Origin of the sequence: Siminovitchia acidinfaciens (assembly GCF_003605385.1) — a bacterium.
In the GTDB taxonomy this organism is placed as follows: Bacteria; Bacillota; Bacilli; order Bacillales; family Bacillaceae_C; genus Siminovitchia; species Siminovitchia acidinfaciens.
Genome location: NZ_QYTV02000011.1, coordinates 1 through 113,405 on the forward strand (window position 1 = coordinate 1; position 113,405 = coordinate 113,405).

The following is a 113,405-nucleotide window of genomic DNA, read 5'->3' on the forward strand; positions in this document are numbered from 1 at the left end:
GGCTTCCCCTTGTGAGAGCAGGACGTCGCCGGGCAAATGAAAAACATGGAGTCAATTGGCTTCATGTTTTTTTGTGTTTTGATGCAATACGATATTCGCGCAATTTTCGACGCAGAATATGTAATTAACCTTTCATCCCTTATACATACAATTTAGGGCTTGTCCGGTTTATCGATGATGTTGTCATACTATACCTAAGCCGAAAATCTTGTTTTCAGCAGCATGCTCTCCTAAAATAAAGTGAAACAACAAACGGTGGGGGAAGTTGTATGACAATTTATGAGTTTACGGTCCACACACCGGAGGGCCGAGAAGTCTCGTTAAAAGAATATGGAGGAAGGCCGCTGCTTATCGTTAATACAGCATCCAAATGCGGTTTTACACCACAGCTTAAAGAATTGCAGAAACTATACGATTTATACAAAGATAAAGGCTTTGTTATTCTCGGATTTCCCAGCAGTCAATTCATGAATCAGGAATTCGACAATATGCAACATACCCTTGATTTTTGTCGAGTGAATTACGGGGTGACTTTTCCAGTTTTCACTAAGACAACGGTTAAAGGTGAGGAAGCACATCCATTATTCAAGTTCTTAACTGAGTCTAAAAAAGGTTTATTGACCAACGAAATTAAATGGAATTTTACTAAATTCCTTATCAATCGACAAGGTCATGTTGTGAAAAGATATGCACCGCAAACAAATCCAACTAAGATTGAAAAAGACCTGAAAAAATTATTTTGATTCGAATATCCTGTAGCATTACAAGTCTTTGGACCCAATTTTGTTTCTCGAGTGTTGATTCGCTGAATGGATGGGTAAGATAAAAATAAAAACGTCCCGATTGCCAATGGAGTACTTAATTTTGTATAATATAAGTCAAATATAGTCAAAGTCAAGCGAGGTAAGGAGGTGCTTGATGATGCGGAATATATCCGATGTTATTGAAAATTACCTAAAAAAAGTTCTTGAGTTAAGTGAAAGTGAAATCGTTGAAATTAAAAGGAACGAAGTGGCGGATAAGTTTCAATGCGTCCCCTCTCAAATAAATTATGTAATAAATACCCGCTTCACCATGGAAAGGGGATACATGGTGGAAAGTAAACGGGGTGGTGGGGGCTATATTCGCATTTCAAAGGTAAAGCTGCATAATCAGGCTCATCTGATTGACCAATTGAAGGTTTTAATCGGACAAAAAATATCTCAAAGCAGAGCAGAAGATGTCATTGTGAGACTGTTGGAGGAAGGGATCATTGCCGAACGTGAAGCGAAGATCATGCTGAATGTCATTGATCGTTCTGTACTATATATAGATTTGCCGGATAGAGATGAATTAAGGGCCAGGATGCTTATAGCCATGCTGCGAACGTTAAAATATGATTAGGGAATTGGAGGAGGGCTTTGATGATTTGTCAGGAATGTAAAGAGAGGCCGGCCTCCCTGCATTTTACGAAGGTAGTGAATGGGGAGAAAACGGTTGTACAGTTATGCGAGAGATGTGCACAGGAAAAGGGTGAAATGTTTCTTCTTGAAGGGGGATCCGGTTTTTCAATCAATGATTTGCTGGCCGGTTTGCTGAACCCCTCTTTTCAAAATACGACTCCCCATTCGGCGCTTTCAAGCCAAATTGTCCAATGTGATGAATGCGGGATGACCTATCAACAATTTGCCAATGTCGGTCGCTTCGGATGTGCCAATTGTTACGACGCTTTCAAGGATCAGTTGATTCCTATTTTGAAAAGGCTGCACAGCGGCAATATTGTTCATGGGGGCAAGGTGCCGGACCGGATAGGCGGTTCATTGCATTTGAAAAAGAAGATTCAGGAATTGAAAGGCGAACTTGTATCTCTAATTGAGCAGGAAGAGTTTGAAAAAGCCGCAGAAGTTAGAGACCAAATCCGCTCCCTTGAAAAAAAATTGATTGAAGGGGAGGAGAAAGCGGAATGAGTCTCGAAAAGTTTCTTAATCAGGCTGTCAGTTCATGGATGAGTTCGAAAGGTCCCGATTCCGATATCATTCTCAGCTCCCGAATAAGATTAGCTAGAAATTTACGAAAGTTTAAGTTCCCTACTCTGTTTACTAACGATGAAGCAAGGGAAATAATTAGCAATATGAGAACTATTTTGGATCAAGAAGCTAACCGGGATTTTGGCCAGCTGGAGTTTTTGGAAATTGACGATTTAAAAGCTCTGGAAAAAAGGGTGCTGGTGGAAAAGCACTTGATCAGCCCTCGGTTAGCTGAACATGCTACACATGGAGCTGTTTTACTTTCGGAACAGGAAGATATAAGCATCATGATCAATGAAGAGGATCATATAAGGATCCAATGCCTGTTTCCGGGACTACAAATCAGTGAAGCGCTGGAACGGGCGAATGTCATTGATAATATCCTGGAAGAAAAGATTGATTATGCATTTGATGAACAGTTGGGATATTTAACAAGTTGTCCGACGAATGTCGGCACTGGGCTCCGTGCTTCCGTCATGGTTCACTTGCCCGCCCTTATCCTAACACATCAAATGAACCGCATTATTCCCGCAATTAACCAGCTGGGCCTTGTGGTTCGTGGCATTTACGGCGAAGGCAGCGAAGCCCTGGGGAATATTTTTCAAATATCCAATCAGATTACTCTCGGGAAATCGGAAGAGGATATCGTCGGCGATTTGGTCGGTGTCGTCCAGCAGATTGTCGCACAGGAAAGAGCAGCCCGGGAAGCATTAATAAAAACATCAAGTATACAATTAGAAAATAAAGTTTTCCGTTCCTATGGCATATTGGCCAACAGCAGGATCATCGAAACGAAAGAGGCCTCTGAATGTTTATCTGATGTAAGATTGGGCATAGATACAGGATACATTACCCATCTTTCCAGAAATATTTTAAATGAATTGATGATCTTAACACAGCCGGGATTTTTACAGCAATATGCAGGAGGGCCGCTTCGTCCTGTGGAACGGGATATCAAAAGAGCGGCATTAATCCGAGAAAGATTGAATCTAGAAGAGAGACGGACAGGAGGAGATTAGTATGATGTTTGGTCGTTTTACAGAGAGAGCTCAAAAGGTATTAGCCCTTTCACAAGAAGAGGCAGTCCGCCTGGGGCATGGCAATATCGGAACAGAGCACATTTTACTGGGCCTGGTTAGAGAAGGAGAAGGAATAGCGGCCAAAGCTTTATACGGACTCGGCCTGGGTCCTGAAAAAATTCAAAAAGAAGTAGAGAACTTGATTGGTCGAGGAAAAGACACATCACAAACGATCCATTATACGCCGCGTGCGAAAAAAGTGATTGAGTTGTCAATGGATGAAGCAAGAAAGCTGGGCCATTCATACGTTGGCACTGAACATATCCTGCTTGGGTTGATCCGTGAAGGAGAAGGTGTAGCTGCTAGAGTACTGAATAATCTGGGTGTCAGCCTGAACAAGGCCCGCCAGCAAGTACTCCAGCTCCTCGGAAGCAATGAAGCTAGCAGTCATGGCGGTGGGGCATCAGCCAGTGCTAATACTCCTACACTTGACAGCCTGGCAAGGGATTTGACAGCAATTGCGAGAGAGGGAAGCCTTGACCCGGTCATCGGCCGGAATAAGGAAATCCAACGGGTCATAGAAGTATTGAGCAGACGCACAAAGAATAATCCGGTTCTTATCGGTGAGCCGGGTGTCGGTAAGACTGCTATTGCAGAAGGACTTGCACAGCAAATCATCAATAATGAGGTTCCTGAAACGTTGCGCGACAAGCGGGTGATGACACTTGATATGGGGACTGTTGTGGCAGGCACCAAATACCGCGGTGAATTCGAAGACCGATTGAAAAAGGTCATGGATGAAATCAGGCAAGCGGGAAATATCATCCTCTTTATCGACGAACTTCATACATTGATCGGTGCAGGGGGAGCAGAAGGTGCTATTGACGCATCGAATATTTTAAAACCGTCGCTTGCCCGCGGAGAACTTCAATGTATCGGGGCTACGACATTGGATGAGTACCGCAAATATATTGAAAAAGACGCAGCACTTGAACGTCGCTTCCAGCCAATTCAGGTGGATGAGCCGACAGTGGAAGAATCTATCCAAATATTGGAGGGGCTTCGCGACCGCTATGAAGCGCATCACAGGGTATCTATTATAGACGAGGCGATTGAAGCCGCAGTAAAATTGGCAGACCGCTATATTTCCGACCGTTTCTTGCCTGACAAGGCAATTGATTTGATTGACGAGGCAGGATCAAAAGTAAGGCTTCGTTCGTATACTACACCACCGAATTTAAAAGAATTGGAACTAAAGCTTGAGTCCATCCGTAAAGAGAAGGATGCGGCAGTACAGAGCCAAGAATTTGAAAAAGCCGCCTCCTTAAGGGATTCAGAGCAAAAACTGCGCGAAGAGTTGGAAGAAACGAAGAAGACGTGGAAAGAAAAGCAGGGGCAGGAAAACACGGAAGTGACAGTAGAAGATATCGCCCAAGTCGTATCCAGCTGGACGGGTGTCCCAGTATCCAAACTTGCTTCGACAGAGACAGAAAGACTGTTGAAACTGGAAGAAATCCTGCACTCGCGGGTGATAGGCCAAGAGGAAGCCGTTAAATCAATTGCGAAGGCTGTTCGAAGAGCTAGAGCGGGGCTGAAAGATCCAAAACGCCCGATTGGTTCATTCATCTTCTTAGGCCCGACCGGCGTCGGGAAGACAGAACTTGCAAGGGCTCTTGCGGAATCCATGTTTGGGGACGAAGATGCGATCATCCGCCTTGATATGTCGGAGTATATGGAGAAACATTCAACGTCTCGCCTGGTCGGTTCGCCTCCGGGGTATGTCGGATTTGAAGAAGGCGGCCAGCTGACTGAAAAAGTCCGTCGCAAACCATATTCAGTCATTCTACTGGATGAAATTGAAAAAGCGCACCCTGATGTATTCAATATTTTGCTGCAGGTATTGGAGGATGGACGTTTGACCGATTCAAAGGGAAGAACGGTTGACTTCCGAAATACAGTTCTTATTTTGACTTCAAACGTTGGTGCCCAGGCGCTGCAGCGGAACAAATATGTAGGCTTTGCCATTCAAGATGGCGAACAGGACTATAAAGACATGAAGGGCCAAGTTATGGAAGAATTAAAGAAAGCATTCCGCCCAGAGTTTTTAAACAGGATTGATGAAATTATTGTCTTCCATGCACTTGAGAAGCCTCACTTGAAAGAAATAGCCTCACTGATGGCAAATCAGTTGATTTCACGCTTGAAGGAGCAGGATATGGAACTGGAGTTGACAGAGGCAGCAAAAGAGAAAATCACTGAGGAAGGATTCGATCCGGAATATGGAGCCCGTCCTCTCAGAAGAGCCATTCAGAAATTTATAGAGGACCGCCTCTCAGAAGAATTGCTGAAAGGAACAATCAAAATGGGCCAGCATGTAGTGGTAGATGTGGAAGACGGGGACTTTACAGTGAAAGTGAAAGAAAAAGAAGGATCTGCTATTTCCTAATATTTTGGGGTACATGGGGAACGGAGCCGTGTACCCCATCTTTGTTTGATTGTTTAGCTCCGAAGGACAGGAGCTCCAGAGGACATTGCGGCTAGAGCCTGCCGATTTACGGCGGCCAGCGCGCAAAGAGATATATGTTCCTGCGCCTATTTTATTCAAAGAAGTTTAGAACATCATAGCAAAGCTGCAAGAAGCTTACTCGAGGGATTGAAGCCACCCTTTAGCTGATGAACTGCCTCCTCGATGCTTGTAAAGGCTGACGAGGAGCTTGCGCTTGTCTATTGATAGGGGAGGATGCTAGTAGGATGGCGAAGAAAAAGACAAAATTTATGTGTCAAAGCTGCGGTTATGAGTCCCCGAAATGGATGGGACGCTGTCCCGGTTGCGGTGAATGGAATCAGATGGTCGAAGAGGTTGAGATCACGGGTAAAGGACGAAAAGGATCCTTGAGCCCTTCCTCTGATGAAGCCGGAGCTAAAGCAACGCCAATCACGACCATTGAAACAGAAAATGAGCCGAGAGTGGAAACAAAACTGAAAGAGTTCAACCGCGTCCTAGGCGGAGGCGTTGTACCCGGTTCTCTTGTTTTAATCGGAGGGGACCCGGGGATAGGAAAGTCGACATTGCTTTTACAAGTATCTTCCCAATTGGCCGGCACGGATAGAAAAGTACTTTATATTTCAGGGGAAGAATCTGTTAAACAGACGAAGCTAAGGGCGGACAGGCTTAATGTATCTTCACCCAGCCTCTATATTTATGCTGAAACGAATCTTGAATTTATTCACCAGACAATTTCAGATTTATCTCCGGATTTTGTAGTGGTCGACTCGATTCAAACCGTCTATCATCCTGAGGTAACCTCCGCACCGGGGAGTGTTTCACAAGTTCGTGAATGTACCGCTGAACTGATGAAGATTGCCAAAACGAAGGGAATTGCCATTTTTATCGTGGGACATGTTACAAAAGAAGGTGCCATAGCGGGTCCACGGCTTTTGGAGCATATGGTGGACACTGTTTTATACTTTGAAGGGGAACGGCATCATACGTATAGGATTTTGCGGGCGGTAAAAAACCGCTTCGGTTCCACAAATGAAATTGGCATTTTTGAAATGAAAGAATTCGGCCTGGATGAAGTTGAAAATCCATCAGAAATTTTTCTGGAAGAGCGGTCTAAGGGTACATCAGGCTCCACTGTCGTGGCGTCCATGGAAGGGACAAGGCCGGTGCTTGTAGAAATACAGGCGCTCATTTCACCAACGAGCTACGGTAATCCGCGCCGGATGGCAACTGGCATCGATCATAACCGTGTCTCACTTCTGATGGCTGTATTGGAAAAACGTGTCGGGCTCCTTTTACAAAATCAGGATGCCTATTTAAAAGTCGCCGGCGGGGTGAAGCTGGATGAACCGGCGATCGATTTGGCAATAGCTGTAAGTATTGCATCAAGCTTCCGCGACCAGCCGACAAGGCCTGCCGATTGTATCATCGGTGAAGTTGGATTGACCGGGGAAGTGCGCCGTGTTTCACGGATTGAGCAACGGGTGCAGGAAGCTGCAAAGTTGGGCTTTACGCGAGTGCTGATTCCGGACAGGAATATCGGTGGCTGGAAAGTGCCGGAAGGGATTCAATTGATCGGGGTGGCAACAGTTGAAGAAGCATTGCAGCAGGCTTTCAATTGATACGGTTTGAACGAAATTGTTACACAAGTGAAATGGACATTGCTGAAGGCATTTTGCTAAAGTAGTAGTGAGTGGTATATGGAGAAATTATACTAATATAGCGTTTTTTGTTTTTTATGACTTTAGTAGCGAATCTTTAATTAATCGATGTCAACATGTTTTTAAAGCCGGTAAATTGCTTATAATTAGAATAAGGAGGTGAGGGTATGTTAAAACGAATAGTTCAGGCGTGTTTTTTGCTGATCGGGGGAACATTAGGTGTTTTCTTTGTCCCTGAACTTTTAGTATTGGCTTCTCTTGATCAAATCGTTTTAATTAATAATCCGTTAGTAAATGCTCTTATAGGTGCTATTATATTTTATGTCATTACTTTTTGGGCGGTGGACCATGTTGTCAATTTTGTTAAGTGGTTTGAAGACCGCATTGTAAAGGCCCCTGTTTCAGATATTTTATTTGGAAGCCTCGGGCTGATATTCGGGCTCATTGTAGCCTTTTTGGCGGGCTTGGCCATCAACCAAACGGAACTTCCCATCGTGAATGAAGTCGTTCCGATACTATTGACATTGCTGCTTGGGTACCTTGGTTTTCAAGTCGGTTTTAAAAAGAAAGAAGAGTTAACGAGTTTCTTTTCTTTCAACCGAACAAACAAAAAGAAAGAAGAGGCGGAAGAAGCCAATGAGGAGTACAAATATTCTTCGAGAAGGCTGAAAATCCTCGATACGAGCGTCATTATTGACGGAAGAATCGCCGATATATGCCAGACAGGGTTCTTGGATGGCGTTCTTGTCATACCTCATTTTGTGCTTGCAGAACTGCAGCATATCGCAGATTCTTCCGATGCCTTGAAGCGGAACCGTGGACGGCGCGGACTTGACACATTAAACCGCATTCAAAAAGAAGTCAATATTGAAGTTGAAATGTACGAAGGGGATTTCGAAGACGTCCAGGAAGTGGACAGCAAGCTTGTCAAGCTGGCCAAACTGATGAATGGAACAGTTGTCACGAACGATTTTAACTTGAATAAAGTGTGTGAAATCCAGGATATCCCGGTCTTAAATATCAATGACCTTGCTAATGCCGTTAAGCCGGTTGTCCTTCCTGGTGAAGAGTTGAATGTCCAGGTCATTAAAGATGGAAAAGAATACAACCAGGGCGTTGCCTACTTAGATGACGGAACAATGATTGTTGTTGAAGAGGGACGAGAATACATTGGCAAGAGGATCGATGTCATTGTTACAAGCGTACTGCAGACATCTGCTGGCCGGATGATATTTGCCAAGCCTAAATTACTCGAAAAAGCTTTATAGGGACAGGAGAATTTCAGTTGGACTATCAGGTGATCATTCCTGCTGCAGGAGCGGGAAAAAGAATGGGAGCAGGGCGTAATAAGTTATTCATTGAAGTTGATAGTCGGCCCGTCATCCTGCAAACACTGGATGTATTTGCAGCCGATGATAATTGTGAGAAGATTATATTGACGATCCAGCCAAACGATGAAAGTCAGTTTAGGGATATAGTGGCTAGTCACCCGGGCAAAGAAAAGATTGAATTTGTTTATGGCGGTGACGAGCGCCAGTATAGTGTTTATAACGGATTGAAAGCAGCGGGCGGGCGGATCATCCTTGTTCATGACGGCGCCCGCCCTTTTATCCGCCGGCACACAATCAGCCGGCTTGTTCAGGCTGCGCATGACCATGGCGCTGCTATAGCGGCTGTCCCGGTGAAGGATACTATTAAAAGGGCGGATCGTGACAAAGTGGTTGAAACGGTCGATCGATCGGGCTTGTGGCAAATTCAAACTCCACAAGCTTTTCGTTTGCCAATTTTAATGAATGCCCATGAGCAGGCGAAAGAGCAGCAGTATTTAGGGACAGATGAAGCTTCCTTAGTAGAAAGGATGGGCCTGCCCGTTATGATCATAGAAAGTGATTACGATAATATAAAATTGACGACTCCCGAAGATTTATACTTTGCAGAGGCCATTTTGGCAAAAAGAAGAAACTTGGGATGAGTGAAGGGGAGCAAGATACATATGTTCAGAGTTGGACAAGGGTTTGACGTACATGAGTTTGCAGAAGGGCGGCCGCTTATTTTGGGCGGTATCCATGTTCCTCATGATAGAGGACTTATAGGGCATTCTGATGCGGATGTCCTGCTTCATACGGTTGCGGACGCTTGCCTGGGGGCGATTGGTGAAGGCGATATTGGACGGCATTTTCCTGACACGGACATGGCTAATAAAGATTTGGATTCTGCACGTCTACTTACATATGTGTGGCAGCTTGTAAAAGAAAGAGGCTATAAGTTGGTAAACGCTGATTGCACAATCATGGCCCAAAAGCCAAAAATGGCTCCGTATATCGAACAAATAAGAGCACGGATTGCTGAGCTGCTTGAAGCTGACAAGGATCAAATAAATGTTAAGGCAACGACAACTGAGCGTCTTGGCTTTGTCGGCCGGGAAGAAGGAATAGCAGCACAGGCGGTCGTTTTAATCGCAAAATCGGATGAATAAAGTTCGGTTACTTTTAAGAATGCTGGTCTTGTTGTAAAATAAGACGAGAGCTAGCTATTTTTTAAAAAAATAGCTATGTAAATTTGAGGAGGCATTTACACATGTCAAATGACATACGGGTACGCTATGCGCCAAGCCCTACAGGGCATCTTCATATCGGAAATGCACGTACCGCATTATTCAACTATCTATTTGCCCGCAATAAAGGCGGAAAATTTATTATCAGAATTGAAGATACGGATCAAAAGCGGAATATAGAGGGCGGGGAAGAAAGCCAGCTGACCTATTTGAAATGGCTCGGCATCGATTGGGATGAGAGCATCGACAAAGACGGCGGCTACGGTCCTTACCGCCAATCCGAACGAAATGACATCTACCAAAAATATTATAATCAGCTTTTGGAAAGCGGTCAGGCTTATAAATGCTACTGTACACCGGAAGAGTTGGAAGCCGAAAGGGAAGCACAGATAGCCCGCAAGGAAATGCCACGCTACTCCGGAAAGTGCCGCCATTTAACGGCGGAAGATCAGCAAAAGCTCGAAGCGGAAGGCCGGGAGCCGAGTGTCAGATTCAAAGTTCCTGCTGGAAGGATCTTTGCGTTTAATGACATGGTCAAAAATGAAGTTTCGTTTGAGTCTGATGGGATTGGCGACTTTGTTATTGTTAAAAAAGACGGTGTACCGACTTATAACTTTGCTGTGGCCGTTGACGACCATTTAATGGAAATCAGTCATGTCTTACGCGGAGATGACCACATCTCCAATACGCCGAAGCAGCTGATGGTCTATGATGCTTTTGGTTGGGAGCCTCCGGTATTCGGCCACATGACGCTCATAGTCAATGAAAGCCGCAGAAAGCTCAGTAAACGGGATGAGTCAATCATTCAGTTTATCGAGCAGTATGCGGATCTAGGGTATATTCCTGAAGCTTTATTTAACTTCATTACTCTGCTCGGATGGTCGCCGGAAGGGGAAGAAGAAATCTTTTCTAAACAAGAATTAATCGACATTTTTGACGCCAACCGCTTGTCGAAGTCTCCAGCTTTGTTCGACAAACAGAAGTTGGCATGGACGAATAATCAGTACATGAAAAAGCAGGATTTGGTTACGGTTGTCGAACTAGCCCTTCCACATTTGAAAAAAGCAGGCTTGGTCTCCGAAGAGCTGACATCTGAGGAAGAAAAATGGACGCGGAGCCTTATCGCTCTGTACCAGGATCAGATGAGCTACGGAGCGGAAATTGTCGAGTTGTCCAAACAGTTCTTTCAGGATAATATTGACTTCACCGATGAGGAAAAAGCTGTTTTAGAGGAAGAACAGGTGCCGGAAGTGCTTCAGGCATTTTATAATCAAGTGTCTGATTTGGAGCCATTTGAAGCGGCTGAAATTAAAAAAGCCATGAAAACTGTCCAAAAAGAAACCGGACATAAAGGCAAAAAACTTTTCATGCCAATCAGAGTTGCTGTAACAGGCGAAATGAGAGGTCCAGAGCTACCAAATGCGATTGAATTGTTAGGGAAAGAAAAAGTAAAACTGCGTCTAGAGCGTCTAATTCGTTAACAAAAAGAACAAAATGTAATATATTATATTCATAGTAAAAGCAATGATGGGGAAAAGTAGAGAATCGATGCTGATCAGAGAGAACCGCCGCCGGCTGAGAGCGGTTTGAGCCACTCGATTTTTGAACATGCACCCCGGAGCCTTGTGTTGAACGGCTGCCGCCAACTAAACGCAAGCGGGCACCTTCCGTTACAAAGGCCAAGTTGGGGTGTGAGAAGTTGTTTATGCACCCAACCAGAGTGGAACCGCGCCGTAAGCGTCTCTGTTACAGAGGCGCTTTTTGTGTTTTTGTAAGAAAAGCGGAGGCGCTCGTTTAGCGACGTACAAACTGGAGCACTCCGCAATGAGATAAAGGAAACACGGCGACGAAGGAGCCGATGTTGACTTATCGTAGAGCTCTGAACCCACTTGCTTGAAAAAGCATCCACGCGCAGAAAAAACAGAGAACATCGTTTAGCTGTCTACAGATAGCAGGTTTGTTGATACGTTGTAGCTGGACATTCATTCGGTTTGATTTTTAAAAATTGAGAGGAGTGATTACATTGTTCAAACGAATGAAGGAAGATATTGACACGGTGTTTGACCAGGACCCGGCTGCCCGCACAAGTATTGAAGTCATCCTAACCTATTCCGGCTTGCATGCCATTTGGGCCCACAGAGTGGCACATGCATTATTTAAAAGAAAGATGTTCTTTTTAGCGAGATTGATTTCGCAGATCAACCGCTTCTTTACAGGAATTGAAATTCACCCGGGGGCGAAAATCGGCCGGCGTTTCTTTATTGACCACGGAATGGGGGTCGTGATTGGGGAAACCTGCGAAATTGGAGACGGTGTTACTGTCTATCAAGGAGTGACACTTGGAGGAACCGGGAAGGAAAAAGGAAAGCGGCATCCGACCATCAAGGACAATGCTTTGATTGCCACCGGTGCGAAGGTCCTCGGCAACATCACCATTGGGGAAAACTCAAAAGTCGGCGGAGGCTCGGTCGTTTTAAAAGACGTCCCTCCCAATTCGACAGTTGTTGGAATCCCCGGCCGGGTTGTCATAAGAGATGGAGTGAAGGTTAGGAAGGATCTTAACCACAGCGATCTGCCGGATCCGATTTCGGATAAACTGGCCACTATGGAGCAAGAAATTGCACGCTTGAATATTGAACTTTCAGCTATGAAAAAAGAGAGGAGTCATTCAGGATGACAATCAAGATTTATAATACATTGACACGGAAAAAAGAGACGTTCGTGCCGCTCGAGGACGGAAAGGTAAAGATGTATGTCTGCGGACCGACTGTCTATAACTATATCCATATAGGCAATGCCCGCCCAGCGATAGTATTTGACACAGTCCGCCGCTATTTGGAATACAGGGATTACAATGTCCACTATGTCTCCAATTTCACTGATGTGGACGATAAAATCATCAATGCAGCCAAAGAGCTCCAGACGGATGCACTCTCGGTTGCCAACCGGTTTGTGGATGCCTTTTTCGAAGATGTTCTTGCACTGGGGTGCAAAAAAGCAGATGATCATCCACGTGTGACAGAAAACATTGATGTCATCATTGAATTTGTTGAGGCACTCATTGAAAAAGGGTATGCCTATGAATCGGGTGGAGACGTTTATTACCGTACTAGGAAGTTTGACGGGTATGGAAAGCTGTCACACCAATCAATTAATGATTTAAAAGTGGGTGCTCGCATCCAGCCTGGCGAATTAAAGGAAGATTCGCTTGATTTTGCTCTTTGGAAAGCGGCCAAAGAAGGGGAGATCTCCTGGGATAGTCCTTGGGGTAAAGGCCGCCCTGGCTGGCATATCGAATGTTCCGCAATGGCAAGGGAGTATCTCGGTGATACGATCGATATCCATGCAGGCGGGCAGGATTTGACCTTCCCGCATCATGAAAATGAAATCGCCCAATCCGAAGCTATGACCGGTAAAACTTTTGCTCGATACTGGATGCATAACGGCTATATTAATATCGATAATGAGAAAATGTCTAAATCACTAGGGAACTTTGTTTTGGTGAATGATATCATCAAGCAAGTCGACCCGCAGGTCCTCAGATTCTTCATGCTTTCTGTCCATTATCGGAATCCGATCAACTATTCGGAACATCTTGTGTCGGATGCAGGTGCTGGCCTTGAAAGACTGAAGACATCCTACCAGAACTTGAAACACCGTCTGGAAACAAGTGCCGACTTGGCGGATGACGGAAAAGAGTGGACGGATAAAATCAACGAGCTGCACCAGGAGTTTTTAGACAAAATGGATGATGATTTCAATACAGCGGACGGCATTTCCGTGTTGTTTGAATTGGCAAGACAGGCAAATTATTATTTGATGGAAAAAAATACATCTGTTGCTGTTATTCAGGCATTTATGAAGGAATTTGAAGAATTGTTCCCTGTTTTGGGACTTGCGCTTGAAGCGGAAGAGCTGCTGGATGATGAAATCGAACAGCTTATCGAGCAACGCAACCAAGCGAGGCGGGACCGTAACTTCCAGTTGGCAGATGAAATTCGTGACAAGTTGAAGGATATGAATATCATCCTGGAAGATACTGCACAAGGAACCAGATGGAAGCGGGGATGAGCCACATGAAACTTCCGCCGAAAGTGGAATACAGACAATTGAACAGTTTGGCGCTCGCGTACATGGGGGATGCCGTTTATGATGTGTATATCCGTGGCCGTTTGTTAGAAAGTGGAAAAACGAGACCGAACAAACTTCATGTGGAAGCCACCCGCTACGTCTCCGCGAAAGCTCAGGCGGCTGCTTTAAAAGAAATGATAGATGGCGGCTTTTTATCGGAACAAGAGCTGGAGGTCGCCAGGCGGGGAAGAAATGCCAAATCAGGGACGGTCCCCAAAAACACTGATGTTCAAACATACAGGCACAGTACAGCGTTGGAAGCATTGATTGGCTGGCTGTATTTGGCGAATGAGCATAAACGTATGGAAGAATTGATAGAGCAGGCAATAGCCGTCATAGAAAAAGAAAGAGGAGTGATATCATGAGCCAGCAATGGATTGCAGGAAAAAACCCTGTATTGGAAGCGCTCAGGTCCGAAAGAGACATCCATAAAATCTTGATTGCCGAAGGATCTCAAAAGGGGCAAATGCAAGCTGTCATTAAGCTGGCAAAAGAAAAAAGGGTCCAGGTGCAATATGTCCCGAAGCAAAAAATTGACCAGATGACGAAAGAGAACCATCAAGGAGTCATTGCTGAAGTTGCTGCTTATCGATACGCTGATATGGAAGACCTTTTTGAGCATGCGGCTTCTAAGGGTGAAGATCCTTTCTTTCTTATCCTTGATGAGCTGGAGGATCCCCATAATCTCGGCTCTATTTTAAGGACGGCGGATGCAGCCGGAGTCCATGGAATCATCATTCCGAAAAGGCGGGCTGTCGGACTGACATCAACGGTAGCGAAACTGTCGACCGGCGCTATCGAACATATACCTGTTGCCCGTGTTACAAATCTTGCAAGAACGATTGACCAGTTAAAAGAACGGGGTATATGGATATTCGGAACGGATGCTGAACAAAGCTCCGACTATCGCAATATGGACGCTTCCCTTCCCCTTGCCGTTGTCATCGGCAGTGAAGGAAGAGGAATGAGCCGCCTGATTAAAGAAAAGTGCGACTTCCGCATCCATTTACCGATGGCTGGGCATGTGACCTCATTAAATGCTTCCGTAGCGGCCGCTCTCTTGATGTACGAGGTGTACCGCAAGCGCCAGCCACTCGAGAGGTGAGCGGATGGATATCCTTATTGTCGACGGCTACAACATGATCGGTGCCTGGCCTGAGCTTGTTCAACTGAAGCAAAAGGATCTGGCGGCGGCCAGGGACCGGCTTATTGAAATATTAGCGGAGTACCAGGGGTTTACGGGATTCAAAGTGATCATTGTTTTTGATGCCTATGGTGTAAAAGGGATTGAAAAGAGGTACCGGCAGCACAGGGTTGAGGTGATTTACACAAAGTTGGAGGAAACCGCCGATGAGCGTATTGAAAAGTTGGCTAATGAACTGAATAGCCGTACAACTCAAATTTATGTGGCGACCTCCGATTTTACTGAACAATGGGCAATTTTTGGCCAAGGAGCTTTAAGAATATCAGCTCGGGAATTGTTGGAAGAAGTGGCAGATACAGACCGGAGAATTGAAAAGCGAGTCGAAAAAACGCAGGAAAAGGCCCCTTTGCGAAAGATAGATTTAAGCCAAGATTTGACAGAAATCTTCGAAAAGTGGAGACGGGGAAAAAAATGAGCAGTTGACGTTAGAAAATTCTGTCATGTATAATAATTCTATCGACGGTTTTATCAGGAGCGGGGGATCAGAGTGATTTCATACATTAAACTAGATAAAGACACAGCTTTTGACTTGCTGGAAGATGAAGCGCTGATTGAACTGGTACACAAAGGTAATAGTGAAGCACTTGATTATCTAATCAAAAAATACCGTAATTTCGTAAGGGCAAAAGCCCGGTCCTATTTTCTGATCGGAGCAGACAACGAAGATATTGTGCAAGAAGGCATGATTGGACTTTATAAAGCAATCCGCGATTTTAGGGAAGAGAAACTCGCCTCATTCAAAGCTTTTGCGGAACTTTGCATTACGAGACAAATCATAACCGCTATCAAAACAGCTACCCGTCAAAAACATATTCCACTTAACTCATATGTTTCCTTGGACAAGCCTATTTATGACGAAGAATCAGACAGGACTCTCATGGATGTCATCTCCGGTGCAAAAATCATGGACCCGGAGGAACTTCTTATTCACAGAGAACGGTTTAATAGTATAGAAGATAAAATGACAGAGCTTTTGAGTGATTTGGAAAGGAAGGTGCTGGCACTCTATTTGGATGGACGCACTTATCAGGAAATTTCCGAGGAGCTTGACCGGCATGTAAAATCAATCGACAATGCTCTTCAAAGGGTAAAAAGGAAGCTGGAGCGCTATCTGGAATTGCGTGAAATCAACTTCTGAAGGCCTGCGCCATATTGACAGTCCATGGCTTTTCATGGTATTTTTTATAGGATATGTCGATATATAAGGTGCGGTTGTGATGAAGAACAAAATTATTTGGGCTTGCAGTGATTGCGGTTCCAGAAATTATACGACTGATAATAGAGAAAAAACATCCCTGCGATTGGAAATAAAGAAGTATTGTAAAACATGCAATGCACATACAGTTCATAAGCAAACAAAGTAATTCCAGACTGAAAGTCCGTTTCATTTATGGATGTTGGAGGTTCGATTATGTCAAGCATAACTCAATTTTTCCGTAACGTCGGCTCGGAAATGAGAAAGGTGAGCTGGCCTAAGCGGAAAGAACTTGTAGGATACACACTAACGGTTGTCACAACAGTCGTGATTCTCGCTCTATTTTTTGCGCTTATCGATCAAGGGATTTCTAGATCCCTCAGGTTTATACTAGATCTATAAAACAACTAACTTTTAAAGATAAACTTGTATATATCCTTGCTGGTCATGGTATAATATAACAACAATAAAAAAATAGTGCCGCATTTACAAAAGCCCGATTAACGGGTTTTTTGATTTGGTTTAAAGAAAAGCGAAAGCGCCCGTTTAGCGACGTACAAACTGGAGCGCTCCGCAATGAGATAAAGGAAACACGGCGACGAAGGAGCCGATGTTGACTTATCGTAGTGAAGGAGTGTGAAGTTTGCTAGTCGCTGGGCGCTGCGGCTAGACATGAAAGAAAAGCGGAAGGCGGCTGGTTAGGGGCGACAAGCGCTGGCCGTCACCTAGCGCCCGCATCCTGCGGCGCCGGCGGCACTAGGATTCCTGTACGTCGTAGCTGGAAAGTAATTTTGTCTAATAATATACACTTCCATTTATTTTTAAAAAAACAGATTGGATAGGGAGGGAAGGACGCTAAGTCCTGCTCAATGGAAAAGAATTGGTACGTTGTCCACACATATTCCGGATATGAGAACAAGGTGAAGGCGAATCTCGAAAGAAGAGTAGAGTCCATGGGAATGCAAGATAAGATTTTTCGAGTGATTGTCCCGGAAGACGAAGAAACAGCGATGAAAAACGGAAAGAAAAAAACTGTGAAGAAAAAGGTTTTTCCCGGATATGTATTAGTGGAAATCATCATGACAGATGATTCTTGGTACGTTGTAAGGAATACACCGGGAGTAACTGGGTTTGTAGGCTCGGCAGGCTCCGGTTCTAAACCGACTCCGCTTCTACCGGAAGAGATCAATTATATTTTAAGAAGAATGGGTATGGAAAAGACTCCTGTCGACGTTCAATTTGAAACGGGCGAGTCAGTGACGGTGAAAGAAGGTCCGTTTACGGATTACACGGGTAAGATTGAATCTATTGATGTGGACAAAGGGAAAGCCAGGGTGCTCGTCAATATGTTCGGACGAGAGACACCGGTAGAATTGGACTTTACGCAAATTGAAAAAATCAATTAAAACAACTTGAATTTTGACAAGAAAAATGATAATATCTTTTAGGTTAGCTCTCGTAAGAGACGTTATGCTAGATGAGTGGGAGGGGAAACCCCTATTACCACATCACGGACTTTAAGGAGGTGTGTCTCGTGGCTAAAAAAGTAATCAAAGTAGTAAAACTTCAAATTCCTGCGGGCAAAGCGAATCCGGCACCACCAGTTGGACCGGCATTGGGTCAAGCAGGTGTAAATATCATGGGATTCTGTAAGGAGTTCAATGCTCGTACATCAGATCAAGCAGGCTTGATCATCCCAGTTGAAATTACTGTATTTGAAGACAGATCCTTTACATTCATTACAAAAACTCCGCCTGCAGCTGTTCTTTTGAAGAAAGCGGCTGGCATTGAATCAGGTTCCGGAGAGCCGAACAAAAAATCGGTTGCTACCGTGAAACGTGATAAAGTGCGTGAAATCGCTGAAACAAAAATGCCCGATTTGAATGCGGCAAGTGTCGAAGCGGCCATGCAAATGGTTGAAGGTACTGCACGCAGCATGGGTATCAAGATTGAAGACTGATTGTATAAGAGGTTGCAGAGCTGCATTTTATACCCTGCAACCTCTATTCGTGGGAGGTTTTTCCGCTAAAACCACAATATAGGAGGATTAATAATGGCTAAGAAAGGCAAGAAATATATCGAAGCTTTAAAGCTTGTCGACCGTTCACAAGCATACGCGATCGACGAAGCGATCGAGCTCGTCAAAAAAACAGACTTTGCTAAATTCGATGCTACTGTCGAAGTGGCATTCCGTCTTGGGGTAGATCCTAAAAAAGCGGACCAACAAATCCGTGGCGCAGTTGTTCTTCCGAATGGAACAGGTAAAACTCAGCGCGTTCTTGTTTTCGCGAAAGGTGAGAAAGCGAAAGAAGCTGAAGCTGCAGGCGCAGATTATGTAGGAGATGCTGAATTCATCAACAAAATCAACCAAGGTTGGTTTGATTTCGATGTAGTTGTTGCTACACCGGACATGATGGGCGAAGTTGGTAAACTCGGACGTACGCTTGGACCAAAAGGTCTTATGCCGAACCCGAAAACAGGCACAGTTACATTTGATGTTGAAAAAGCTGTGAATGAAATCAAAGCTGGTAAAGTGGAATACCGTTTGGATAAAGCGGGCATCATCCATGTGCCAATCGGAAAGGTTTCTTTTGAAGATGCAAAACTTCAAGAGAACTTTGCGACGATCTTTGATACAGTATTAAAAGCTAAGCCATCAGCTGCTAAAGGAACATACATGAAGAGTGTCACCATCACTTCAACGATGGGACCTGGAATTAAGATTGATCCTTCTACAGTAGCTGTTAAAGCATAACTTGACAATATTTTATCAGCCTGATAAAATGTAAAAGTTGAAATAATAACATTTGTACCGTAGACAGCAGGTGCTCTTTCGAGCTTAATTTCCCGCCGAGGTCATTGCGATATATTTATTTTCAATCTGATTGTGCAGATTGGACGCAAAACCTCCATGTCTATATTGGCTGGAGGTTTTTTATATTTGGCCGGTATAAATGTTCATCTGAGAATTGGGAGGTGTAAGGATGAGCAAAGTAATTGAACAAAAGAAACAAGTTGTTGAAGAAATCGCAGACAAATTTAAATCCAGCGTTTCTACAGTAATCGTAGACTACCGTGGTTTGAACGTGGCTGAGGTGACAGAACTTCGTAAGCAGCTTCGTGAAGCAGGCGTTGAATACAAAGTTTATAAAAACTCCATGGCACGCCGTGCAGCTGAGGCAGCTGAACTGGCTGGTCTTAACGAAAACCTCGTTGGTCCTAACGCGATTGCATTCAGTACGGAGGATGTAGTAGCTCCAGCTAAGATTTTAAATGATTTCGCGAAAAAACACGAAGCATTGGAAATCAAAGCCGGTGTCATCGAAGGAAACATTGCTACAGCTGAGGAGATCAAGGCGCTTGCGAGCCTGCCTTCCCGCGAAGGATTGCTTTCTATGTTGCTTAGCGTTCTTCAAGCTCCAATGCGCAATCTTGCGCTTGCAACTAAAGCTGTTGCTGACCAAAAAGAAGAAGCATAAATTGGCCATTCTTATATAAAACTTTATTAAAAAAATTTGGAGGAATTAATCATGACGAAAGAACAAATCATTGAAGCTGTCAAAGAAATGACAGTTCTTGAGCTTAACGATCTTGTAAAAGCAATTGAAGAAGAATTTGGCGTAACTGCTGCTGCTCCTGTAGCTGTAGCTGGCGGCGCTGCTGCTGCTGATGCTGGTGCAGAGCAAACTGAATTTGATGTAATTCTTGCTAGCGCTGGTGCACAAAAAATCAAAGTTATCAAAGCTGTACGTGAAGCTACAGGCCTTGGCTTGAAAGAAGCGAAAGAGCTTGTTGATAACGCTCCTAAGCCAATCAAAGAAGGCGCATCTAAAGAAGAAGCTGAAGAGCTTAAAGCGAAACTTGAAGAAGTTGGAGCAGAAGTCGAAGTTAAGTAATAATGTGCTAAAAAGAAAGCTCGCTTTAAAAAAGCGGGCTTTTTCGCACGTTTACTAGAAAAGCGAAGGCGCCCGTTTAGCGAAGTCTGCTAGTCGCTGGGCGCCGCAGCTAGCCAATAAGAAAAGCGAAGTCGCTTGTTATCGACGATTTTTATATACCGGAGGTGTTTTCTGAAATGACAGAGCACTATTATTCCCGCAAGCCTGAAGTCGAAAGTGACCCGATATACTGGGATACGAAACTGAGGAGTCATCCGTTTCGCTTCAAGACAGACCGTGGTGTATTTTCAAAACAAGAAGTGGACTTTGGCTCCAGGCTGCTGATTGACTCATTTGCCTTGCCGGGTGCACCCGGGCCTTTGCTTGATCTCGGATGCGGTTATGGCCCCATTGGATTAAGTTTGGCCAAGGATTTTCCGGACAGAGTGATACACATGGCTGATATCAATGAGCGTGCCGTTGGATTGGCAAAAGAAAACGCCGCGGCCAATCAAGTTGAAAATGTAAAGATCTATGAAAGTGACGCTTTTCAAAGTGTCGGAGAAAAAGACTTTGCTGCTATATTGATCAATCCGCCTATCAGGGCCGGGAAGCAAGTCATCTTTGATATGTTCGAAAAGGCATGTCATCATCTCGTAGAAAACGGTGAGCTGTGGATCGTCATTCAGAAAAAACAGGGCGCTCCTTCGGCTAAAACAAAATTGGAAGAAGTATTTGGTGAAGTTGAAACAGTAACTAAGAAAAAAGGCTATTATATTATTCAAGCGAAAAAGTTTGCTTCTTCGTAACCATTATGCTAACATTGTAAGATGCTAATACCATGCTTTCCATAAAGTGGTCAATAGATGTATATATATTGGCACATATGGAAAAAGTTATTAAATATACGTTCGTCTCGGGAAATTGTGGTTTTCAAAGTAAAACCATTTTTCTTTTTGTCTGATGATTCGTATCCTGCTTGCTTTTTTAAAAGCTGATAGGATGAATAAAATGCATGATTTTTGAGGGGTGAATCAGTTGACAGGTCAACTTGTTCAGTATGGACGGCACCGCCAGCGCAGAAGCTTTGCTCGCATTAGTGAAGTATTGGAACTGCCAAACCTTATCGAAATTCAATCTTCCTCTTATCAATGGTTTCTTGATGAGGGCTTAAAGGAAATGTTTCAGGACATCTCCCCAATTGAAGATTTCGCCGGGAATCTATCATTAGAGTTTATCGATTACAGTCTCGGTGAGCCAAAATACTCTGTGGAAGAATCAAAAGAGCGTGATGCAACATATTCCGCTCCGCTTCGTGTGAAATTGCGTCTTCTAAATAAAGAGACTGGCGAAGTGAAAGACCAAGATGTATTTATGGGTGATTTCCCGCTGATGACAGAAATGGGAACATTCATCATCAATGGGGCAGAACGTGTCATTGTTTCACAGCTTGTACGTTCTCCGAGTGTGTACTATAGTGCCAAGCTCGATAAGAATGGCAAGAAAGGCTTCACTGCCACTGTCATTCCAAACCGCGGCGCATGGCTGGAATATGAAACAGACGCGAAAGATGTTGTGTACGTCCGAATCGATCGGACGAGAAAACTGCCGGTAACGGTTCTTTTGCGTGCACTAGGTTTTGGTTCTGATCAAGAAATCATCGAATTAATAGGAGATAACGAGTATCTCCGCAACACACTGGAAAAAGACAATACGGAGAGCGTTGAAAAAGCTTTGCTTGAAATCTATGAACGTCTCCGTCCAGGTGAGCCTCCAACAGTTGAAAATGCAAAAAGCTTGCTGATATCTCGCTTTTTCGATCCAAAAAGATATGATTTGGCCAACGTTGGGCGCTATAAAATAAATAAGAAACTTCATATTAAAAACCGTCTGTTCGGGCAAAGGCTTGCGGAAACTCTTGCCGACCCGGATACAGGGGAAATCATTGCGGAGAAAGGCACGCTGCTTGATCGCCGCACATTGGACAAATTGATTCCTTACCTTGAAAAAGGTACGGGTTTTAAAACATATAACAATCATGGCGGTGTGCTGGAAGATGATATCACTGTCCAGACCATTAAAATATATGCTCCGCATGACGACGAAGAAAAAGAGATCAATGTCATCGGAAACTCTTTCATAGAAGAAGAGATTAAAAATATTACGCCTGCCGATATCATTGCTTCCATCAGCTATTTCTTTGACCTGCTGTATGGAGTCGGTGATACGGATGATATCGACCATCTGGGCAACCGTCGTCTCCGCTCTGTTGGAGAGCTCCTGCAAAACCAGTTCAGAATCGGTTTATCCCGTATGGAACGTGTTGTTCGTGAGCGGATGTCCATCCAAGACATCAATACGATCACACCGCAGCAGCTCATCAATATCCGTCCGGTCATTGCGTCAATTAAAGAATTCTTCGGAAGCTCCCAGTTGTCACAGTTCATGGACCAGACGAACCCGCTTGCGGAATTGACTCACAAACGTCGACTTTCTGCTCTTGGACCAGGCGGTTTGACGCGTGAGCGTGCAGGAATGGAAGTCCGTGACGTTCACTATTCCCACTACGGACGTATGTGTCCGATTGAAACGCCGGAAGGACCAAACATCGGGTTAATCAACTCCTTATCGACATTTGCAAAGGTGAACCGGTTCGGTTTCATTGAGACGCCGTACCGCCGTGTCGATCCGGAAACAGGGGTTGTCACTTCCCGAATCGACTATTTGACTGCTGACGAAGAGGATAACTACGTTGTTGCACAGGCAAATGCTCCATTGACAGAAGAGGGAACTTTTGAAAACGAAGAGGTAATCGCCCGTTTCCGTGGTGAAAACACCGTGATCAGAAGAGACCGGATCGATTACATGGACGTTTCACCAAAACAGGTCGTATCCGCAGCGACAGCATGTATTCCTTTCTTGGAAAACGATGACTCCAACCGTGCCCTGATGGGAGCGAACATGCAGAGGCAGGCCGTTCCGCTTATGCAGCCACAAGCTCCGCTTGTCGGAACCGGGATGGAGTACGTATCCGCAAAAGATTCAGGTGCAGCTGTCATCTGTAAGCATGACGGCGTCGTTGAACACATTGAGGCACGAGAGATCTGGATACGCAGAATCCAAGACATTGACGGTCAAGAAGTAAAAGGCGACCTTGATAAATATCGCCTGCAAAAATTCATCCGTTCCAACCAGGGAACTTGCTATAACCAGCGTCCGATTGTAAGTGTCGGCAACCGTGTCGTCAAAGGAGAAATCCTTGCTGACGGTCCTTCAATGGATCTTGGAGAACTGGCGCTTGGCCGTAACGTTCTCGTAGGGTTCATGACATGGGAAGGCTATAACTATGAAGATGCGATCATCATGAGTGAGCGTCTCGTGAAAGATGATGACTACACGTCCATTCATATTGAAGAATATGAGTCGGAAGCCCGTGATACGAAGCTTGGCCCTGAAGAAATGACTAGAGATATTCCAAACGTCGGGGAAGATGCACTTAAAAACCTTGATGAGCGTGGAATTATCCGCATAGGAGCGGAAGTCAAAGACGGCGACCTGCTAGTCGGAAAAGTAACGCCTAAAGGCGTAACGGAATTGACCGCAGAAGAGCGTCTACTCCATGCCATCTTTGGTGAAAAAGCGCGTGAAGTCCGCGATACGTCCTTGAGGGTTCCTCATGGAGGCGGCGGAATCGTACTGGATGTAAAAGTATTCAACCGTGAAGATGGGGATGAGCTTTCGCCAGGTGTTAACCAGCTTGTCCGTGTCTATATCGTTCAAAAAAGGAAAATCTCCGAAGGGGATAAAATGGCGGGACGCCATGGTAACAAAGGGGTAATTTCCCGTATTCTTCCTGAAGAGGATATGCCTTTCATGCCTGACGGTACACCTATTGATGTAATGCTTAACCCGCTTGGTGTTCCATCAAGGATGAACATTGGTCAGGTGCTTGAGCTTCATCTAGGTATGGCGGCGAGAAACCTGGGACTTCATATGGCATCTCCAGTTTTTGACGGTGCGACGGAAGAAGACGTATGGGATACAATCGAAGAAGCCGGCATGGCTATCGATGCAAAAACGGTCCTCTATGACGGCCGAACAGGGGAAGCTTTCGATAATCGTGTATCCGTGGGTGTCATGTATATGCTTAAACTTGCGCACATGGTCGATGACAAGCTTCATGCGCGTTCAACAGGACCTTATTCGCTTGTTACACAGCAACCGCTCGGCGGTAAAGCCCAATTTGGCGGACAGCGTTTTGGAGAGATGGAAGTATGGGCACTTGAAGCATATGGTGCAGCTTATACTCTTCAAGAAATCCTTACTGTAAAATCTGACGATGTGGTTGGACGTGTGAAAACATATGAAGCCATCGTTAAAGGTGAAAACGTCCCTGAGCCGGGTGTTCCTGAATCATTCAAGGTCTTGATTAAAGAACTTCAAAGCCTTGGGATGGATGTCAAAATCCTATCCGGGGATGAACAGGAAATTGAAATGCGTGAATTAGAGGACGAAGATGACATTCACCAGGCAGATACTTTGAACATTGCTCCGGAAACAAAAGTGGAAGAAACAGCGGTGACGAAGGAGTAAATGATCTCAGACAAGGCAATTAGGGTAAAACCTGTATATGAAAAGGGAGGTAGGCCCCTTGCTGGATGTAAATAATTTCGAGTATATGAAAATCGGTCTCGCTTCGCCTGATAAGATCCGTTCATGGTCTTTTGGTGAAGTGAAAAAGCCGGAGACAATTAACTATAGAACTTTAAAGCCAGAAAAAGACGGTCTTTTCTGCGAGCGGATTTTCGGTCCGACTAAAGACTGGGAATGCCACTGCGGAAAGTACAAACGGGTACGTTATAAAGGTGTCGTTTGTGACCGATGTGGAGTTGAAGTGACACGGGCGAAAGTCCGGCGTGAGCGTATGGGGCACATTGAGCTTGCTGCCCCTGTCTCTCACATTTGGTACTTCAAAGGAATTCCAAGCAGAATGGGACTTCTTTTGGATATGTCACCCCGGGCACTTGAAGAAATTATTTATTTTGCCTCTTACGTAGTGACAGATCCGGGAGACACTACGCTCGAGAAGAAGCAGCTTTTATCTGAAAGGGAATATCGTGCTTACCGTGAAAAGTACGGAACAACTTTCAATGCTGGAATGGGTGCAGAGGCCATTAAAAAGCTGCTTCAGGATATTGATTTAGATAAAGAAGTAGACATACTGAAAGAAGAACTAAAGACGGCACAAGGCCAGCGCCGTACACGTGCTATCAGACGACTTGAAGTCCTAGAAGCATTCCGTCATTCCGGCAACTACCCTGACTGGATGGTTTTGGATGTACTTCCGGTCATTCCGCCGGAACTGCGCCCAATGGTTCAGTTGGAAGGCGGCCGGTTCGCGACATCCGATTTGAATGATCTATACCGCCGTGTAATTAACCGGAACAACCGTCTGAAAAGGTTATTGGATCTCGGTGCTCCAGGCATCATCGTCCAAAATGAAAAGCGGATGCTCCAGGAAGCTGTCGATGCACTCATCGATAACGGACGCCGCGGCCGTCCGGTCACAGGACCAGGGAACCGCCCGCTCAAATCTCTTTCCCATATGCTGAAAGGGAAACAGGGACGTTTCCGCCAAAACCTTCTTGGTAAGCGTGTTGACTACTCAGGCCGTTCGGTTATCGTAGTCGGACCTAGCCTGAAAATGTATCAATGCGGTCTTCCGAAGGAAATGGCATTGGAACTGTTCAAGCCTTTCGTCATGAAAGAATTGGTGGAAAAAGGCCTTGCACATAATATTAAAAGCGCGAAGCGCAAAATTGAGCGCGTTCATCCGGAAGTCTGGGATGTACTTGAAGAAGTGATCCGTGAGCATCCGGTATTATTGAACCGTGCACCGACATTGCACAGGCTTGGAATCCAAGCATTTGAGCCGACTTTGGTCGAAGGAAGGGCGATTCGCCTTCATCCGCTCGTCTGTACGGCTTATAATGCGGACTTTGACGGAGACCAAATGGCCGTTCACGTGCCATTATCGGCTGAAGCACAAGCTGAAGCAAGAATGCTGATGCTTGCTGCCCAGAACATCTTGAACCCAAGGGACGGAAAACCAGTTGTTACACCTTCACAGGATATGGTTCTTGGTAACTATTATCTGACGCTTGAGCGTGAAGGGGCGACTGGTGAAGGCATGGTCTTCGGCAATGCAGACGAGGCGCTTTTGGCATATAACAACGGTTATATCCACCTGCATTCCCGGATTGCGATCCATGTAGAATCTCTCCAAAATGAGAGATTTACTGATGAGCAGCGGAAGAAATTATTGGTAACAACAATGGGTAAAATCATTTTTAATGAAATTATGCCGCCATCGTTCCCATATATTAATGAGCCGACCAACGAAAACCTAGAGCAGAACATCCCGGATAAGTATTTCGTTGACACAACAGAAAATGTTGCGGAATTCATTAAAAAACAGCCGCTGGTCAAACCATTCAAAAAGAAAATCCTTGGGAATATTATCGCCGAGATTTTTAAAAGGTTCCAAATTACTGAGACCTCCAAAATGCTCGACAGCATGAAGGATCTCGGATTTAAATACTCTACAAAAGCGGGAATCACTGTTGGTGTATCCGATATCGTAGTTCTTGCTGAGAAGGAAACACTTCTTGAAGAAGCTCAAACGAAGGTCGACAATGTCCTGAAACAGTTCAAGCGGGGTCTCATCACAGATGAAGAACGCTATGACCGCGTAATTTCCATCTGGAGTGCCGTAAAAGACGTAATTCAGGATAAGCTGATGGAGTCTCTTGAAAATCTTAATCCGATTTACATGATGAGTGATTCAGGTGCGAGGGGTAACCCATCCAACTTCACTCAGTTGGCGGGTATGCGCGGATTGATGGCCAACCCGGCTGGACGGATTATCGAACTTCCAATCAAATCGAGCTTCCGGGAAGGATTGACGGTACTCGAGTACTTTATCTCTACCCATGGAGCGCGTAAAGGATTGGCGGATACAGCTCTTAAAACAGCTGACTCAGGTTATTTGACAAGAAGGCTTGTTGACGTCGCTCAAGACGTCATTGTACGTGAAGATGACTGCGGTACGGATCGAGGACTCCTTGTTTCAGCTCTTAAAGATGGAACAGAAGAAATCGAATCCTTGGAAGAAAGGCTGATTGGCCGCTTCAGCCGCAAGAAGATTCTCCATCCGGATACAGATGATGTAATCATTAATGAGAACACGCTTATTACGGAAGACACGGCTAAAGAAATTGTCAATGCCGGACTTGAAAATGTTTGGATCCGCTCGGCATTTACATGTAACACCCGTCATGGCGTCTGTAAGAAGTGCTATGGCCGGAACTTGGCGACAGGCTCGGTAGTCGACGTCGGGGAAGCGGTGGGAATCATCGCCGCCCAGTCAATTGGAGAGCCAGGAACCCAGCTGACGATGAGAACGTTCCATACAGGAGGAGTTGCCGGAGACGACATCACGCAAGGTCTTCCGCGTATCCAGGAATTGTTCGAAGCCCGGAATCCAAAAGGGCAGGCAGTCATTACCGAAATCAGCGGAGTGGTTACTGCCATCAACGAAGGCAGAGACCGCCAGCATGAAATTGTTGTCCAAGGGGATATCGAAAGTAAAACATACAATGCGCCGTACACAGCCCGCCTGCGTGTAGCAGTGAATGATCGGGTCGAGCGTGGACAGGAATTGACCGAAGGGTCCATCGATCCGAAGGAATTGCTGCGTGCTAAAGATGTGGCCGCCGTACAAGAGTATCTTTTACTTGAAGTACAAAAAGTTTACCGGATGCAGGGTGTTGAAATCGGCGACAAGCACATTGAAGTGATGGTCCGACAAATGCTTCGCAAAGTAAGGGTGACAGATGCAGGGGACACGGATGTACTGCCGGGAACATTGCTCGATATTCACCAGTTTACAGATGCGAATGAAAAGGTGCTGATTGAAGGGAATACGCCGGCAACCGGACGCCCGGTATTGCTAGGTATCACAAAAGCATCGCTTGAAACAGACTCCTTCCTATCAGCGGCATCTTTCCAGGAAACAACACGCGTGTTGACCGATGCAGCCATCAAAGGCAAGCGGGATGAACTGCTTGGCTTGAAGGAAAACGTCATTATCGGAAAACTGGTTCCGGCTGGAACTGGAATGCATCGCTATAGAAGAGCGAGCGCCGTATTGAAAAAAGAAGAAGATGACACAGTCAACGTAGAATAATTGCAGAGGCCGCCGGCAAAACTGCCGGCGGATCTTTCTTTAAAAACTTTGCTTTAATTGTTGACATTGAAATTATCAGATGATAATATATTCAAGGTGATCCTATCATGAAACCTGTTACTTTGGAGGATGTTTAAAATTGTCTTATGAAAAAGTATTGCAGGATGCAAATGTGATTATAGGAACAAAGCAAACAGTAAGAGCTCTGAAATCAGGCCATGTGAAAGAAGTTTTCGTTGCGCAGGATGCCGATCCGAAAATAACGGACATTATCATTGACACAGCGAAAGAGCTGGATGTGCCCGTAACAAAGGTCGACTCCATGAAAAAACTTGGTAAAGCATGCGGAATTGATGTAGGGGCGGCAGCTGTTGCCATCATTCACTAAAGGTGTTTTTGCAAGGGGTATATGCTTGCCTGCAAAAACTTGTTTTTTTGCTTTAAAAAAGAACCACCTGGATGTGTGGGTCTATACGAAACCGGAAAGGAGGAAGCATACATGCCTACAATTAACCAATTGGTACGTAAACCAAGAAAGTCAAAAGTAACAACTTCTGACTCTCCAGCACTTAACAAAGGGTACAACAGCTTTAAGAAAACGAGCACAAACGTTTCTTCTCCACAAAAGCGGGGCGTTTGTACGCGTGTTGGTACAATGACACCTAAAAAACCAAACTCTGCACTTCGTAAATATGCTCGTGTTCGTTTGACAAACGGAATTGAGGTAACTGCCTATATTCCAGGAATCGGACATAACCTGCAAGAGCACAGCGTTGTTTTAATCCGCGGCGGACGTGTTAAAGACTTACCGGGTGTGCGTTATCACATCGTTCGTGGTGCGCTTGACACTGCTGGTGTTGAAAACCGTGCACAAAGCCGTTCCAAATACGGTACAAAACGTCCAAAAGAGAAAAAATAATCTGAGAGATATTCACTGTTTGTGAAAGGAGGAACCTCAATGCCACGTAAAGGACCAGTTGCTAAAAGAGATGTGCTGCCAGATCCATTGTACAACTCCAAACTCGTTACTCGTCTGATCAACAAATTGATGGTTGACGGTAAGAGAGGAAAAGCACAATCTATCCTATATTCAGCATTTAACCTAGTTCAAGAAAGAAGCGGAAAAGACCCAATGGAAGTTTTCGACCAAGCGTTGAAAAACATCATGCCGGTCTTGGAAGTAAAAGCTCGCCGTGTGGGTGGAGCGAACTACCAAGTGCCAATTGAAGTGCGTCCAGAACGCCGTTCAACATTAGGTCTTCGCTGGTTGGTGAACTACGCTCGTCTTCGTGGGGAAAAAACCATGGAAGAGCGTCTTGCCAACGAAATTCTTGATGCTGCAAACAACAGCGGAGCTTCAGTTAAGAAGCGTGAAGATACACATAAAATGGCTGAGGCAAACAAAGCATTTGCCCACTACCGCTGGTAAGATATATTACTATTTATAAACTAGGAAGGAGAAAGACGAGATGCCTAGAGAGTTCTCCTTAGAAAAGACTCGTAATATCGGGATCATGGCACACATTGATGCCGGTAAAACAACAACAACCGAGCGCATCCTTTTCTACACAGGGCGAATCCATAAAGTGGGTGAAACTCACGAAGGTGCTTCCCAAATGGACTGGATGGAACAGGAGCAGGAACGCGGAATCACAATCACTTCTGCTGCTACAACAGCACAGTGGAAAGGATACCGTGTCAATATCATCGATACTCCTGGTCACGTAGACTTCACAGTTGAAGTTGAACGTTCCTTGAGGGTTCTTGATGGAGCTGTTACTGTGCTTGATGCGCAATCAGGCGTTGAGCCACAAACTGAAACAGTATGGCGCCAAGCAACAACTTACGGAGTTCCACGTATTGTATTCGTTAATAAAATGGATAAGATCGGTGCGGACTTCTTGTATGCCGTTAAAACACTTCATGATCGCTTGGATGCCAATGCGCATCCAGTCCAGCTTCCAATCGGCGCGGAAGACACATTCAGAGGTGTCATTGACCTCGTTGAAATGAAAGCCTGGATCTATGAAGGCGACGTGTTGGATGCTACTGAATCAGAGATTCCGGAAGATCTTCAAGATCAAGCGGAAGAGCTGCGTGCAAGCTTAATTGAAGCTGTTGCAGACTTTGATGAAGAGCTTATGATGAAATATCTTGAAGGCGAAGAAATCTCCAATGAAGAGCTTAAAGCAGCAATCCGTGCAGCTACATTAAGAGTTGAGTTCTACCCAGTATTGTGTGGAACTGCTTTTAAAAACAAAGGTGTACAGCCTGTGCTCGATGCAGTTGTTGACTATTTGCCGGCACCGACAGATATTGAAGCAATTAAAGGAATCGTTCCTGGAACAGATGAAGAAATTGAGCGTCATGCTGACGATAAAGAGCCATTCTCTGCTCTTGCGTTTAAAGTAATGACTGACCCGTACGTTGGTCGCTTGACTTTCTTCCGCGTATATTCAGGTACTCTTGAATCCGGTTCTTACGTTCAAAACTCTACTAAAGGTAAGCGTGAAAGAATCGGTCGTATCCTTCAAATGCATGCGAACCACCGTGAGGAAATCAGCACTGCATACAGTGGGGATATTGCTGCGGCGGTTGGATTGAAAGATACAGGTACAGGTGACACACTCTGTGACGAAAAGAATCTTGTTATTCTTGAATCCATGGAATTCCCTGAGCCGGTTATTTCAGTCGCTATCGAACCAAAATCAAAAGCGGACCAAGATAAAATGGGTACGGCACTTGCGAAATTGCAAGAGGAAGACCCAACGTTCCGTGCAGAAACAAACCCTGAAACTGGGCAAGTTGTTATCTCGGGGATGGGTGAACTTCACCTTGATATTCTTGTTGACCGCCTCAAACGTGAGTTTAAAGTTGAAGCAAACGTTGGTGCGCCACAGGTTTCTTATCGTGAAACATTCCGTGCTGCTGCTCAGGTAGAAGGTAAGTTTGTTCGTCAATCAGGTGGACGCGGACAATTCGGACACGTTTGGATTGAATTCTCTCCAAATGAAGAAGGAAAAGGCTTTGAATTCGAAAATGCGATTGTCGGTGGGGTTGTTCCTCGTGAATACATCCCGGCTGTACAAGCAGGTTTGGAAGATTCAATGGCTAACGGCGTCATCGCAGGATACCCACTAATTGACGTAAAAGCGAAATTGTATGACGGTTCATACCATGATGTTGACTCAAGTGAGATGGCATTTAAAATTGCTGCATCCCTTGCATTAAGAAATGCAGCAAAGAAATGTAATCCTGTACTGCTCGAGCCACTCATGAAAGTTGAAGTCGTTGTTCCTGAAGAGTATCTTGGTGATACGATGGGTGACATCACTTCACGCCGTGGACGCGTAGAAGGAATGGAAGCAAGAGGAAACGCACAAGTGGTTAAAGCTTTTGTCCCTCTTTCTGAAATGTTCGGTTACGCGACATCTCTTCGCTCCAATACACAAGGACGCGGTACGTACACAATGCACTTCGATCATTACGAAGAGGTACCAAAATCCATTGCTGAAGAGATTATCAAAAAAAATACCGGTGAATAATTGATTTTATTCCGGCTATCAAGTATAACTACTAATAGATGATATCTGGGCGGCTTTAAAGTGAGGAAGAATATCCTCCTTTGAAGCGCTCACTTATACTTAATATTTTTTTAAATTAAAGGAGGATTTCCTAATGGGTAAGGAAAAATTTGATCGTTCCAAAGAACATGCGAATATTGGTACACTAGGTCACGTTGACCATGGTAAAACTACATTGACTGCTGCTATTGCAACAGTTCTAGCAAAAAAAATGGGTGGAGAAGCTAAGTCTTATGACCAAGTTGATAACGCGCCAGAAGAAAAAGAGCGTGGAATCACAATCTCTACTTCTCACATCGAGTATGAAACTGAAAAGCGTCACTATGCGCACGTTGACTGCCCAGGACACGCTGACTACGTTAAAAACATGATCACAGGTGCTGCGCAAATGGACGGAGCAATCCTAGTTGTATCTGCTGCTGACGGCCCGATGCCACAAACTCGTGAGCATATCCTTCTTTCCCGTCAAGTAGGTGTACCTCACTTCGTAGTATTCATGAACAAATGTGATATGGTTGACGACGAGGAGCTTCTTGAGTTGGTAGAAATGGAGATCCGTGATCTTCTTTCTGAATATGATTTCCCTGGCGATGACGTTCCAGTTATCAAAGGTTCTGCTCTTAAAGCTCTTGAAGGAGAAGCTGAGTGGGAAGAAAAAATCATCGAATTGATGGACGCTGTTGACGAGTACATCCCAACTCCAGAGCGTGACACTGAAAAGCCATTCATGATGCCTGTTGAGGACGTATTCTCAATCACAGGACGTGGAACAGTTGCTACAGGACGTGTTGAGCGTGGACAAGTTAAAGTTGGTGAAGAAGTAGAAATCATCGGTCTTCAAGAAGAAAGCAAAAAAGTAGTTGTTACTGGAGTAGAAATGTTCCGTAAGCTTCTTGATTATGCAGAAGCTGGAGACAACATCGGTGCACTCCTTCGTGGTGTTGCGCGTGAAGATATCCAACGTGGTCAAGTTTTGGCTAAACCGGGTACTATTACTCCACACACTAAATTTACATCTGAAGTTTATGTTCTTTCAAAAGAAGAAGGTGGACGTCACACTCCATTCTTCACTAACTACCGCCCACAGTTCTACTTCCGTACAACTGACGTAACTGGTATCTGCAACCTTCCTGAAGGTGTAGAAATGGTTATGCCTGGTGACAACGTAGAAATGACAGTAGAACTTATCTCCCCAATCGCGATTGAAGAAGGAACTAAATTCTCAATCCGTGAAGGTGGACGTACAGTAGGCGCTGGCGTTGTAGCTTCTATCCAAAAATAATAAAGCTTTAAAACAGTGCACTTTTAAAGCAGGACGCGCAGAGATTTCTCTGCGCGTTTTCTTTATTAAAAGAGCCCGGTTATTGACCGGGCTTGGAGAGCTAGAAAAAAAGGCCTGACTATGGCACCCGAGCAGGGGATCATAGCCTCTTGCTTCGCAAGGAGTAACTCCAAATCGTGCCTGTGTGTTTTTGGTTTCGCCGCTTCTTCGGTAACGAATCCCTCTCATTCGTGCCCGTGTTTTCGGTTTCACCGCTTCTTCGGTAACGAATCTCTCTCATTCATGCCCGTGTTTTCGGTTTCGCCGCTTCTTCGGTAACGAATCTCCCTCATTCATGCCCGTGTTTTCGGTTTCGCCGCTTCTTCGGTAACGAATCCCTCTCATTCGTGCCCGTGTTTTCGGTTTCACCGCTTCTTCGGTAACGAATCCTCTCATTCTTGCCCGTAATTTCGGTTTCACCGCTTCTTCGGTAACGAATCTCTCTCATTCTTGCCCGTGATCCCGGTTTCACCGCTTCTTCAGTAACGAGCGCCAAGTTTATTTAACTATTGCTTGGAAAAGGCCATAAAACTATTAATGTGCGCAAACAGCTTAATCAACTGGAAATTTAGGAGCCGCCCGGAAAATGCTTACCACACGAGATAGGGGAAAGGCTGCCATCTAACGCCATTAAGGTTTGAGTTATGTCGAAACGGATAGGCAAAGAGAGGATGACCCAATCAATCCTAAAGATACGAATATCAAAGCTTGAAGCCATTAAAAATAGACTCCCGGCAACCACGCTGCTGGGAGTCTTCACTTACTTGCTTAATTCATCATGAATCAGGTTAATATTGTAATTCAAATACTTCACATACGTATCCACTTCATCACCGGGTTTTCCAATTTCGTCGGAGTAAATAGGTTTCTTTGAAAAAGGAATGCCGGTTTCTTTTGAAACAGTCTCCATTGGACGAGGATCAACATTGGACTCGATAAATAATACCGGCACATTATGTTCCTTAATGAAGCTGACCAGTGACTTAATTTGTTTAGGAGATCCGTTTTCTTCCGTATCGACTGCCCAGATATATCCTTCTTTTAATCCGTAGTGGTCTGTCATGTATTGGAACGCCCGCTCGCTTGTTACAAGGATGCGTTTTTCTTCAGGAATGTCATTAATTTTATCCGCATATTCCTTATCAATTTCTTTCAGTCTGTTGATATATTTATTTGCCCGTTCCTTGTAACTTTCCTTACGCTCTGGATCTTTCTCCATAAATGCGTCCCGCATGTCTTCAGCCATTTTGATGCCAACTGCCGGGTCAATAAATGCATGGGGATTGATTTCTTCTTCTTTGCCATCTTCGGTGCTTATATACATTGGCTCAACCCGTTCAGTCAAACTATAAATATTCTCTTCTTTCTGTCCGACTGAATCTACCATTTTAAAGAACCAGCCTTTTTTTCCACCTTCGAGATTCAAGCCGTTGTAAAAAAGGATATCCGCATCCGTAGCTTTTTTGATATCTTCAGGCAGAGGTTCATATTCATGCGGGTCGGTTCCCGTAGGGACCAAGTTGTGAATTTCCACATCGTCTCCGCCGATTTCTCTTGCGAGGTCTTCAATAATTGTAAAAGAGGTGACGACTTTCAGTGTATTATCTTTTCCAGAAGCGTTTCCTTCGTGATCTTCACTTTTACCACAGGCAGCGAGTAACAAAACTGCAAGCCCGGTTGTAAAAATCCTCTTCACTAATCTCAATTCATTTCACCTGCCTTTTTTAAAATTAGGCGCCATGCACCCTTGCTTTTTTTTCATTTGATTTTAACATCTTCCACAAAATGCCCTGCTTAGGCGAGAAAATAAAAGCGACTGCAAAAATAGCTGTAGTTGCCAAGGCAATGACAGGCCCTGAAGGCAAGTTATAGACAAAGCTGAAGTAAAGTCCAATAATTGAAGAGAGTGCACCAAAGACAGATGCCAAAACAATCATCGTAGACAACCGGTTTGTTAAAAGATAAGCGGTTGAAGCCGGTGTGATCAGCATGGAGACTACAAGGATGACGCCTACCGTTTGTAATGAGGCGACAGTGACGAGAGTCAGCAGGACCATGATGCCGTAATGGATCAGGCGCGTTTTCAGTCCATATGCCGCAGCCATGGTCTCATCGAAGCTGGAGATGAGCAGTTCCTTATAAAATAAAACAACGGCCACTATTACAATACTTCCGATAACTAATGTAAGCCACATATCGGAAGAACGGACGGAAATGACATTCCCAAAGAGGATCTGCGTCAAATCTGTCGCGCTTTTAGCTTTTGTAATTAAGATGATACCCAAGGCGAACATTGCTGAAAAAACGAGCCCGATGGAGGAGTCATTTTTCACACGGCTGTTTTGACTGATCATGCCAATCCCGAGAGAAGTTAGTACACCGGTTACGACAGCTCCATAAAAATAGTTGATGCCCAGCATGTAAGAAATCGCAACACCGGGAAGAACGGCATGAGAGATGGCGTCTCCCATAAGTGCCATCCCACGTAAAATGATGAAGCTGCCAATCACGCCGCAGATGATTCCAACCATAACTGAAGTGATTAGCGCCTTCTGTAAGAAACCATACGTCATCAAATCATTAATGAACTCCATTACACTCCTACCCCCAGACTCCCAAGCATCTTGAGGGGTGCTTTATATGCGACCTGCATCAATTCAGGGCGGAAAACACGTTCAACAGGTCCGGCACCAATAAGCTCCTTATTGATGAGGATGAGGTCATCAAAGTAGCTTTCCACCTTTGTCAAGTCATGGTGGACAACGAACACTGTTTTCCCATCGTCTCTCAGGCCTTTTAATATTTTAATGATGACTTCCTCGCTGGCAACGTCAATTCCGACAAAGGGTTCATCAAGAAAAAACAGCTCCGCATTCTGGGCAAGGGATCTTGCAAGAAATACACGCTGCTGCTGGCCTCCGGACAACTCGCCTATCTGACTATCCGCAAACTCTTCCATTCCCACTTTTGCTAGGCACTCCATTGCCCATTCCTTGTCTTTCTTTGTTGGACGGTGGAAAAGGCCGAGCTTGGGATAGGTGCCTAAAAGGACGGTATCTTTAACGATAATTGGAAAATCCCAATCAATGTTCGATCGCTGCGGAACATAGGCAATCCGCTTCCGCATGTCCTGAATTGGCTTTCCATCCACTTCGATTCCTCCGTTGTCCTTAGGAATCAGTCCCAGCATCGCTTTCATCATCGTTGATTTTCCGGCGCCGTTTGGCCCGATAATGCCGATCAGTTTACCTGTATCAATGGTGAAATTGATATCATGAAGCACTTCGTTTCCATGATAGGAAACATAAAGATCGCTGACCGTTAAACTCTTTTTGCTCATGCATATTCACCTTCTTTTCCATAACGGTTTTTTTAGTTTTAAATAAGCCGACTTCCAAAAATTGCCCCCATGACAAAGAGTTGCCCTAAGGAAACTTATTAACCATAATATACAAACCAAACTGTTTTGTAAACACTTTTTAGATAAAAAAATATGGAAAGAAAAACTATGAAATATATGTTCTATTAAAGACCAAACCCATAAATAAAGAAGGAAAAACTTCTGGTTGAAAAATTGCTGGAGCACCTGTATAATGAAACAGTCAAATTTAAAGGCATTATTTCGTGATTGTTATTGCAATGGTTATCCATTGTATGTATAATGTATAATGTTGGTCATTTGACAGCAATGATGTGGAAGGTTGCCGACACACCCGGCCGCTTTGCCATGGCGAGTGTGGGGGAAATTTCCACGGAGTATGTCTATTTTAAAAAATAGGCGAAAAGGAGGGAAAGTAATGGCAAAACAAAAAATCCGGATTAGATTAAAGGCGTATGATCACAGAATTTTGGATCAGTCTGCAGAAAAGATTGTAGAAACGGCGAAACGTTCAGGTGCAAATGTATCAGGACCAATTCCGCTTCCGACAGAGAAATCTGTTTACACTATCTTGCGTGCGGTCCATAAATACAAAGACTCCCGCGAGCAATTCGAAATGCGGACACATAAACGTCTAATCGACATCATCAGCCCAACTCCACAAACTGTGGATTCATTGATGAGACTTGACTTGCCGTCCGGCGTAGACATTGAAATCAAACTCTAATTTAAATATTAATGAAAGAAAGCAGGAGGTGTAACTCATGGCAAAAGGAATCTTAGGAAGAAAAATCGGTATGACGCAGATTTTTGCTGAAGACGGACAATTGCTCCCGGTAACAGTGATTGAGGCTGCTCCAAACGTGGTTCTTCAAAAGAAAACCGTTGAAACGGACGGATACGAAGCTGTTCAAATCGGTTTTGAAGACAAGCGCGAGAAGCTTGCCAACAAACCTGAAAAAGGGCATGTTGCAAAAGCAGAAACTGCACCTAAGCGCTTCGTACGTGAGTTGAAAAACGTTAATCTAGATGAATATGAAGTTGGTCAAGAGATCAAGGTTGATATTTTCGCAGAAGGCGATGTAGTGGATGTAACAGGAATTTCCAAAGGGAAAGGTTTCCAAGGTGTTATTAAACGTCACGGCCAATCCCGCGGACCAATGTCCCACGGTTCCCACTTCCACCGCAGCCCTGGTTCAATGGGACCAGTTGACCCTGCCCGCGTATTCAAACAAAAGAAATTACCGGGACAAATGGGTGGACAGAAGATTACCGTTCAAAATCTTCAAATCGTTAAGGTTGATGCGGAACGCAATCTTATCCTAGTTAAAGGAAATGTTCCTGGACCGAGAAAAGCAATGCTTGAAATCAAAACAGGAATTAAAGTGAAATAAATATTTTCGCAAAGAAAGGAGGAAATGAAATGCCAAAAGTAGCCGTATATAATCAAGAAGGTTCAAAAGCCGGAGAAGTGGAGCTTAACGAATCCATCTTCGGAATCGAACCAAACAACCATGTATTATTTGAAGCGATTGTAATGCAGCAAGCTTCATTGAGACAAGGTACATCTAAAGTAAAAACACGTTCAGAAGTGCGCGGCGGCGGACGCAAGCCATGGCGCCAAAAAGGCACAGGCCGAGCTCGTCAAGGATCTATCCGCTCACCACAATGGCGCGGCGGTGGTACGGTATTCGGACCGGTTCCACGCAGCTACAGCTACAAAATGCCTAAAAAAGTACGCCGTTTGGCTATCAAATCTGCTTTGTCTTCCAAAGCATTGGAGCAAAGCATCCTCGTTCTAGAAGCATTATCTTTTGATGCTCCTAAGACAAAAGAATTTGCCAAGGTTTTGAAAAACCTTCCGGTCGGCAAAAAGGCGTTATTCATCACTGATGTTCCAGAAGAAAATGTTGCACTTTCTGCAAGAAACATTCCTGGAGTCACAGTAATCGATGCTAACAACCTCAACGTACTTGATGTTGTAGGTCATGAAACATTGATCTTGACGAAAGCCGCAGTTGAAAAAGTGGAGGAGGTGCTCGGGTAATGGATGCACGTGACGTTATTAAGCGCCCCGTAATCACAGAGCGTTCCATGGATTTGACAGCTGACAAGAAATATACTTTCGAGGTTGACGTCAGAGCCAACAAAACGCAGGTGAAAGACGCAGTCGAAAGCATTTTTGATGTAAAAGTTGAAAAAGTCAACGTTATGAATTACAAAGGTAAATTCAAACGCATGGGCCGTTTTGGTGGCTATACAAACAAACGCCGCAAAGCAGTGGTCACTTTGACTGAAGACAGCAAAGAAATCGAGTTCTTCGAAGTTTAATCAATAAATCAATAATCTTTTAATAAAAGCAGAGGAGGGAAAAAAATGGCGATCAAAAAATACAAACCTACCTCCAACGGTCGACGCGGTATGACAAGCTTGGACTTCTCCGAAATCACAACTGATAAGCCGGAAAAAACATTGCTTGCGCCTATTCACAGAACAGGCGGCCGTAACAGCCAAGGTAGGACTACAGTTCGTCATCGCGGTGGCGGTCACAAACGTCAATATCGTATTATCGATTTCAAACGCAACAAAGATGGTATACCCGGACGCGTTGCTACTATCGAATACGATCCAAACCGTTCCGCAAACATTGCTTTGATCCACTATGTAGATGGTGAAAAGCGTTATATTCTTGCTCCAAAAAACCTTAAAGTAGGTATGGAAATCATGTCCGGCCCTGAGGCTGACATCAAAGTGGGTAACGCATTGCCGCTTTCTTCCATTCCAGTGGGTACAGTTGTACACAATATCGAGTTGAAACCTGGCAAAGGCGGTCAGCTCATTCGTTCTGCAGGAACTTCAGCGCAAGTTCTTGGTAAAGAAGGTACAAAATATGTTCTTGTTCGCTTGAACTCCGGCGAAGTACGTATGATCCTTGCTACGTGCCGCGCAACAGTTGGTGAAGTGGGCAACGAGCAGCATGAGCTTGTAACAATCGGTAAAGCCGGCCGTTCACGCTGGTTGGGCAGACGTCCTCACGTTCGTGGTTCCGTTAAGAACCCTAACGACCATCCACATGGTGGGGGAGAAGGAAGAACTCCTATCGGACGCAAATCTCCTGTTACTCCTTGGGGTAAGCCGACAATCGGTTACAAGACAAGGAAGAAAACAAACAAGTCGGATAAATTTATCGTGCGTCGCCGCAAAAAATAACGAGGTTGTCCTACGGTTCTTTTACCGGACCGTAGCGCAATCACGAAGGGAGGTACCAGCATGGGTCGCAGCCTGAAAAAAGGACCTTTTGTAGATGAGCATTTAATGAAAAAAGTTGAGAACTTGAATGAGACAGACAAAAAGCAGGTAATTAAAACTTGGTCTCGCCGTTCAACAATCTTCCCGGCGTTTGTCGGACACACAATCGCAGTCTATGATGGACGCAAACATGTTCCGGTTTACATCAGTGAAGACATGGTTGGCCATAAGCTCGGCGAATTCGCGCCATCTCGTACTTATAGAGGTCATGCCGCAGATGACAAAAAAACAAGACGCTAATGAGAGGAGGGCATCCTAATGCAAGCTAAAGCTGTTGCTAGAACAGTTCGTATTGCTCCTCGTAAAGCACGCCTGGTCGTCGATCTTATTCGAGGAAAGCAAGTAGGCGAAGCAGTTGCCATTTTAAAGCACACTCCAAAAGCAGCTTCTCCGATTGTAGAAAAGCTTTTGAAGTCTGCAGTAGCAAATGCAGAGCATAACTATGACATGGACGTTAACAACCTTTTAGTATCAAAAGTATATGTTGATGAAGGTCCGACAATGAAACGTTTCAGACCGCGCGCTCAAGGTAGAGCCAGCCAAATCAACAAACGCACAAGCCACATTACAATCGTGGTATCAGAAAAGAAGGAGGGGTAGTTCGTGGGTCAAAAAGTTAATCCTATTGGTATGCGTATCGGTATCATCCGTGACTGGGAGTCAAAATGGTACGCAGACAAAGAATACGCAACTTTACTTCACGAAGACATCAAAGTTCGTGAATATATCGAAAACCGTCTTAAAGACGCATCGGTTTCCAAAATTGAAATCGAGCGTGCCGCAAACCGCATTAACATCACTGTCCACACGGCGAAGCCTGGAATGGTTATCGGTAAGGGTGGAAGTGAAGTAGAAGCACTAAGAAAAGCATTGAACAAGTTGACAGGCAAACGCGTCCACATCAACATCGTAGAGATCAAAAAAGCTGACTTGGATGCAAAGCTTGTTGCTGAAAATATCGCTCGTCAATTAGAAAGCCGGATCTCTTTCCGCCGTGCGCAAAAGCAAGCAATCCAACGTACATTGCGTGCAGGTGCACTTGGAATTAAAACAATGGTTTCCGGACGTCTCGGCGGTGCAGATATCGCTCGTTCAGAACATTACAGCGAAGGAACAGTTCCACTTCATACACTTCGCGCTGATATCGACTATGCACATGCTGAAGCTGACACAACTTACGGTAAGCTTGGTGTCAAAGTTTGGATTTATCGTGGAGAGATCCTTCCAGAAAAGAAAAAGTCTGAGGAAGGAGGAAAGTAATCATGTTAATGCCTAAAAGAGTAAAGTACCGTCGTCCACACCGTGGAAACATGCGTGGTAAGGCGAAAGGCGGAACTGAAGTAGCATTTGGTGAATACGGTCTTCAAGCGATCGAAGCTTCTTGGATCACGAACCGTCAGATCGAAGCTGCGAGGATTGCCATGACGCGTTACATGAAGCGTGGCGGTAAAGTATGGATTAAAATTTTCCCTCATAAAGCTTATACAGCTAAACCATTAGAAGTACGGATGGGTTCCGGTAAAGGGGCGCCTGAAGGATGGGTTGCAGTTGTAAAGCCTGGCAAAATCATGTTTGAGATTGCTGGTGTATCAGAAGAGGTGGCTCGTGAAGCACTTCGTCTTGCATCTCACAAACTTCCAGTAAAATGTAAGTTTGTTAAACGAGAAGAAATTGGTGGTGAACGAAATGAAGGCTAAAGAAATCCGTGATTTAACCACTGCCGAAGTTGAACAGAACATCAAGTCTTTAAAGGAAGAGTTATTTAACCTTCGCTTCCAGCTAGCTACAGGGCAATTGGAAAATACTGCCCGCATTCGAGAGGTCCGCAAAGGGATCGCCCGCATGAAAACGATCATTCGTGAAAGAGAGATCGGCATAACCAATAGATAGGTGAAAGGAGGTTGCGGATATGGCTGAACGCAATCAGCGTAAAGTATACACAGGTCGTGTTGTCTCCGATAAGATGGATAAAACCGTTACAGTAATGGTTGAAACATACAAAAAGCACGGTTTGTACGGCAAACGCGTGAAATATTCTAAAAAATTCAAAGCTCATGATGAGCAAAACGAAGCTAAAATTGGCGACGTAGTCCGCATTATGGAAACTCGTCCGCTATCTGCTACAAAACGTTTCCGTCTTGTAGAGGTAGTTGAAAAAGCGGTCATCATTTAATTTTGTTTCGGATAGATGATTCCGAAAGGAGGTACAACAAATGATCCAACAAGAATCCCGTTTAAAAGTAGCTGACAACTCCGGTGCACGTGAAGTGTTGACGATCAAAGTGCTCGGCGGTTCTGGACGCAAGACAGCAAACATCGGTGATGTTATCGTGTGTACGGTGAAAAATGCAACACCTGGTGGCGTTGTCAAAAAAGGCGATGTTGTAAAAGCCGTTATCGTCCGCTCTAAAACAGGTGCACGCCGTCCGGATGGTTCCTACATCAAGTTTGATGAAAATGCATGCGTCATTATCCGTGACGACCAAGCGCCAAGAGGAACTCGTATCTTCGGACCAGTGGCCCGTGAGCTCCGCGATAAAAACTTCATGAAAATTATCTCTCTGGCTCCAGAGGTTCTTTAATATATAAGATTCGGTCACTCAAGGAGGTGCGATTCAAATGCACGTTAAAAAAGGCGACAAAGTGATGGTCCTTTCCGGCAAGGATAAAGGGAAAACAGGCACGGTGCTTGCTGCATTCCCTAAGAAAGAACGCGTACTTGTCGAAGGGGTTAACATCGTGAAGAAACACGCTAAACCTTCTCAGGACAATCCGCAAGGAGGAATCTTTGACAAGGAAGCGGCTATCCATGTTTCCAACGTAATGGTCATTGACCCTAAAACAAATGAACCAACTAGAATTGGTTATAAAAAAGTAACAGTCAAAGGCAAAGACGGCGTTGAAAAAGTTAAAAGTGTCCGGGTAGCAAAGAAATCCGGTGAAATTTTGGACAACGACTTAAAAGACAAGATCATTAGCCAGTAAGGAGAAGGGAGGTACACAATATGAACCGCCTAAAGGAAAAATATCAAAAAGAAATCAGCCCTGCTCTTATGAGCAAGTTCAATTATAAATCTGTGATGCAAGTACCAAAAATTGAAAAGATCGTAATTAACATGGGTGTCGGCGATGCTGTACAGAACGCAAAAGCGCTTGATAATGCAGTGGAAGAACTCTCTTTGATCACTGGTCAAAAACCAGTTGTGACAAAAGCGAAAAATTCCATCGCTGGATTCCGTCTTCGTGAAGGTATGCCAATCGGTGCCAAAGTTACACTACGCGGTGAGCGCATGTATGAGTTCTTTGACAAATTGGTTTCCGTATCATTGCCACGTGTGCGTGACTTCCGTGGAATTTCCAAGAAGGCATTCGACGGACGCGGTAACTATACACTTGGAATCAAAGAACAGCTCATTTTCCCAGAAATTGATTACGATAAAGTAAACAAAGTTCGCGGAATGGACATCGTCATCGTTACAACGGCTAACACAGATGAAGAAGCACGTGAACTATTAACTGGATTTGGAATGCCATTTCAAAAGTAATCGTAAAAGGGAGGCGAAATAGTGGCTAAGAAATCAATGGTAGTCAAGCAGAAGCGTACGCCTAAGTATAAAGTTCAAGAATATACACGCTGCGAGCGTTGCGGCCGTCCGCATTCTGTTCTTCGCAAATTTAAACTATGCCGAATCTGTTTCCGGGAATTAGCCTATAAAGGTCAAATTCCAGGCGTTAAAAAAGCCAGCTGGTAAGCCCGATATTGGGAAGGAGGTAAAAAATAATGGTTATGACTGATCCAATTGCAGACTTGCTTACAAGAATTCGAAACGCGAACATGGTCCGCCACGAGAAATTGGAAATTCCAGCTTCTAAAATCAAAAAGGACATTGCTGAAATTCTTAAACAAGAAGGTTTCATCCGCGATGTAGAATTCATCGAAGATAACAAGCAAGGTATCATCCGCATTTTTCTTAAATATGGAGCAAACAACGAACGCGTTATTACCGGCTTGAAGCGTATCAGCAAGCCTGGTCTCCGTGTTTATGCAAAGGCAAACGAAGTTCCAAAAGTGTTGAACGGTCTTGGAATCGCGCTTGTCTCAACTTCTCAGGGAGTACTCTCCGACAAAGATGCAAGAGCAAAACAAGTCGGCGGCGAAGTACTCGCATACGTTTGGTAATATCTTCAGAAAGAACGGAGGTGCAACACAATGTCCCGTATAGGTAATAAACCAATTGAAATCCCTTCTGGCGTTACTGTGACAAAAGATGGAAACACAGTGACTGTAAAAGGACCAAAAGGTGAACTAAGCAATACATTCAATTCAGATATCAACATCAGCATCGAAGACAATGTCATTAACGTGACACGTCCATCTGATGCAAAAGAACACCGTTCCATGCACGGAACAACACGTTCCCTCGTCGCAAACATGGTAGAAGGTGTCTCCAAAGGCTTTGAAAAATCACTTGAGCTTGTAGGTGTCGGTTACCGTGCGCAAAAACAAGGCAACAAACTTGTTTTAAACGTTGGTTACTCTCACCCTGTTGAGTTCGAACCTGAAGCTGGAGTCGAAATCGATGTACCAACCAATACAAAAGTAATTGTAAAAGGTTATAACAAAGAAAGAGTCGGAGCCTTGGCTTCAAATATTCGCGCTGTACGTCCTCCTGAGCCATACAAAGGCAAAGGAATTCGTTACGAAGGCGAATATGTACGCCGTAAAGAAGGTAAGACAGGTAAATAAAGCCGCTAGGCATTGAAAGGAGTGACTCGCATGATTAATAAGCTTGATAAGAACAAAGTACGTAAGAAAAGACATGCGCGCGTCCGTATGAAAATCAGCGGTACAGCAGCACGTCCGCGTCTAAGCGTATATCGTTCCAATAAAAATATTTACGCTCAATTGATCGACGATGAAACTGGAGTAACTTTAGCAAGTGCCTCCACAGTCGATAAAGAGCTTGAAATCGAGTCTGCCGGCAATGCAGAGGCTGCCCAGAAAGTGGGAGAGCTTATCGCAAAGCGCGCAGCGGATAAAAACATTAAATCAGTGGTATTTGACCGCGGCGGTTACTTATACCACGGACGTGTAAAAGCATTGGCTGATGCAGCACGTGAAAATGGATTAGAATTTTAATATAAAAAGGAGGGACGGACTACATGCGTCAAATTGATGCCAACAAACTTGAACTAGAAGAACGCGTAGTTACAGTAAACCGTGTGGCAAAAGTTGTGAAAGGTGGACGACGCTTCCGCTTTACTGCATTGGTTGTAGTAGGTGACAAAAACGGCCATGTCGGATTTGGTACTGGAAAAGCTCAAGAAGTTCCAGAAGCGATCCGCAAAGCAATCGAAGATGCTAAAAAGAACATGGTTGATGTACCATTAGTCGACTCAACAATTCCACACCAAATCATCGGCCGTTTCGGCGGTGGGCAAGTATTGCTTAAACCAGCCAGCGCAGGTACCGGAGTTATTGCTGGAGGACCTGTCCGTGCGGTACTTGAGCTTGCAGGAATTGCAGACATCACATCCAAATCCCTTGGATCCAGCACACCAATCAACATGGTTCGTGCTACAGTCGAAGGAATCAAAAACTTAAAACGTGCTGAAGATGTAGCGAAGCTTCGCAATAAATCAGTAGAAGAATTGTTAGGTTAAGGAGGGGAAGATCATGGCACAAAAATTAGCAGTCACCCTCAAACGCAGCTTGATTGGACGTACACAAGTTCAGCGTGACACAGTGAAAGCACTCGGTCTGCGCAAGCTTCATCAAACAGTCGAGCATGATGACAATCCAGCTATCCGGGGAATGATCAACAGAGTTTCCCATCTTCTAGAAGTAAAAGAGCAATAATTAATCAAAGAACGAAGGAGGTGCCAAAATGAAACTTCATGAATTAAAACCTTCTGAAGGAGCACGTAAAGAGCGCAACCGTGTTGGACGCGGTATCGGTTCAGGCAACGGAAAAACATCCGGCAGAGGACATAAAGGGCAAAATTCCCGTTCAGGCGGTGGTGTACGCCTTGGTTTTGAAGGTGGTCAAACTCCTTTATTCCAACGTTTGCCTAAGCGTGGTTTCACAAACATTAATCGCAAAGAATATGCGGTTGTTAATTTGGACGCATTAAACCGCTTTGAAGACGGAACTGAAGTGACTCCTGAGCTATTGATTGAAACTGGAGTTGTTCGGAACGAAAAATCCGGTATCAAGATTCTTGCGAAAGGTAACATCGAGAAAAAGTTGACTGTAAAAGCGAACAAATTCTCGTCTGCTGCAAAAGAAGCTATTGAAGCTGCCGGCGGTTCAACTGAGGTGGTTTAATGTTTCAAACGATCTCCAACCTTATGCGTGTGCGGGATATAAGGCGAAAAATCATCTTCACTTTGTTGATGCTTGTCGTCTTTCGGGTCGGGGCTTTTATTCCGGTTCCGAACGTTGACGCGAACGTACTGAAAATGCAAGATCAAGCCAGTCTGTTTGGCTTTATGAATATTTTTGGCGGTGGCGCCCTGCAAAACTTCTCAATTTTTGCCATGGGTATCATGCCATACATTACGGCATCCATTATTGTTCAACTATTGCAGATGGATGTCGTGCCAAAATTCACCGAATGGTCTAAGCAAGGTGAAGTCGGAAGGCGTAAACTGGCACAGTTTACCCGCTACTTCACAATTGTTCTTGCTTTCATCCAAGCGTTGGGCATGTCTTTCGGGTTTAATCGGATGACTCAGCTACAGCTGATCCAAGATCCCGGAATCAGCACGTATATCACCATTGCCATCGTCTTGACTGCTGGAACAGCATTTTTGATGTGGCTGGGCGAGCAAATCACATCACATGGCGTCGGGAACGGCATTTCCATCCTCATCTTTGGTGGAATTGTCGCTGGGATTCCAAATGCCGTAAACATGATTTATGCTCAGCAGTTTGAAGGTGCAGGAGACCAATTATTTATTCGTATTGTCGTCATGCTGCTCATCCTGCTTGCTGTTATTGCCATTATTGTCGGCGTCGTATTTGTCCAGCAGGCATTGCGTAAAATTCCAATCCAATATGCAAAACGTATGGATGGACGCAGCCCTGTCGGAGGACAAAATACACATTTACCTTTGAAGGTGAATGCTGCTGGTGTTATTCCAGTCATTTTCGCAAGCGCGTTTATTGTTACTCCACAAACGATTACGACATTCTTTGGTTCCAGTGAAGTGGCAAGCACGATTCAATCGTTTTTTGACCATACGAAACCAGTCGGAATGATCATATTTGTTGCATTGATAATTGCCTTTACTTATTTTTATGCATTTGTTCAAGTCAACCCTGAACAGGTTGCAGAAAATCTGAAAAAGCAAGGCGGCTATATACCGGGAATTCGACCGGGCAAAAACACACAGGAGTACATGACCCGTGTTCTGTACAGACTGACTTTTGTCGGGGCTATTTTTCTGGCATTCATTTCAATCCTGCCGGTATTCTTTATCAAATTCGCAGGGTTGCCTGAAGCCGCTCAAATTGGTGGAACAGGATTGTTAATTGTTGTCGGTGTTGCGCTGGAGACGATGAAACAACTGGAAGCTCAACTGGTAAAGCGCCACTATAAAGGCTTCATTAAATAACAGACGGGTGGATCTCACCCGGATGAATGCAAGGGGCGGTATGAATGAATTTAGTATTAATGGGACTTCCTGGAGCGGGTAAAGGTACTCAAGCCGAAAAGATTGTGGCTAAATACGATGTCCCGCACATTTCTACAGGAGATATGTTCCGAGCGGCGATGAGCGAAGGTACAGAGCTTGGCTTGCAAGCCAAATCTTTCATGGATAAAGGTGAACTTGTTCCGGATGAAGTGACAATTGGAATTGTTCGCGAGCGCTTGAGCAAAGCGGATTGCGAAAAAGGATTCCTTCTTGACGGCTTCCCGAGAACAGTGCCGCAAGCTGAAGCTCTTGAAAATATCCTCTCAGAGCTGGGAAGAAATATTGATTATGTGATCAATATCCAAGTGGACCAGAACATTTTAATGGAAAGACTGACAGGGCGTCGTATTTGTAAGAGCTGCGGTGCCACGTATCATCTGGTCTTCAATCCGCCTGCTGAAACAGGCGTATGTGATCGCTGTGGTGGAGAGCTTTATCAACGTCCTGATGATAATGAGGAAACAGTTCAGAACAGGCTTGAAGTGAATGTGAAGCAGACACAGCCACTCCTTGATTTTTATGAGGAAAAAGGATATTTGAAAAATATCAATGGCCAGCAGCACATTGACCAAGTTTTCTCTGATATTGATTCACTTCTAAGGGATTTGAAATAATGATTATTTGTAAAACACCTCGAGAAATAGAAATCATGAGAGAAGCGGGACGAATTGTTGCGCTGACTCATCAAGAGCTGGCAAAGCATATTCAGCCGGGGATCACTACAAAAGAAATCGATACTATCGCCGAAAAATTCATTAGGCAGCAAGGTGCCGAACCTTCCTTCTTAGGCTATAACGGCTTTAAAGGCAGCGTCTGTATCTCTGTCAATGAAGAACTTGTTCATGGTATACCGGGTAAACGAGTTTTAAAAGAAGGCGATATTGTCACATTGGACATTGGTGCCGACTATAACGGCTATCACGGCGATTCAGCGTGGACCTATCCAGTGGGCAAAATCGATGAAGAAGTACAGAGAATGCTTGATGTTACAGAGGAATCCCTCTATCAAGGCTTGGAAGAAGCAAAGCCGGGCGCTCGTCTTTCGAACATTTCCCATGCTATCCAAACGTATGTGGAGGACAATGGATTTTCCATAGTCCGCGAGTATGTAGGGCATGGTATTGGTCAAGGCTTACATGAGGATCCGCAAATCCCAAACTATGGACTTCCAGATAAAGGACCTCGTTTACGACCCGGCATGGTGCTTGCCATCGAACCGATGGTGAACGCAGGCAGCCGCTATGTGAGAACATTGGCGGACAACTGGACGGTCGTGACGGTTGACGGTAAAATGTGTGCTCACTTTGAACACACAGTAGCCATTACAGAAACAGGTTTTGAGATATTAACAAAGTTGTGAGCGCAGGTGATCGGGTTTTGAAAGAGTCTGATTCGAGCCCCCAGGTAGGTCAGATAGTGTCTATCAGCAAGGGGCGGGATGCCGGGCAGTTCGCGATTGTTATTCAACTCCTTGATGACCGGTTTGTTTTGATTGCGGATGGCGAAAAAAAGAAATTTGACCGCCCCAAAAAGAAAAACATCCAACACCTTGAATGTTTCAACTATATTTCGCAAGAGGTGCGCAGCAGTATGCTGGAAACCGGCAAGGTCACTAATGGGAAGCTGCGTTGGGCTCTTGGAAAATTCATGGAAGATGTTTTGGAAGCTCTAGAGAAGGGAGACGAGTTTGATGGCTAAGGAAGATGTAATTGAAGTAGAAGGCAAGGTAGTTGATACTTTGCCAAACGCCATGTTTAAGGTAGAATTAGAAAATGGTCATACGGTGCTTGCGCATGTCTCAGGGAAAATCCGCATGCATTTTATTCGAATTTTGCCTGGTGATAGAGTAACCGTGGAACTTTCTCCGTACGATTTAACCAGAGGAAGAATCACTTACCGTTTTAAATAAGTGTGCACTTCAGGCTCTTAAGGAGGTTTTTAAAAAATGAAAGTACGGCCATCAGTAAAGCCGATCTGCGAGAAGTGCAAAATCATCCGTAGAAAAGGCAAAGTCATGGTGATCTGTGAAAACCCTAAGCATAAACAAAAACAAGGATAAATAAGGAGGTGCTCTGATTAATGGCACGTATTGCTGGTGTAGATATTCCACGTGAAAAACGTGTAGTAATTGCTTTGACATATATTTTCGGAATCGGTCAAACAACAGCTTCCAAAGTTCTTGCAGAAGCAGGTGTTTCTGAAGATACTCGCGTACGCGATTTGACTGATGACGAGCTTGATAAAATCCGCGGAATCATTGACGCTTTAAAAGTCGAAGGTGACCTTCGCCGTGAAGTTTCATTGAACATCAAACGCCTGATGGAAATTGGATCTTATCGTGGTCTTCGCCACCGCCGCGGTTTGCCTGTACGTGGACAAAACTCTAAGAACAACGCTCGTACACGTAAAGGCCCTCGTAAAACTGTAGCAGGTAAGAAAAAATAATAGGTAAAGGAGGTTTTTAATCAATGGCACGCAGAACTACTAACACTCGTAAACGTCGTGTGAAAAAGAATATTGAAAGTGGTATTGCGCATATCCGCTCCACTTTTAACAATACAATTGTAACGATCACTGATACACAAGGTAATGCAGTATCCTGGTCTTCTGCCGGAGCACTTGGCTTCAAGGGTTCACGTAAATCCACTCCATTTGCTGCACAAATGGCTGCTGAAACAGCTGCAAAAGTTGCAATGGAAAACGGCATGAGAACTCTCGAAGTAACAGTTAAAGGCCCTGGTGCAGGACGGGAAGCTGCCATTCGTTCTCTACAAGCTGCAGGATTGGATGTTACAGCTATCAGAGACGTAACTCCTGTTCCTCATAACGGATGTCGTCCGCCAAAACGTCGTCGTGTATAATGAATTTGTATAAGTTCTGTATTACTTGTCTATAATGGGGTAATATATGAATTTATCAAGAAAATTCGATTTTTCCTCAACAGTTGTTTCACAGAAGAAATGTGACATGGGGAATTTCGGGCACTATTTACTTAAATATTGACCGGAGATTCGACGTTTTGAAGGAGGGTATATGTGAATGATCGAGATTGAAAAGCCAAAAATAGAAACGATTGAGATCAGCGAAGACGCCAGATTCGGAAAGTTTGTTGTTGAACCCCTTGAGCGTGGATACGGTACAACTTTGGGTAACTCCTTACGTCGTATTCTACTATCCTCACTCCCAGGTGCTGCGATCACTTCTATTCAAATAGAAGGTGTCCAACATGAATTTTCAACCGTTGAAGGGGTCGTCGAAGATGTTACCTCTATCATCCTTAATCTTAAAAAACTAGCCTTGAAAATATATTCGGAAGAAGAAAAGACATTGGAGATCGATGTGCAGGGCGAAGGGGAAGTTAAAGCTTCCGATATTATGCATGACAGTGATGTTGAAATTTTAAATCCTGATCTGCATATCGCTACACTTGCAGCCAATGCGAATTTCCGTGTACGCATGTCCGCTCAGCGCGGGAGAGGCTATACGCCTGCTGATTTGAACAAACGTGACGATCTTCCTATCGGTGTCATCCCTATCGACTCTATTTATACGCCTGTATCACGTGTAAACTATCAGGTGGAAAATACTCGTGTGGGCCAAATGACAAACTTTGATAAGCTATCGCTCGATGTTTGGACAAATGGCAGCATCAGCCCGGAAGAAGCGATTTCTCTCGGTGCGAAAATTTTAACAGAGCACTTAAATATCTTTGTCGGTTTGACGGACGAAGCTCAGCATGCTGAGATCATGGTTGAAAAGGAAGAAGATCAAAAGGAAAAAGTTCTGGAGATGACTATCGAAGAACTGGATCTTTCTGTTCGTTCCTACAACTGCTTGAAGCGTGCAGGAATCAACACGGTTCAGGAGCTGGCCAACAAGACAGAAGAAGATATGATGAAAGTGCGTAACTTGGGAAGAAAATCGTTGGAGGAAGTAAAAGGCAAGCTCGATGAACTTGGCCTCGAACTCCGTAAAGACGACTAAACGAAAAATAAATACACGTCACCATGAAGGAGGGAAACCTGAATGTCTTATCGTAAATTAGGACGTACGAGCTCTCAACGCAAAGCTATGCTTCGAGACTTGGCAACAGATTTAATCATCAGTGAACGCATCGAAACAACTGAAGCGCGCGCGAAAGAACTCCGCTCCGTTGTTGAGAAAATGATCACGCTCGGAAAACGCGGCGACTTGCATGCACGTCGTCAGGCAGCGTCTTTCATCCGTAATGAGATTGCTAATGCAGAAGAAAACCAAGATGCATTGCAAAAGCTGTTTGCTGACATTGCGCCACGTTATGCTGAACGTCAAGGTGGTTACACTCGAATCATGAAATTGGGACCTCGCCGTGGAGACGGAGCCCCAATGGTCATCATTGAATTAGTATAATTCGCGATGAAAAAGGGCAGGGCAGCAGGTCTAGCCCTTTTTCTTTAACAGTAAAGAAAGCGTAATTATTTAGCCTGCTGAGCAAGATAATTTTGCTTTTGTAAACAGCCTCTAGTGTCGACGGCGCCTAGCCCTCGAGGTCACAAGCCGTTTCCCTGTGGTGGCTGAAAAGCTGCCTCCTCCGGAACCGTCTTGTTTGCCCGCGCTAAGCAAGGCGCCACCGCTTTTCTATAAAGCTATAAAGAGCGTTACGATAGGCACAAAACAAATAGAAGTGATCCTGTCTAGCTCCATGCACCTTCTCCCCCAGCTTGACCTGCATGGGAAAGGCACCGGACGTCCGATGCCTGGAGCAAGGTGCAGGCTTTTTTCTATTTATAGGCTTATTTTATTTGCATGGCAAATGCAACAGGCAAGAGGAGGAATAGGGGATGGACAGTCCGGTTATTTCCATTCAGGACGTTTCTTTCCGTTATCAAGGACAAGAATCATACGCCTTGAAAGACGTTACTTTTTCAGTAACTGATGGAGAATGGCTCGCAGTAGTCGGCCATAACGGCTCGGGCAAATCGACACTTGCAAAAATTTTGAATGGCCTGCAGTTTCCTGAAGAAGGAACAGTCAAGGTTCAGAATCTTCTTTTAAGTGAAGAGGCGGTTTGGGACATCCGCCGGATGGTAGGGATGGTATTTCAAAGTCCGGACAACCAGTTTGTCGGTACGACAGTACAAGATGATGTGGCTTTTGGGCTGGAGAATAACGGGGTGCCGCATGATGAAATGGTCGGCCGCGTCAAGGAAGCGCTTGAGCGTGTTCATATGGCTGAATTTCTTAACCAAGAGCCACACCATCTTTCCGGCGGCCAAAAGCAAAGGGTGGCGATTGCTGGTGTGATTGCATTGCGCCCTAAAGTCATCATTCTGGATGAAGCAACATCCATGCTTGATCCGTTGGGACGTGAAGAAGTTCTTGAAACCGTCAGAGAGCTTAAAGAGGAGCAGGGCCTGACAGTCATATCCATCACACATGACTTGGAAGAGGCTGCAAAGGCGGATCGAATTGTTGTAATGAATAAAGGCCAGGTGTATACGGAAGGAAAACCCGAGGAGATTTTTGAATTGGAAGAGGAACTGGTCAGCCTGGGCCTGGATATCCCTTTTCCTGTGAAAATGAGCCATTTATTGCGCCATGCGGGTCTGGACTTGCCAAGAATGTACCTGACAGATGAAGAGTTGGTGAATGATCTGTGGAAATTACATTTCAAGAAGTAGAATATCGGTATTCGGCTGGCACACCCTTTGAACGACTGGCGATTCAAGACGTCAATTTGAATATCAAGCAAGGTGTGTTCATGGCTCTGATTGGACATACAGGCTCTGGAAAGTCCACCATCCTCCAGCATTTGAACGCTTTACTCCTTCCGACTAAAGGCCGGATTACGATTGGCGACAGAACAATCGAAGCCGGGAAAAAAGAGAAGAACCTCAAGGGAATACGTCAGAAGGTCGGTATCGTCTTTCAATTTCCGGAGCATCAGCTTTTTGATGAAACTGTTGAAAAAGATATATGCTTCGGCCCGATGAACTATGGCGTTCCTGAAGAGGAAGCGAAGAAAAGGGCGAGAAGGCTTATAAAAGAAGTGGGACTCCCGGAAGACGTTCTCCAGAAATCCCCGTTTGATTTGTCAGGCGGCCAGATGAGGAGAGTTGCCATTGCCGGAGTGCTTGCCATGGAGCCGGATGTATTGGTCCTCGATGAACCGACGGCAGGATTGGACCCACGGGGCCGGACAGAAATTATGGACATGTTTCACCGTTTGCATAAAAAAGAAAATCTATCTACCATTCTAGTAACCCACAGCATGGAAGATGCAGCCAAATATGCGGATGAGATTGTCATCATGCACAAAGGAAGAGTTCAGAGAATCGGTGATCCGATCAGCATTTTCTCGAATCCTGCAGAACTGCTTGAGTTGGGCCTTGACGTCCCTCAAGTCGTAAAGTTCCAATATAGGATGGAACAGCAGTTGAATATGAAGTTTGGGAAGACATTCCTGTCTCTTGAGGAACTTTCCGATGCTTTGGCTAGATTGAAAGAGCAAGGCGGTGGCGTCTCATGATGGAAAAAATGATTTTCGGGCGCTACATCCCGGGTGATTCCGTGCTTCACCGGCTGGATCCACGTTCCAAGCTGTTATTCGTATTCGGGTTTATACTCATCGTCTTTTTGGCTAATAATGTGATTACGTACAGTTTGCTTGTCGGCTTTGTCCTGATGCTGATCCTCATCTCCAAAATGAATATAAGCTTTTTGATGAATGGATTGAAGCCAGTCATTATTCTAATCGTCTTTACATTCTTTTTGCAGCTCTTTTTTAATAAAGAAGGTGCAGTCATATTCAGTATTGGCAAGGTTCATATTCATGAAGAAGGGCTTAGGATGGCGATATTCATTTCCACCAGATTCTTTCTGCTTGTATTCGTTACCACTTTGATGACACTGACAACGACGCCGATCACACTGACTGACGGCCTTGAAAGTCTCATGAAGCCGCTGAACCGGTTCAATTTTCCAGTTCATGAGCTTGCGCTCATGATGTCCATCTCTCTGCGTTTTATCCCAACGCTCATGGACGAAACGGATAAAATCATGAAGGCACAGATGGCCAGAGGCGTTGAGTTCTCAAGCGGGCCTATCAAGGACCGGATCAAAGCCATCGTCCCGTTGCTCATCCCGCTGTTTGTCAGCTCTTTTAAAAGGGCGGAGGAACTGGCGACCGCAATGGAAGCGAGAGGCTATCGTGGAGGGGAAGGCCGTACGAAATACCGGCTGCTCGAATGGGAAGGCCGCGATACAGGCGCTGCTGTCGTCTTTTTGGTTTTGATGGCGCTGCTAATTTGGTTGAGGTCATGATGAGGAGTCCTGACCCCAAACCTTCAAGGTAGTTGTAGACTTTGGTATCCGGGTATATTTTGGGAGGTTCGAAAGTGCTTTTCCGGATCTGGGAATACTCTTCGAAATCGGAAGATACTCTCCGGAATATGAAAATACTCTCCGAAATTCGGAAATACTCCTGGATGGCGGAGTCCCTGTCAGACTTTAAGAAATGTTGAGGTTATCATGTAAGGAGAACAGACATGCAACGTTATAAAGCAATCGTCGCGTATGACGGCTCCAGTTTTTCCGGATACCAGATCCAGCCGAAAGGCAGGACGGTCCAGGGAGAAATTGAGCAGGTGCTCCGCAAACTGCATAAGGGGCAGCCAGTGGGCGTAACGGCCTCCGGTCGGACGGACAGCGGCGTTCATGCCCGAGGACAGGTCATCCATTTCGACTCGACGCTGAACCTTTCGGGGCAACAGTGGATCAAGGCTCTCAACAGCCTCCTACCGGACGATATTTCCTTTTCGAAGGTCGAGGTGGCCGCTCCAGGCTTTCATGCTCGCTTTGACGCGGTCGGGAAGGAATATAGATATTTTATCTATACTAATCCTGTTAGGGACCCTTTCAGGCGCCACTATGCGGCGCACGTCCGGGGGGCGGTGGACGTAGAAGCGATGAAAAGAGCGGCAGTCTGTCTGGTCGGTACCCATGATTTCACGAGCTTCTGCTCGGCGAAAACAGAAACGGAAAACAGGGTAAGAACACTTTCCAGGCTGAATATCGAAGAACAAGGCGGAGAGCTCGTGTTGACATTTGCCGGCAATGGTTTTTTATACAATATGGTCAGAATTATTACTGGCACTCTACTGGATGTCGGCAGGGGAAAAATGGACATCTCCTCAATTCCGGGTGTCCTTGCTGCGAAAGACCGTACCGTTGCAGGAAAAACAGCCCCTGCGGAAGGATTGTATCTGTGGGAAGTTTTTTATGAGTGATGACGGGCCGGATAGTCCTTGGGAAATTGGACAGTAATCTCATGAATCAATCAGTTTTTTAACGTCGGGAACAGATGTTAGTTCAGCAGATTAAATTTCTTTGACAACCATGCCAGGTGTTCAAAAATCACTTGACTTTACTTGTCAAAGACGATAGAATATCCTATGGTATTATTTTTATATCTCCACGATAAGCCCCGGAATCTTATTGTGATGAAAATAAAAATACGACGAAATGTGATACATTTTTTTAAAATTTGGGAGGGTAACAAATGCGTACTACGTATATGGCTAAAGCCGGTGACATCAATCGTAAATGGTACGTCGTTGACGCTGAAGGCAAAACACTAGGCCGCCTTGCAACTGAAGTTGCAACACTTTTGCGCGGTAAACATAAACCGACATATACGCCGAATGTCGATACAGGCGATCATGTAATCATCGTGAATGCAGCGAAAATCGAATTGACAGGCAACAAGCTTCAAGACAAAATGTACTACCGCCACTCTGGATTTGTCGGCGGAATCAAAGCGACAAATGCAGCTGAAATGAGAGCAAAAAGACCTGAAAAAATGATCGAGCTTGCGGTCAAAGGCATGCTTCCAAAGGGACCTTTGGGACGCCAAATGTACAGAAAGCTTAATGTCTATGCAGGCGCTGAGCATCCACATCAAGCACAACAACCGGAAGTATACGAACTTCGCGGGTAATTAAAAGGGAGGGCATAAACAATGGCACAAGTTCAATATTATGGTACAGGCCGTCGTAAAAGCTCTGTAGCCCGTGTACGTTTAGTACCTGGCGAAGGCCGTATCGTTGTTAATAATCGTGAAGTAGAAGACTACATCCCATTCGCAGCTTTGCGCGAAGTTATCAAACAACCGCTTACTGCAACTGAAACTCTAGGCAACTATGACGTATTGGTTAACGTTAAAGGCGGCGGATATACAGGTCAAGCAGGTGCAATCCGTCACGGTATCGCACGTGCATTGCTAGAAGCAGATCCTGAATACCGCGCACCACTTAAGCGTGCAGGTCTCTTAACTCGTGACCCACGTATGAAAGAGCGTAAGAAATACGGTCTTAAAGGCGCACGTCGCGCACCACAATTCTCAAAACGTTAATTTATCAATACTTCAAGGCTCTCAGACCATTTGGTTTGGGAGTCTTTTTTATGCACGAAAATAGATTTTGACCACAGAAAATTTATTGACCACACTTGACCACATTTCATAGCTCAATATACCTTTGGAATTTTTCCGCTGTTTTCTCTTTCAAATAGTCCGTAACGTGTGTATAGATGTTCATTGTCATTTGTATATCAGAATGCCCTAACCGCTCCTGAACTTCTTTTATACTAGCCCCCGCTTCAAACAACAGGGAAGCATTTGTATGACGTAAACCATGTATTGTAATTTTATTAGATCGTATTTCTTAATCAAAGTAGCCAGCTTATCATTTGGATAAGCTAACCGCATCGGAGAACCATCATCCCTATCGAAAACAACCTTATGATCGCTAATAAAAGCTTTGCCGGCTAAAGGAACAATTTCACCTATTCTACAACCTGTTGAAAACATAAATTCAAACTGGCTTTAGGTGTTCTCTGGATTTTGCTAAGTATTTCAGCTGATCAGTCGTCAAACGATTCAATATTCATGCCGTACAGCCCGTAGTGCTGCCGCCTACCCCGCATTCTTAGAAATAGAGGTCAAGGTTAGACGATAGGGGAGTACGAACACAAGTAAGGAACCTAGACAGGACTTTTTCGAATCTTATCAGGTCTGCGCCAAGAGGATTTGAAGGGGACTCTGGAGTATTATTTTTAGCCAAAAATAAAAAGAGATACAGCAGCAACTCATTCCTATTCAAAAAACCTGGCCCTTTAGTATTATAGTAACTAAACTGTAAACAGATTGTTACACAAACAGCATTGTTAGGGGAGGCTTACATGCTTACAATTAATACTTGTTAGTTTTAAATGGGGGAAGTTAGTATGAAGGAATTTATAGTTTTTTATACCTTAGAGGATGATATAAAACGTGAAAGAATAATGAAAGATGCTGATATTAGTAAGGAACAAGTTATGCAAGAAATAGTAGAAAAGATTGATCAGTGCAAATACTTTCTTGTGAAAGGTGACCATGGGGATTATTGGATCAATCCTTCTTCAATACGTTATATAAGAGTTCATGAAAAAGACGACTCGAAAATTAATCACATTAAACTATAATATCGACACGGGCGTTTTATCTTATATGAACTTTAATTATCTTTACATTGGAGAGAATATGAATGTCAGAAGAAGTGTATCAATCTCGTGAGGAACGAAAAAAAGCGGTAAAAACAAGGGAAGGGCAACAAAAAAGCAGAAAATTCCCCCTCAAAGGGCCCTTGTTAAAAAAAGTCGTCATTGTCTGCTTGGTTCTTGGGCTTGTTTCGGCAGGGTTAGGGACAATCACGTTTGCTTCAATGGTGAAGAGTACTCCCGAACTGGATGCCTCCAAACTGGTCGATCCGCTTTCGACAAAGTTTTATGATAAAGACGGAAACTTCATTTATGAATACGGGAAGGAAAAGCGGACGAAAATTTCGTATGACCAAATCCCAAAAGTATTGGAAGACGCGTTTATTGCCACGGAGGATTCGCGCTTTTATGACCATCATGGGATTGACATCAAAAGGACGGCCAAAGCTATTTTCGTGAACGTAACCGGAGATTTCGGATCACAGGGCGGCAGTACGATTACGCAGCAGGTAATCAAAAACTCTTTTTTAACTCCGCAAAAAACATTGAAGCGGAAAGTTCAGGAATGGGACTTGGCGTATCAACTGGAACAAAAGTATTCCAAGCAAGAGATTCTCATGATGTATTTGAACAAAATCAACCTCGGAAACCGATCGTATGGTGTGGCGGCAGCAGCAAAGAACTACTACGGACTTGAAGCAAACGAGCTAAAGAAACTGACCCTGGCGCAGGCTGCCATGTTAGCCGGACTGCCGCAGAGCCCAAATAATTTCGACCCTTCCAAACCGGAAAACAAAGAAGCGGCCACAAACCGCCGTAATTTAGTCTTAAGCTTGATGCATCGGCACGGTTTTATTACAGAAAAACAGATGGAGAAAGCATCAAAAGTTCCCATAACTGAAGGTCTGGTGCCCAAAAGTGAGCGGCAGGGTATGCCATATGAAGCATTTTTGGATGCCGCTGTAAAAGAGATAAAGCGAAAGCTGAAGGATGTTGACGTCAGCACAGATGGTTTGTCCATATATACGACCCTGGACCCTAAAGCGCAGGCTTATGCCGACAAAATGATGAACACGGGCGAAATTATTGCCTATCCGAATGAGAACTTCCAAGGAGCGTTCGTCTTTTTAGATACAAAAACAGGTGAAGTAAGGGCGATTGGGAGCGGGCGAAATGACTATCAAGCCGACTTTTTAGGCTACAACTTGGCAGTTGATATTAATCGTCAGCCAGGCTCAACCTTTAAGCCGATTTTTGATTATGGTCCAGCGATTGAAAATTTAAAATGGTCCACGGGACATATGATCAATGACCAGAAGACGACCTATTCAACCGGCCAGCAGATTTCCAACTGGGATCATCAATATCACGGAATGATAACCATCCGGAACGCTCTGCAAAACTCATATAATATCCCAGCTCTTCTTACATTAAGAGAGGTTGGTCTGGATAAAGCTAAGAGCTTTGCCGAACAGCTCGGCATTACTTTTAAAAATGACCAAGTATATGAATCCTATTCAATCGGAAGCAATACCGTCAGTCCTTTAGCTATGGCAGGGGCTTACAGTGCCTTTGGAAACGGCGGAGTATACAATAAACCGCATTTTGTCCAAAAAGTTGTATTGGCAGATGGAACAACGGTAAATTTTGCCGAGCAACCGAAACGGGTCATGCAGGATTATACCGCATACATGGTGACGGATATGTTACGCTCAGTCGTAACTGACGGGACAGGAAAAGCAGCCAACGTCCCTGGATTGGATGTTGCTGGAAAAACGGGAACAACCAACTTTGACGCTCAGACCCTTGCGAAATATGGATATCCAAACAGCGCGACAAATGACAGCTGGTTCGCTGGATACACACCACAATACACGATGGCTGTCTGGACCGGATACGCACAAAACGGCCCTGGTAACTATCTGGCCGGAGATTCGTCGAAAATTGCCCAATTGATGTTTAAAGCGATGATGCAGTCATTTGGAACGGATTCATCGAATTTCCAGCAGCCAAGCAGCGTGTATGAGGTAAATAATGAACTTTATATAAAAGGTGTCGCTTCTGCAGAAGTTCCACCAAAAAAAGAGGAAAAGAAACTGAAAAAAGAGGAAAAGAAACCGAAAAAACAGGAAAAGAAACTGAAAAAAGAGGAAGAGAAGCATCGAAAAAAGGAAGAGAAGCATCGAAAAAAGGAAGAGAAGCATCGAAAAAAGGAAGAGGAAAAGAAACAAAATCATGGTTAAGATAGATATTATAGATAGTTATTCGAAAAATCTTGTTAATTCCAAAAAAATTTAACAGATTAAATTCACATGGCCGTTATTTATCCAGTCTTTTTTATGTGGAAGCAAAACCTTCCAATTGTTCATGTTACTTGAGATTGTGAAGAAATGTACTTAAAGTAACGGGTGCTTTTGTTGAATAAGCATGGGTTATTTTTGACCACCAAACATATATAAGAGTATCTTATTGAATGTTTATTAAACAGAAAAAAGCCCGATAAATCAGGCTTACAATTAATTATTTTATTCCCAGTTTTTTTATATTAAATATATAAATGAAAGAACGTAAGAAATACGGTCTTAAAGGCGCACGTCGTGCACCATAGTTCTCAAAATGTTAATATCGTTGTCATATCGACGTTTTCAGGCTATCCCACTTTTGTTGGGATAGCCAGTTTTTTTATTGTGAATATAAATTGAACATCATTACTATAGGGAGCAAATTTCGGATACAAAAATACATCTTGAATGATATATGGTGTATAATCGGGACAGACACAAGGTAGTTAAAACAGCAAAAAATGAACTTTACAATTGGGTACCATTAATTATATAGAGTCATTGAATCTTTCAAATGTTAAGAGATAAAAAATCAGTTTAGTTGGATAAATATTGATGATCGCATATTAGTAATTCAGAATCGAAAACGCTTTACCGTTGGGTTTTGAATGTTTTTTAGAGTATCTTTTAAAACCCTGAGTTACGATAATGTTAGCCAGATTTAAATAGGGAGGTACGGAAGAAGGATGAGTGCGTTTCCTAAAGATGCAATGCGTATGCTAAAAGAGACGAGTCGTACATTTTATATACCGATTACTTTTTTGCAAAAGGAGTTAAAGTACTCAGTTGCAGCGGCTTATTTAGTATTTCGGGCGATTGATGAAATTGAAGATCATGAAGAATTGGACAATGATTTAAAATACACGATGTTAATGCAAGTAAGCGAACTATTTAAACAACCGTTTGATAACGAAGAATATGTAAGAATTCTGGGACAGACAAAAATTCGAGTGCCTGAAGTCACACTTCGTTTAGAAGAATGGCTTCAAGCCTGTCCGAAAGATGCCCTGCCAATTGTCACGGATGCTGCATGTGAAATGGCGCATGGTATGGCAAAGTGGGCAAAAGAAAATTGGGACATTCGCACACGTGAAGATTTGGATGACTATACGTATTACGTTGCAGGCCTTGTTGGCGTCATGCTTTCGGACCTTTGGGAACACTATGGAGAAGAAAAAACAGACCGGGAACTTGCCATCGGTTATGGGCGCGGGCTTCAGGCCGTAAATATTTTGCGTAATCAAAAGGAAGATTTGGTTGAACGCGGGGTAAGCTTTTTACCAGAGGGCTGGAATCGTGCCGATCTGTTCGTATATGCGGATGAAAACCTGGCCAAAGCAGATGAGTATATGAAGTCTCTCAATAAGAAAACCATTTTGTTATTCTGTCGCCTGCCGCTTGCCCTAGCTCATAAAACGTTAAAAGCGATGAAAGAGGGACGCGAAAAAATGACACGTGCGGAAGTAGAACAAACAGTGGCAGAGGTTCAAATCGACTAATTCCATGTTGTGCAGCAGTAGAGGCACCTTTATATTTTTACAATTTGTCGTCTCCAACGTGTCTGGTGGCGATTGTAGAAGAAACATGATGGTAAAGGCAGGTGTTGGCGTTGGCCAACTCAATCGAGCAAAGAAAATCTGAACATATTCAAATTTCGTTGAACGAAAAGGTTACAGGGGAATCGATTTCAACAGGATTGGAGTCGATTGCGTTCATCCACAATGCGCTCCCCGAAATCGATTTTGACGAAATCTCCATTGAAACCAAATTCCTCGGCTTTGAATGCAAAACACCGTTTCTCATCAGTTCCATGACGGGCGGGACAGCTCTTGCCGAGACGATAAACAGGAACCTGGCAACAGCTGCCGAAGAAAGAGGCTGGGCGCTTGCGCTCGGATCGACCCGGGCGCTGCTCGACAGCGACGGACACTCCTCCTCTTTCCTGATGAGGAAATACGCACCGAATGTCCCCATCATTGCGAACTTGGGCGCTGTTCAATTTAATTACGGATATGGTGTTGATGAATGCAGGAAAATCATCGAGATGACCGAGGCGGATATGCTCGTCCTTCATTTGAACAGCATCCAAGAAGTGATTCAGGAAAATGGAGATACGAATTTTAAAGGACTATTAAAGAAGATTGAACAACTGTGCAGCACGCTTGAGGTCCCGGTCGGGGTCAAGGAGGTCGGATGGGGCATCGATGGTCAGACAGCTAAAAAGTTAATTGAGGCTGGTATTGCGTTCATCGACGTCGCCGGAGCGGGAGGCACCTCCTGGAGCCAGGTGGAAAAATTCCGTGCCAAAGATCCGATCCGTCGCCTTGCAGCTGAAGCATTCAGCGAATGGGGGATTCCAACCGCGGAATCAATTAGGCTTGTCCGCGGAGAGAATGGGAATTGTCCTTTGATTGCCAGCGGTGGGATGCAGACGGGACTGGACGGGGCCAAGTCCATTGCGTTAGGTGCTGACCTGGTTGGATTCGGGCGATCTATCCTGAAAGAAGCGACCCAGAGCCCGGAAGATGTCCTAGAAGTGATGAAGATCCGGGAAATGGAACTTCGGATGGCGATGTTCGGAATTGGGGCGCTGACGATCCAGGAGTTGAAGGATACTCCACGCCTAATAGAACGATAATGGCAAGAAATATACAAAACAAAGTCACGCCTGATATAGGGGCGTGACTTTTTGGATTTAGTACTGCGAAAGCGATCAAACAGTCGGACTTTATTTATTCATATTTTTAATTTTGTGGTTCAAACTAATGACACAGCTATGAAGGAGGGCGAAAAATATGGGACGTGGAAAAGGTTTTAATCATAAGGAAAAAGGTCATCCTGGAAACTTCCCTGAAGGCAGTAAACAGGTTCAGCGGAAGGATCACAGTCGACAAACGGAGCAGATAGAGGATATTGTTACACACGAAGCTTTTAAAAATAGAGTAAAAGAGGATGAAATGCCTTGAAAAAGGTTATGGAAACCCGGTATTCAAAAGAAGAAGTTTAGACTGGAATTATCAAGCTAAATTAGAAAGCAGGCGACCCTATGGGGTCGCCTGTAAATATTTGGGGATAGCTGCCTATTTTGAAGGGCAGGTATAGGTTTCAAACGGCACGGTCATCGATCCCTCCCCCTTAGGCCATCAGGGGGTGTACAGGATTGAATATATGCTCCAAGTCAGATATTCAATAAATTTTTTAATTGCTCCAAATCTATTTTTCGGGCGATACCATTGATATGCACCGAGCCGTCCGGATGGACATGAACTTCAACTTTATTTTGTATCGTTCGCAATTCATCTTTTAAATGAGCATACTTGGAAGTGAGAAAGCGGTATTTCTGATTCAGCGAACCAACCCACGGCCGCGACAGATCGTGCAAGGCATCGATATACGGGCCGTCAATGAGCAGGTCAGTCACACCTAGCAACTCATTCCAATCGGACCGGTTCGCTTTTTGAATGGCTTCATAGGTAAAGCCGCTGAATGTCATAATCGATAGTCCCTCGCCGCGAAGCATTTTCCCGAGAAGTGCAAGAGGGTTAGCCTGTAAGAAGGGCTCGCCCCCTAAAAAAGTGACTCCTTCAATGGACGGGTAACGTTTGACGTCATGCATCATGCGTTGAAAGAGATCCTCAACTTTCACTTGGCTACCGCCTTCCATTGACCATGTTTCTTCGTTGAAGCAGTTCTCACAGCGAAGTGGGCATCCCTGAACCCAGATGCAGATACGATGACCGGGACCCTCCACTTTTGTAAAACTTTCATATTGATGGAGTTGTATCATATTAAAAGTCAATCACACGCCCACCCATTTGAAAGGCAGACTTTTGGCTTCCCGCTACTTTCATATACGGTCTGATACGTTCAAATTCATGCGGACTGAGAGCTAACACTTCCTCCACTTGTTCGATCGATTCAAAAGCGCCGCCAAGGGCCTCTCGTCTCAGCAATAAGGCATTCGCACTTTCTAAAGTAATATAGGGTAAACTTAATAAGTCACCTAACGCCGCTGTGTTTACATCTATTTCTTTATATTGTTCATCCGTTGCCGGCTGTTCTTGGAAGGCAGGAGAGGCAGGCGGCGGGGCAGGTGCCACATAAGAGCTGAAAGGCGCGCTGTCTTTAATCAGCGCCCAATTGTCCATCCCTTGCTTCCATACATAATCTTTCGTACCGCTGATTTGGCCACTTTGTATCATTCCTTTGATTGTTTGCTCGTCGTAAGGGCCGTATTGTTCCCCGTCCACAGCAACCATCCAGGTTTCCAGTCCTGGAAGAGGCGGTGCTGCTGGATGGTGAGAGTTTGCCTGTTGCTGTCCTCTCTGATCATAATAATTATGTATACATTGCTGTATATAAGACAGTGTCTGTAGAAAAATGGGCGGTGTCAATGACGAACCGGACATCTCGATCTGTAAATTGTCAATCCATAACTCTTTGCTGGAGAAGCGGTTCGTATGGCTGAATTCGGCATATTGGAAATCATGCCAGTTGATGAACCCTTCCCGCACATCACCGGTCCAAGAGTTTTTCACATGAATACCCATATTTGTCAAGACGGCCCCCTGTTTTGCAGAACCGAACACAGTTGTATCCACAAGTGCAAAAATTTGTTCATCAGATGAGATTGGATATTCCTTAAATACATTTTGCAATTTTCGCTGGGGAATATTTTCTCCCACAAAAAAGTTTTCACTTTCTCTTTGCTGACAGGCATCGAAGATGACTTGTTCCAGTGACATCTGTTATCCCTCCACTCGTAAAGTCAGTAAAATTGATTCATCCGGCAAGACCATTTCTTCTTCTACTAAGAAGCCTTTTTCTTCAGCGCGCTCTTTCACTTTTGTAACCGTCTCTTGCTGGATATGTTTCCGATAGTTCTCATCCAACACACTGAGCTGATGAAAGATAGTCCTCATCGACTCTTGGCCCGTCACTTCGACATCTATGACGCCATTGGGCCGGTGCTGGATAAAGCGCAGCTCAGCTGAGTGCAGGCTGCTCACCAATGTCCCGTCCGCCTGCCTTTGGCAGGGGATGGCGTTTTCCTTCAATACCTGTTCCAGCAGATAAGTGTCAGAGAAATTCGTCGGAAATAAGGCTCTTCTTTCAGGTACATGCATGGATTCGGTTTGAAGGATGTCTGCTGCCTGCTTATCGCTAAAGACATTGCGCCCCGCAGCTTCGTTCAGTTTTCGGATAAACACATCAATATGCTGAGAAGCATCATATTTTGTAAATACGGCTACCCACTTCCCATCGCGGAGTTCCCAAAAAAAGAAATTCTTTTCATTGAAATGTGTTTTTATCGAAGAACCATAAGGAATTGCATCATAGCCAGCAAGTTGAACAATTGAGGTCAATTCTCTCCTGGATTTGAAATTTGATATTTGTGGACGCTGGCTTGATGCGACCCACGATTCGAATTTCTCTTTTCCCATAACGACACGCAGAGCGAGGGCAACGGGGATCATTGTCAAAGAAACTGACAAATTGAGCACCTCCTCTTATTTTTGATGTAATGTATTGGTTTGCTGAACAGATTGCTCAAGTTGAATTTGTTGCTCGGTCTCGTAATATTCGCTGGTATAACTGGATCTTACAGTTTCCGCTTCAAGCAGATTCTCAAGAATAGAGATATAATCGACGCATTGCTTCCCTTTTATTCCGTTAGTTACGGCCTCAATGGATCCATCTTTTAAAATTCGAATTTGAATTTTTTCAGACAATATTGTTTGTCCCCCTTAAAAATCAATTGTTCGCCCGCCTCGAGTGAAACGGATATCGTTTGCTTTTTCCGGCTCCCCTTTGGGCTGTGCCGTATATGGCTCGATATCTTCCTTCGGAGTGGCTGTCACTGCCCGTACATTGGCCCATTCACGAATGGAGCGAATCTGTTCTGCCTGTGTAATGGATAAAGGCACCGTATTTTGAATGGCGCGTTCAAAATCCTCATAGAGGACAGGCCGGTCATTCGCATACGCTTCGAATAACGCGTCAATGACCAACTGCTCGATTTCCGCTCCGACGAAACCGTCACACAGGTCAGCCAGACGCTGGAGTACCTCATCTGTGATGTTAAAAGCACCGGTGACCCGGGGGGAGGTGAGACGCTTTTTCAAGTGGACATGCAAAATCTCTTTCCGCTCTCGCAATGTCGGTAAATCAACAAAGAAGATTTCATCGAATCGGCCTTTACGCATCAGTTCAGGTGGCAGTCCAGAGATGTTGTTGGCTGTAGCAATGACAAAAACAGGTGCTGTTTTCTCTTGCATCCACGTAAGAAACTGTCCAAATATACGGGAAGATGTTCCGCTGTCTCCGGAACCATTTAAGCCGCTGAATCCTTTTTCAATTTCATCAATCCACAAAATGGAAGGGGCAATGGCTTCGGCCGTATATATGGCTTTCCGCATATTTTCCTCACTGCTTCCAACGATGCCGCTGAATATCTTGCCCATATCCAGTCGGAGGAGAGGTAAATGCCACATCGAACTGATCGCTTTACTGATTAAGCTTTTTCCTCCTCCCGGCACACCGGTGATGAGTACGCCTTTTGGGGCGGGCAATCCGTATTCACGTGCAGAATCAAGCCAGGACTTGTTTCTTTTGGCCAACCAGCGCTTTAAGTTTTCAAGTCCGCCGATATCTTCCATTTTCAAATCACTTGTGACAAACTCAAGGATCCCCGTTTTTTTAATAATTTGCTCTTTTTCTTCCAGAATCACCTGCACATCATCTGCATCAAGGATTCCGTCTTCAACCATAGCCCGCGCAAAGGCGTTTTCTGCTTCGGAGAGAGTCAGTCCGAGCGCTGCCTTAGAGAGACGCTCTTTGTCTTCAGGTTGCAGGTTAATCGAAATTCGGCCGCTCTGCTCATTAATCGCGATCATCTCGTCCAAGACGGCCATGATTTCTTTGTTAGTAGGCAGTTTAAAATCAACAATCGTCACATCTTTTTGCAAGTCATCCGGAAGGTTCAGGAAAGGTGAAGTAAAGAAAATATTTTTCGGATGAAAACTGTGCTTCATTGTCAGGATCATATCCCGTAATTTGCGAATCACTTCAACATCAGGAAGCTTTCCTTTTCCGCCAAAATATATATGAAAATCCTGCATCACAGCAATGCAGGGTCCATCGTACTTCATTAAATAGTCTAACGCCTGTAATGCTTGTTGTTGATGGTTTGAGGAATTGCTTACTATTTCGCCTTGGCTGTCGACTAAGCCTGTTGTCAGTCGCCATGTGAACAGACTCCGTGGAGTTTTAATAAGTTCTTCATTTGTCGCTACATTTCTGATTACTGATAAAATCCGGTCTTCCTCCCAAGTTTGTATGTAAAGGTAGGGGAACCTGGCTTTTAATAAGTTAGATAAAGTTATTTCTATTGTTTTTGTCGCTCCCACAAATAGATCTCCTTCATATAATAATAGTATATGATAAAGTACAGACATTGAGTAAATTCGATATTTTTTTTATCAAACATAAGTGATATGGATAATTGCTTTGCCGTAGTTTCCTGTGTGCTTCTCAACTGTCAATGTCCATTCATTATATTATAAACCAGCAATAAGTCATGGTATAGACCCCCTGTTATTTTGCAAATGCATGTCGGTAGCCGGTACAATTTTTAAAAAACACTATATAGGAAGTCTATCAGAAATCGACAGCAGCCAACAGAGGGATACCCTTTAGAAGTATCGAAAGACCAATTGGTGGTTTAAAATAGCAAAAATAAAAGCAGTCGAAGGGGAATCACCGATGAGCGAAAAGCGCATGTTTGTAAACGCCAAAATTTATACAGTAGATATGGAAAATAAAGAAGCAGATGCTATGGTTGTCTATAACGGAAAGATTTCATGGATTGGAAAAGAGAAGGATATGCCTCCTGTTGAGGGTGAGCGGGTCAATCTGAATGGCCGCCGGGTGCTCCCGGGGTTCATCGATGCTCATTTTCATCCCTTGCTGCTTGCTGAAACATCTAAGCAGATTGCCTGTACGCTGCCAGGAGTTCAATCAATTTATGATTTTATAAAAGCGGTTAGACAATTTCGCGAAGAGCATGCGGCTGATGCATGGATAGAGGGCTGGGGATATGATGAGGGTAAATTGCAAGAGGGCAGGGCACCGAACCGATACGATTTGGACAAGGCCGCGGAAGATGTCCCAATTGTTTTGACCCGTACATGCACACATATCATCTCGGTGAACAGCAAAGCTTTGGAGATTGCGGGAATCACGAAAGGTACACCGGATCCTCCCGGCGGGAAAATTGACCGTGATGATCAAGGAGAGCCGACTGGTATTTTACGTGAAAGTGCAACTGCTTTGGTAAAAGATATCATGCCCGTGAAAAGCCTGGAAAAAAAGGCTGCACTGTTGGCGGAATATAGCCAGATACTCCTATCCAATGGCGTCACTGGCATAACAGAAATGATGGCGGATCATCAGCCAATTGATTTTTACGATATATTCCAAGCAGCGGTAAAAAAAGGAATGAAGCAAAGAGCCGCTCTTTATTACAATTGGAAGGAATTCCAGCAGCTTGATTTAAGTGATCCTGGAATTTTTGATAAGGAACAGCCAGTTTATATTGCCGGGATAAAATTGTTTGCAGACGGCAGTATTTCCGGCCAGACTGCTTGGGTGAACCCCCCGTTTTTAGGGGGCGGGGAAAATTACGGAATTTCCACAACCACCCAAGAAGAACTGCTGGCAGCGGGAGAAGCGGCGAAAAAGCACGGCATCCAGCTGGCAGTCCATGCAATGGGTGAGCGGGCCATCGACCAGGTAGTCGATACTTTTTATAAACAGGCGGATTGGCTGGACGACGCGCCATCTGTCCGGATTGAACACGTCTCCTTGCCGACGGATCAGGCGCTTCAGCGTGCAGCGGAATCCGGAATCGCCTTTGTAACCCAGCCAATCTTTTTATATGCGGAAATAGAAAGTTACATAAAAAATCTTGGGGAAGAGCGGACAAGAACCTCCTATCCGGTCAAAACCATGCTGGGAAAAGGGATACAATTGGCCTTTTCATCCGATGCGCCCGCAACGGCATGGGGTGATCCTGTGAATCCTTTTTTCGGCCTGGAATCGGCGGTAAACAGGAAGGCGTATGACGGGATGGATATCGGGCAGGAAGAACGAATCTCCATTGAGACGGCAGTCGAGCTTTATACGAAAGCGGCACAGGAAGTTACACGAATTCCTAGTGTTGGCCAGCTTATACCCGGAAACCATGCAGATTTTATCGTTCTTGAAAAAGATATTTTTGGCGCGGATAAAGCTGAAATCAGCCAGATAAAGGTTAAAGAGACATACATGGGCGGAGTAATGGTTTATCGGAGAAAGGGTGATTGAGGCCGGCCCCAAATTGAGTGCATGAGGTTTCCGTGACAAACAGATTCGTTCCCTTCCGAACGTCTAAGTCGCTCCTACCGTAACGAATGTGTTGGGTTCGTGCCCGTTCAGGCGGTTTTTCCAGGTCAACGGTAACGAATGTCTCGTATTCGTTACCGTCTGGGCAACTTTTCCGCTTCCACGGTAACGAAAGTGCAGTATTCGTACCCGTTCAGGGAGTTTTTCCGGGTCAACGGTAACGAATGAACTTGAACTGGAGAGTCTCTGCACACAAAAGCAGGTGAAATAACGAATTCGTTTTTTCACCTGCTTCATTTTCTCATTGGAAGCTACCTTTATCTGTATTTGAATCATCATCTTCATGCTATCTTTTAAATCGGTTGCCCGTATTTGAATATACGACCGCAAACAAAATGATACCGATAAAAAGTATTAGACCGATAACGAACAATGCCTGATTATCCAACAGCTCGCTCAACGCCCACATCAATATGCTCAAACATATACCATACATGATATTACTCATGAATTTGCACAATGCTGCTTCATCATATTGAGCTTTTTCACGATCAGACATTGTATTATAGCCGGCAATTAAAAACGCACCTTTTCCTTTTGAAAGCATAACGGCGAAAATGAAAAAAAGAATAAACATAATTAAATTGATAATAACTCCAGCCATACCAGTACCCTCGTTCCTAAAGTTCCACTTCTAATATAATACGTTCATGGAGTACCATAGGTTTCAATACGAATTAATGATGATTTTGGCGATCTACTAAACGATGGGCTATGAGGGGGAAAAGAATATATTTTGCGATATTGCATTCTCCTGGCTATATAAACATTATCGAGCAGTGGGACGTCACATTTTTCCCCCGAACTGCCACACGCTGTGACTTAGGTTCCCGTACCTGTAACTACGGTGTACTAAAGCTGCTTTTTGATGATCATCTGCTGCTCCCATAGCATAAAAAATCGGAATAAAGTGTTCATTTCCATAAGGGGGCACGGCCAGACTAGACGAAGGAGCCGATGACTGGTAATTGAAAAGAGATTCTAAATCCCAATTGTTCAATTGCCGCTCAAGCCATAGGTCAAAATCAAGGGCCCAATCGTCAATTTGTCCAATACCGTTACCCATCTTTAAAGCTCCCAAATTATGGACGGTGCCACCGCTGCCAATAATTAAGATATCTTTTTCCCTTAATTTTGATATGGATTTTCCTATTTTATATTGCTCTACCGGTGAAAGCTTAGGATTTACTGACATTGAAATGACAGGAATATCAGCCTCAGGGTAAAGCAGCCGAAGAACAACCCAGGCTCCGTGGTCGAGTCCTCGCTCTTTATCCACTTCATATGGTACGCCATGCTCAACGAACAATTTTTCTATTTCTTTTGAGACTTCCTTACTGCCCCTTGCCGGGTATTGGATGGTATACAGTGCTTCAGGAAACCCGCCAAAATCGTAGATTGTACTATAATTATCGACTGCGCTTACCTTTTGTACAGGCGACTCCCAGTGAGCGGAGAATAGTACAATTGCTTTTGGACGCGGCAACTGCTTTCCTAAGTGATTTAAAAACTGTGTGTATTCGTTGTCTTCAATTGCTAAAAGCGGTGCGCCATGAGCGATAAAGAATGATGGTAGCATAAAGATTACTCTCCTTTAAATTGGTTTATAAAAAAAGCTTTTTTACTCAGATGATACTTCTCGGGCGTTATCGAGTATCCATCGCACAAAGTCTTCTTTGTTTTTTGATGATACAATATGACCTTCCTTATAGGTTCTGAAGGTTACCGATGCCCCCAGCTTCTTAAAAAACTCATTGTTCTCAACGCCCCATTCATAGGGGAGCACCTGGTCCAATTCACCATGCGAAATGAATAGCGATAATTGATCAACCGATTTTAGATTATATTCTTCCTTAACAAAGTGAGGAATATATCCACTCAGCGCAATAATCCCTCTTATCCGGTTCCCAAGTGTCAACCCCAGAGTCATGGCCAGAATAGCTCCTTGGCTGAAACCAAGTAGGTATAAGCGGTTTGGATCGAGTGGATATTGATGGCCGGCATAATCTATAAAGCCGGTGAGTTTGCTCACTCCTTCATCAAATACGTCTCTATGCGGCTTCCCATACTCTTGAATGGTAAAATAAGCAAAGCCTTTTCCGTGAGAAAGAGGACCGCGAATGCTGAAGATATAAAAGTTTTCCAACCCGTCAACCAGCGACAGCATATTCTTCTCATTACTTCCTATTCCATGCATTACAAAAAGGGCTGGATAAGTCCGACCAGGTTTGATATGTTCCGGTTCCCAGATTTCATAAATTAGGGGAGTTTCCATTCTCTTCATCCTTTCCCAATATATATTTTCGAACATTAAGCGCTATATGTTGTTTTCTTATATGAATATTTGTTTCCCAAAGAATAACAAGTTAATTGTAGATTGTCAACGCATTTTTTGTTAGTATGTAAAATAGTTTCCTATTGGAAAACATATGAGGTGAATTTATATGGACATCGGTTCAACAATTCGAGCGATAAGGAATAGAAAAAAACTCACAATTGCTCAAATGAGTGAAGGTACAGGCCTCTCAAAAGGATTTATCAGCAATATGGAAAACAATAATACGTCTCCATCCATTAATACACTGCAAACAGTTGCCAGCTTTCTTGGAGTTCCTTTGCCTTATCTACTTTTAGAAAAAGACCAACGCATGCATGTAGTTAGAAAGCATGAACGTCAATTAACCACTCATAAAAAATCTAATCTTAAAGTAGAGGTTTTAACAACGAAAGGTGGTCTTACACTGCAACATGTTGAGTTTCCTCCAGGAACATCAACAGGGGATGAACCCCATACCCATCTGGGTGAAGAATGTCATGTGGTGTTAAAGGGGAAGGTTCTTGCAGAACAAGGAGAAGAGTCTTTCATTTTGGAAGAAGGCGACTCTTTCAGCTGGAATGCAAGCGTACCGCACTTTGTTAAAAATATAGGAGACGAGCCGGCCGTGGTATTAGTTGCCGTTTATACAGATGTGAGCCTAAATGATTTATAAGTAAAGAAAAGCTGTGACCAGGATATTGCCCTGATCACAGCTTTTTATATTGCCCCCACTTTTAACAGATTTCCCCAATCTCCTTAAAACCCTTTTCGCGTACACGCTGAAAAGGGGCCACTGGGATGATCGGGTGGTTTTCATCAAAAAAGTAAGACACGTTTTTTTGTTAAGAATGTTCCACACTTTTAAATTCGTTTAGGTGTAGGGGAGTCTAGTAATATTTGGCAGTTCATTTGCTGAGGACGTTTTTTGGTTATAAAAATAATCTTAACTAAATTTGAGGTCACGTGGCATTCTTCCCTAATTACCTTAAACACATAAGGACACCCAGACGCGATCAAGGAAAAAAGCAAAAGCTTCATAGGACAAGTATCAAGATGAATAAGCTTTTAATGACGTTGTCTACATTACGTGAGAGAGGTGTCGCACATGGGGTATACAGATAAGTATGAAAGAGACGCCTACGGGATCATTGCTTTTTGGCTCAGGAATGATTACGATCATGGTCGTTTTTTTGATAGGGAAATAAGCCATTATGAAATGGAATTGGCTCGTGCAAACCAGCATAATATTCAGCGGTTGGGGGAGATATGGAAAAAGGCGGAGGCGAAACAAGGAGATATTGGTACTTTGCTTCAGGAAGCCCATCACGCTACACGTGAATTTCACAGTCTGCTTGCCTATACAATGGATAAGTCTTTACACTGTGAGGTTATTATTTCAACACCAGTATCACTGCTTGACCATATGGTTCGGGAATCAGAAGAGTCCCAAAAGGTGTATAAATTAATACAAAGCGGCGCTAAAGTTTCAGTGGCTGACGCAACCATACATGAGACTGTCTTTTGGCTGAGGCAAATGGCAGATCATCTAGGTTATATACGTCATTATTTAGATGTATCGAATTATGAATTGAATTTTAGGGTAACCATGATGATGCAGAAATTTGAGCGGCTTTTAATGCAGGCAACTGCATTAAAAACAATGATACGAAAACCGCGTAATGAAATGCTGCCAGTTTTAACAACCTTTAAGGAAATGATCATTAAGGAAGCTAAGGACCTTGAAGCATTTAAGTTAGAATTGGATGACCTGATTAAACGCTGTGCAGCAGTAACAACATCACCGCCGGATTTGTTGGAGCATATTGCCAGGGAAGCTCATCATCTGTGGAGAAACCTGGAAGAGGGAATTATATCATAGTATATGGCTTTAATATTGAAGATCATATGCCATATGGAGACAGATTCAGCTCATGCAAATTCTTTCTCTTTTTAGGGGAAGCCGCATGGGCTTTTGCTTTGCCATGGATTGTAAACATTCTTGTCCTATATTTCGACTTCCTTCCTTATCCAGAAATTTTACAAGCTGCCTTTTTGGATGTAGGCATTTATAGATAATCGGCTTTTCACTCAAGCATTTGGACACTTAGATTTTTTATCGAGGGTCTTTTTTACGCGTACATAAAAAAACGGACCTCCACAGGTCCGCCTTCTATAAACTCTCCAATTTTCGGGGAACTTTCGCCGCTTGTTTTTTGCGATCCATCAGGTTAAGCAAGATGAAAACAAAGCCTACCAACGCACCGGAAATCAGGTAGATCGAATTGTAGCCGATAGCTGCGGCAATCATCCCAAAGATGTAGGACCCTAAAGCGATCCCACCATCGAAGAATGTGTAAAAAGTTGCGGTTGCATATCCGCTTCTTTCAATTTGCGTGGATTGGATGGCGAGTGTCAGCAAACTTGGTACCAGGGAGCCGTATCCGAGTCCGACGAAGCCGCCGGCAATCAAGAATGTTCCAGCCGAATCTGTATATGCCAGCATAATAAGTCCAATGATAAATAAAACCAATCCTGGATACAGGATGTATTGAGGGCCTTTCACATCAAACAACCTGCCCGTGAACGGTCTCGCAAGCAGCATGACAGCGGCAAACACAAGGAAAAATGTACCTGTCATATCAAGCAAACCTTTTCCCTGGGCATAGATTGATAAATACGATAGGATGCTTGCGTAGGACAAACCGATCAGACACCCAAGAAAGGCTACAGGCAAAGCGTTTTTTTCAAATAGATCGTTGAGAGACAACTTTCGTTTAGATTTTACACTTGCTTGGATATTATCGGGAATCATCAAGGAAAATAATGCACCTGTCACCATTAGGAGACTCAGAATGATAAATAGCGTATCAAAGGAGTAAGCTTGGATGAGGGTTAATGAAACGAGCGGGCCAAGGACGACTCCCAAGTTCGTCGACATAGTAAAATAGCCAAGGCCAGTCCCGCGCCTTGCAGCAGGAACAAGATCCGCCGCGAGTGCCCCACCCGCCGTTGTTACAATGCTGAATCCAATTCCATGCAAAAAGCGGAGGACGAGCAGCAAGCCAAACGGTTCAATGAAATAATAAAGGACCGTACAAAACAAATAAAGGGCCAAGCTGATCCAAAGCATTCTTCTTTTACCTGCCAAGTCCAAAATCTTACCGGTAAACGGCCGAACGATGATAGCGGAAAGCAGGAAGATCGACATGAGCAGTCCGGCTTCTTGGTCTGTTTTATTCAAGATGCCCGTGGCATAAAGCGGCAGGGTAGCGGTTAAACCATAAAATACAATAAAAACTGATAAATTCGTGCAAAACAAACTGATAAATGATTTTGTCCAAATAGGTTGCGGTCTCTGCAAACTATCATCTTCCTTCTATACTCAATTTTGTTAATAGCTCCATCAAGAGAGATTGCTCATCGGCGTTCAAATGGTCCATTGCTTTTTTTTCAAATTGTTCAATGGAATCTTTTATGTTAGGCAACCGTGCCTCCGCTTCCGCAGACAGCCGGACCATTTTCTCCCGGCGGTCTTTTCCCGCGTATGTTTTTAACCAGCCAAGCTCTTCGAGCCGTTTGACTGTCCGGGTAATCGTCGGAGCCTCTACATTTAAATACTTCCATATATCCGTAAGCGTCATTTCTCCATGTTGATAAACGCAATATAAGACCGTCCACTGGGAAGCGAACAAGTCATGCTCTTTCAACGCATGATTCAGCTCTTTGCTGAGCAGCCGCGTCTTTTGAAATATTTCATGAATCACAGGATTCATCAACATTACCTCCGTTATTTACCTAGGTAATCAACTTTGCTATTATACTTCGGAATGCGAAATTTGTAAAGGGGGTGGGAAAAGCTGATATTTAGACTGTTTTTTTCGAGAGGATAAAAGTGTATGAACAATTGATGCCGTATCCCTGCGATAAAGCTTTATCCGGAAATATTGATGACCATAATACAAGCAGACGGAAAACGATGCTTTTTCCGTCTGCAATGTTACATTTTCCAAGCTTGAAGTTTTTTGACCAATGTCGTGTGATGAATCCCAAGTTCCTTGGCTGCCTGCCGGAGGGAGTTATTTTTTTGCAAGGCCTCCATAATTATTTTCTTTTCGTAGTTTTGGACCATACTCTTTAGTGTCACTTCATTAGTACCTTGTTCAACCTGTGTAATGCGGAAAGGAAGGTGATAGGGTTCAAGGATTTTTTCAGAGACAGAAACAATTAAGTTCTCGACCATATTTCTTAATTCCCGTACATTTCCAGGCCAATGGTAAGACATCAAGTACCGAACTGTCTCTTCTGCTGCTTCTTTTTGGATATGGTACTTTTTTGAGAAATAAGAAAAAAAATACTGGAGAAGCTCCCGGACATCCTCCGGACGCTCTGCAAGAGGCGGTACATCAATAGAGACAACGTTGAGACGGTAGTATAGATCCTCTCTGAACTGGCCTTGTTTCACCAGCTCCTCCAGATTCTTGTTTGTAACGGAAATAATCCGGATATCCAAGTCCTTTGTCTTGTTACCGCCGATCCGGCGGACTTGTTTTTCCTGGATGACCCGCAGTAATTTTACCTGCAGGGCAAGCGGCATTTCGCCAATTTCATCCAGCATGATTGTTCCTTCATCTGCTAATTCTAGTAACCCTGCTTTACCTTCCAGTCTAGCGCCGGTAAAAGATCCTTTTTCATAACCGAACAACTCAGATTCCAACAGATTTTCGGGAATGGCTCCACAATTGATTTTGATTAAGGGTTTTTCTTTCCTGTCACTGAAATGGTGAATTAAATTGGTCAGCATTTCTTTACCTACACCAGAAGGGCCTGACAGCAAAATGCTTGTGGGAAATGGAGCAACCTGCTGTATCTTTTCATACACCTGTTTCATTTGCGGGCTTCGGAAAACGATGGTCTGGTTTTTCTCAAATTCTGTATGTACGGCAAAGCGGTGAGAGTTTAATTCAGCTGTTTCCATCGCCTTTGTCAATTCGCGTTTCATTTTGCTGATTTCTGTAATGTCACTTACACTGATAACTATTAAAGATAAATCTCCGTGTTCATCAAATACAGGGCTCCCAGTCACAACTACTTCTTTTTTCTCACCGAGTTTTTCCTCGTTGCCGATCTTTTGGACGATGGACAGCTGCTTTTTTTCTTTAAAGACCAGCTTGGATATGGAGCGGTCAAAATAGCCTTTTTCGGTAAGGTCAAACACATTCTTTCCGACAAGATCAGACTTTTTGTATCCCGTCATTTCCTCATATGCACGATTCACTAGAACGGTTACGCCGTTACTGTCAACCACATATATCCCGTCCGTGGAAAATTCAATCACCGTTTCCAGTTTGAGAGCCAAGTCTTTATAGTGCTCTAGTTCCGATGTGTCATCATGGCAGTCCATCAACGAATTATGAACGGTCATCTCGCTCTCCAATCCTTTCTTATTAAAAATATTTTTCCCAATTTAAATGGTGAATTATTTCACCTGCTGCTGAATTATTTCACCACCCTATTATATAGCAATAAGAAAAAGTTCGTAGGCATTTTTGAGTATTTTCGAGGGGATTCAACAAAAAAACCGGTGAATTATTTCACCGATAAGTAGATTTGATTTTCGGCAAATCGTAATAAATACAGGGTTTTAGATGTTGGCACGCTATTTGCTATATATTAAGATAGCGGTTTACAAAAAAACGACATGCTTCCTGTTAGGCAGGTAAGGAGGGAATAGCCGGTACCAGGGTTTATATATAAGGTATTAAAAATAATTTTTACGGAGGAAACCATGAAAAAATTTAAGTTATTAGTCTTTTTCCTAGTTTCAGTATTGTTAATGACTGCTTGTTCTTCAAATGGAAGCGGTTCAAAGGAAAAAGATACCTATGTTTTAAGGGTATCGCATCCTTATCAAAAAGCGACACTCCATCATCAATATATGGTGTGGTTTGATGAAGAGATTCAAAAGAGAAGTGACGGGCGTCTTTCGTTGGAGATTTACTCTGATTCACAGTTGATGCCGCCTGCACAGGAAATACCAGGTATTCTCCAGGGGCAGATAGACATGACACACTCTCTGTCTTCAATTGCAGGAAGTTTTGACCCCATTTGGTATTTCTTTGATCTGCCGTTTTTATTCGACTATGACCCGAAAGACCCCATGGTGTATATGGATAATCGGAAAGCGTTTGTTGAAAGTGAAAAAGGTGGCCGGTTAATAGCCCGAATGGCGGAAGAAAAAGGTTTAAAGGTTCTTTCACTGGGATCAACGGATTTATACGCTACTTTATGGACAGCAGATGAAAGCAAGATGATTACAGATACAGCAAGTGCTCATGGATTGAAACTGCGTACACCTGGGGGAAGGGTAGCTCCGGAGACCTTGAAAGCGATTAAAGCCAGTGGTATATCCATCCCGGGTACGGAGCTTCCGACTGCTCTGCAGCAAGGGGTTGTAGATGGATTAATCACTGTTCCGCTGTATTTGTATGACAATAAGCTTCCTGTTAAAACACAAACGCTTTATCCGTTCGTCAATTACGTCATGCCTGTCATGATGTCACAAAAGAAATTTGACTCTTTGCCGGAAGATCTGCAGGAAATTCTTGTTGAGACAGGGAAAGACCTGGAGCAATATGCTTACGATAAAGTTAGCGAAGAAATCGCCGATGTCAATGAAAGGCTTGAAAGCGAGCAGGGCATCAAGACTTATTATCCGACTCCTGAAGAAATAGAAGAGTGGAAAAAAGTGACGGAACCTGCTTGGGACAGCTTCTTGAAAAGTGAGCCTAGGGCTAAAGAATTGATAGAAGAAGCAATGAGGTTGAGAGATGATAACTGATGTGATGGGTAAGGAGATGAAAAAATGAACCGAATCGAGAAACTTGAAAACTCGACGAGATTTTTGGATAAAGCGTTGGAAGTCATTGCCGTCTTTTGCTTGATTCTCAGTGTGGTATTGGCTTTTGTTGGAGTCGTTTTACGGTATCAGTTCGGCATTTCTTATCAAATACTGGAAGAAATTTGCCGTTATGCGATTGTCTATGGGGTGTTTGCCTATATCGGACCTCTGATTAAAAAGAATGAGCATATTAAAATGTCTCTTTTGGAGGATCGTTTAGCCGGAAAAAGCAAACATCTTGTGGATTTTGTGATTGGAATCATACAGTTTATTGCATTTGTCATTCTATTTTATGCCGGCGTGATTTGGATGTCTTCCATTTACAGCATGGAGCTGATGACACTTTCTGGAGAAATGTTGATGGTGATTCCGGCATTTTCGATTGTGGCAGGCATGTTTTTTGGGTGTGTTTATGCGTTATTGCAATTGATCATAGATTTTAATCTTTTTCGTTCAGAGACAAATTAGAGGGGAGGTAAAGATATGTTACTGATTGGGCTTATTATCTTTTTCATTTTATTAATCGTAGGTGCGCCTATTTGGCTTTCATTGGGCATGAGCGGCGGGATCCTGATGTTTGTATTTTTGGACTTGCCGTTGGAAGCGATTATTTCGCAGTTCTTGATTGCAACGGATAAATGGATTTTACTGGCGATCCCTTACTTTTTATTGGCCGGTAATTTGATGACCCACATGGGGACAGCTAATCAAATGATCGGCTTTGTCAATCATTTGATCGGCCATTTGCCCGGCGGGATGCCGGCAGCAGCCGTTATAACAGCAACTATTTTCGGAGCGTTATCAGGGTCAGCCACTGCTACGGTTGTTGCTGTGGGATCCATGATGATTCCACAAATGATCCAGCTTGGTTACTCTAAGGAAAACAGTATGGGAGTTGTTGCATCTGCCGGAACACTTGGGCAAATGATTCCCCCGAGTATTTATATGATCATTTATGCTTCTATGGTGCAGATAGATGTAGCACAGCTCTTCCTAGCCGGCATTGTTCCGGGACTGGTCATAGCGGCTCTTTTAATTGTGACTGCAATTATAGTCAGTCTGAAGGAAAAGACGGAGAGGAAAAAGCGAAGCAGTGCACAGGAGATTTCCAAGTCATTTTTTGTTGCTCTTCCTTCATTGTTGATGCCAGTTGTTGTATTGGGGGGAATTTATTCAGGGATATTTACACCGACTGAAGCTGCGGCCGTATCAGTTGTGTATGTTTTGATTATCAGCTTCCTATTTAACCGAAAAGAATTTACAAAGAAAAATATCCAAAAAAGTTTAGTCAGCTCCATGGTGACAACCACTGTCATCTATTTGCTGCTTGGCGGAGCGAACATGTTTTCAACTGCTTTGACTTATGCTCATGTTCCTCAGCAAATTACAGAATATGTATCTCAGTTGACACTTCCCGGATGGCTGATCATGCTGTTAATCCTTGTGTTATTCCTTATATTTGGAATGTTCTTGGATGCGGTACCGATTTTATATATCACGATTCCGATTCTATATCCGGCTGTGATGGCACTTGGATATGACCCAATTCACTTTGGCGTGCTGACGATTGCCTGTATGATGATTTCCCAGATTACACCACCGGTTGGATTAAGTTTATTTGTTGTCAGCGGGCATTTTAAAGAGAAGCTGAGCGTTGTTATCAGGGGATCCATGCCTTATCTAGGTGCATTACTTATAGCTACACTCATCCTTTTATACGTGCCTTGGTTAAGTACATTTTTAATAAAATAATAGAAAAGAGGAGTTCATCTTATGAGATTACAAGACAAAGTAGCGATTATTACGGCAGGAGCATCTGGAATGGGGAGAGCGGGAGCAAAATTATTCGCCAAAGAAGGGGCGATTGTCAACATCCTTGATATTAACGAAGAGAGTGGACAGGCAGTCGTTGAAGAAATTGAAGCAAGAGGCGGAAAAGCCCATTTTTACCGCACAGACATGACTAGTGTGGAGGATATCAAAGGGACGGTCGATAAAATCACTGATCAATATAAACAAATCGATATTCTATGGAATCATGCGGGAACACCAGGACCGGGCGGTGTGGATCAGGTAGAAGAAAAGGGTTTTGACTTTGCCATGGACCTAAATGTAAAAAGCGGGTTCTTCCTGACAAAATATGTTCTTCCGTTCATGAAGGAAAATGGTGGGTCCATCATCTTCACTTCATCCATTTCAGGCCTGGTGGGCTCTTATTTCAGCCCTGTTTATTCAACAGCAAAAGGCGGAGTCAGCAACATGGTCCGTGCCCTGGCCATGAGCCTGGGAGAACATCGCATTCGCGTTAACAGCGTTTGTCCTGGATTTACAGAAACACCAATGCTGAAAGAATTTTTAGCTCGCGATCAAGAAGACGACATGGATGCCAATGCCAAAAAAGTTTTGAGCCGCGTTCCGCTTGGACGTTTTGCTTATGCTGAAGATGTCGCCAATGCGGCATTATTCCTGGCGTCCAATGAATCAGTTTATATTACGGGGGTTAATCTACCAGTTGATGGTGGGTATACGGCGTAAAAAATGGAAAAACAGACAGTGGGGAGGATTGCTCGCTCGCTGTCTGTTTTATTTTTGGTAGATTATTAGGAGTATCGTGTATTGTGACCGAGGAGTGTTCATTGAAACTTGGAGGGTATTTCAGCCGAGCGATGCCTCCCCGTCGAAATGTAAAATCTGCGATGTCGGTAAGGCAATCGTGAGATGCCTCCCCTTCGAAGTGTAAAACCCGAGATGTCGGTAAGGCAATCGTGCGATGCCTCCCCGTCGAAATGGAAAACCCGAGATGTCGGTAAGGCAATCGTGCGATGCCTCCCCGTCGAAATGGAAAACCCGAGATGTCGGTAAGGCAATCGTGCGATGCCTCCCCGTCGAAGTGTAAAACCCGAGATGTCGGTAAGGCAATCGTGAGATGCCTCCCCGTCGAAGTGGAAAACCTGAGATGTCGGTAGGCAAATGTGAGATACCTCCCTCATCAGGCAACTAATCCGCAAGTGCGTAAAAATTACTGTGTAGTGCTGCCCGGAACACCTGCTATTCCTTATATTTATTAGAATCCGTGCAAATCCTCGTAGGAGTCACCCAAGCAGGACTTGTGCTGCATAAAGAAATATCTTACTCAAAGGGGCGGTATAGTCGAAATACATCATTTTATTAAACGACCCTTATAGAAGATAATTACCTATTTGAATCTACATAATATATATTCTTTCCCTGTCCTTTCATAGTAAAATATCTCACAAGAACCCGCCTTATCAGTTTTAATGGAGTGACTCTACACCATTCGTGAATAATGCTGGTAGTTATATTTTCCTGTGGAAAGAGAAGTTGAAATTCCTTAATGCTTCTTTTAACAGACGAGTCAACGTCTTCTTCATAGTTACAATCATCACATACTACCAATCTTCTTATATAAGAAGTGGATAGAGATTTGCATTGCTTACAGACAATTCCCTTTTTCAACTGATCATAGTCATAGTGGGATGGGCGGTGGGAGGCTTCGTTAACATGGTTCGCAACTATAATATCTGCAATCTTCTTGAGGCTCTTGCCGGGAGTCGGAAAATTTCCATTAAATTGGCTCAAAAAGCGGTTTAATTGGGATGGAAGTACAATGGTTAGTTGGGGCGGAGCTTGATATAAAGTAAACTCTGGATTGATAAAGATGACTTTCCCTTTGATTGGAAGCTTAAAACCAGATTTCTGAAGAAATTGCCGGAGTAAAGATACGCAGCGGTTTAATTGGAGCAGGGGGTTTTTTATTTCTTTTCCGGATAATGTGTACCAGATGTCTGACTCTATGTAGAATTCACCCTCATAATTTTTTACTTCAAAAAGGTATATTGTCTTGTGAGTAATCAATAGGGCATCGATTTGAAAAATCGTACTATCGTGTACCAGCAGCAAGTCGTGAAGAATAATAAAATTGTTTGATAAACTTTCTAGCAATGCTGCAAACTTTTGTTCGCCTTCATGTCCTTTTTCCATATAGAAGTAACTCTGCTTTGCATCGGGGGGTAATTTATACCGCGGAATTAAGCAACGCATAATTTGTAACGGCAATGTTTCTTTGTACGGTTTAATAACCATCTTCCACTACCTTTCTTTTGAAAATGATATTACATTTTCGGTACGTTAGAGTGTCTCATAGCCAACAGGTTAGTATATTTACTCTTTTCTGTCAATTAGTAAGTGAACTTGTTAAATCGGTTTGTGAAGCTTGAAGGGCGATTATAAGTCCATGCCTTCTGACTAGGCTGTTAATCCGTAATTAGGGTAATGCATCCGCAATCCCCTCCCTACCCAAAACAGACGGGACGGGAAAAAGGAAACCGTTGCAAGGAAGCATTGACTTGCTCTTGCAATAATCCATTTCTTCATACAAAAAACAGACAGCGAGAGCCCAACCGTCGTCGCTGTCTGTTTTATAGAAAAAGGGAGCTTAGAGAACCCTTCTTGCACCTGCATATTTGGATTTCCAGTAGTATGGATCGTTGATTGATGTAATGGCTACACCTTTTCCAGCAGAGTGGATGAATTTATTGTTTCCTACGTAAATTCCTACGTGGGATATTTTTGTTTTTGAAGTAGTTTTAAAGAATACAAGATCTCCGGCTCTTAAATTCTTTTTGCTGATAGATTTACCTCTTTTATATTGTTCAGCGGCCGTTCTTGGGAGTTTGACATTCTTTTTCTTAAAGGTATAGGAAGTGAATCCTGAACAATCGAATCCTCTTGGAGTAGTTCCGCCATATTTATAGCGAACGCCCAGGTATTTTTTACCCTCTTTTACAATGGCGCTCCCTGTCGGTTTGCTTGCTGCACTGGCGGTATCTATAGGTTGAGTGATCACTACTGCGAACATGATAACGGCGAATAAAGAAACCAAAGCTTTTTTTAACATCGTCATTCTAGCACTTTCCCCCTGGAACTCCAACATTTTCTAATTTATGTAGGTATAGCATAACATGACAAATTGTGACTTTGTTTTTCAGTTGTGTAACAAATATATTACGGCGAGTTTCGAAATGTGAGAAATTAAGACTATAAATGAAAAAAACAGCGGTCCTTTTGTCATATGAAAATACATGAAGAGATACTTTTCAGTTTGATAATATACAGCATCCCCTCGCATTCCGGACGAATAGCAAGCATGGAGGTACTAAAGAGTCACGAAACCCTTCAAAAGACAAGTAATCATGTAATTCAGGAAATATAGACACTTTTCTAAAAAGATAATGTTTGTTATAGTAAGTTTAAATGAAAGCACTTACAAAAGTTAAAAGGGGGAGAATTGTACGTGGGAATAAAAAAACGAAGTCTTTGGGGAATTTTGTTGCTTACTTTAATGTTTATGCTTGCCGCTTGCGGCGGTGGAGGATCTGAGAGCACAGGTGGAGGCTCGGACAGCAGCGATAAGGAAAGTGAAAGCAGCGGGGATAGCGGATTGAAAGATACATATACGGTTGCGAGTGATACTTCTTTCGTACCATTTGAATTTAAGGAAGATGGAGAGTATGTCGGCTTCGATATCGATTTGATCAATGCGATCGCTGATGAAGTCGGCTTTGAAATCAAACTGGAAACGACAAACTTTGATGGCATCATCCCTGGCTTGCAGACGGGATCTTTTGATATTGCTATTGCCGGAATAACCATAACTGATGAGCGTAAGAAGACAGTTGATTTCAGTGACCCGTATTATGATGCGGGACTTAGAATAGGTGTTTCTGTGGATAACAGCGATATCAACGGAATTGAAGACCTTAAAGGGAAAACGATTGCGACAAGACTTGGTTCTACAAGCGCCGACTATATTAAAAAGAATATAGAAGGTGCGGAAGCGAGCCAGTTTGAGCAGTTGGACCAGGCGTACTTAGCTGTTGAAAATGGGAGCGCGGACGCCATCCTCTATGATTCTCCAAACGTAGCTTACTATATTCAGACTAAAGGAGAGGACAGCCTGAAGATGGTTGGTGAGCTCTATCAGGCTGAACAATACGGCATCGCCTTCGCCAAGGGACAGGACGAGCTTGTCAGCAAAGTCAATGAAGCATTGGCTACATTGAAGGAAAATAATAAATATGACGAAATCTACGAAAAGTGGTTTGGTGAAAAACCTGAATAAAAAAAGCTTGGAAAGGGTGTAACCGACTTTTGTTACATCCTTTTCTTACATAGAATAATAGTTTTTTAAAATCTAATTGATCTGGCTCGGGCGCTGTTGGTGTTACACATGTGAAAAGGGGAACCGTCATACGGACTTCATGCAATTTTACTTGTTTGTCGAACAGACTGCGCACCTAACGCATTTCTACTAAAGAGGTGAAGCAATGATTGGGAGATTTGATTGGGCGGGAGTCGTTGAATTCCTGCCGGATTTGACAAAAGGACTTTATTACACGCTGCTCATTTCGGTTGTCGGACTATTAATCGGCTTTGCTTTGGGGGCTCTCTTTGGGATTGGAAGGGTTGCCAAGAATAAAGCTTTTTATTACATATCAACTATATACGTTGAGGTGATCCGGGGGACTCCTGTATTGGTTCAAGCGATTTGGATATTCTTTGCCCTTCCTTTGATTATCGGGAAAAACCTGGGCTCCATTACAGCGGGGATCATTGTTATCGCGATTAATTCGGGGGCGTATATTGCGGAGATTGTACGGGGAGCAGTTCAATCAATTGATAAAGGCCAGATGGAGGCCGGGCGGTCCCTGGGGTTGAATCACCAGCAGACGATGCTCCATATCATTTGGCCACAGGCGTTCAAACGAATGATACCGCCACTGGGAAACCAATTCATTATCAGTATCAAGGACACGTCCTTGTTATCCGTCATTCTCGTGCCGGAACTGATTTTCCAGGGACGATTGATTGCGGCTAACCATTTTAATGCGGTGGAAATTTATACGACAGTAGCTCTGTTTTATTTAGTCATCACCTTCAGCTTATCGATGGTTTTACGCTTTTTTGAAAGAAGGTTGGAAACAGAATGATACAAGTCAATAATTTGCATAAAAAATTCGGGGACCTTGAGGTGCTAAGAGGAATTACATGTGAGATTAAGCCGCAAGAAGTGGTTTGCGTCATCGGGCCGAGTGGATCCGGAAAAAGCACCTTTCTCCGCTGTTTGAACATGCTGGAGGAAATGACGGACGGAGATATTGTTATCAATAGCCATCATTTGAATGACCCGAAAACAAATATAAATGTTGTGCGTACAGAAGTGGGAATGGTTTTTCAACAGTTTAATCTGTTTCCTCATAAAACAGTTTTGGAAAACATTACTCTTGCACCGCAAAAGATACGAAAAATAAATAATGCGGAAGCGAAAGCACTTGCCACGGAACTGTTGGAAAAAGTCGGACTAGTTGATAAGGCAAACAGCTATCCAAGACAACTATCGGGGGGACAGCAACAGCGGGTGGCAATTGCCCGCGCGCTTGCAATGCAGCCAAAAGTCATGCTGTTCGATGAGCCGACCTCAGCTCTTGATCCCGAACTTGTCGGCGAAGTGCTGGAGGTCATGAAGCAACTGGCACTCGAAGGCATGACGATGGTCGTTGTCACCCACGAAATGGGATTCGCCCGGGAAGTGGCCGATCGCGTCATATTTATGGATGGGGGAGTCATTGTTGAAGCAGATATACCATCCCAAATTTTTACTGATCCGAAGTCTGATCGGACGAAATCCTTTTTAAATAAGGTTTTGTAAGAAAAGCCCCTGCTATTTCGTTCTACCTTCCTCAATTCGCTTTAAGAAACTAATAAAGGGGAATAAATAAGGAAAGTTCTGAACGGAAGGAGCTTGTTTTGATGCACAAAGAGTTCTCAGAAACATCACAGCGCCCGTTTCATGTACCGCGCAGACCTTGGATCCTGACACAGACGTGGCATCATCTCCTGTTCAGCCATTGGCGGGTGCCAGCAGAAGTTCTTAGTGAACATGTGCCGCGGGAATTTGAAGTTGACCAGTTCGACGGTACTTCGTGGATTGGTCTTACTCCCTTTTGTGCTTCTCATGCAAGGGTGAGAGGGCTTCCCCCGCCTCCTTTTTTTCATTCTTTTTTGGAGTTGAACGTCCGGGTATACGTTACGTACAAAGGAACTCCGGGGATTTATTTTCTAAGCTTGGATGCCGACAGTTGGCCGGTTGTTATTGGAGCCAAGGCAGCCGCATTGCTTCCGTACAAGCACGCATCCATGAGTCTTAAGCAGGAAGAAGAAACAATTCATTTCAGGAGCCGAAGGAAGCATCCCGGAAGCCCAGATGATAGTTTTTCCATCAGCTACAAGCCTGAATCGGATTATTTCATCCCGGCTAGCGGCACTTTGGAATATTTCCTATACGAACGGTACTGTTTCTTTATAAAAAAGGGGAAACATCTATACCGCGGAGATATCCACCATGATCGTTGGCGTGTGTGCGAAGCGGATTTTCTAATTCATAAGAATACGATGGTTTCCTCTTTGCCAAGAACCTATTTTCAGGAACAGCCGCTTGTTCACCTATCCAAGGAAAAGCAGACGTTTGCGTGGCCGTTAATAAAGCTGAAATAAAGAGTCAGGAGTCTCATGCTTCTGGCTTTTTTTGGTGTGTGGTACCCTCTCTACTGCCTTATATGACAGGCTTGTGAAGGAGTTTCTGCTTTTTCTTTTAGAAAGACTAGTGATTAGTACCTAGCATCCTCTCGCCATGCTAAGATAGAGTTAATGGAAAATAGAAAAATAAGGGATTTTTCTACATAGGGAAAACAGGCGATACTGGAGGAAGAACTAATGGCTAAAGAGGGTTTGGCGGTTGAAGATGAATCGGCGGCGTTTCACTTGCATGATTATGAGTTGACTGATCATACGGATTTGGAGGAAGTGCTGAAGGAGCTTGCTGATATCAAATATGCACTGGACCAATCTTCGATTGTCGCGGTGACAGATCAACGCGGAAAAATACTTTATGTTAACGACTTGCTATGTAAAATATCAAAATATAACCGAGATGAACTGGTTGGACATGACCACCGGATACTTAATTCCGGTTATCATGCAAAGGAATTTTTTAAGGAAATGTGGGCGACTATAGGGAGTGGAAAGGTCTGGGAAGGGGAGGTTCGTAATCGGGCAAAGGACGGTTCGCTTTATTGGGTAGACACGACGATTGTGCCTTTTTTAAATGAAAAGGGCAAACCTTACCGGTATATCGCAATTCGGAATGATATTACTTCACGAAAAGAGATGGAAGAGGAAATCAGAAAGAGTGAGGAAAGATACCGTCTCATCACTGAAAACTCCTCCGATTTGATCGCAACTGTCGATGCAGGCGGCAGCTTCCTATACGTATCCCCATCCCACGAGCAATTGTTGGGATATGATTTGACAGCAGTCAGAAACGGGAGCATTTTTGATTTGCTTCATGAAGCAGATCGGAATGGGCTTAAAGAGGAAATAGAACAGCTGGCGGAAAAGAAAAAAGTATCTTCTCAGCTCGAGTTCAGATTAAAAACAAATTCCGGGAAATATATATGTGCGGAGGCCAAGTTGAATTCTATCTTGAATGATTTGGGCCATGTAAGGAAAGTGATGCTTGCTATTAGGGATGTTACGGAAAGAAAGAAATCAGAGCAGAAAATATATCATTTGGCTTTCCATGATACCCTCACAGATTTGCCAAACCGAAGATTATTTATGAATGAGCTGCAAAAAACAATTGTCCGGGTAAAAAAATCATCAAAAGTGGCCGTCATGTTTATCGATTTGGACCGATTCAAATATGTGAATGATTCATGGGGCCATGATACGGGCGACTATATCCTGATGGAAGCGGCTAACCGTATAAAACAATCGCTCCGCTCAACTGACTTTGTTGCCAGAATCGGCGGGGACGAGTTTACGGTGCTTCTCGACAAGGTCAATGATGAAACGGACGTTAAATCGTTGGTTGAAAGAATTCAAAAAAGCTTTGAAGAGCCTGTCCATATACCAGGGAAGGAAATATTTCTTTCGTGCAGCATCGGAATTGCCTTATATCCGGACCATGGAAGAAGTGCCGATGAAATATTAAAAAGAGCCGATACTGCCCTTTATACAGTGAAGGAGCGCGGAAGAAGTGGATATGCTTTATTTAACAATGAAATGGAAGAGAAATCTTTGGAACGGATCCTGCTTGAAGTTGAACTGAGAAAAGCTGTGGAGCTTGGCCAATTTTATTTAGACTACCAGCCAAAGATTGATTTTGCCAAAGGAACATTGATTGGGATGGAAGCACTTGTCCGTTGGAATCACCCTGAGCTCGGTAGGATACCGCCAAACAAATTTATTCCCATTGCTGAAGAAACAGGCTTGATTATTCCGATTGGCGAATGGGTGCTTCGTGAAGCATGCAAGCAAAATAAAAAGTGGCAGGACATGGGATATTCCCCTATAACCGTTTCAGTCAATGTTTCTGTCCGCCAGCTTGAACAGACCGAAATGCTTCATAAGGTGATTGAAGTATTAAATGAAACTGAACTTGATCCAAGATGGCTGGAACTCGAGGTCACTGAGAGCGTCTTTGCCGACCTGGAAAATGCGGCCAACATTTTGGAGGAGATCCGAGGTTTCGGAGTCCGCATATCCGTAGATGATTTCGGTACCGGCTATAACTCTTTCAGCTATATTAAGCATTTGCCTGTTGATACGTTGAAAATAGATGCTTCTTTTATAAGGGACATTCATAAAAACACGGAGAGCAAAGCGATCGTTAATGCCATTTTGACTCTTGCCAAGACGCTGGAAATCAATGTCATTGCCGAAGGGATTGAAAGCAGGGAACAGCTTCAGCTCCTGAACAGCGGCGGGTGCATCCAAGGACAAGGATACCTGTTCAGCAAACCAGTATCCAATGAGATATTCGAAGATTACTTGCGGGACACTAATTTGCTGTTTTCCCAGGAAGCTATAGGATGAAAAAAAGCAGATGGAACGGTGAGACGTGTTCCATCTGCTTCTTAGTTTTTACGGAGTACGTTACGTTCTCTTCGAAAAGCAAAAATGGGCGCTCATTTGGAGTTACTTCCGAAATGAGCGCCCTTCAGCTTCACGTTAACGCATCCAACACGTTGATTTCCGTCAAAAATCTAGCGGCCTGTCATAAGGTGTTGAAGAAGGCTTTATTACGAAAGAATTGGTTCCTTTTCCAAAGCATCTTCAATCTCCTTCAAGGACAGTGGGCTACCCGGCGAGTATCCTTGTATTTGTGCGTAATCATCCCCGTTTATCAATTCCAATTGCAGCTGTTGCTCAATTCCTTCCGCAACTACCTTGATTTCGAGCGCTTGAGCCAGTGATACGACCGCTTTGACAACTGCACGGCCTTTATCGTTCAATTCGATATTTTTAACGAAGGATGGGTCCAGTTTTATGGTGTCTATGGACAAGAGGTGGATGTAGCTGAAGATGGTGGACCCGCTGCCAAACTGATTAATCGACAGATATACCCCTAGTTGTTTAATGGTGTTAAGTAAATCGGCTGCATGATCAAGCCCCGCCAGCTCGGTTTCAGCTACCTCCAACTCAAGCCAGGAGGGATCCACGCCAGTTTCGGACAATATCCCTTCAACGACATTTGAAAAATCCGCCTGCTTTAATTGCTCTCCGAATAATTGAATAGTCATTATTATAGGAGGGTACCCTTGATTTTGCCAAGCTTTACACTGTTCGCATCCCTGTCTCAGCATCCATTCGCCAAGAGGTGGAAGCAGGCCCGTTTCCTTTGCAAGGGAGAGGAGCTTTCCGGGTTCAATCCTTCCCAACTCCGGATGATCCCAGCAAACAAGCAGTTCAACTCCCATTAGGCTGCCGCTATTAGAATCCAACCTCGACTTATATTCCAGTTCAAGCAGTCCTTCCTTGATTGCTATCCGCAAGTCATTCTCCAAAAGGATGCGCTCCAAGGACTCTTTTTCCATATTTTCATTGAAAAAGACATATCCTCTTCGCCCCTGCTCTTTGACGTTATAGAGAGCGGTATCTGCCCTTGTTAAAAGCTTGTCCGCTTCTTTTCCGTCTTCGGGAAAAATGGAAATGCCGATGCTTGCCGACAGGCTGTAAAAGTTGCCTCCCACATCAAACGGACTTAGGAAGCTTATTTGTATTTTTTTCGCAACCTGTTCAACTTTTTCCTGATCAGGGTTGTTTGTTAAAATAATTGTGAATTCGTCGCCGCCCAAACGAGATACGATATCGGTCGGCGCGATTGTTTCCCTAATCCTTCGAGCTGCTTCCATTAAGACAAGGTCCCCGGCGTCATGTCCCCATGTGTCATTGATATATTTAAAGCGGTCAAGATCCATAAACATGACAGCTAATCCGGTCGTATTTTCATCTCTGACCGCACTCCTGAGCTTTGTCATGAACAGTCGCCTGTTGGGCAGCCCGGTTAATGCATCATGGTAAGCAAAATGTTTGAGCATCCTCTCTGATTTTTTCCGTTCTGAGATATCGCTCATGACAACGACAATATTTTTAATGCTTCCGTTTTGCCGCAATACGGGATTGGCCTTCATTTTTACATAAATGTAGTCTCCCGATACAGTACGGATGCGAAACTCCAAATGGCAAGAAGCGCCTTTATTCCCAATGATCTCTTTTAACTCCGTATCTACTGTTTCCCGGTCTTCCGAATGTACTAACTCCAGGAAAGGGGATGTTTCCATTTCTTTCAGGTCGTAACCCAACAGGGAATAAAATGATGGGGATACATAAAGAAATTGTTTATCTGTATTAATTATTGAAATTAAGTCAAGAGAGTTTTCTGTAATTATACGGAATTTTTTATCCTTGCTATTCCTGATTTCTTCCTCCATTTGTTTCCTGGCGGTGATGTCATCCCTGATGGAAACGTATTGATAAGGTTTCCCATTGTCATTTAAGAAGGGGACAATGGTCGTATCCACCCAATAAAATGTATCGTCTTTCGCTCTGTTTTTGACTTCTCCACGCCAAATTTTTCCGGCCCCGATTGTTGCCCATAGCTCTTTGAAAAATGCTTTTGGATGGTAATGAGAATTCAATATCTTGTGATCTTGGCCTAATAATTCCTCGCGGTCATACTTCGAAATCCGGCAAAATTGATCGTTCACGTACTGTATAACTCCACGCCGGTCTGTAATGGCAACAATAGAAGACTGATCCAAGGCATATTTGACATCGGAAAGCTCCTTAAACAACCGTTGAATTTTTTCATTGTCCTCAAAAACGACCCCATCTAAATAAGGGCTGTTAAATGACTCATATGTAAACGTGGGCTTCATATCCATATTTTCTCTCCTAAAATGGATGTTTTAATAATGGCCGTGGGCATAAAAAGGGCATTTTATCAAATGTTAATTTAATTTTATTCTATTATAGGCATTAGTGTCTATGAGTTTTTAACCACAACGGTGACAGAACGGTAAACGTTTCCAGGGTAGTTTTTTGTTTGTGTTCTAAATAAGGATCTTGTCCCATATTCTGTTGTGAGGAAAGCATTGCAAAGGGGAAGATCGCATGCGGAGAAAAACGAAAATCATTTTTTTTATCATTGGAACTGCACTTATTTTTCTGATTGTCCAATATCAATTTATTCCAAGGGATTCGTTTGATACATGGAACCTGCCGTTGGCGGGTAAAATCATATACCTGGACCCGGGGCATGGCGGTCCTGATGGGGGAGCTGGCGATCGTGAGGCGCTTGAGAAGGATATTGCCCTTGAAGTGGCCGTTAAATTGAGGGATTATCTTCAGGGGCAGGGGGCACTCGTCCTGATGACGAGGGAGGCGGATAAAGATTTGGCGGATCCGGATATAAGCGGGCTGAGCAGAAGGAAATCGGCTGATTTGAAAAAACGGCTGGAACTGGTCAATGAATCGGATGCAGACTTATTTATAAGTATCCACTTGAATTCTATCCCTTCCCCAAGATGGAGAGGGGCACAAACCTTTTATTCACCGCACTTGGTAGAAAATAAACGAGCGGCTAAATTAATACAGGAAGAGCTGGTTATCAGTCTGGAAAATACGGATCGGAAGGCGAAAATCATTGAAAATATATATTTGATCAAGCACTCAAAGAAGCCGGGCGCCTTGGTTGAAATCGGCTTTTTATCGAATCCCGGTGAGCGGGCCTCCTTAATGGAAGATGGTTATCAGGAAAAGGTGGCGGCAGCAATATATAGGGGAGTAATGAGGTATTTTACGAAAGAAAAATTGAAAGAATAATAAGAGAGGGCATCGCGCAATCCATCGTAGGGTTGCGCGGTTATTTTTTATAAGCCGTTGGGTTATTCAGGTTTAGGGGACTGAGCATAGTCGAAAACTTTGGGTGGCGGCTTTTATATACTGTTGCCTTTTTGGAAATACTATCTGGATTGAGGCAATACTCATTTAGCGAATTCCTTTTGGGATACGGGAATACTCTTGGAGTTCAAGAAATGTTCGACGAGTAAATATCTCTCAGACTCACGAAATTCACCCAGATTCGAGAAATACTGCCTTGGTTGAGGAAACAATATACCGTGCGGAGGAATATTCTCCTCATCCAGGAAATGCTGCTAGTTTCGGATCTTTACTTTCCACTTTGCAATCCAAACAATCCACTTTTCATTAACATGTTCCGAGACGTCTATTCTTAGAAAACGGCACGGATATGATATACTTAGGCAAGAATCAAATCGAAAAAAGGACGGTGCAAAAATTGGTTACTGAACAACAGGCAATCGAGATTCTTAAGCAATTAAAGGATCCGCTTTTACATAAGACGTTAGAGGAAACAAATGGAATTGAAGAAGTCAAGGTGAAAGAAGAGAAGGAGCATATCAGTGTAAAAATTGCTCTGGCTAAGACCGGAACCCCGGAACAGATGCAGCTTCAGTCTCAAATCGTGGAGGCGTTGAAGGAAGCCGGTGCTGCAACGGTCGGCATCCGGTTTACGGATTTGCCGGAAGAAGAGCTGGAGAAGCACCGTGCAGCTGGAGCCATTCCTGATGAAACGGCAGGAGGGTTGCTTTCACCTGACAGCAAGACGACAGTCATTGCTATTGCCAGCGGAAAAGGCGGCGTTGGAAAATCAACTGTTTCGGTTAACCTGGCAGTTGCCTTGGCACGCCTTGGCAAAAAGGTGGGCCTTGTGGACGCGGACATTTACGGTTTCAGCGTACCGGACATGATGGGGATCACGGAACGGCCGGTTGTGAGAGGGAAAAAAATCCTTCCTGTTGACCGTTTTGGTGTGAAGGTCATCTCCATGGCGTTCTTCGTGGAAGATAACGCTCCGGTTATCTGGCGTGGGCCAATGCTTGGAAAGATGCTCAACAACTTCTTTACGGAAGTGGACTGGGGCGACTTGGATTACCTGCTGCTGGACCTGCCTCCTGGAACAGGGGATGTTGCGCTTGATGTCCATACAATGCTTCCGAGCACGAAGGAAATCATCATAACGACTCCGCATCCGACAGCTGCATTTGTTGCTGCACGTGCTGGTGCGATGGCGCTTCGGACGAACCATGAAATCCTTGGCGTAATCGAAAACATGTCCTATTTCGAAAGCAAGTTGACGGGCGAAAAGGAATATGTCTTTGGACAAGGCGGGGGAGAGAAGCTTGCGGATGAGCTTCGTACAGAACTTCTTGGAAAACTTCCGCTTCAGCAGCCGGATTGGGATGAAGAGGATTTTGCTCCGTCTATTTACGATGAATCACATAAGCTTGGGCAAATTTATAAAGATATTGCTGGAAAAGTCATTCAGGCACTTGCTAAATAATAATTGCGGCATTGCATAAGAAAAGCTGGGATTTGGGTCTTACCCCAATCCCAGCTTTTTTATCTGGAGGATGTTTGGCCGGGAAAAGCTTCCTCTTTGGAAGCTTAAGGACCGCCGCCCCCTCCGCCTTGATCTCCCTGCTTTTTCTCGCCGCCTTTGTCACCCTTTTTTTCCGAGGCGACCTTCTTTAACATGTCTTCTATTTTCGCTTTGTAAAGCGGACTTTCAAGTGTATCCGTCACAACTTCGCGCATCTGTTCCCTGAACTCTTTGCTCTTAAGCGCTTCGGATAAATCTTTTTGAAAGACGGGGTCCTTCAAAATATCCATGACCATTCCTTGGTATTCGGGATCTTTCATCAATGATTTCAGAAGCTGTTCATTTTGCTTTTTCATGCTTTTTGCCATGGATTCAGCAAATTTTGGGTCTTCGAGGGCCTTTTTCCAAAATTCCTGCCCTTTTTCCGAAACAAGTGTTTTTTCAATGGTTTCCTTGACAACAGCTTGATCCATCACCATATGTTTTTTTATTTCTTCATCAGCCACTATATCTTTGACTGCTTTTTTTCCTTCATCTGTTTTTAAAATATCCACCATCATTTTTTTCGTCTGATCATAGTCTGGTGGTGGCGCGGCTTCAAGGGCTTTACCGCCGCAGGCGGCGAGTTGGACCGAGCAGACGAGGAGCAGCAGGATGATTCCTTTTTTCATGGAAAACGCTCCTTTCCTAATGTTTCACCATTACTTTTAATATGGGACTTTGTGAAGAATTTATGCACATTCGCTCGAGTAATGGCTTTTTTGAAAAAAGGTTGATAAAATCGTGTAGACAAGAATAATAATTGGAGGATTAGGTCAGTGACAATCCGAAATTGGCTGCGTTTTTTCTTTTCGACACTTTTTCTGGGCGGAATCATTACCGGTGTATTAGGATTTTTAATCCGGTGGAGTGAATTCCAGCCATATTTTACAGAAATGAATATAGGAGCTATTTTTTCTACGTTTATTTGGCTTGTAGGCGTTGGGTTTATATTCAGCGTTGTAAGCCAAGTCGGCTTTTTTGCTTATTTATTTATCCATCAGTTCGGACTGGGCGTTTTCCGTTCGCTCTCATTATGGAATGCCGTTCAGATTTTTCTCATTATCGTTGTTCTGTTTGATTTGGTATACCTTCGCTTTCAAAAATTTGCAGGTAAAGAGGAGAGCTTGCTTCCGTATATCGGGCTTGCCATCTTTATCTTAATTGCGGGCTTGATTACCGCATATTTCAAAGCGAAGACAACTTCCAGGACAACTTTTGTTTCGGCATTGTTTTTCATGGTCGTTATTACAATTTTGGAATGGCTGCCTGTGTTGCGGACAAATGATGAGGGCTGGCTCTTCTTGGTGATTTTCCCTCTAATTGCCTGTAATGCGTACCAACTTTTGGTGCTGCCAAAATATAACCGGCTATCTGAAGAGGACACGGCGCGAAGACTTGCTGCTAAAAAGAATATGACGGCAAAAGCTGGAACAGAAAAGGCGAACCGCACGTAGCGGTTCGCTTTTTTTGCTGTAAAGCGTACTATAAAATTCTTCGACTGTGTATAACTAGTTTAATCAAAATATGCTACGTCAAGCTCCAGCACCTATCGACTAACAGACTTCGCGCCTTCGGTGCTCCTGCGGCGCAGCATATTCGATGAGGGGAAGCTCACCTTGTCGCAAAGCTGCACGAAACAAATTCAAAAAAGTTTCACATGATGAGATTAAAGTTAGTAGCTTCCCTGTGGTGTAATTACTCCTCGGGAATCGTCTTGTTGGCCTACGCTGATCAAGGCATTTCCGTATTTCGGCTCAGTCAGTACGTCGATGAACAGGCGCTTTCGTTAGTTCATTAAGGTATCAACGTTGTCTTCACTTTTCCATTGGCAATCATATAGGAGACTGTCACCATTTCATCTTTTTTGTTTATGAGAGCAAGCACCTCGGGCAAAGCTTTGGCAGTCTGCGTTGCTGAATCTGAGGCGTGCATTAAAATGATGTCTCCTTTTTTCACCTTGCTGACGTTTTTAATAATTGCATTAACACCAGGATTTTTCCAGTCCTGCGAGTTCAGACTCCAATGAACGACGGTCAATCCCATATCTTCGGCGATTTTGAGCGTACGCTTATCAAAATGGCCAGTCGGGGATCGGAGAAGTTTAACTTCTTTTATGTCGAGCTTTTTTAAAATTTCGAGTGACCGGTCGATATCCCGTCTTACCTGCTGATCCTCAAGTTCGGTGTAATCCTCATATGCATACCCAAGACTTCCGATTTCAAATCCCGCCTCTTTTATTTTTTCAACAACCTCTGGATGTCTCTCTGCCCACGCACCGGATAAGAAGAATGTTGCCGATTGGACCTTTTTCTCTTCAAGTACTTTTAAAATGGGCTCAGCTTGAATATCACCCCATCCGATATTAAACGTAAGAGCAACTCCTTTTTCCCCTTTATAAATCGCTTTAGGCTCATCTTTCGCGGACAGGACGGGAAACTGTACGATTGATTGGGAAAAATAAAAAAGCGCGGTGAAAAACGAAATCATCACAATGAGAAACCCTTGTTTGATCCTTCTTCCGCTTACTGTAACAAAAAAATTCATCTCATCACCTTCAATCATCCATCCTTGTACAATCTATGCTTGAACTGTTGATCCGTATGCCTAAAAGACCCAAAAGAATTGGCGTATGAAGCTAAGTGATTTGGGGATAGCTATGAATACAAATTCATGGAGAGGTGTAAGTCATGTACGGAATGCTGATCAATGAAAAGGAAAAAGAAGAAGTTATTTACTTGTTAAAACGTGAGATGGATGAGATTTTATTTGATTTAAAAGATGAACGTATCGAGCACATTGTAAAAAGGGCGATGGAAGAAAGATACAAAACGATTTTTTCGCTATTCAAACGTCTTGCAGGACATAGGGAATGCATGCAATATATACTGCCCGTCGGAGGAGCTGGACGGAGGAATTGATAAAAAATTATTGACATACACCAAGCGCGCTTGCTATATTTACCTCATCCATTTTTATTTTATATAGAAACTCTTGAAAAATATCATAAATTGATTATAATAAGAGTTGGCTTGTCCATGATTATTCCGCAGTAGCTCAGTGGTAGAGCTATCGGCTGTTAACCGATCGGTCGTAGGTTCGAATCCTACCTGCGGAGCCATGCTTCCATAGCTCAGTTGGTAGAGTGCATCCATGGTAAGGATGAGGTCGCCGGTTCAAGCCCGGCTGGAAGCTTTAAAAGTTGTTGGGGCTCCCTTTATTTGGGAGCCCTGTCTAATCAAAACATTTGCTGACAAATAGTTTTCTCTCTGATGAAAAAGGGGTTAAGCCGGCTTACCACCAGCCATATCCGCCAACAAAGCTAGCGCCCACAATGATCAAGAGAATGAACAAAACAACGATAAACGCGAATCCACCATATCCATAACCTACACCTGCACTCATAATAGAGGCACCTCCTTGGGTATATATATTGATTATTAGTTTATGTAGGAATAGGTCCCAAGTGCAAACCAGTTAGGATTCAAATGAAAAATGTGCTAATTCACTATATTGGCCAAATATTTAATGGGAAAAACAGAAAATGAAAATTTTATTTAAAAAAGTTTTAAATAGGTGTTGACAAGTAAGTCTGTATTAACTATACTCTGTATTGTGCTTTAAAAAAATACTTAACGGCCCCTTGGTCAAGCGGTTAAGACACCGCCCTTTCACGGCGGTAACACGGGTTCGAATCCCGTAGGGGTCACCATTCTTTTTTATGAAGATGCTAACACTGCTCATCACAATTTTAATAGCGGATGGCATGCTAAGAGCGCGACATCCTGTCGCAACGCATGCACTTGTACATCCTGTACTTCGGAGGATTAGCTCAGCTGGGAGAGCACCTGCCTTACAAGCAGGGGGTCGGCGGTTCGAACCCGTCATCCTCCACCATTTTACAATATGGCTTGCCGGCCTAGCTCAATTGGTAGAGCAACTGACTTGTAATCAGTAGGTTGGGGGTTCAAGTCCTCTGGCCGGCACCATTTTTTATTTTGCCTTTTTTAGGTGGGGTAGCGAAGTGGCTAAACGCGGCGGACTGTAAATCCGCTCCCTCCGGGTTCGGCGGTTCGAATCCGTCCCCCACCACCATTTACATATATCAGGAATATAAAAAAAATTAACGGGTAATATACTTAATGTGTTTTTTATAGCGATGGGCTATAGCCAAGCGGTAAGGCAACGGACTTTGACTCCGTCATTCGTTGGTTCGAATCCAGCTAGCCCAGCCAAGAGCCATTAGCTCAGTTGGTAGAGCATCTGACTTTTAATCAGAGGGTCGCAGGTTCGAATCCTGCATGGCTCACTTTTTTATTTTCCATATCGGGGCCTTAGCTCAGCTGGGAGAGCGCCTGCTTTGCACGCAGGAGGTCAGCGGTTCGATCCCGCTAGGCTCCATCTTAAAGTCTTGTGTCTATGTGACATGGGGCTTTTTTCTTTTGAAAAATATTGGCCTAGGATGGGCATGAAATGGTCTGCGTGTTCGGAAAAATAATTTGGATGCGTCTGAGTGAATGACCGGTCACGTTCTGGATATTCGTTCCCGTTCAAGTGGAAAACGCGAGTGAAGGGGCACGAATCCGCGTTATTCCTTCCCGTTCAGGCGGAAAACGCGAGTGAAGGGGCACGAATCATCGATATTCCTTACTGTTCATGGAAGGCAAAGAATCCCTTTACTGGTTTTTCCTCAGCGCTTGTCTTATGTTAGTCGCCGATAACCAGGCACTCTCGCACTTCCTTATCCTTTATCTCGTCGAAGGCACTCCAGTTTGTACGTCGATGGACAGGCACCTCCGCTTTTCTGCATTGTCCAGCTCCAGGGCCTAGCCCCTCGAGGTCACAAGCCATTTCCCTGTGGTGGCTAAAGAACTGCCTCCTCGGGAAACGTCTTGTGCTTGTCGGGGCTGATCAAGGCGCTTCCGCCTTTCTGCATTGTCCAGCTCCGGTCGGCAGGGGCTCGAGGTCGCTTCGGAAAAACCAATGAAGGCAAAGAGCGCCTTCACTTGTTTTTCCTCCAGCGCTTGTCGCCCCTAAGCGGCCGCCCTCCGCCTTTCTGCATATATATTCACTTTTTTGTCCAGTTGAGTCATTTGTCAATATCGGGATAAAATATAGGCATTATGTTGGTGAAGGAGCGAGCCTATGAGAAAGAAACTCTCGATTATCGGGATGCCGATGGATCTTGGACAAATGCGCAGGGGCGTGGACATGGGGCCGAGTGCGATGAGATATGCAGATGCGGTCAAACGCCTTGAAAGCATAGGGTATGAGGTTGAGGACATGGGAGATATCCATGTGGACCATATAGATGAAGAGAGGAATGTTCAGCCTTCCTTGAGAAATTTGAAAGCGATAACGAAAGCGGCTTCACGTTTGGCTGGCTGTGTTGACTCCATTATCAAAAAAGGGAGTTTCCCGCTAGTGCTTGGTGGCGATCACAGCATAGCGATTGGTACGCTTGCCGGTGCAGCGCAAAATTATGACAATTTGGGGGTCATTTGGTACGATGCTCACGGTGACTTAAACACGGACGAAACGTCCCCCACGGGTAATATCCATGGAATGCCTTTAGCCGCAAGCCTTGGCTTTGGACATTCGCAGCTGACCGGTGTTGGGGGCTTTCATCCGAAAGTGAAACCTGAGAACGTCGTCATTATCGGTGCCCGGGACTTGGATCAGGGCGAAAGGGACTTGATCAAGGAGCATTCTATCAAAGTATATACAATGCATGAAATTGACCGCTTGGGAATGACTAAGGTGATGGAAGAGACAATCGATTACCTGAAGGGGAAAACGGATGGTGTTCACTTATCGCTTGATTTGGATGGTTTGGACCCGCATGATGCACCGGGTGTGGGCACTCCTGTTCTGGGCGGCATCAGTTATCGCGAAAGTCATTTGGCAATGGAAATGCTTGCTGAGTCAGAAATCATCACTTCGGCAGAATTTGTAGAGGTCAACCCCATTTTAGATGAGAAAAATAAGACGGCGGAAGTAGCAGTGGCCTTGATGGGGTCATTATTCGGCGAAAAGCTTTTATAATAGCATGATTACTAGTAAATAGGCCTGTAATTAAAGCTTGATCAGTCTTTAGAGGAACCAGCAATTATTTATATGGTCATAACATATTTTCCGAAATAAAAAACCCGCTCTTTAATAAAGGGGGGCGGCGTGAGGTTGGTTTTACTTGAAAAGTAAAAACTTCTACGTAGAAAACAAGCAGCAGTTCATTATTTATGAACTGCTGCTTGCATGTTTTTGCCAGATTGAATGATATCTATTCAGTAATTGGTCCAATTGATCGCTTAGGCGCACGACGCGTTCATCCGCAAAGGACCGGGAAAGTCCCAATTCAACCATTTCTTTTCTTCTTTCTTCAATTTCCTCTAACAACAATTCGTGTTCGTTTATCATAGCTATCCCTCACAAAACTAATAATTAATTACTGTTTAGCCGTTTTTGCAAAAATTAAACCATTTGACCCACAACTGTAAAAATTTGTTATGATAAAAGATGAATAACTTATGAAACCTTTTATTGAATGATTCGTATATAAAGAGAACCGCGTTGGCGGGAGGGTTAAATGAGATGGATAAGCTGGTGAATCAAAGGATCAAGCAAGTTTTAAAAGGCGATCAGGAAGCGTTTGGTGAAGTCGTAGAAATCTACAAAGACAGGATTTTCTCTTTATGCTACCGGATGCTAGGCAATCGGCATGAAGCAGAGGATATTGCACAGGAGGCATTTGTCCGGGCCTATGTTAATATCGAAAGCTTCCAGTTGAACCGCAAGTTTTCCACCTGGCTGTACAGAATTGCCACGAATCTTTGCATTGATCGGATTAGAAAGAAAAAGCCTGATTATTTTCTGGATGCTGAAATTGCAGGAACCGAAGGATTGACTTTATATTCACAATTGGCTGCAACAGGAAAGTCGCCTGATGCAGAAGTTGAAACTTTGGAACTTCAGGAAATTGTGCAAAATGAAATTTTGCGATTGCCGGACAAATATAGATCGGTTATTATTCTTAGATATATTGATGACCTTTCGCTAAACGAAATCGCAGAAGTTCTCGAAATGCCACTTGGTACGGTGAAAACAAGGATTCACCGCGGCAGGGAAGCGCTTCGCAAAAGGTTGCACAATATGTGAGAAAGGTGAGAAGGAAATTGAGGACTTGTTCAGAAGAGATTGTTCTCTATATGCAGGAATACCTGGACGGGAATCTGACACAAGATAAAGAGCTTGAATTGAAGAACCACTTGCAAAAATGTCAAGCCTGCCAATCGCATTTTCAAGAATTGAAAAGAACAGAAGCTTTGGTGAAAAGTGTTTCCCGGATTGCAGCGCCTGCTCACTTTACAAACCAGGTTATGGCCCGCCTCCCGAAAGAAAAAAATATCGTGGGATTCAAGCGTTGGTTCCGACATCATCCCATGTTGATTGCTGTATCATTATTCGTTTTATTAATGGGAGGAAGTCTTGTAAGCGGATGGAATGATGATCAAAAATTCGCATTCACGAAAAAGCCGAACATTATTGTGGAAAATGATACAGTGATTGTTCCGGAAGGCGAAGTAGTAGAAGGCGATCTTGTTGTAAAAAACGGGAATGTAAGAATAGAAGGTGAAGTTAACGGAAACGTCACGGTTATCAATGGGGAGAAATATATGGCTTCTGCAGGGAACGTGACTGGAAATATAGATGAAATTGATAAGATGTTTGAATGGATTTGGTATAAGATGAAAGAAGGCGGTAAAAAAGTGGGCCAATTATTCAAATAAAACTAACGGGACTGCGACATGCAGTCTTTTTTTTATAAGATAAGAAGGCGTAAAATTATATGAAACATTTTTTTAAATGATGATGTCAAGCTCCAGCCCCATTGCTTATTTGAAGAACACCTGTTCAACTCGTCGTAAAGCTGCACATGATGTGATCAAAGTCAGTAGCTTCCCGGTGGTGGCTGAAAAGCTGCCTCCTCGGGAATCATCTTGATTGCCCGGGCTGGGCGCTTGCGCTTTTCAAATGGTAAGATAGGATAAAGTATGACTAAGTTTCTGTCAGGGAATATGTGTTATGTCTAGCTCCAACGGACAAGAGATTCTAGTGCTACCGACACAGAAGTGCAAGCGAAGCGACAGGATGTCGCGCACTTGAGCCTACGGAAGCCACAGGAAGTGGCGTTCTAAAGCGGCCAGGCGCCGCCGGCGTGTGCTTGTCGCCTTAGGCTGCGCTCCTTGCGTTTTTCTTAATAAATTAAACCGGATTGACATATTGGCGTCACTGCCTCCATATCCGTTTTTATGTTATAATAAATTAGTTTATAATTTGTGTGATGAATTACAGCAGACTTGTCAGCGCTTAAAAATTAGATGGAGGAAAGATTATGCCGTTTGCCGACTTTTCAATTATGGACTACTTGTCCCGCATAGTAGATATTTTCCTCGTTTGGTACGTTATATATAAGCTGCTTATGATTATACGCGGCACAAAAGCTGTACAGCTTTTAAAAGGTATTTTTGTCATCATTATTGCCAGGTTTGTCAGTGAATACCTGAATTTGCATACATTGAGTTGGATATTGGAGAATGCTATAACATGGGGTTTCCTCGGTGTTATTATCATATTCCAGCCGGAGTTGCGGCGCGCCCTGGAACAATTGGGACGCGGAAGTATTTTTACTAGAGGTGGTATTCAGGAAGAAGAGGAGTTGAAACAAAGAGTAACTGCAATCACAGATGCCGTCAGTTACATGGCGAAGCGCCGAATCGGTGCTTTGATCTCTATCGAACGTGAAACCGGCATGGGCGATTACATAGAGACTGGCATCCCTCTTGAATCCAAGCTGACTTCGCAACTTCTAATCAATATTTTCATTCCGAATACGCCGTTGCATGACGGAGCAGTTGTCATACAAAAAAATCAAATAGCCGCCGCTGCCTGTTATCTCCCCTTGTCCGAAAGCCCGTTCATTTCGAAAGATCTCGGTACAAGACACAGGGCAGCCGTAGGGATCAGTGAAGTGACGGATGCTTTGACAATAGTTGTTTCAGAAGAAACAGGCAGTGTATCCGTAGCACAGCACGGTGAGTTATACAGGGAATTGTCGCCTGAAGAGTTCCAGGAACTTTTGGAGAAAGCTTTGGGCAATGAAGCAAAGCAGACTTCCTCATCGCTTTGGAAAAGAAAGGGGAAGAAACAAAATGGATAAATTCATGGATAATCCTTGGTTCGTCCGAATCGTGGCCATGGCTCTTGCTCTGCTTTTGTTCCTCTCCATACAGGATTTGGGGAATAAAAGTGAAGGCTCGAGACCGAACGGGATGGAAAGTAATGAAGTGGAAACGATCACCGCTGTCCCACTTGAGAAATATTATGATTCCGAAAACCTTGTTGTCACGGGGATGCCTGATACGATCGAGGTGACGATTGAAGGGCAAAGAAGGTTTGTCGAGGCAACTAAGCGGCAAAGAGATTTTACTGTCTACGTGGATTTATCTGATTTAAGCATTGGAAACCATCGGGTTCCGATTTTATATAAAGATTTTTCAGAGAAACTGAAGGTGAAGGTAGAGCCTGTATATGTGGAGGTATCCATTCAGGAGAAAGTGACACAGGAATTTCCGGTGGAACCTGAATTCAATAATAATATACTCGCTGAAGGATTTGAAGCGGAGCAGCCAATTGTTGAACCGAACAGAGTCCGCATCACAGGCGGAAAAGAAACGCTTGAAAAAATTTCCTATGTCAAAGCATCAATCGATGCAAAAGGGCTGATTGAAGAAACAATCAAACGGGATACCAAAGTGACTGTCCTTGATCGAGATTTAAACAAGCTTGATGTCTTTGTTGATCCAGAGTATGTAACAGTGACCGTCCCGGTCAATAATCCAAGGAAAACAGTCCCTATAAAAATTAAGCAGGTCGGATCTCCTCCTGACGGGACTGTCATTAAACGTATGGAAGGCGATATCGAAGAGGTCATGATTTTCGGCTGGACAGATAACTTACAGTCAGTCAATGAAATAGAAGTGGAAGTTGACGTCAGTGAAGTGACCAAGGATGTAGAGTTGGATGTGCCGATCAAGAGACCGGAGGGCATCAATAAGATCACTCCCGAAAGAGTCAAAGTGAAAATCGTGACTGACAAGGCGAAAAATGCAGAGACAAATTTGAGTGAAGTGCCGATTGAAAGCAAGGGTCTGGCAGACAGCCTGGATGTGGAATTCTTATCGCCCGTTGATGGAGCTGTATCAATAAAAGTGGTAGGAAACAAGGATGAGTTGAAAAAGGCTCAAGAGGGCGATTTTGAGGTATTCATGAACATGCAAGGCCTTCGAGTCGGAGACCATGAAGTGAACTTGGAAGTAAAAGGGCCCAAAGATATCAAATGGGAACTGTCGACAGAGAAAGCAAAAGTACGGCTAAAGGAAAAAGGAACTGTTTAAACAAAGGGAGGATGTGTTTCAAGATACTCCCAATGAACAAAAAAATGTTTAGACAAGTGTGAAAGAAGGAGCGATTCTAACGTATGGGTAAATATTTTGGTACAGATGGAGTAAGGGGAGTGGCCAACACGGAGCTCACCCCGGAGCTTGCGTTCAAACTGGGCCGCTTCGGCGGGTATGTTCTAACAAAAAGTGCGGAGCATCCCAAAGTCCTGATCGGCCGCGATACCCGGATTTCCGGGCATATGCTTGAGGGGGCGCTTGTAGCGGGGCTTCTTTCCATCGGTGCGGAGGTTATGCGCCTGGGAGTCATTTCGACTCCTGGTGTGGCGTACTTGACGAAAGCTCTGGGTGCCCAGGCGGGGGTAATGATTTCCGCTTCGCACAATCCGGTTCCCGATAACGGTATTAAGTTTTTCGGCCCGGACGGTTTTAAGCTCTCGGATGAAGAAGAGGCTGAAATTGAAGAGCTGTTAGATTTGAATGAAGACAACTTGCCTCGTCCGACAGGTGGAAACCTGGGAACGGTGAATGATTATTTCGAAGGCGGACAGAAGTACTTACAATTCCTTAAACAGACAGTCGACGAGGAATTTACCGATATTCATGTGGCTCTTGATTGCGCCAATGGTGCTACATCGGCTCTTGCAACACATTTGTTTGCGGACCTTGATGCCGATACATCCACCATGGGGGCATCACCAAACGGACTGAATATCAACGATGGTGTGGGATCCACTCACCCAGAGGCATTGGCAGCTTTTGTCAAAGAAAAGAATGCTGATATTGGCTTAGCTTTTGATGGAGACGGTGACCGTCTGATTGCCATTGACGAAAATGGCGAGGTTGTTGACGGTGACCAAATCATGTACATATGTGCGAAGCATATGAAAGATGAAGGCCGTTTGAAGCAAGATACGGTAGTTTCAACTGTCATGAGCAATTTGGGCTTCTATAAGGCGGTGGAGGCTAACGGAATGCGCAGCGTTCCAACGGCTGTGGGCGACCGTTATGTCGTGGAAGAAATGAAGAAAAACGATTATAACTTGGGCGGAGAACAGTCTGGACATATTATCTTTTTGGATTACAATACAACAGGCGACGGTCTGCTGACAGGACTTCAGCTTGTCAACATCATGAGGCTGACGGATAAGCCGCTTTCTGAACTAGCGAAGGAAATGACAAAATTCCCGCAGAAGCTTGTGAATGTCAGGGTAAAAGACAAACATCATGTGACGGATAATGAAAAAGTGAAAACCGTTATAGAGGAAGTTGAAGGAGAAATGAATGGCAATGGCCGCATTTTGGTCCGTCCGTCAGGAACGGAGCCGCTCGTCCGTGTGATGGTGGAGGCACCGACGGAGGAAGCGTGTGAGGAATATGTTCAGCGCATTGCGGATGTTGTAAAAGAGGAAATGGGACTGGATGAATAAAGAAAAATGCATGGGAACGCAGTAGATGTTCCCATGCATTTTTTTGTTTGAAATCGCTTATTAGTTAAACTTTATCCAGTTCCGGGGCCTATCGACTAGTGGATTACACCCTTCCCTATTACGTCGCGAGTTTCCTTTATCTTGTTGGAGTCACTCCGGTCTGTAAATAAAAGAACCGGCGCTTGCCGCTTTTTTTGTCGAAATTATTTTATGTATAGTACCTTGCAATGAACAGTACTGGATGGTATTCTGTAAATATGATAAAGGGATATTTTTTTGTTTCAGTACTATACAATATTCAGTAGTATATATTAAAAGAGTGAGGTGAGCCGAAGTGAATGTACAATTTAAAAAGGGCGTTTTAGAGCTTTGTGTCCTTGCTTTGTTAGATAAAAAAGATCGCTACGGATATGAACTTGTACAGAAGATCTCAGATCAGATTGCCATATCTGAGGGGTCAGTATACCCATTATTAAGACGCCTGACAAAGGATGGTTTTTTTAAAACATATTTAAAAGAGTCAACTGAAGGACCTTCCCGGAAGTATTACCAACTGACTGATCAAGGGAGAGACCATCTGTATAATTTGCTTCAGGAGTGGAAGGAGTTCACGAATGGTGTGAATCAATTGATAAAAGAAGGTGTGGAGCAATGACGAAATATCAATTTTTGCGAATTTTGGATTCATCCTTACAAAGGCTTTCTTCGGAGGAACGTGAAGATATATTACAAGATTTTGAAGAGCATTTTGCCATTGGTGCGGAGGAGGGAAAGACTGAAGAACAAATTTCAGCAGCCCTCGGATCACCGCAACAAATTGCTAAAGAGCTGCTGGCCGCTCATCACCTTGAAAAAGTGGAGACGGCCGCATCAACAGGTAATGTTTTTCGTGCTGTATGGGCGGTGATCGGTTTGAGCTTTTTCAACCTGGTGATCGTCCTGGGACCCTTCATTGCATTGGTTGCTATTATTGCTGCAGGCTGGATAACGGGAACCGTGGGCACCCTTGCACCGATTTTGGAATTGATCAATGTTGCAATATTTCCGTATACGTTTGGATGGTTTAACTTGTTTTTCTCGTTTGTTATATCCGGGGTCGGGTTGTTTATCTTGATCGGGATGTACTTTGCAACACGTGCAATGGTTTCCGGCTTCGTCCGTTACTTGAAATTCAATACCAGGCTTGTGAAAGGGGGCTTGAAAGATGACGCTCATTAAGAAAATTTCCATTGTGGCTTTATTGCTTTTGGTGATTGGTACGGTAGGGAGCTTACTTACCGTGAAGTCAGCAATGAAATCCATTGAAGTAGAAGAGGAAAGAACTATTAACGATCAGTTTACAAATATTCAAGTGAAGACAAACAACTCAAGGGTTGAAATCATTCCTACAGAGGCCTCAGTTACAACTGTTGAGCTGACAGGTAAAGTATCCAAAAACCATAAGCTTACCTTTGAAACAGATGTTAAAGGAGGGACTCTGTACGTCGACCTGAAAGATAGACACAGGATGTTGTTTAGTATGGACTTTTTTACCTCGATCCAACTAAAAGTGCATGTTCCAAAAGAGCAATATGGATCCATACAAATAAAGAGCAATAATGGACGGATTTTAGCGGAGGAATTAGATGTAAAGGATCTTCATGCTGACACGGATAATGGACGGATTGAACTCAAAAACATCAAAGGATCGACAGTAAAAGCACGGTCTAGTAACGGTCGGATTGAATTGAGAAGGATAGATACGGATTCTGTTGATGCAGAAACGGATAACGGAAGTATTTTTCTTAATGAGGTGTATGGGAATATTACCGGGAGCTCAGATAATGGAAAAATCACAATGGAAAACGATCATATTGATCAACTAATGGAATTTGAAACTGATAATGGAAGAATCGAAATTCAGACAAAGAAAGAACCGGCTGACGTGACGTTTCATGGAAGGACCTCAAACGGAAAAGTGACGATCTTTGACCAAACTTACAGCAAGGAATTTGAGGTTGGAGATGGAAAAAATCTAATAAAATTAAAATCCCAAAATGGGAGCATCACTGTCACTAAATAAAGTGATTGCCGCTGGCTTGAGCAAGCCAGCGGTTTGTTATTTTTAATATATTTCGACTTATTTTTTATATGTGCTACGCCCAGCTCCGACGAACATCCTAGTGTCACCGAACCCACAGAACCAGAGCTTGGCCTCTTGAGGACACAAGGCCGCTTACGCTTTTGTTCTCATCTGCTCCTGAGCCATTTTAATCATTTCTTTGACCATATTGCCTCCGATGGGTCCGCCAATTTTTCCGGCCTGCTCGGAAGTCAATTGGCCGTTGTATCCTTCTTTTAGCGGAATTCCCTGTTCCTTGGCAACCTCATATTTCACATTATCGGGCTTTGCCGGATTAACCTGATATCCTTTTTCTTTCATCACACGGGCTTTTAACTGATCAAGCCCTGCCCTGGCTTCCGGTACCAATATTTTATTGTTGTTTCTGGCCATATGGGAAACCTCCTTTAGCGGTAGTGTTTCCGTAATATTGGCTGTTATGCTCCAGCTGGAATCGTATTTTTAATCAATTTGATAATAACTGCCGCAGCGAGGAGCAAAATTCCGGTGAATAAAAACCCGCCGTTGGCAGAAAGCTGCAATAAACCGGTGACTCCAGATCCAGTCACAACCCCGATGGAAAAGAAAGCGTAAAAATATCCGTATGCTTTCCCGCGGTTTTCGTCTGTTGTCGACTCGATAAGCAATGAGTTGATTGAAGGAAAAAGAAAGGCAAATCCCATCCCATACAGGGCCATAAACACAAACAACAGGGATAGGCTTTCGAGAAAGCTGATGCAACCCATGCAAACGGCCATTGTAATCATGCCGAACACCAATGTATTCTGCGGCTTTAGGTGGTCAAACAGGCGGTTAGTCGGCAGGATAAAAATTAAAACCGCCACCACGCCAAACGTGCTCAAAAGCATTCCGCTCGTCTGTGTGTCGCTTCCGAGAGCCTCCACTTTCAAGGGAAGCATATAGGCAAGAACTCCCTGGGAAAACATAAGAAAGAAGGCTCCGGCGAAGGCTTTGACTATCGGTCGGCTGTGAAATAATTGGCGAACGGGCCGCTCGGTTTTTCTGCTTAAGCTTGGATGGACAGCAACAGCTTTTTTCCGCAGAATAAAATATGACAGAATGCCCAATATGAGCATGAAAATAGCGGTCGCATTCAGCACCGTCACCTCGTTGGTTCTGCTTGCCAAAATGCCACTGAAAGCCGGACCCATAATGGCTGCGAGCCCAATGAATGCCCCAGAAATTGCTGCGCCTTTTCCCTTTTCATTTTTGGCAGTCGTATTAGCCATGAATGTGAAGGCAGCCGGGATAATCAGGCCGGCATTTAATCCATGAATGAAACGAACAAACAACAACAAAATAGGGTCGAAGGCAAGCTGGTATAAGAATAGGGACATGCTTGTCAAAAGCAGCCCTGCAAGCAATAAAAGGAAAGGACCTTTTTTATCCGTAAAAAAGCCGGAGGCCACATTTCCTATCATATTTGAAAGGGAAAACATCCCAACAACCAGTCCGGTCACAAACGGAGTCGCCCCTAGCGAAACTGCCAGAGGAGTCATGATCGGCAATTGCGAAAACAAATCAAAAAAGGAAAAGAAGATAATGATATAAACAAAAATGCGCATCAAACATAAACACCTCAATATAATGATCAAACTCTATTTTCTCGTGTTCCACCCAATTAGGCAAGAGGTTAGGCTTTTCCCATACTCAAAGCATTGTTTTAAGAAATTATTTTATAATAATTACATAAGTCCTATGAGTGAGGAAACGTGATGATATCAAACTATTCGACAATACTAAACAATAAGTTTCATATTTTGATAAGTTGGATTTTTACATATAACTCTATTATTTACAGATAATATTGTGTATTATTAATAAATGTAAGAAATGTAAGATTTTATCACAATAGGAGGAAGAAAGATGTCTTTAAAAAGAACATTCTCATTTGTCGCGCTCTTCAGCACACTCTTGCTTGCTGCATGTGGAGGCGGGGATTCAGCAAGTAAAGAGTCTGAAAATAGCGACAAAGGAAGCGGCGAGGCAGTAGAAGCCAAGGTTGGGGTCATTTCATGGCTGACAGGCTCCGGCGCAAGTTATGGTGAGGCCATCACCAACGGGCTCAAGCTTGCTAACGAAGAAATCACTGAAAATGGAGAAGTCAACATTGACCTTGTGATAGAGGATTCCGCAGGAGCCCAGGATCAAGCGTTGTCCGCGGCGCAGAAATTGATGAACAATGAAAATGTTTCAGCTATTATCGGGCCGACATTGAGTACTGAGATGAACGTTGTAGGTCCAGAGGCTGACTTGAACGGTATTCCGATTATGGGAACATCAACAACTGCTGAGGGAATCCCGCAAATCGGAGAATATGTATTTCGTAACTCTATTCCGGAAGCTGTAGCAATTCCGGCTTCTGTTAAAAAAGCTGTTGAAGAATATGGCGTGAAGAAAGTTGCAATTATTTATGGTAATGATGATGTTTTCACAAAATCCGGATATGACACAATGAAGAAAACAGTAGACGATATGGGACTTGAAGTCCTTACTACTGAAACATTCCAAATCGGTCAATCTGACTATAAAGCCCAATTGACCAAAATCAAAAACTTGAAGCCTGATTTAGTTTTGGCATCCGCTCTTTACAATGAAGGAGCCGTTATTCTGGACCAGGCAAGAAAAATGGGCATTGATGTTCCGTTTGTTGGCGGAAATGGATTCAACTCACCTGAAATCATCAATATTGCAGGAGATGCGGCAAACGGGCTTATTGTTGCAACACCTTGGTTTAGCGGTAAAGATGACGAAAAAGTTCAGACTTTTGTTAAAAAATACAATGAAGCCTATGGAAAGGATCCTGACCAGTTTGCTGCACAGGCCTACGATGCGCTTTACCTGATGGCTGAGGCGATAAAAACTGCTGGGGAAGATGATCCGGACGCCATCCGTGACGGATTGGCAGGTATTAAGGATTTCGAAGGAATCCTTGGAACCATGTCCTTTGACGAAGACGGGGACATCATCATGGATCCGACAGTATTGATTGTTGAAGATGGAGAATTTAAAGAGTTTAAGTAAGTTAAACTTTTATTGATTGGAAATCAAGCCTCCGTTCATTAACGGGGGCTTGAATTCCTAATTCCAAGTAGATTTGAAAACGGGAGGAAAAAAATTTGTTACTTGAACAGATAATCAACGGTCTGACTCTCGGAAGCATATATGCGATCGTTGCTCTCGGCTATACTCTCGTATTTGGTGTGTTAAACATCATCAACATGGGCCATGGGGAAATTTTCATGTTTGGTGCTTTCATCGGGGTTTTGGTTACAAGTGTATTAGGCATGCCCCTTTATGTCGCTTTTATTGCTGCCATTATCGTGACAGCGGTACTTGGTTATTTAATGGAGCGCCTGGCACTTCGTCCACTGCGAGGAAAACAGGGAGTATCGCACTTGGCGCCGTTAATCAGTACAATCGGTGTGTCCATATTCTTGGAGAACCTTGCACATCACTTATTCGGAGCTGGAAATAAACCTTTCAGAACGCCGCTTTCCGAAATGAGCATTCAACTTGGATCGGTTTCCGTGTACTATGTTCAAATTGTCATATTCGTCATCGCCATTCTTTTAATGGTAGGGCTGTCTTTCTGGCTGTCAAAAACTAAAGCTGGAAAGGCATTGAGAGCAAGTGCCGAAAATTTAGAGATTGCAAGCTTACTCGGGGTAGATACGAAAAAAATGATCACCATGACTGTCGTCATTGCTTCGGCAATGGGAGGGATTGCCGGTGTGCTTGTGGGCCTGGCATTCAACTCTGTTGCACCTCAAATGGGCTTATCCATCGGATTAAAAGGATTGGCCATCATCATTCTTGGTGGAATGGGAAGTGTCAATGGCGCCATGGCAGGCGGATTGATTCTAGGGCTTTCTGAAACGATGGTTGTCGCTTTTGGAGATTCAGGATATAGGGATGCGATCGCATTCGTTGCCATCATTGTTATTTTAATCGTACGGCCGCAAGGAATCTTTGGTAAGGCTGCTTCGGGAGATAGGCGGTGAGGACATGTTAGAATTCATTAATCCATATTACTTACAAGTTGGGTCTTTTATATTAATTAATATTTTACTAGGTGTCAGCATGTATGTGACGCTTTCAACCGGTCAGCTTTCACTTGGACATGCCGGTTTTATGAGTATTGGGGCTTATACGACGACCATATTGACATTGAACTATGACATGCCGATGATTGTAGGGATTGTTGCGGGAGCAGTCCTCGCATGCATCGTCGGAGTAATTGTGGGCTTTCCTGCCTTAAGGCTGGAAGGCGTATATTTGGCGATTGCCACTCTTGGTTTTGGTGAAGTCATCCGTGTACTCC

125 protein-coding genes, 9 tRNA genes, 1 pseudogene and 2 other annotated features (1 of these 137 running past the window's edge) are annotated in these 113,405 nt (G+C 43.9%); of the genes and pseudogenes, 110 read left to right on the forward strand and 25 right to left on the reverse strand.

Annotated features, from left to right (window positions below):
* Nucleotides 1-269 precede the first annotated feature (269 nt).
* From D4T97_RS17630 to tuf, 31 genes are all read left to right on the forward strand, one after another.
* A complete protein-coding gene (locus D4T97_RS17630) occupies nt 270-743 on the forward strand; it encodes a glutathione peroxidase (RefSeq protein ID WP_126052097.1) in 474 nt (157 codons plus the stop codon).
* A 178-nt stretch (nt 744-921) separates the two neighbouring features.
* Entirely contained in the window at nt 922-1,383 is a 462-nt protein-coding gene (locus D4T97_RS17635) for a CtsR family transcriptional regulator (RefSeq protein WP_126052224.1), read from the forward strand.
* 20 nt (nt 1,384-1,403) lie between these two features.
* Nucleotides 1,404-1,946: a UvrB/UvrC motif-containing protein gene (locus tag D4T97_RS17640; RefSeq protein WP_126052098.1), complete on the forward strand. Its 543-nt coding sequence runs from the start codon at nt 1,404-1,406 to the stop codon at nt 1,944-1,946.
* Entirely contained in the window at nt 1,943-3,025 is a 1,083-nt protein-coding gene (locus D4T97_RS17645) for a protein arginine kinase (RefSeq protein WP_126052099.1), read from the forward strand. The genes D4T97_RS17640 and D4T97_RS17645 overlap by 4 nt, the downstream gene beginning before the upstream one ends.
* A 1-nt stretch (nt 3,026) precedes the next feature.
* Entirely contained in the window at nt 3,027-5,471 is a 2,445-nt protein-coding gene (clpC, locus tag D4T97_RS17650; RefSeq protein ID WP_126052100.1) for an ATP-dependent protease ATP-binding subunit ClpC, read from the forward strand.
* Between the two features lie 305 nt (nt 5,472-5,776).
* On the forward strand, nt 5,777-7,150 hold the full coding sequence (gene radA / locus D4T97_RS17655) for a DNA repair protein RadA (RefSeq protein WP_126052101.1): 1,374 nt from the start codon (nt 5,777-5,779) through the stop codon (nt 7,148-7,150).
* A 206-nt stretch (nt 7,151-7,356) separates the two neighbouring features.
* Nucleotides 7,357-8,457: a PIN/TRAM domain-containing protein gene (locus D4T97_RS17660; protein ID WP_126052102.1), complete on the forward strand. Its 1,101-nt coding sequence runs from the start codon at nt 7,357-7,359 to the stop codon at nt 8,455-8,457.
* 17 nt (nt 8,458-8,474) lie between these two features.
* Nucleotides 8,475-9,161, forward strand: a complete 687-nt coding sequence (ispD, locus tag D4T97_RS17665) for a 2-C-methyl-D-erythritol 4-phosphate cytidylyltransferase (RefSeq protein ID WP_126052103.1) — start codon at nt 8,475-8,477, stop codon at nt 9,159-9,161.
* Between the two features lie 21 nt (nt 9,162-9,182).
* Entirely contained in the window at nt 9,183-9,665 is a 483-nt protein-coding gene (gene ispF, locus D4T97_RS17670; RefSeq protein WP_126052104.1) for a 2-C-methyl-D-erythritol 2,4-cyclodiphosphate synthase, read from the forward strand.
* A 101-nt stretch (nt 9,666-9,766) separates the two neighbouring features.
* Nucleotides 9,767-11,224, forward strand: coding sequence for a glutamate--tRNA ligase (gltX, locus tag D4T97_RS17675; protein WP_126052105.1), 1,458 nt, complete (start codon nt 9,767-9,769; stop codon nt 11,222-11,224).
* Between the two features lie 34 nt (nt 11,225-11,258).
* Nucleotides 11,259-11,491 (forward strand) — a binding site (T-box leader).
* Nucleotides 11,492-11,766: 275 nt separating this feature from the next.
* The gene (cysE, locus tag D4T97_RS17680) at nt 11,767-12,420 is read left to right on the forward strand and encodes a serine O-acetyltransferase (RefSeq protein ID WP_126052106.1); all 654 of its coding nucleotides are present in this window, start codon (nt 11,767-11,769) and stop codon (nt 12,418-12,420) included.
* Nucleotides 12,417-13,814, forward strand: a complete 1,398-nt coding sequence (gene cysS, locus D4T97_RS17685) for a cysteine--tRNA ligase (RefSeq protein ID WP_126052107.1) — start codon at nt 12,417-12,419, stop codon at nt 13,812-13,814. The genes cysE and cysS overlap by 4 nt, the downstream gene beginning before the upstream one ends.
* On the forward strand, nt 13,811-14,239 hold the full coding sequence (locus tag D4T97_RS17690; protein ID WP_126052108.1) for a Mini-ribonuclease 3: 429 nt from the start codon (nt 13,811-13,813) through the stop codon (nt 14,237-14,239). The genes cysS and D4T97_RS17690 overlap by 4 nt, the downstream gene beginning before the upstream one ends.
* A complete protein-coding gene (gene rlmB / locus D4T97_RS17695) occupies nt 14,236-14,979 on the forward strand; it encodes a 23S rRNA (guanosine(2251)-2'-O)-methyltransferase RlmB (protein ID WP_126052109.1) in 744 nt (247 codons plus the stop codon). Before D4T97_RS17690 ends, rlmB begins: the two co-directional genes overlap by 4 nt.
* A gap of 4 nt (nt 14,980-14,983) precedes the next feature.
* Nucleotides 14,984-15,493: an NYN domain-containing protein gene (locus tag D4T97_RS17700; protein WP_126052110.1), complete on the forward strand. Its 510-nt coding sequence runs from the start codon at nt 14,984-14,986 to the stop codon at nt 15,491-15,493.
* A gap of 72 nt (nt 15,494-15,565) precedes the next feature.
* Nucleotides 15,566-16,216, forward strand: coding sequence for an RNA polymerase sporulation sigma factor SigH (gene sigH / locus D4T97_RS17705; RefSeq protein WP_126052111.1), 651 nt, complete (start codon nt 15,566-15,568; stop codon nt 16,214-16,216).
* A gap of 79 nt (nt 16,217-16,295) precedes the next feature.
* Nucleotides 16,296-16,442: a 50S ribosomal protein L33 gene (gene rpmG / locus D4T97_RS17710; RefSeq protein WP_126052112.1), complete on the forward strand. Its 147-nt coding sequence runs from the start codon at nt 16,296-16,298 to the stop codon at nt 16,440-16,442.
* A 47-nt stretch (nt 16,443-16,489) separates the two neighbouring features.
* Entirely contained in the window at nt 16,490-16,675 is a 186-nt protein-coding gene (gene secE / locus D4T97_RS17715; RefSeq protein WP_126052113.1) for a preprotein translocase subunit SecE, read from the forward strand.
* A gap of 467 nt (nt 16,676-17,142) precedes the next feature.
* Entirely contained in the window at nt 17,143-17,679 is a 537-nt protein-coding gene (nusG, locus tag D4T97_RS17720; protein WP_126052114.1) for a transcription termination/antitermination protein NusG, read from the forward strand.
* A gap of 128 nt (nt 17,680-17,807) precedes the next feature.
* Complete coding sequence (gene rplK / locus D4T97_RS17725; RefSeq protein ID WP_018708714.1) at nt 17,808-18,233, forward strand: 50S ribosomal protein L11; 426 nt, start codon at nt 17,808-17,810, stop codon at nt 18,231-18,233.
* Between the two features lie 93 nt (nt 18,234-18,326).
* Nucleotides 18,327-19,028 carry a 50S ribosomal protein L1 gene (gene rplA / locus D4T97_RS17730; protein WP_126052116.1) on the forward strand — a complete coding sequence of 234 codons (702 nt, stop codon included), beginning with the start codon at nt 18,327-18,329 and terminating at the stop codon, nt 19,026-19,028.
* A 39-nt stretch (nt 19,029-19,067) separates the two neighbouring features.
* Nucleotides 19,068-19,219 (forward strand) — a sequence feature (ribosomal protein L10 leader region).
* A 38-nt stretch (nt 19,220-19,257) separates the two neighbouring features.
* Complete coding sequence (rplJ, locus tag D4T97_RS17735; RefSeq protein WP_126052117.1) at nt 19,258-19,752, forward strand: 50S ribosomal protein L10; 495 nt, start codon at nt 19,258-19,260, stop codon at nt 19,750-19,752.
* Nucleotides 19,753-19,803: 51 nt separating this feature from the next.
* A complete protein-coding gene (gene rplL / locus D4T97_RS17740; protein WP_120118046.1) occupies nt 19,804-20,169 on the forward strand; it encodes a 50S ribosomal protein L7/L12 in 366 nt (121 codons plus the stop codon).
* 176 nt (nt 20,170-20,345) lie between these two features.
* Nucleotides 20,346-20,957, forward strand: a complete 612-nt coding sequence (locus D4T97_RS17745; protein WP_126052118.1) for a class I SAM-dependent methyltransferase — start codon at nt 20,346-20,348, stop codon at nt 20,955-20,957.
* Nucleotides 20,958-21,186: 229 nt separating this feature from the next.
* Complete coding sequence (rpoB, locus tag D4T97_RS17750) at nt 21,187-24,741, forward strand: DNA-directed RNA polymerase subunit beta (protein WP_126052225.1); 3,555 nt, start codon at nt 21,187-21,189, stop codon at nt 24,739-24,741.
* A 58-nt stretch (nt 24,742-24,799) separates the two neighbouring features.
* A complete protein-coding gene (gene rpoC / locus D4T97_RS17755; RefSeq protein WP_126052119.1) occupies nt 24,800-28,396 on the forward strand; it encodes a DNA-directed RNA polymerase subunit beta' in 3,597 nt (1,198 codons plus the stop codon).
* 139 nt (nt 28,397-28,535) lie between these two features.
* Entirely contained in the window at nt 28,536-28,784 is a 249-nt protein-coding gene (locus tag D4T97_RS17760; RefSeq protein ID WP_126052120.1) for a 50S ribosomal protein L7ae-like protein, read from the forward strand.
* 111 nt (nt 28,785-28,895) lie between these two features.
* Nucleotides 28,896-29,315, forward strand: coding sequence for a 30S ribosomal protein S12 (rpsL, locus tag D4T97_RS17765; RefSeq protein ID WP_126052121.1), 420 nt, complete (start codon nt 28,896-28,898; stop codon nt 29,313-29,315).
* 39 nt (nt 29,316-29,354) lie between these two features.
* Nucleotides 29,355-29,825: a 30S ribosomal protein S7 gene (gene rpsG, locus D4T97_RS17770; protein ID WP_126052122.1), complete on the forward strand. Its 471-nt coding sequence runs from the start codon at nt 29,355-29,357 to the stop codon at nt 29,823-29,825.
* Nucleotides 29,826-29,865: 40 nt separating this feature from the next.
* Nucleotides 29,866-31,941, forward strand: coding sequence for an elongation factor G (fusA, locus tag D4T97_RS17775; protein ID WP_126052123.1), 2,076 nt, complete (start codon nt 29,866-29,868; stop codon nt 31,939-31,941).
* Nucleotides 31,942-32,074: 133 nt separating this feature from the next.
* Nucleotides 32,075-33,262, forward strand: a complete 1,188-nt coding sequence (gene tuf / locus D4T97_RS17780; RefSeq protein WP_126052124.1) for an elongation factor Tu — start codon at nt 32,075-32,077, stop codon at nt 33,260-33,262.
* A 799-nt stretch (nt 33,263-34,061) separates the two neighbouring features.
* Here tuf and D4T97_RS17790 read toward each other — a convergent pair.
* The 3 genes from D4T97_RS17790 to D4T97_RS17800 are packed head-to-tail and all read right to left on the reverse strand — an operon-like array spanning nt 34,062 to nt 36,641.
* A complete protein-coding gene (locus tag D4T97_RS17790) occupies nt 34,062-34,997 on the reverse strand; it encodes a metal ABC transporter solute-binding protein, Zn/Mn family (protein ID WP_328588784.1) in 936 nt (311 codons plus the stop codon).
* A gap of 34 nt (nt 34,998-35,031) precedes the next feature.
* Nucleotides 35,032-35,895, reverse strand: a complete 864-nt coding sequence (locus D4T97_RS17795) for a metal ABC transporter permease (protein WP_126052127.1) — start codon at nt 35,893-35,895, stop codon at nt 35,032-35,034.
* A complete protein-coding gene (locus tag D4T97_RS17800) occupies nt 35,895-36,641 on the reverse strand; it encodes a metal ABC transporter ATP-binding protein (RefSeq protein ID WP_126052128.1) in 747 nt (248 codons plus the stop codon). The genes D4T97_RS17795 and D4T97_RS17800 overlap by 1 nt, the downstream gene beginning before the upstream one ends.
* A gap of 457 nt (nt 36,642-37,098) precedes the next feature.
* On the opposite strand from D4T97_RS17800, the gene rpsJ reads away from it, so the two are divergent.
* From rpsJ to rpsI, 37 genes are all read left to right on the forward strand, one after another.
* Nucleotides 37,099-37,407: a 30S ribosomal protein S10 gene (rpsJ, locus tag D4T97_RS17805; RefSeq protein ID WP_018708729.1), complete on the forward strand. Its 309-nt coding sequence runs from the start codon at nt 37,099-37,101 to the stop codon at nt 37,405-37,407.
* A 37-nt stretch (nt 37,408-37,444) separates the two neighbouring features.
* Entirely contained in the window at nt 37,445-38,074 is a 630-nt protein-coding gene (gene rplC, locus D4T97_RS17810) for a 50S ribosomal protein L3 (RefSeq protein ID WP_126052129.1), read from the forward strand.
* A gap of 29 nt (nt 38,075-38,103) precedes the next feature.
* Entirely contained in the window at nt 38,104-38,727 is a 624-nt protein-coding gene (rplD, locus tag D4T97_RS17815) for a 50S ribosomal protein L4 (protein WP_126052130.1), read from the forward strand.
* Nucleotides 38,727-39,011, forward strand: coding sequence for a 50S ribosomal protein L23 (rplW, locus tag D4T97_RS17820; protein WP_126052131.1), 285 nt, complete (start codon nt 38,727-38,729; stop codon nt 39,009-39,011). The genes rplD and rplW overlap by 1 nt, the downstream gene beginning before the upstream one ends.
* Before the next feature lie 45 nt (nt 39,012-39,056).
* Nucleotides 39,057-39,890, forward strand: coding sequence for a 50S ribosomal protein L2 (rplB, locus tag D4T97_RS17825; RefSeq protein WP_126052132.1), 834 nt, complete (start codon nt 39,057-39,059; stop codon nt 39,888-39,890).
* 60 nt (nt 39,891-39,950) lie between these two features.
* Nucleotides 39,951-40,229 carry a 30S ribosomal protein S19 gene (rpsS, locus tag D4T97_RS17830; protein WP_126052133.1) on the forward strand — a complete coding sequence of 93 codons (279 nt, stop codon included), beginning with the start codon at nt 39,951-39,953 and terminating at the stop codon, nt 40,227-40,229.
* Nucleotides 40,230-40,247: 18 nt separating this feature from the next.
* Nucleotides 40,248-40,589, forward strand: a complete 342-nt coding sequence (gene rplV, locus D4T97_RS17835) for a 50S ribosomal protein L22 (protein ID WP_126052134.1) — start codon at nt 40,248-40,250, stop codon at nt 40,587-40,589.
* Nucleotides 40,590-40,592: 3 nt separating this feature from the next.
* Nucleotides 40,593-41,249 (forward strand): 30S ribosomal protein S3, encoded by a 657-nt coding sequence (rpsC, locus tag D4T97_RS17840; protein WP_126052135.1) that lies wholly within the window; start codon nt 40,593-40,595, stop codon nt 41,247-41,249.
* A gap of 2 nt (nt 41,250-41,251) precedes the next feature.
* A complete protein-coding gene (gene rplP / locus D4T97_RS17845) occupies nt 41,252-41,686 on the forward strand; it encodes a 50S ribosomal protein L16 (RefSeq protein ID WP_126052136.1) in 435 nt (144 codons plus the stop codon).
* Nucleotides 41,676-41,879 carry a 50S ribosomal protein L29 gene (rpmC, locus tag D4T97_RS17850; RefSeq protein ID WP_018708738.1) on the forward strand — a complete coding sequence of 68 codons (204 nt, stop codon included), beginning with the start codon at nt 41,676-41,678 and terminating at the stop codon, nt 41,877-41,879. Before rplP ends, rpmC begins: the two co-directional genes overlap by 11 nt.
* A 19-nt stretch (nt 41,880-41,898) precedes the next feature.
* Nucleotides 41,899-42,162, forward strand: a complete 264-nt coding sequence (gene rpsQ, locus D4T97_RS17855) for a 30S ribosomal protein S17 (protein ID WP_126052137.1) — start codon at nt 41,899-41,901, stop codon at nt 42,160-42,162.
* Between the two features lie 40 nt (nt 42,163-42,202).
* The gene (gene rplN / locus D4T97_RS17860) at nt 42,203-42,571 is read left to right on the forward strand and encodes a 50S ribosomal protein L14 (RefSeq protein WP_126052138.1); all 369 of its coding nucleotides are present in this window, start codon (nt 42,203-42,205) and stop codon (nt 42,569-42,571) included.
* A gap of 37 nt (nt 42,572-42,608) precedes the next feature.
* On the forward strand, nt 42,609-42,974 hold the full coding sequence (gene rplX, locus D4T97_RS17865; RefSeq protein ID WP_126052139.1) for a 50S ribosomal protein L24: 366 nt from the start codon (nt 42,609-42,611) through the stop codon (nt 42,972-42,974).
* Nucleotides 42,975-42,994: 20 nt separating this feature from the next.
* Nucleotides 42,995-43,534 (forward strand): 50S ribosomal protein L5, encoded by a 540-nt coding sequence (gene rplE / locus D4T97_RS17870; protein ID WP_126052140.1) that lies wholly within the window; start codon nt 42,995-42,997, stop codon nt 43,532-43,534.
* 21 nt (nt 43,535-43,555) lie between these two features.
* Nucleotides 43,556-43,741 carry a type Z 30S ribosomal protein S14 gene (locus tag D4T97_RS17875; RefSeq protein ID WP_018708743.1) on the forward strand — a complete coding sequence of 62 codons (186 nt, stop codon included), beginning with the start codon at nt 43,556-43,558 and terminating at the stop codon, nt 43,739-43,741.
* Nucleotides 43,742-43,770: 29 nt separating this feature from the next.
* Nucleotides 43,771-44,169, forward strand: coding sequence for a 30S ribosomal protein S8 (gene rpsH / locus D4T97_RS17880; RefSeq protein ID WP_126052141.1), 399 nt, complete (start codon nt 43,771-43,773; stop codon nt 44,167-44,169).
* Nucleotides 44,170-44,199: 30 nt separating this feature from the next.
* Complete coding sequence (gene rplF, locus D4T97_RS17885; protein ID WP_126052142.1) at nt 44,200-44,736, forward strand: 50S ribosomal protein L6; 537 nt, start codon at nt 44,200-44,202, stop codon at nt 44,734-44,736.
* A gap of 30 nt (nt 44,737-44,766) precedes the next feature.
* Complete coding sequence (gene rplR, locus D4T97_RS17890; RefSeq protein ID WP_126052143.1) at nt 44,767-45,129, forward strand: 50S ribosomal protein L18; 363 nt, start codon at nt 44,767-44,769, stop codon at nt 45,127-45,129.
* A gap of 23 nt (nt 45,130-45,152) precedes the next feature.
* Complete coding sequence (gene rpsE, locus D4T97_RS17895; RefSeq protein ID WP_126052144.1) at nt 45,153-45,653, forward strand: 30S ribosomal protein S5; 501 nt, start codon at nt 45,153-45,155, stop codon at nt 45,651-45,653.
* Nucleotides 45,654-45,666: 13 nt separating this feature from the next.
* Nucleotides 45,667-45,849 (forward strand): 50S ribosomal protein L30, encoded by a 183-nt coding sequence (gene rpmD / locus D4T97_RS17900; protein ID WP_126052145.1) that lies wholly within the window; start codon nt 45,667-45,669, stop codon nt 45,847-45,849.
* A 28-nt stretch (nt 45,850-45,877) separates the two neighbouring features.
* Entirely contained in the window at nt 45,878-46,318 is a 441-nt protein-coding gene (gene rplO / locus D4T97_RS17905) for a 50S ribosomal protein L15 (protein ID WP_126052146.1), read from the forward strand.
* Nucleotides 46,318-47,610: a preprotein translocase subunit SecY gene (gene secY, locus D4T97_RS17910; RefSeq protein WP_126052147.1), complete on the forward strand. Its 1,293-nt coding sequence runs from the start codon at nt 46,318-46,320 to the stop codon at nt 47,608-47,610. The genes rplO and secY overlap by 1 nt, the downstream gene beginning before the upstream one ends.
* A gap of 44 nt (nt 47,611-47,654) precedes the next feature.
* A complete protein-coding gene (locus tag D4T97_RS17915; RefSeq protein ID WP_126052148.1) occupies nt 47,655-48,305 on the forward strand; it encodes an adenylate kinase in 651 nt (216 codons plus the stop codon).
* Nucleotides 48,305-49,051: a type I methionyl aminopeptidase gene (map, locus tag D4T97_RS17920; RefSeq protein WP_126052149.1), complete on the forward strand. Its 747-nt coding sequence runs from the start codon at nt 48,305-48,307 to the stop codon at nt 49,049-49,051. Before D4T97_RS17915 ends, map begins: the two co-directional genes overlap by 1 nt.
* A gap of 17 nt (nt 49,052-49,068) precedes the next feature.
* On the forward strand, nt 49,069-49,389 hold the full coding sequence (locus D4T97_RS17925; RefSeq protein ID WP_126052150.1) for a KOW domain-containing RNA-binding protein: 321 nt from the start codon (nt 49,069-49,071) through the stop codon (nt 49,387-49,389).
* Entirely contained in the window at nt 49,382-49,600 is a 219-nt protein-coding gene (gene infA, locus D4T97_RS17930; RefSeq protein ID WP_018708754.1) for a translation initiation factor IF-1, read from the forward strand. The genes D4T97_RS17925 and infA overlap by 8 nt, the downstream gene beginning before the upstream one ends.
* A 36-nt stretch (nt 49,601-49,636) precedes the next feature.
* Nucleotides 49,637-49,750 carry a 50S ribosomal protein L36 gene (rpmJ, locus tag D4T97_RS17935; protein WP_016205879.1) on the forward strand — a complete coding sequence of 38 codons (114 nt, stop codon included), beginning with the start codon at nt 49,637-49,639 and terminating at the stop codon, nt 49,748-49,750.
* A gap of 20 nt (nt 49,751-49,770) precedes the next feature.
* The gene (rpsM, locus tag D4T97_RS17940; RefSeq protein ID WP_126052151.1) at nt 49,771-50,136 is read left to right on the forward strand and encodes a 30S ribosomal protein S13; all 366 of its coding nucleotides are present in this window, start codon (nt 49,771-49,773) and stop codon (nt 50,134-50,136) included.
* A gap of 23 nt (nt 50,137-50,159) precedes the next feature.
* Nucleotides 50,160-50,552: a 30S ribosomal protein S11 gene (gene rpsK, locus D4T97_RS17945; protein WP_126052152.1), complete on the forward strand. Its 393-nt coding sequence runs from the start codon at nt 50,160-50,162 to the stop codon at nt 50,550-50,552.
* Between the two features lie 178 nt (nt 50,553-50,730).
* Entirely contained in the window at nt 50,731-51,675 is a 945-nt protein-coding gene (locus D4T97_RS17950) for a DNA-directed RNA polymerase subunit alpha (protein ID WP_126052153.1), read from the forward strand.
* 42 nt (nt 51,676-51,717) lie between these two features.
* On the forward strand, nt 51,718-52,080 hold the full coding sequence (gene rplQ / locus D4T97_RS17955) for a 50S ribosomal protein L17 (protein WP_126052154.1): 363 nt from the start codon (nt 51,718-51,720) through the stop codon (nt 52,078-52,080).
* Nucleotides 52,081-52,511: 431 nt separating this feature from the next.
* The gene (locus D4T97_RS17960) at nt 52,512-53,351 is read left to right on the forward strand and encodes an energy-coupling factor ABC transporter ATP-binding protein (protein WP_126052155.1); all 840 of its coding nucleotides are present in this window, start codon (nt 52,512-52,514) and stop codon (nt 53,349-53,351) included.
* The gene (locus tag D4T97_RS17965; protein WP_126052156.1) at nt 53,327-54,199 is read left to right on the forward strand and encodes an energy-coupling factor ABC transporter ATP-binding protein; all 873 of its coding nucleotides are present in this window, start codon (nt 53,327-53,329) and stop codon (nt 54,197-54,199) included. Before D4T97_RS17960 ends, D4T97_RS17965 begins: the two co-directional genes overlap by 25 nt.
* On the forward strand, nt 54,196-54,993 hold the full coding sequence (locus D4T97_RS17970) for an energy-coupling factor transporter transmembrane component T family protein (RefSeq protein WP_126052157.1): 798 nt from the start codon (nt 54,196-54,198) through the stop codon (nt 54,991-54,993). Before D4T97_RS17965 ends, D4T97_RS17970 begins: the two co-directional genes overlap by 4 nt.
* 224 nt (nt 54,994-55,217) lie before the next feature.
* A complete protein-coding gene (gene truA / locus D4T97_RS17975; protein WP_126052158.1) occupies nt 55,218-55,958 on the forward strand; it encodes a tRNA pseudouridine(38-40) synthase TruA in 741 nt (246 codons plus the stop codon).
* Between the two features lie 272 nt (nt 55,959-56,230).
* Nucleotides 56,231-56,668 (forward strand): 50S ribosomal protein L13, encoded by a 438-nt coding sequence (rplM, locus tag D4T97_RS17980; RefSeq protein ID WP_126052159.1) that lies wholly within the window; start codon nt 56,231-56,233, stop codon nt 56,666-56,668.
* Between the two features lie 21 nt (nt 56,669-56,689).
* On the forward strand, nt 56,690-57,082 hold the full coding sequence (gene rpsI / locus D4T97_RS17985; RefSeq protein WP_126052160.1) for a 30S ribosomal protein S9: 393 nt from the start codon (nt 56,690-56,692) through the stop codon (nt 57,080-57,082).
* Nucleotides 57,083-57,188: 106 nt separating this feature from the next.
* Here the strand turns inward: rpsI and D4T97_RS17990 are convergent.
* A pseudogene (locus D4T97_RS17990) lies at nt 57,189-57,469 on the reverse strand (tyrosine-type recombinase/integrase); the annotation flags it as partial.
* A gap of 485 nt (nt 57,470-57,954) precedes the next feature.
* Here D4T97_RS17990 and D4T97_RS17995 point away from each other — a divergent pair.
* The 5 genes from D4T97_RS17995 (at nt 57,955) to D4T97_RS20610 (ending at nt 63,514) form a co-directional block, all read left to right on the forward strand.
* Nucleotides 57,955-58,191, forward strand: coding sequence for a hypothetical protein (locus tag D4T97_RS17995; RefSeq protein ID WP_126052161.1), 237 nt, complete (start codon nt 57,955-57,957; stop codon nt 58,189-58,191).
* Between the two features lie 62 nt (nt 58,192-58,253).
* Nucleotides 58,254-60,449 (forward strand): transglycosylase domain-containing protein, encoded by a 2,196-nt coding sequence (locus D4T97_RS18000; protein ID WP_126052162.1) that lies wholly within the window; start codon nt 58,254-58,256, stop codon nt 60,447-60,449.
* A 785-nt stretch (nt 60,450-61,234) separates the two neighbouring features.
* Nucleotides 61,235-62,047 (forward strand): squalene/phytoene synthase family protein, encoded by an 813-nt coding sequence (locus D4T97_RS18005; protein WP_126052163.1) that lies wholly within the window; start codon nt 61,235-61,237, stop codon nt 62,045-62,047.
* Between the two features lie 110 nt (nt 62,048-62,157).
* The gene (fni, locus tag D4T97_RS18010; protein ID WP_126052164.1) at nt 62,158-63,186 is read left to right on the forward strand and encodes a type 2 isopentenyl-diphosphate Delta-isomerase; all 1,029 of its coding nucleotides are present in this window, start codon (nt 62,158-62,160) and stop codon (nt 63,184-63,186) included.
* A gap of 157 nt (nt 63,187-63,343) precedes the next feature.
* Nucleotides 63,344-63,514, forward strand: a complete 171-nt coding sequence (locus D4T97_RS20610) for a hypothetical protein (protein WP_164525629.1) — start codon at nt 63,344-63,346, stop codon at nt 63,512-63,514.
* A 212-nt stretch (nt 63,515-63,726) separates the two neighbouring features.
* On the opposite strand, the gene D4T97_RS18015 is transcribed toward D4T97_RS20610, so the two are convergent.
* The 5 genes from D4T97_RS18015 to D4T97_RS18035 are packed head-to-tail and all read right to left on the reverse strand — an operon-like array spanning nt 63,727 to nt 67,957.
* Nucleotides 63,727-64,347 carry a 4Fe-4S single cluster domain-containing protein gene (locus tag D4T97_RS18015; RefSeq protein WP_235872301.1) on the reverse strand — a complete coding sequence of 207 codons (621 nt, stop codon included), beginning with the start codon at nt 64,345-64,347 and terminating at the stop codon, nt 63,727-63,729.
* Nucleotides 64,337-65,293, reverse strand: coding sequence for a GYF domain-containing protein (locus D4T97_RS18020; protein ID WP_126052165.1), 957 nt, complete (start codon nt 65,291-65,293; stop codon nt 64,337-64,339). Before D4T97_RS18020 ends, D4T97_RS18015 begins: the two co-directional genes overlap by 11 nt.
* Before the next feature lie 3 nt (nt 65,294-65,296).
* Nucleotides 65,297-66,043 (reverse strand): hypothetical protein, encoded by a 747-nt coding sequence (locus D4T97_RS18025; RefSeq protein WP_126052166.1) that lies wholly within the window; start codon nt 66,041-66,043, stop codon nt 65,297-65,299.
* Nucleotides 66,044-66,058: 15 nt separating this feature from the next.
* Entirely contained in the window at nt 66,059-66,280 is a 222-nt protein-coding gene (locus D4T97_RS18030; protein WP_126052167.1) for a DUF2997 domain-containing protein, read from the reverse strand.
* Nucleotides 66,281-66,295: 15 nt separating this feature from the next.
* Nucleotides 66,296-67,957, reverse strand: coding sequence for an AAA family ATPase (locus tag D4T97_RS18035; protein WP_235872302.1), 1,662 nt, complete (start codon nt 67,955-67,957; stop codon nt 66,296-66,298).
* A 355-nt stretch (nt 67,958-68,312) separates the two neighbouring features.
* Between D4T97_RS18035 and D4T97_RS18040 the strand changes: the two genes are divergently transcribed.
* Entirely contained in the window at nt 68,313-69,914 is a 1,602-nt protein-coding gene (locus tag D4T97_RS18040) for an amidohydrolase (RefSeq protein WP_126052169.1), read from the forward strand.
* 63 nt (nt 69,915-69,977) lie between these two features.
* Here the strand turns inward: D4T97_RS18040 and D4T97_RS18045 are convergent, their stop codons facing one another.
* The 4 genes from D4T97_RS18045 to D4T97_RS18060 form a co-directional block, all read right to left on the reverse strand.
* Nucleotides 69,978-70,271 carry a hypothetical protein gene (locus D4T97_RS18045; RefSeq protein ID WP_126052170.1) on the reverse strand — a complete coding sequence of 98 codons (294 nt, stop codon included), beginning with the start codon at nt 70,269-70,271 and terminating at the stop codon, nt 69,978-69,980.
* A 7-nt stretch (nt 70,272-70,278) separates the two neighbouring features.
* Entirely contained in the window at nt 70,279-70,596 is a 318-nt protein-coding gene (locus D4T97_RS18050) for a DUF3784 domain-containing protein (protein WP_126052171.1), read from the reverse strand.
* Nucleotides 70,597-70,779: 183 nt separating this feature from the next.
* Complete coding sequence (locus tag D4T97_RS18055; RefSeq protein ID WP_126052172.1) at nt 70,780-71,571, reverse strand: dioxygenase family protein; 792 nt, start codon at nt 71,569-71,571, stop codon at nt 70,780-70,782.
* 42 nt (nt 71,572-71,613) lie between these two features.
* Nucleotides 71,614-72,267: an alpha/beta hydrolase gene (locus D4T97_RS18060; protein ID WP_126052173.1), complete on the reverse strand. Its 654-nt coding sequence runs from the start codon at nt 72,265-72,267 to the stop codon at nt 71,614-71,616.
* 169 nt (nt 72,268-72,436) lie between these two features.
* Between D4T97_RS18060 and D4T97_RS18065 the strand changes: the two genes are divergently transcribed.
* On the forward strand, nt 72,437-72,982 hold the full coding sequence (locus tag D4T97_RS18065) for a helix-turn-helix domain-containing protein (protein WP_126052174.1): 546 nt from the start codon (nt 72,437-72,439) through the stop codon (nt 72,980-72,982).
* A gap of 432 nt (nt 72,983-73,414) precedes the next feature.
* Nucleotides 73,415-74,188 (forward strand): DUF2935 domain-containing protein, encoded by a 774-nt coding sequence (locus D4T97_RS18070; protein ID WP_126052175.1) that lies wholly within the window; start codon nt 73,415-73,417, stop codon nt 74,186-74,188.
* Nucleotides 74,189-74,479: 291 nt separating this feature from the next.
* Here D4T97_RS18070 and D4T97_RS18075 read toward each other — a convergent pair whose 3' ends face one another.
* From D4T97_RS18075 to D4T97_RS18085, 3 genes are all read right to left on the reverse strand, one after another.
* Nucleotides 74,480-75,670, reverse strand: a complete 1,191-nt coding sequence (locus D4T97_RS18075) for an MFS transporter (RefSeq protein ID WP_126052176.1) — start codon at nt 75,668-75,670, stop codon at nt 74,480-74,482.
* A 4-nt stretch (nt 75,671-75,674) separates the two neighbouring features.
* Nucleotides 75,675-76,082 (reverse strand): MarR family winged helix-turn-helix transcriptional regulator, encoded by a 408-nt coding sequence (locus D4T97_RS18080; protein ID WP_126052177.1) that lies wholly within the window; start codon nt 76,080-76,082, stop codon nt 75,675-75,677.
* A 224-nt stretch (nt 76,083-76,306) separates the two neighbouring features.
* Entirely contained in the window at nt 76,307-77,731 is a 1,425-nt protein-coding gene (locus D4T97_RS18085; protein WP_235872303.1) for a sigma-54 interaction domain-containing protein, read from the reverse strand.
* 363 nt (nt 77,732-78,094) lie between these two features.
* On the opposite strand from D4T97_RS18085, the gene D4T97_RS18090 reads away from it, so the two are divergent.
* Genes D4T97_RS18090 through D4T97_RS18105 form a run of 4 tightly spaced genes read left to right on the forward strand, consistent with a single transcriptional unit; the run spans nt 78,095 to nt 81,742 of the window.
* Nucleotides 78,095-79,147 (forward strand): TRAP transporter substrate-binding protein, encoded by a 1,053-nt coding sequence (locus tag D4T97_RS18090; protein ID WP_126052179.1) that lies wholly within the window; start codon nt 78,095-78,097, stop codon nt 79,145-79,147.
* A 24-nt stretch (nt 79,148-79,171) separates the two neighbouring features.
* Nucleotides 79,172-79,675 carry a TRAP transporter small permease gene (locus D4T97_RS18095; RefSeq protein ID WP_126052180.1) on the forward strand — a complete coding sequence of 168 codons (504 nt, stop codon included), beginning with the start codon at nt 79,172-79,174 and terminating at the stop codon, nt 79,673-79,675.
* 15 nt (nt 79,676-79,690) lie between these two features.
* Nucleotides 79,691-80,959 carry a TRAP transporter large permease gene (locus D4T97_RS18100; RefSeq protein ID WP_126052181.1) on the forward strand — a complete coding sequence of 423 codons (1,269 nt, stop codon included), beginning with the start codon at nt 79,691-79,693 and terminating at the stop codon, nt 80,957-80,959.
* 21 nt (nt 80,960-80,980) lie between these two features.
* Nucleotides 80,981-81,742, forward strand: a complete 762-nt coding sequence (locus D4T97_RS18105; protein ID WP_126052182.1) for an SDR family NAD(P)-dependent oxidoreductase — start codon at nt 80,981-80,983, stop codon at nt 81,740-81,742.
* A 657-nt stretch (nt 81,743-82,399) separates the two neighbouring features.
* On the opposite strand, the gene D4T97_RS18110 is transcribed toward D4T97_RS18105, so the two are convergent.
* Nucleotides 82,400-83,209, reverse strand: coding sequence for a nuclease-related domain-containing protein (locus tag D4T97_RS18110; RefSeq protein ID WP_164525630.1), 810 nt, complete (start codon nt 83,207-83,209; stop codon nt 82,400-82,402).
* A gap of 454 nt (nt 83,210-83,663) precedes the next feature.
* Nucleotides 83,664-84,131: a C40 family peptidase gene (locus D4T97_RS18115; protein ID WP_126052184.1), complete on the reverse strand. Its 468-nt coding sequence runs from the start codon at nt 84,129-84,131 to the stop codon at nt 83,664-83,666.
* A 438-nt stretch (nt 84,132-84,569) separates the two neighbouring features.
* Between D4T97_RS18115 and D4T97_RS18120 the strand changes: the two genes are divergently transcribed.
* The 5 genes from D4T97_RS18120 (at nt 84,570) to D4T97_RS18140 (ending at nt 90,163) form a co-directional block, all read left to right on the forward strand.
* Nucleotides 84,570-85,349, forward strand: coding sequence for a glutamine ABC transporter substrate-binding protein (locus D4T97_RS18120; protein WP_164525635.1), 780 nt, complete (start codon nt 84,570-84,572; stop codon nt 85,347-85,349).
* A 205-nt stretch (nt 85,350-85,554) separates the two neighbouring features.
* A complete protein-coding gene (locus D4T97_RS18125; protein ID WP_126052186.1) occupies nt 85,555-86,217 on the forward strand; it encodes an amino acid ABC transporter permease in 663 nt (220 codons plus the stop codon).
* Complete coding sequence (locus D4T97_RS18130; RefSeq protein ID WP_126052187.1) at nt 86,214-86,936, forward strand: amino acid ABC transporter ATP-binding protein; 723 nt, start codon at nt 86,214-86,216, stop codon at nt 86,934-86,936. Before D4T97_RS18125 ends, D4T97_RS18130 begins: the two co-directional genes overlap by 4 nt.
* Before the next feature lie 101 nt (nt 86,937-87,037).
* The gene (locus tag D4T97_RS18135; protein WP_235872304.1) at nt 87,038-87,781 is read left to right on the forward strand and encodes a YqjF family protein; all 744 of its coding nucleotides are present in this window, start codon (nt 87,038-87,040) and stop codon (nt 87,779-87,781) included.
* A 219-nt stretch (nt 87,782-88,000) separates the two neighbouring features.
* Nucleotides 88,001-90,163, forward strand: a complete 2,163-nt coding sequence (locus D4T97_RS18140) for a bifunctional diguanylate cyclase/phosphodiesterase (RefSeq protein ID WP_126052188.1) — start codon at nt 88,001-88,003, stop codon at nt 90,161-90,163.
* Between the two features lie 206 nt (nt 90,164-90,369).
* Here D4T97_RS18140 and D4T97_RS18145 read toward each other — a convergent pair whose 3' ends face one another.
* On the reverse strand, nt 90,370-92,514 hold the full coding sequence (locus D4T97_RS18145) for a bifunctional diguanylate cyclase/phosphodiesterase (RefSeq protein WP_235872306.1): 2,145 nt from the start codon (nt 92,512-92,514) through the stop codon (nt 90,370-90,372).
* A gap of 229 nt (nt 92,515-92,743) precedes the next feature.
* Between D4T97_RS18145 and cwlD the strand changes: the two genes are divergently transcribed.
* On the forward strand, nt 92,744-93,454 hold the full coding sequence (gene cwlD, locus D4T97_RS18150) for an N-acetylmuramoyl-L-alanine amidase CwlD (RefSeq protein WP_126052189.1): 711 nt from the start codon (nt 92,744-92,746) through the stop codon (nt 93,452-93,454).
* 475 nt (nt 93,455-93,929) lie between these two features.
* A complete protein-coding gene (locus D4T97_RS18155) occupies nt 93,930-94,994 on the forward strand; it encodes an Mrp/NBP35 family ATP-binding protein (RefSeq protein WP_126052230.1) in 1,065 nt (354 codons plus the stop codon).
* 104 nt (nt 94,995-95,098) lie between these two features.
* Here the strand turns inward: D4T97_RS18155 and gerD are convergent, their stop codons facing one another.
* The gene (gerD, locus tag D4T97_RS18160) at nt 95,099-95,704 is read right to left on the reverse strand and encodes a spore germination lipoprotein GerD (protein WP_126052190.1); all 606 of its coding nucleotides are present in this window, start codon (nt 95,702-95,704) and stop codon (nt 95,099-95,101) included.
* Nucleotides 95,705-95,851: 147 nt separating this feature from the next.
* On the opposite strand from gerD, the gene D4T97_RS18165 reads away from it, so the two are divergent.
* Nucleotides 95,852-96,529: a KinB-signaling pathway activation protein gene (locus D4T97_RS18165; protein ID WP_126052191.1), complete on the forward strand. Its 678-nt coding sequence runs from the start codon at nt 95,852-95,854 to the stop codon at nt 96,527-96,529.
* 340 nt (nt 96,530-96,869) lie between these two features.
* Here D4T97_RS18165 and D4T97_RS18170 read toward each other — a convergent pair whose 3' ends face one another.
* On the reverse strand, nt 96,870-97,619 hold the full coding sequence (locus D4T97_RS18170; RefSeq protein ID WP_126052192.1) for a polysaccharide deacetylase family protein: 750 nt from the start codon (nt 97,617-97,619) through the stop codon (nt 96,870-96,872).
* Between the two features lie 143 nt (nt 97,620-97,762).
* Here D4T97_RS18170 and D4T97_RS18175 point away from each other — a divergent pair, with 143 nt between their 5' ends.
* The 3 genes from D4T97_RS18175 (at nt 97,763) to D4T97_RS18185 (ending at nt 98,267) form a co-directional block, all read left to right on the forward strand.
* Nucleotides 97,763-97,993 carry a hypothetical protein gene (locus tag D4T97_RS18175; protein ID WP_126052193.1) on the forward strand — a complete coding sequence of 77 codons (231 nt, stop codon included), beginning with the start codon at nt 97,763-97,765 and terminating at the stop codon, nt 97,991-97,993.
* A 125-nt stretch (nt 97,994-98,118) separates the two neighbouring features.
* A tRNA-Asn gene (locus tag D4T97_RS18180) sits at nt 98,119-98,193 on the forward strand.
* A 1-nt stretch (nt 98,194) separates the two neighbouring features.
* A tRNA-Thr gene (locus tag D4T97_RS18185) sits at nt 98,195-98,267 on the forward strand.
* A gap of 99 nt (nt 98,268-98,366) precedes the next feature.
* Here D4T97_RS18185 and D4T97_RS18190 read toward each other — a convergent pair.
* Nucleotides 98,367-98,477, reverse strand: a complete 111-nt coding sequence (locus D4T97_RS18190; RefSeq protein ID WP_126052194.1) for a YjcZ family sporulation protein — start codon at nt 98,475-98,477, stop codon at nt 98,367-98,369.
* Between the two features lie 232 nt (nt 98,478-98,709).
* Between D4T97_RS18190 and D4T97_RS18195 the strand changes: the two genes are divergently transcribed.
* From D4T97_RS18195 to rocF, 8 genes are all read left to right on the forward strand, one after another.
* Nucleotides 98,710-98,784 (forward strand) — tRNA-Glu (locus tag D4T97_RS18195).
* Nucleotides 98,785-98,893: 109 nt separating this feature from the next.
* A tRNA-Val gene (locus D4T97_RS18200) sits at nt 98,894-98,969 on the forward strand.
* Between the two features lie 16 nt (nt 98,970-98,985).
* Nucleotides 98,986-99,061, forward strand: a tRNA-Thr gene (locus D4T97_RS18205).
* A gap of 21 nt (nt 99,062-99,082) precedes the next feature.
* Nucleotides 99,083-99,167, forward strand: a tRNA-Tyr gene (locus D4T97_RS18210).
* Nucleotides 99,168-99,232: 65 nt separating this feature from the next.
* Nucleotides 99,233-99,307: transfer RNA gene (locus D4T97_RS18215), tRNA-Gln, on the forward strand.
* Between the two features lies 1 nt (nt 99,308).
* Nucleotides 99,309-99,381: transfer RNA gene (locus D4T97_RS18220), tRNA-Lys, on the forward strand.
* A 19-nt stretch (nt 99,382-99,400) separates the two neighbouring features.
* A tRNA-Ala gene (locus D4T97_RS18225) sits at nt 99,401-99,473 on the forward strand.
* Nucleotides 99,474-100,217: 744 nt separating this feature from the next.
* Nucleotides 100,218-101,117 carry an arginase gene (gene rocF, locus D4T97_RS18230; RefSeq protein WP_126052195.1) on the forward strand — a complete coding sequence of 300 codons (900 nt, stop codon included), beginning with the start codon at nt 100,218-100,220 and terminating at the stop codon, nt 101,115-101,117.
* A gap of 192 nt (nt 101,118-101,309) precedes the next feature.
* Here the strand turns inward: rocF and D4T97_RS18235 are convergent, their stop codons facing one another.
* The gene (locus D4T97_RS18235; protein WP_126052196.1) at nt 101,310-101,489 is read right to left on the reverse strand and encodes an aspartyl-phosphate phosphatase Spo0E family protein; all 180 of its coding nucleotides are present in this window, start codon (nt 101,487-101,489) and stop codon (nt 101,310-101,312) included.
* Between the two features lie 174 nt (nt 101,490-101,663).
* Between D4T97_RS18235 and sigW the strand changes: the two genes are divergently transcribed.
* From sigW to D4T97_RS18275, 8 genes are all read left to right on the forward strand, one after another.
* On the forward strand, nt 101,664-102,227 hold the full coding sequence (sigW, locus tag D4T97_RS18240; RefSeq protein WP_126052197.1) for an RNA polymerase sigma factor SigW: 564 nt from the start codon (nt 101,664-101,666) through the stop codon (nt 102,225-102,227).
* 17 nt (nt 102,228-102,244) lie between these two features.
* Nucleotides 102,245-102,859 carry an anti-sigma factor family protein gene (locus tag D4T97_RS18245; protein WP_126052198.1) on the forward strand — a complete coding sequence of 205 codons (615 nt, stop codon included), beginning with the start codon at nt 102,245-102,247 and terminating at the stop codon, nt 102,857-102,859.
* A gap of 605 nt (nt 102,860-103,464) precedes the next feature.
* Nucleotides 103,465-104,289, forward strand: coding sequence for a diadenylate cyclase CdaA (cdaA, locus tag D4T97_RS18250; protein WP_126052199.1), 825 nt, complete (start codon nt 103,465-103,467; stop codon nt 104,287-104,289).
* Nucleotides 104,282-105,526 (forward strand): CdaR family protein, encoded by a 1,245-nt coding sequence (locus D4T97_RS18255; RefSeq protein ID WP_164525631.1) that lies wholly within the window; start codon nt 104,282-104,284, stop codon nt 105,524-105,526. The genes cdaA and D4T97_RS18255 overlap by 8 nt, the downstream gene beginning before the upstream one ends.
* 83 nt (nt 105,527-105,609) lie before the next feature.
* A complete protein-coding gene (gene glmM / locus D4T97_RS18260) occupies nt 105,610-106,959 on the forward strand; it encodes a phosphoglucosamine mutase (RefSeq protein WP_126052201.1) in 1,350 nt (449 codons plus the stop codon).
* Nucleotides 106,960-107,293: 334 nt separating this feature from the next.
* On the forward strand, nt 107,294-107,614 hold the full coding sequence (locus D4T97_RS18265) for a PadR family transcriptional regulator (protein WP_126052202.1): 321 nt from the start codon (nt 107,294-107,296) through the stop codon (nt 107,612-107,614).
* On the forward strand, nt 107,611-108,177 hold the full coding sequence (locus tag D4T97_RS18270) for an HAAS signaling domain-containing protein (RefSeq protein WP_126052203.1): 567 nt from the start codon (nt 107,611-107,613) through the stop codon (nt 108,175-108,177). Before D4T97_RS18265 ends, D4T97_RS18270 begins: the two co-directional genes overlap by 4 nt.
* Nucleotides 108,164-109,021 (forward strand): DUF4097 family beta strand repeat-containing protein, encoded by an 858-nt coding sequence (locus D4T97_RS18275; RefSeq protein WP_126052204.1) that lies wholly within the window; start codon nt 108,164-108,166, stop codon nt 109,019-109,021. Before D4T97_RS18270 ends, D4T97_RS18275 begins: the two co-directional genes overlap by 14 nt.
* A gap of 153 nt (nt 109,022-109,174) precedes the next feature.
* Here D4T97_RS18275 and D4T97_RS18280 read toward each other — a convergent pair whose 3' ends face one another.
* Together D4T97_RS18280 and D4T97_RS18285 are read right to left on the reverse strand one after the other, a co-directional pair.
* Nucleotides 109,175-109,453, reverse strand: coding sequence for an alpha/beta-type small acid-soluble spore protein (locus D4T97_RS18280; RefSeq protein WP_126052205.1), 279 nt, complete (start codon nt 109,451-109,453; stop codon nt 109,175-109,177).
* A gap of 44 nt (nt 109,454-109,497) precedes the next feature.
* The gene (locus tag D4T97_RS18285; protein ID WP_126052206.1) at nt 109,498-110,646 is read right to left on the reverse strand and encodes an MFS transporter; all 1,149 of its coding nucleotides are present in this window, start codon (nt 110,644-110,646) and stop codon (nt 109,498-109,500) included.
* 301 nt (nt 110,647-110,947) lie between these two features.
* Between D4T97_RS18285 and D4T97_RS18290 the strand changes: the two genes are divergently transcribed.
* The 3 genes from D4T97_RS18290 to D4T97_RS18300 all read left to right on the forward strand — a co-directional run.
* Nucleotides 110,948-112,105, forward strand: a complete 1,158-nt coding sequence (locus D4T97_RS18290; protein ID WP_126052207.1) for an ABC transporter substrate-binding protein — start codon at nt 110,948-110,950, stop codon at nt 112,103-112,105.
* Nucleotides 112,106-112,200: 95 nt separating this feature from the next.
* Nucleotides 112,201-113,085 (forward strand): branched-chain amino acid ABC transporter permease, encoded by an 885-nt coding sequence (locus D4T97_RS18295; protein WP_126052208.1) that lies wholly within the window; start codon nt 112,201-112,203, stop codon nt 113,083-113,085.
* Between the two features lie 4 nt (nt 113,086-113,089).
* Nucleotides 113,090-113,405 carry the 5' portion of a branched-chain amino acid ABC transporter permease gene (locus D4T97_RS18300; protein ID WP_126052209.1) on the forward strand. The gene runs 638 nt beyond the window's last position, so the window shows 316 of its 954 coding nt (coding positions 1-316); its start codon is at nt 113,090-113,092; the stop codon falls past the right edge of the window.

Bases quoted from the DNA above. Each gene is read 5' to 3' on its own strand.
- D4T97_RS18135 (WP_235872304.1), top strand. From the start codon at position 87,038: ATGCACAAAGAGTTCTCAGAAACATCACAGCGCCCGTTTCATGTACCG.
- secY (WP_126052147.1), top strand. From the start codon at position 46,318: ATGTTTCAAACGATCTCCAACCTTATGCGTGTGCGGGATATAAGGCGA.
- rpsE (WP_126052144.1), top strand. From the start codon at position 45,153: ATGCGTCAAATTGATGCCAACAAACTTGAACTAGAAGAACGCGTAGTT.
- rplX (WP_126052139.1), top strand. From the start codon at position 42,609: ATGCACGTTAAAAAAGGCGACAAAGTGATGGTCCTTTCCGGCAAGGAT.
- rpmD (WP_126052145.1), top strand. From the start codon at position 45,667: ATGGCACAAAAATTAGCAGTCACCCTCAAACGCAGCTTGATTGGACGT.
- D4T97_RS18045 (WP_126052170.1), bottom strand. From the start codon at position 70,271: ATGATGATTCAAATACAGATAAAGGTAGCTTCCAATGAGAAAATGAAG.
- rpsK (WP_126052152.1), top strand. From the start codon at position 50,160: ATGGCACGCAGAACTACTAACACTCGTAAACGTCGTGTGAAAAAGAAT.
- fusA (WP_126052123.1), top strand. From the start codon at position 29,866: ATGCCTAGAGAGTTCTCCTTAGAAAAGACTCGTAATATCGGGATCATG.
- rpsJ (WP_018708729.1), top strand. From the start codon at position 37,099: ATGGCAAAACAAAAAATCCGGATTAGATTAAAGGCGTATGATCACAGA.
- map (WP_126052149.1), top strand. From the start codon at position 48,305: ATGATTATTTGTAAAACACCTCGAGAAATAGAAATCATGAGAGAAGCG.
- D4T97_RS20610 (WP_164525629.1), top strand. From the start codon at position 63,344: ATGGGACGTGGAAAAGGTTTTAATCATAAGGAAAAAGGTCATCCTGGA.
- ispF (WP_126052104.1), top strand. From the start codon at position 9,183: ATGTTCAGAGTTGGACAAGGGTTTGACGTACATGAGTTTGCAGAAGGG.
- rplN (WP_126052138.1), top strand. From the start codon at position 42,203: ATGATCCAACAAGAATCCCGTTTAAAAGTAGCTGACAACTCCGGTGCA.
- D4T97_RS18050 (WP_126052171.1), bottom strand. From the start codon at position 70,596: ATGGCTGGAGTTATTATCAATTTAATTATGTTTATTCTTTTTTTCATT.
- D4T97_RS17800 (WP_126052128.1), bottom strand. From the start codon at position 36,641: ATGAGCAAAAAGAGTTTAACGGTCAGCGATCTTTATGTTTCCTATCAT.
- D4T97_RS18125 (WP_126052186.1), top strand. From the start codon at position 85,555: ATGATTGGGAGATTTGATTGGGCGGGAGTCGTTGAATTCCTGCCGGAT.
- D4T97_RS18235 (WP_126052196.1), bottom strand. From the start codon at position 101,489: ATGATAAACGAACACGAATTGTTGTTAGAGGAAATTGAAGAAAGAAGA.
- rplO (WP_126052146.1), top strand. From the start codon at position 45,878: ATGAAACTTCATGAATTAAAACCTTCTGAAGGAGCACGTAAAGAGCGC.
- glmM (WP_126052201.1), top strand. From the start codon at position 105,610: ATGGGTAAATATTTTGGTACAGATGGAGTAAGGGGAGTGGCCAACACG.
- D4T97_RS17795 (WP_126052127.1), bottom strand. From the start codon at position 35,895: ATGGAGTTCATTAATGATTTGATGACGTATGGTTTCTTACAGAAGGCG.
- D4T97_RS18090 (WP_126052179.1), top strand. From the start codon at position 78,095: ATGAAAAAATTTAAGTTATTAGTCTTTTTCCTAGTTTCAGTATTGTTA.
- cdaA (WP_126052199.1), top strand. From the start codon at position 103,465: ATGCCGTTTGCCGACTTTTCAATTATGGACTACTTGTCCCGCATAGTA.
- gltX (WP_126052105.1), top strand. From the start codon at position 9,767: ATGTCAAATGACATACGGGTACGCTATGCGCCAAGCCCTACAGGGCAT.
- rlmB (WP_126052109.1), top strand. From the start codon at position 14,236: ATGAGCCAGCAATGGATTGCAGGAAAAAACCCTGTATTGGAAGCGCTC.
- D4T97_RS18170 (WP_126052192.1), bottom strand. From the start codon at position 97,619: ATGAATTTTTTTGTTACAGTAAGCGGAAGAAGGATCAAACAAGGGTTT.
- D4T97_RS18110 (WP_164525630.1), bottom strand. From the start codon at position 83,209: ATGGAAAAAGGACATGAAGGCGAACAAAAGTTTGCAGCATTGCTAGAA.
- D4T97_RS17700 (WP_126052110.1), top strand. From the start codon at position 14,984: ATGGATATCCTTATTGTCGACGGCTACAACATGATCGGTGCCTGGCCT.
- D4T97_RS17645 (WP_126052099.1), top strand. From the start codon at position 1,943: ATGAGTCTCGAAAAGTTTCTTAATCAGGCTGTCAGTTCATGGATGAGT.
- D4T97_RS18095 (WP_126052180.1), top strand. From the start codon at position 79,172: ATGAACCGAATCGAGAAACTTGAAAACTCGACGAGATTTTTGGATAAA.
- rpsI (WP_126052160.1), top strand. From the start codon at position 56,690: ATGGCACAAGTTCAATATTATGGTACAGGCCGTCGTAAAAGCTCTGTA.
- rplB (WP_126052132.1), top strand. From the start codon at position 39,057: ATGGCGATCAAAAAATACAAACCTACCTCCAACGGTCGACGCGGTATG.
- D4T97_RS17630 (WP_126052097.1), top strand. From the start codon at position 270: ATGACAATTTATGAGTTTACGGTCCACACACCGGAGGGCCGAGAAGTC.
- D4T97_RS18105 (WP_126052182.1), top strand. From the start codon at position 80,981: ATGAGATTACAAGACAAAGTAGCGATTATTACGGCAGGAGCATCTGGA.
- sigW (WP_126052197.1), top strand. From the start codon at position 101,664: ATGGATAAGCTGGTGAATCAAAGGATCAAGCAAGTTTTAAAAGGCGAT.
- nusG (WP_126052114.1), top strand. From the start codon at position 17,143: ATGGAAAAGAATTGGTACGTTGTCCACACATATTCCGGATATGAGAAC.
- rpsG (WP_126052122.1), top strand. From the start codon at position 29,355: ATGCCACGTAAAGGACCAGTTGCTAAAAGAGATGTGCTGCCAGATCCA.
- D4T97_RS18270 (WP_126052203.1), top strand. From the start codon at position 107,611: ATGACGAAATATCAATTTTTGCGAATTTTGGATTCATCCTTACAAAGG.
- rplQ (WP_126052154.1), top strand. From the start codon at position 51,718: ATGTCTTATCGTAAATTAGGACGTACGAGCTCTCAACGCAAAGCTATG.
- D4T97_RS18175 (WP_126052193.1), top strand. From the start codon at position 97,763: ATGTACGGAATGCTGATCAATGAAAAGGAAAAAGAAGAAGTTATTTAC.
- D4T97_RS18285 (WP_126052206.1), bottom strand. From the start codon at position 110,646: ATGCGCATTTTTGTTTATATCATTATCTTCTTTTCCTTTTTTGATTTG.
- rpsM (WP_126052151.1), top strand. From the start codon at position 49,771: ATGGCACGTATTGCTGGTGTAGATATTCCACGTGAAAAACGTGTAGTA.
- D4T97_RS18070 (WP_126052175.1), top strand. From the start codon at position 73,415: ATGGGGTATACAGATAAGTATGAAAGAGACGCCTACGGGATCATTGCT.
- D4T97_RS18190 (WP_126052194.1), bottom strand. From the start codon at position 98,477: ATGAGTGCAGGTGTAGGTTATGGATATGGTGGATTCGCGTTTATCGTT.
- radA (WP_126052101.1), top strand. From the start codon at position 5,777: ATGGCGAAGAAAAAGACAAAATTTATGTGTCAAAGCTGCGGTTATGAG.
- D4T97_RS18275 (WP_126052204.1), top strand. From the start codon at position 108,164: ATGACGCTCATTAAGAAAATTTCCATTGTGGCTTTATTGCTTTTGGTG.
- D4T97_RS17660 (WP_126052102.1), top strand. From the start codon at position 7,357: ATGTTAAAACGAATAGTTCAGGCGTGTTTTTTGCTGATCGGGGGAACA.
- D4T97_RS17640 (WP_126052098.1), top strand. From the start codon at position 1,404: ATGATTTGTCAGGAATGTAAAGAGAGGCCGGCCTCCCTGCATTTTACG.
- D4T97_RS18085 (WP_235872303.1), bottom strand. From the start codon at position 77,731: ATGACCGTTCATAATTCGTTGATGGACTGCCATGATGACACATCGGAA.
- D4T97_RS18065 (WP_126052174.1), top strand. From the start codon at position 72,437: ATGGACATCGGTTCAACAATTCGAGCGATAAGGAATAGAAAAAAACTC.
- rplC (WP_126052129.1), top strand. From the start codon at position 37,445: ATGGCAAAAGGAATCTTAGGAAGAAAAATCGGTATGACGCAGATTTTT.
- rplF (WP_126052142.1), top strand. From the start codon at position 44,200: ATGTCCCGTATAGGTAATAAACCAATTGAAATCCCTTCTGGCGTTACT.
- D4T97_RS17960 (WP_126052155.1), top strand. From the start codon at position 52,512: ATGGACAGTCCGGTTATTTCCATTCAGGACGTTTCTTTCCGTTATCAA.
- rpsL (WP_126052121.1), top strand. From the start codon at position 28,896: ATGCCTACAATTAACCAATTGGTACGTAAACCAAGAAAGTCAAAAGTA.
- D4T97_RS18055 (WP_126052172.1), bottom strand. From the start codon at position 71,571: ATGCTACCATCATTCTTTATCGCTCATGGCGCACCGCTTTTAGCAATT.
- clpC (WP_126052100.1), top strand. From the start codon at position 3,027: ATGATGTTTGGTCGTTTTACAGAGAGAGCTCAAAAGGTATTAGCCCTT.
- truA (WP_126052158.1), top strand. From the start codon at position 55,218: ATGCAACGTTATAAAGCAATCGTCGCGTATGACGGCTCCAGTTTTTCC.
- D4T97_RS18130 (WP_126052187.1), top strand. From the start codon at position 86,214: ATGATACAAGTCAATAATTTGCATAAAAAATTCGGGGACCTTGAGGTG.
- D4T97_RS18080 (WP_126052177.1), bottom strand. From the start codon at position 76,082: ATGAATCCTGTGATTCATGAAATATTTCAAAAGACGCGGCTGCTCAGC.
- rplW (WP_126052131.1), top strand. From the start codon at position 38,727: ATGGATGCACGTGACGTTATTAAGCGCCCCGTAATCACAGAGCGTTCC.
- D4T97_RS18280 (WP_126052205.1), bottom strand. From the start codon at position 109,453: ATGGCCAGAAACAACAATAAAATATTGGTACCGGAAGCCAGGGCAGGG.
- rplE (WP_126052140.1), top strand. From the start codon at position 42,995: ATGAACCGCCTAAAGGAAAAATATCAAAAAGAAATCAGCCCTGCTCTT.
- D4T97_RS17690 (WP_126052108.1), top strand. From the start codon at position 13,811: ATGAGCCACATGAAACTTCCGCCGAAAGTGGAATACAGACAATTGAAC.
- rpsS (WP_126052133.1), top strand. From the start codon at position 39,951: ATGGGTCGCAGCCTGAAAAAAGGACCTTTTGTAGATGAGCATTTAATG.
- tuf (WP_126052124.1), top strand. From the start codon at position 32,075: ATGGGTAAGGAAAAATTTGATCGTTCCAAAGAACATGCGAATATTGGT.
- cysS (WP_126052107.1), top strand. From the start codon at position 12,417: ATGACAATCAAGATTTATAATACATTGACACGGAAAAAAGAGACGTTC.
- rpsQ (WP_126052137.1), top strand. From the start codon at position 41,899: ATGGCTGAACGCAATCAGCGTAAAGTATACACAGGTCGTGTTGTCTCC.
- rocF (WP_126052195.1), top strand. From the start codon at position 100,218: ATGAGAAAGAAACTCTCGATTATCGGGATGCCGATGGATCTTGGACAA.
- D4T97_RS18000 (WP_126052162.1), top strand. From the start codon at position 58,254: ATGTCAGAAGAAGTGTATCAATCTCGTGAGGAACGAAAAAAAGCGGTA.
- rplA (WP_126052116.1), top strand. From the start codon at position 18,327: ATGGCTAAGAAAGGCAAGAAATATATCGAAGCTTTAAAGCTTGTCGAC.
- rpsH (WP_126052141.1), top strand. From the start codon at position 43,771: ATGGTTATGACTGATCCAATTGCAGACTTGCTTACAAGAATTCGAAAC.
- rplP (WP_126052136.1), top strand. From the start codon at position 41,252: ATGTTAATGCCTAAAAGAGTAAAGTACCGTCGTCCACACCGTGGAAAC.
- D4T97_RS18005 (WP_126052163.1), top strand. From the start codon at position 61,235: ATGAGTGCGTTTCCTAAAGATGCAATGCGTATGCTAAAAGAGACGAGT.
- D4T97_RS18020 (WP_126052165.1), bottom strand. From the start codon at position 65,293: ATGTCACTGGAACAAGTCATCTTCGATGCCTGTCAGCAAAGAGAAAGT.
- rplL (WP_120118046.1), top strand. From the start codon at position 19,804: ATGACGAAAGAACAAATCATTGAAGCTGTCAAAGAAATGACAGTTCTT.
- rpmC (WP_018708738.1), top strand. From the start codon at position 41,676: ATGAAGGCTAAAGAAATCCGTGATTTAACCACTGCCGAAGTTGAACAG.
- D4T97_RS18115 (WP_126052184.1), bottom strand. From the start codon at position 84,131: ATGACGATGTTAAAAAAAGCTTTGGTTTCTTTATTCGCCGTTATCATG.
- rplJ (WP_126052117.1), top strand. From the start codon at position 19,258: ATGAGCAAAGTAATTGAACAAAAGAAACAAGTTGTTGAAGAAATCGCA.
- D4T97_RS18290 (WP_126052207.1), top strand. From the start codon at position 110,948: ATGTCTTTAAAAAGAACATTCTCATTTGTCGCGCTCTTCAGCACACTC.
- rplD (WP_126052130.1), top strand. From the start codon at position 38,104: ATGCCAAAAGTAGCCGTATATAATCAAGAAGGTTCAAAAGCCGGAGAA.
- D4T97_RS18140 (WP_126052188.1), top strand. From the start codon at position 88,001: ATGGCTAAAGAGGGTTTGGCGGTTGAAGATGAATCGGCGGCGTTTCAC.
- D4T97_RS18040 (WP_126052169.1), top strand. From the start codon at position 68,313: ATGAGCGAAAAGCGCATGTTTGTAAACGCCAAAATTTATACAGTAGAT.
- D4T97_RS18145 (WP_235872306.1), bottom strand. From the start codon at position 92,514: ATGGATATGAAGCCCACGTTTACATATGAGTCATTTAACAGCCCTTAT.
- D4T97_RS17915 (WP_126052148.1), top strand. From the start codon at position 47,655: ATGAATTTAGTATTAATGGGACTTCCTGGAGCGGGTAAAGGTACTCAA.
- cwlD (WP_126052189.1), top strand. From the start codon at position 92,744: ATGCGGAGAAAAACGAAAATCATTTTTTTTATCATTGGAACTGCACTT.
- D4T97_RS17745 (WP_126052118.1), top strand. From the start codon at position 20,346: ATGACAGAGCACTATTATTCCCGCAAGCCTGAAGTCGAAAGTGACCCG.
- D4T97_RS17995 (WP_126052161.1), top strand. From the start codon at position 57,955: ATGAAGGAATTTATAGTTTTTTATACCTTAGAGGATGATATAAAACGT.
- rplR (WP_126052143.1), top strand. From the start codon at position 44,767: ATGATTAATAAGCTTGATAAGAACAAAGTACGTAAGAAAAGACATGCG.
- D4T97_RS18100 (WP_126052181.1), top strand. From the start codon at position 79,691: ATGTTACTGATTGGGCTTATTATCTTTTTCATTTTATTAATCGTAGGT.
- gerD (WP_126052190.1), bottom strand. From the start codon at position 95,704: ATGAAAAAAGGAATCATCCTGCTGCTCCTCGTCTGCTCGGTCCAACTC.
- secE (WP_126052113.1), top strand. From the start codon at position 16,490: ATGTCAAGCATAACTCAATTTTTCCGTAACGTCGGCTCGGAAATGAGA.
- D4T97_RS18255 (WP_164525631.1), top strand. From the start codon at position 104,282: ATGGATAAATTCATGGATAATCCTTGGTTCGTCCGAATCGTGGCCATG.
- rpmJ (WP_016205879.1), top strand. From the start codon at position 49,637: ATGAAAGTACGGCCATCAGTAAAGCCGATCTGCGAGAAGTGCAAAATC.
- D4T97_RS17635 (WP_126052224.1), top strand. From the start codon at position 922: ATGCGGAATATATCCGATGTTATTGAAAATTACCTAAAAAAAGTTCTT.
- rplV (WP_126052134.1), top strand. From the start codon at position 40,248: ATGCAAGCTAAAGCTGTTGCTAGAACAGTTCGTATTGCTCCTCGTAAA.
- D4T97_RS17970 (WP_126052157.1), top strand. From the start codon at position 54,196: ATGATGGAAAAAATGATTTTCGGGCGCTACATCCCGGGTGATTCCGTG.
- D4T97_RS17950 (WP_126052153.1), top strand. From the start codon at position 50,731: ATGATCGAGATTGAAAAGCCAAAAATAGAAACGATTGAGATCAGCGAA.
- infA (WP_018708754.1), top strand. From the start codon at position 49,382: ATGGCTAAGGAAGATGTAATTGAAGTAGAAGGCAAGGTAGTTGATACT.
- D4T97_RS18060 (WP_126052173.1), bottom strand. From the start codon at position 72,267: ATGGAAACTCCCCTAATTTATGAAATCTGGGAACCGGAACATATCAAA.
- rpmG (WP_126052112.1), top strand. From the start codon at position 16,296: ATGAAGAACAAAATTATTTGGGCTTGCAGTGATTGCGGTTCCAGAAAT.
- rplM (WP_126052159.1), top strand. From the start codon at position 56,231: ATGCGTACTACGTATATGGCTAAAGCCGGTGACATCAATCGTAAATGG.
- D4T97_RS18120 (WP_164525635.1), top strand. From the start codon at position 84,570: ATGTTTATGCTTGCCGCTTGCGGCGGTGGAGGATCTGAGAGCACAGGT.